This is a genomic window from Nocardiopsis synnemataformans, from assembly GCF_965343085.1.
Classification (GTDB): domain Bacteria; phylum Actinomycetota; class Actinomycetes; order Streptosporangiales; family Streptosporangiaceae; genus Nocardiopsis; species Nocardiopsis alborubida.
Genome location: NZ_CBDRFA010000004.1, coordinates 57,672 through 173,014, shown reverse-complemented (window position 1 = coordinate 173,014; position 115,343 = coordinate 57,672). Strand labels below are relative to the sequence as shown.

At 72.8% G+C, this 115,343-nt stretch carries 88 protein-coding genes, 2 pseudogenes and 1 riboswitch (2 of these 91 cut by a window edge); of the genes and pseudogenes, 47 read left to right on the top strand and 43 right to left on the bottom strand.

The window, feature by feature from the left end:
* The 4 genes from ACSIH6_RS03560 to ACSIH6_RS03545 form a co-directional block, all read right to left on the bottom strand.
* Positions 1 to 1,399, bottom strand: partial view of a DUF2510 domain-containing protein gene (locus tag ACSIH6_RS03560; protein WP_435106525.1) — the 5' portion only. 758 nt of this gene lie to the left of the window's left edge; the window shows 1,399 of its 2,157 coding nt (coding positions 1-1,399); the start codon lies at positions 1,397 to 1,399; its stop codon lies off the left edge, out of view.
* Between the two features lie 99 nt (positions 1,400 to 1,498).
* Positions 1,499 to 2,239, bottom strand: a complete 741-nt coding sequence (locus tag ACSIH6_RS03555; RefSeq protein ID WP_435106523.1) for a hypothetical protein — start codon at positions 2,237 to 2,239, stop codon at positions 1,499 to 1,501.
* 213 nt (positions 2,240 to 2,452) lie between these two features.
* Entirely contained in the window at positions 2,453 to 4,234 is a 1,782-nt protein-coding gene (locus tag ACSIH6_RS03550; protein WP_435106521.1) for a substrate-binding domain-containing protein, read from the bottom strand.
* A 271-nt stretch (positions 4,235 to 4,505) separates the two neighbouring features.
* Positions 4,506 to 6,275, bottom strand: coding sequence for a substrate-binding domain-containing protein (locus tag ACSIH6_RS03545; RefSeq protein WP_435106519.1), 1,770 nt, complete (start codon positions 6,273 to 6,275; stop codon positions 4,506 to 4,508).
* Between the two features lie 348 nt (positions 6,276 to 6,623).
* On the opposite strand from ACSIH6_RS03545, the gene ACSIH6_RS03540 reads away from it, so the two are divergent.
* The 3 genes from ACSIH6_RS03540 (at position 6,624) to ACSIH6_RS03530 (ending at position 9,558) form a co-directional block, all read left to right on the top strand.
* Complete coding sequence (locus tag ACSIH6_RS03540; protein WP_435106516.1) at positions 6,624 to 7,274, top strand: hypothetical protein; 651 nt, start codon at positions 6,624 to 6,626, stop codon at positions 7,272 to 7,274.
* 331 nt (positions 7,275 to 7,605) lie between these two features.
* Positions 7,606 to 8,424 (top strand): TrmH family RNA methyltransferase, encoded by an 819-nt coding sequence (locus tag ACSIH6_RS03535; protein ID WP_435106514.1) that lies wholly within the window; start codon positions 7,606 to 7,608, stop codon positions 8,422 to 8,424.
* A 201-nt stretch (positions 8,425 to 8,625) separates the two neighbouring features.
* A complete protein-coding gene (locus ACSIH6_RS03530) occupies positions 8,626 to 9,558 on the top strand; it encodes a 2-hydroxyacid dehydrogenase (RefSeq protein WP_435106511.1) in 933 nt (310 codons plus the stop codon).
* 49 nt (positions 9,559 to 9,607) lie between these two features.
* On the opposite strand, the gene ACSIH6_RS03525 is transcribed toward ACSIH6_RS03530, so the two are convergent.
* Positions 9,608 to 9,847, bottom strand: a complete 240-nt coding sequence (locus ACSIH6_RS03525; RefSeq protein WP_435106509.1) for a prevent-host-death protein — start codon at positions 9,845 to 9,847, stop codon at positions 9,608 to 9,610.
* Between the two features lie 88 nt (positions 9,848 to 9,935).
* Here ACSIH6_RS03525 and ACSIH6_RS03520 point away from each other — a divergent pair, with 88 nt between their 5' ends.
* Positions 9,936 to 11,612: a bifunctional 3'-5' exonuclease/DNA polymerase gene (locus ACSIH6_RS03520; protein ID WP_435106506.1), complete on the top strand. Its 1,677-nt coding sequence runs from the start codon at positions 9,936 to 9,938 to the stop codon at positions 11,610 to 11,612.
* Positions 11,613 to 11,774: 162 nt separating this feature from the next.
* Positions 11,775 to 12,941, top strand: coding sequence for a C40 family peptidase (locus tag ACSIH6_RS03515; RefSeq protein ID WP_435106503.1), 1,167 nt, complete (start codon positions 11,775 to 11,777; stop codon positions 12,939 to 12,941).
* 392 nt (positions 12,942 to 13,333) lie between these two features.
* On the opposite strand, the gene ACSIH6_RS03510 is transcribed toward ACSIH6_RS03515, so the two are convergent.
* Both ACSIH6_RS03510 and ACSIH6_RS03505 read right to left on the bottom strand, forming a co-directional pair.
* Positions 13,334 to 15,139, bottom strand: coding sequence for a gamma-glutamyltransferase family protein (locus ACSIH6_RS03510; RefSeq protein WP_435106500.1), 1,806 nt, complete (start codon positions 15,137 to 15,139; stop codon positions 13,334 to 13,336).
* A 439-nt stretch (positions 15,140 to 15,578) separates the two neighbouring features.
* Positions 15,579 to 17,162, bottom strand: a complete 1,584-nt coding sequence (locus tag ACSIH6_RS03505; RefSeq protein WP_435106497.1) for a hypothetical protein — start codon at positions 17,160 to 17,162, stop codon at positions 15,579 to 15,581.
* A 255-nt stretch (positions 17,163 to 17,417) separates the two neighbouring features.
* Between ACSIH6_RS03505 and ACSIH6_RS03500 the strand changes: the two genes are divergently transcribed.
* Entirely contained in the window at positions 17,418 to 18,377 is a 960-nt protein-coding gene (locus tag ACSIH6_RS03500; protein ID WP_435106495.1) for a glycerophosphodiester phosphodiesterase, read from the top strand.
* A 189-nt stretch (positions 18,378 to 18,566) separates the two neighbouring features.
* Positions 18,567 to 19,820: an alanine racemase gene (locus ACSIH6_RS03495; RefSeq protein WP_435106493.1), complete on the top strand. Its 1,254-nt coding sequence runs from the start codon at positions 18,567 to 18,569 to the stop codon at positions 19,818 to 19,820.
* A gap of 187 nt (positions 19,821 to 20,007) precedes the next feature.
* Here ACSIH6_RS03495 and ACSIH6_RS03490 read toward each other — a convergent pair whose 3' ends face one another.
* Positions 20,008 to 21,588, bottom strand: a complete 1,581-nt coding sequence (locus ACSIH6_RS03490; RefSeq protein ID WP_435106491.1) for a beta-N-acetylhexosaminidase — start codon at positions 21,586 to 21,588, stop codon at positions 20,008 to 20,010.
* A 275-nt stretch (positions 21,589 to 21,863) separates the two neighbouring features.
* Between ACSIH6_RS03490 and ACSIH6_RS03485 the strand changes: the two genes are divergently transcribed.
* The 3 genes from ACSIH6_RS03485 (at position 21,864) to ACSIH6_RS03475 (ending at position 24,367) form a co-directional block, all read left to right on the top strand.
* Positions 21,864 to 22,739 (top strand): DMT family transporter, encoded by an 876-nt coding sequence (locus ACSIH6_RS03485; RefSeq protein ID WP_435106489.1) that lies wholly within the window; start codon positions 21,864 to 21,866, stop codon positions 22,737 to 22,739.
* Positions 22,740 to 22,751: 12 nt separating this feature from the next.
* Positions 22,752 to 23,951, top strand: a complete 1,200-nt coding sequence (locus ACSIH6_RS03480) for a glycosyltransferase (RefSeq protein ID WP_435106487.1) — start codon at positions 22,752 to 22,754, stop codon at positions 23,949 to 23,951.
* A gap of 107 nt (positions 23,952 to 24,058) precedes the next feature.
* Positions 24,059 to 24,367, top strand: coding sequence for a hypothetical protein (locus tag ACSIH6_RS03475; RefSeq protein WP_435106485.1), 309 nt, complete (start codon positions 24,059 to 24,061; stop codon positions 24,365 to 24,367).
* Positions 24,368 to 24,610: 243 nt separating this feature from the next.
* Here the strand turns inward: ACSIH6_RS03475 and ACSIH6_RS03470 are convergent, their stop codons facing one another.
* Positions 24,611 to 25,549 (bottom strand): LysR family transcriptional regulator, encoded by a 939-nt coding sequence (locus ACSIH6_RS03470; RefSeq protein ID WP_435106483.1) that lies wholly within the window; start codon positions 25,547 to 25,549, stop codon positions 24,611 to 24,613.
* A 166-nt stretch (positions 25,550 to 25,715) separates the two neighbouring features.
* On the opposite strand from ACSIH6_RS03470, the gene ACSIH6_RS03465 reads away from it, so the two are divergent.
* Complete coding sequence (locus tag ACSIH6_RS03465; protein WP_435106481.1) at positions 25,716 to 27,044, top strand: pyridoxal phosphate-dependent aminotransferase; 1,329 nt, start codon at positions 25,716 to 25,718, stop codon at positions 27,042 to 27,044.
* Positions 27,045 to 27,305: 261 nt separating this feature from the next.
* Here the strand turns inward: ACSIH6_RS03465 and ACSIH6_RS03460 are convergent, their stop codons facing one another.
* A complete protein-coding gene (locus tag ACSIH6_RS03460) occupies positions 27,306 to 28,559 on the bottom strand; it encodes a glycosyltransferase family 4 protein (protein WP_435106479.1) in 1,254 nt (417 codons plus the stop codon).
* Positions 28,560 to 28,915: 356 nt separating this feature from the next.
* Between ACSIH6_RS03460 and ACSIH6_RS03455 the strand changes: the two genes are divergently transcribed.
* Together ACSIH6_RS03455 and ACSIH6_RS03450 are read left to right on the top strand one after the other, a co-directional pair.
* Complete coding sequence (locus ACSIH6_RS03455) at positions 28,916 to 29,170, top strand: DUF6457 domain-containing protein (RefSeq protein ID WP_435106477.1); 255 nt, start codon at positions 28,916 to 28,918, stop codon at positions 29,168 to 29,170.
* Positions 29,171 to 29,674: 504 nt separating this feature from the next.
* Positions 29,675 to 31,093 carry an alanine/glycine:cation symporter family protein gene (locus ACSIH6_RS03450; RefSeq protein ID WP_435106475.1) on the top strand — a complete coding sequence of 473 codons (1,419 nt, stop codon included), beginning with the start codon at positions 29,675 to 29,677 and terminating at the stop codon, positions 31,091 to 31,093.
* 206 nt (positions 31,094 to 31,299) lie between these two features.
* Here ACSIH6_RS03450 and thiD read toward each other — a convergent pair whose 3' ends face one another.
* The 5 genes from thiD to ACSIH6_RS03425 all read right to left on the bottom strand — a co-directional run bounded on the left by thiD (position 31,300) and on the right by ACSIH6_RS03425 (position 37,994).
* Positions 31,300 to 32,103, bottom strand: coding sequence for a bifunctional hydroxymethylpyrimidine kinase/phosphomethylpyrimidine kinase (gene thiD / locus ACSIH6_RS03445; protein WP_435106473.1), 804 nt, complete (start codon positions 32,101 to 32,103; stop codon positions 31,300 to 31,302).
* Positions 32,091 to 32,189, bottom strand: a riboswitch (TPP riboswitch). Its footprint overlaps the gene before it by 13 nt.
* 170 nt (positions 32,190 to 32,359) lie before the next feature.
* A complete protein-coding gene (locus ACSIH6_RS03440; RefSeq protein WP_435106471.1) occupies positions 32,360 to 33,055 on the bottom strand; it encodes a DedA family protein in 696 nt (231 codons plus the stop codon).
* A 19-nt stretch (positions 33,056 to 33,074) separates the two neighbouring features.
* Positions 33,075 to 34,004 (bottom strand): DUF368 domain-containing protein, encoded by a 930-nt coding sequence (locus ACSIH6_RS03435; protein WP_435106469.1) that lies wholly within the window; start codon positions 34,002 to 34,004, stop codon positions 33,075 to 33,077.
* Positions 34,005 to 34,497: 493 nt separating this feature from the next.
* Positions 34,498 to 36,171, bottom strand: a complete 1,674-nt coding sequence (locus ACSIH6_RS03430; RefSeq protein WP_435106467.1) for an acyl-CoA synthetase — start codon at positions 36,169 to 36,171, stop codon at positions 34,498 to 34,500.
* A gap of 137 nt (positions 36,172 to 36,308) precedes the next feature.
* The gene (locus ACSIH6_RS03425; protein ID WP_435106465.1) at positions 36,309 to 37,994 is read right to left on the bottom strand and encodes an IS200/IS605 family accessory protein TnpB-related protein; all 1,686 of its coding nucleotides are present in this window, start codon (positions 37,992 to 37,994) and stop codon (positions 36,309 to 36,311) included.
* 420 nt (positions 37,995 to 38,414) lie between these two features.
* Between ACSIH6_RS03425 and rocD the strand changes: the two genes are divergently transcribed.
* On the top strand, positions 38,415 to 39,689 hold the full coding sequence (gene rocD, locus ACSIH6_RS03420; RefSeq protein WP_435106463.1) for an ornithine--oxo-acid transaminase: 1,275 nt from the start codon (positions 38,415 to 38,417) through the stop codon (positions 39,687 to 39,689).
* A gap of 106 nt (positions 39,690 to 39,795) precedes the next feature.
* On the opposite strand, the gene ACSIH6_RS03415 is transcribed toward rocD, so the two are convergent.
* A complete protein-coding gene (locus ACSIH6_RS03415; protein WP_435106461.1) occupies positions 39,796 to 41,298 on the bottom strand; it encodes an SGNH/GDSL hydrolase family protein in 1,503 nt (500 codons plus the stop codon).
* 51 nt (positions 41,299 to 41,349) lie between these two features.
* A complete protein-coding gene (locus ACSIH6_RS03410) occupies positions 41,350 to 42,597 on the bottom strand; it encodes an 8-amino-7-oxononanoate synthase (protein WP_435106459.1) in 1,248 nt (415 codons plus the stop codon).
* Positions 42,598 to 42,987: 390 nt separating this feature from the next.
* Between ACSIH6_RS03410 and ACSIH6_RS03405 the strand changes: the two genes are divergently transcribed.
* Together ACSIH6_RS03405 and bioD are read left to right on the top strand one after the other, a co-directional pair.
* The gene (locus ACSIH6_RS03405) at positions 42,988 to 44,337 is read left to right on the top strand and encodes an adenosylmethionine--8-amino-7-oxononanoate transaminase (RefSeq protein ID WP_435106457.1); all 1,350 of its coding nucleotides are present in this window, start codon (positions 42,988 to 42,990) and stop codon (positions 44,335 to 44,337) included.
* The gene (bioD, locus tag ACSIH6_RS03400) at positions 44,334 to 45,068 is read left to right on the top strand and encodes a dethiobiotin synthase (protein ID WP_435106455.1); all 735 of its coding nucleotides are present in this window, start codon (positions 44,334 to 44,336) and stop codon (positions 45,066 to 45,068) included. The genes ACSIH6_RS03405 and bioD overlap by 4 nt, the downstream gene beginning before the upstream one ends.
* 379 nt (positions 45,069 to 45,447) lie before the next feature.
* Here bioD and ACSIH6_RS03395 read toward each other — a convergent pair whose 3' ends face one another.
* Positions 45,448 to 46,062 carry a superoxide dismutase gene (locus ACSIH6_RS03395; protein WP_017565449.1) on the bottom strand — a complete coding sequence of 205 codons (615 nt, stop codon included), beginning with the start codon at positions 46,060 to 46,062 and terminating at the stop codon, positions 45,448 to 45,450.
* A gap of 776 nt (positions 46,063 to 46,838) precedes the next feature.
* Here ACSIH6_RS03395 and ACSIH6_RS03390 point away from each other — a divergent pair.
* The 3 genes from ACSIH6_RS03390 to ACSIH6_RS03380 all read left to right on the top strand — a co-directional run bounded on the left by ACSIH6_RS03390 (position 46,839) and on the right by ACSIH6_RS03380 (position 51,620).
* On the top strand, positions 46,839 to 47,885 hold the full coding sequence (locus tag ACSIH6_RS03390; RefSeq protein ID WP_435106453.1) for a class I SAM-dependent methyltransferase: 1,047 nt from the start codon (positions 46,839 to 46,841) through the stop codon (positions 47,883 to 47,885).
* Between the two features lie 70 nt (positions 47,886 to 47,955).
* A complete protein-coding gene (locus ACSIH6_RS03385; protein ID WP_435106451.1) occupies positions 47,956 to 49,968 on the top strand; it encodes a glycosyltransferase family 2 protein in 2,013 nt (670 codons plus the stop codon).
* Positions 49,965 to 51,620 carry a glycosyltransferase family 2 protein gene (locus tag ACSIH6_RS03380; protein WP_435106449.1) on the top strand — a complete coding sequence of 552 codons (1,656 nt, stop codon included), beginning with the start codon at positions 49,965 to 49,967 and terminating at the stop codon, positions 51,618 to 51,620. The genes ACSIH6_RS03385 and ACSIH6_RS03380 overlap by 4 nt, the downstream gene beginning before the upstream one ends.
* Before the next feature lie 95 nt (positions 51,621 to 51,715).
* Here the strand turns inward: ACSIH6_RS03380 and ACSIH6_RS03375 are convergent, their stop codons facing one another.
* The 3 genes from ACSIH6_RS03375 to ACSIH6_RS03365 form a co-directional block, all read right to left on the bottom strand.
* Positions 51,716 to 52,171, bottom strand: coding sequence for a MaoC family dehydratase (locus ACSIH6_RS03375; RefSeq protein ID WP_435106447.1), 456 nt, complete (start codon positions 52,169 to 52,171; stop codon positions 51,716 to 51,718).
* A 226-nt stretch (positions 52,172 to 52,397) separates the two neighbouring features.
* Positions 52,398 to 53,555, bottom strand: a complete 1,158-nt coding sequence (locus tag ACSIH6_RS03370; RefSeq protein ID WP_435106445.1) for an enolase C-terminal domain-like protein — start codon at positions 53,553 to 53,555, stop codon at positions 52,398 to 52,400.
* 516 nt (positions 53,556 to 54,071) lie between these two features.
* Positions 54,072 to 54,716, bottom strand: a complete 645-nt coding sequence (locus tag ACSIH6_RS03365) for a TetR/AcrR family transcriptional regulator (RefSeq protein WP_435106443.1) — start codon at positions 54,714 to 54,716, stop codon at positions 54,072 to 54,074.
* Positions 54,717 to 54,860: 144 nt separating this feature from the next.
* On the opposite strand from ACSIH6_RS03365, the gene ACSIH6_RS03360 reads away from it, so the two are divergent.
* Complete coding sequence (locus ACSIH6_RS03360) at positions 54,861 to 55,640, top strand: SDR family oxidoreductase (protein WP_435106441.1); 780 nt, start codon at positions 54,861 to 54,863, stop codon at positions 55,638 to 55,640.
* 83 nt (positions 55,641 to 55,723) lie between these two features.
* Here ACSIH6_RS03360 and ald read toward each other — a convergent pair whose 3' ends face one another.
* Together ald and ACSIH6_RS03350 are read right to left on the bottom strand one after the other, a co-directional pair.
* On the bottom strand, positions 55,724 to 56,845 hold the full coding sequence (gene ald / locus ACSIH6_RS03355) for an alanine dehydrogenase (protein ID WP_435106438.1): 1,122 nt from the start codon (positions 56,843 to 56,845) through the stop codon (positions 55,724 to 55,726).
* A 283-nt stretch (positions 56,846 to 57,128) separates the two neighbouring features.
* A complete protein-coding gene (locus ACSIH6_RS03350; protein ID WP_435106436.1) occupies positions 57,129 to 58,391 on the bottom strand; it encodes a dihydroorotase in 1,263 nt (420 codons plus the stop codon).
* A gap of 462 nt (positions 58,392 to 58,853) precedes the next feature.
* Here ACSIH6_RS03350 and ACSIH6_RS03345 point away from each other — a divergent pair, with 462 nt between their 5' ends.
* Entirely contained in the window at positions 58,854 to 61,049 is a 2,196-nt protein-coding gene (locus tag ACSIH6_RS03345) for a bifunctional copper resistance protein CopD/cytochrome c oxidase assembly protein (RefSeq protein ID WP_435106434.1), read from the top strand.
* 110 nt (positions 61,050 to 61,159) lie between these two features.
* Positions 61,160 to 62,059 (top strand): TIGR03621 family F420-dependent LLM class oxidoreductase, encoded by a 900-nt coding sequence (locus ACSIH6_RS03340; RefSeq protein WP_435106431.1) that lies wholly within the window; start codon positions 61,160 to 61,162, stop codon positions 62,057 to 62,059.
* Between the two features lie 66 nt (positions 62,060 to 62,125).
* Here the strand turns inward: ACSIH6_RS03340 and ACSIH6_RS03335 are convergent, their stop codons facing one another.
* The 5 genes from ACSIH6_RS03335 to ACSIH6_RS03315 form a co-directional block, all read right to left on the bottom strand.
* The gene (locus ACSIH6_RS03335) at positions 62,126 to 62,554 is read right to left on the bottom strand and encodes a hypothetical protein (protein WP_435106429.1); all 429 of its coding nucleotides are present in this window, start codon (positions 62,552 to 62,554) and stop codon (positions 62,126 to 62,128) included.
* Between the two features lie 47 nt (positions 62,555 to 62,601).
* Positions 62,602 to 65,589 (bottom strand): AAA family ATPase, encoded by a 2,988-nt coding sequence (locus ACSIH6_RS03330; RefSeq protein ID WP_435106427.1) that lies wholly within the window; start codon positions 65,587 to 65,589, stop codon positions 62,602 to 62,604.
* Entirely contained in the window at positions 65,589 to 66,746 is a 1,158-nt protein-coding gene (locus ACSIH6_RS03325) for an exonuclease SbcCD subunit D (protein WP_435106425.1), read from the bottom strand. Before ACSIH6_RS03325 ends, ACSIH6_RS03330 begins: the two co-directional genes overlap by 1 nt.
* A 101-nt stretch (positions 66,747 to 66,847) precedes the next feature.
* The gene (locus ACSIH6_RS03320) at positions 66,848 to 67,507 is read right to left on the bottom strand and encodes an O-methyltransferase (protein ID WP_435106423.1); all 660 of its coding nucleotides are present in this window, start codon (positions 67,505 to 67,507) and stop codon (positions 66,848 to 66,850) included.
* Between the two features lie 196 nt (positions 67,508 to 67,703).
* On the bottom strand, positions 67,704 to 68,417 hold the full coding sequence (locus tag ACSIH6_RS03315; RefSeq protein WP_435106421.1) for a metal-dependent hydrolase: 714 nt from the start codon (positions 68,415 to 68,417) through the stop codon (positions 67,704 to 67,706).
* A 413-nt stretch (positions 68,418 to 68,830) separates the two neighbouring features.
* Between ACSIH6_RS03315 and ACSIH6_RS03310 the strand changes: the two genes are divergently transcribed.
* The 10 genes from ACSIH6_RS03310 to dapB all read left to right on the top strand — a co-directional run bounded on the left by ACSIH6_RS03310 (position 68,831) and on the right by dapB (position 80,708).
* Positions 68,831 to 70,777, top strand: coding sequence for an ABC transporter substrate-binding protein (locus tag ACSIH6_RS03310; protein ID WP_435106419.1), 1,947 nt, complete (start codon positions 68,831 to 68,833; stop codon positions 70,775 to 70,777).
* Entirely contained in the window at positions 70,774 to 71,844 is a 1,071-nt protein-coding gene (locus ACSIH6_RS03305; RefSeq protein ID WP_435106416.1) for an ABC transporter permease, read from the top strand. The genes ACSIH6_RS03310 and ACSIH6_RS03305 overlap by 4 nt, the downstream gene beginning before the upstream one ends.
* Positions 71,841 to 72,908 carry an ABC transporter permease gene (locus ACSIH6_RS03300; protein ID WP_435106414.1) on the top strand — a complete coding sequence of 356 codons (1,068 nt, stop codon included), beginning with the start codon at positions 71,841 to 71,843 and terminating at the stop codon, positions 72,906 to 72,908. The genes ACSIH6_RS03305 and ACSIH6_RS03300 overlap by 4 nt, the downstream gene beginning before the upstream one ends.
* Positions 72,905 to 73,927: an ABC transporter ATP-binding protein gene (locus ACSIH6_RS03295; protein WP_435106412.1), complete on the top strand. Its 1,023-nt coding sequence runs from the start codon at positions 72,905 to 72,907 to the stop codon at positions 73,925 to 73,927. The genes ACSIH6_RS03300 and ACSIH6_RS03295 overlap by 4 nt, the downstream gene beginning before the upstream one ends.
* A 34-nt stretch (positions 73,928 to 73,961) precedes the next feature.
* On the top strand, positions 73,962 to 75,041 hold the full coding sequence (locus tag ACSIH6_RS03290; RefSeq protein WP_435106410.1) for an ABC transporter ATP-binding protein: 1,080 nt from the start codon (positions 73,962 to 73,964) through the stop codon (positions 75,039 to 75,041).
* Positions 75,042 to 75,399: 358 nt separating this feature from the next.
* Positions 75,400 to 76,686, top strand: coding sequence for an ergothioneine biosynthesis glutamate--cysteine ligase EgtA (gene egtA / locus ACSIH6_RS03285; RefSeq protein WP_435106408.1), 1,287 nt, complete (start codon positions 75,400 to 75,402; stop codon positions 76,684 to 76,686).
* The gene (egtB, locus tag ACSIH6_RS03280) at positions 76,683 to 78,023 is read left to right on the top strand and encodes an ergothioneine biosynthesis protein EgtB (protein WP_435106406.1); all 1,341 of its coding nucleotides are present in this window, start codon (positions 76,683 to 76,685) and stop codon (positions 78,021 to 78,023) included. Before egtA ends, egtB begins: the two co-directional genes overlap by 4 nt.
* Entirely contained in the window at positions 78,023 to 78,766 is a 744-nt protein-coding gene (gene egtC, locus ACSIH6_RS03275; protein WP_435106404.1) for an ergothioneine biosynthesis protein EgtC, read from the top strand. Before egtB ends, egtC begins: the two co-directional genes overlap by 1 nt.
* Before the next feature lie 65 nt (positions 78,767 to 78,831).
* Complete coding sequence (gene egtD, locus ACSIH6_RS03270) at positions 78,832 to 79,806, top strand: L-histidine N(alpha)-methyltransferase (RefSeq protein WP_435106402.1); 975 nt, start codon at positions 78,832 to 78,834, stop codon at positions 79,804 to 79,806.
* A 158-nt stretch (positions 79,807 to 79,964) separates the two neighbouring features.
* On the top strand, positions 79,965 to 80,708 hold the full coding sequence (gene dapB / locus ACSIH6_RS03265) for a 4-hydroxy-tetrahydrodipicolinate reductase (RefSeq protein WP_435106400.1): 744 nt from the start codon (positions 79,965 to 79,967) through the stop codon (positions 80,706 to 80,708).
* 103 nt (positions 80,709 to 80,811) lie between these two features.
* On the opposite strand, the gene ACSIH6_RS03260 is transcribed toward dapB, so the two are convergent.
* From ACSIH6_RS03260 to ACSIH6_RS03245, 4 genes are all read right to left on the bottom strand, one after another.
* Positions 80,812 to 81,495, bottom strand: a complete 684-nt coding sequence (locus ACSIH6_RS03260) for a class I SAM-dependent DNA methyltransferase (protein ID WP_435106398.1) — start codon at positions 81,493 to 81,495, stop codon at positions 80,812 to 80,814.
* A gap of 111 nt (positions 81,496 to 81,606) precedes the next feature.
* Positions 81,607 to 81,786, bottom strand: a complete 180-nt coding sequence (locus ACSIH6_RS03255) for a hypothetical protein (RefSeq protein ID WP_435106396.1) — start codon at positions 81,784 to 81,786, stop codon at positions 81,607 to 81,609.
* A gap of 207 nt (positions 81,787 to 81,993) precedes the next feature.
* The gene (locus ACSIH6_RS03250) at positions 81,994 to 82,866 is read right to left on the bottom strand and encodes a 1,4-dihydroxy-2-naphthoate polyprenyltransferase (RefSeq protein WP_435106394.1); all 873 of its coding nucleotides are present in this window, start codon (positions 82,864 to 82,866) and stop codon (positions 81,994 to 81,996) included.
* Between the two features lie 157 nt (positions 82,867 to 83,023).
* Entirely contained in the window at positions 83,024 to 83,578 is a 555-nt protein-coding gene (locus tag ACSIH6_RS03245; RefSeq protein WP_435106392.1) for a GNAT family N-acetyltransferase, read from the bottom strand.
* Between the two features lie 96 nt (positions 83,579 to 83,674).
* On the opposite strand from ACSIH6_RS03245, the gene ACSIH6_RS03240 reads away from it, so the two are divergent.
* From ACSIH6_RS03240 to ACSIH6_RS03200, 9 genes are all read left to right on the top strand, one after another.
* The gene (locus ACSIH6_RS03240; RefSeq protein WP_083934765.1) at positions 83,675 to 84,055 is read left to right on the top strand and encodes a phage holin family protein; all 381 of its coding nucleotides are present in this window, start codon (positions 83,675 to 83,677) and stop codon (positions 84,053 to 84,055) included.
* A 351-nt stretch (positions 84,056 to 84,406) separates the two neighbouring features.
* The gene (gene dapA, locus ACSIH6_RS03235) at positions 84,407 to 85,378 is read left to right on the top strand and encodes a 4-hydroxy-tetrahydrodipicolinate synthase (protein ID WP_150250222.1); all 972 of its coding nucleotides are present in this window, start codon (positions 84,407 to 84,409) and stop codon (positions 85,376 to 85,378) included.
* Complete coding sequence (locus ACSIH6_RS03230; protein WP_435106389.1) at positions 85,375 to 87,060, top strand: ribonuclease J; 1,686 nt, start codon at positions 85,375 to 85,377, stop codon at positions 87,058 to 87,060. The genes dapA and ACSIH6_RS03230 overlap by 4 nt, the downstream gene beginning before the upstream one ends.
* 224 nt (positions 87,061 to 87,284) lie before the next feature.
* Positions 87,285 to 89,801, top strand: coding sequence for a DNA translocase FtsK (locus tag ACSIH6_RS03225; protein ID WP_435106387.1), 2,517 nt, complete (start codon positions 87,285 to 87,287; stop codon positions 89,799 to 89,801).
* 233 nt (positions 89,802 to 90,034) lie between these two features.
* A complete protein-coding gene (locus ACSIH6_RS03220) occupies positions 90,035 to 91,159 on the top strand; it encodes a helix-turn-helix domain-containing protein (protein ID WP_435106385.1) in 1,125 nt (374 codons plus the stop codon).
* A gap of 177 nt (positions 91,160 to 91,336) precedes the next feature.
* Entirely contained in the window at positions 91,337 to 92,779 is a 1,443-nt protein-coding gene (gene rimO, locus ACSIH6_RS03215; RefSeq protein ID WP_150250216.1) for a 30S ribosomal protein S12 methylthiotransferase RimO, read from the top strand.
* Positions 92,776 to 93,381, top strand: a complete 606-nt coding sequence (gene pgsA, locus ACSIH6_RS03210; RefSeq protein WP_435106383.1) for a CDP-diacylglycerol--glycerol-3-phosphate 3-phosphatidyltransferase — start codon at positions 92,776 to 92,778, stop codon at positions 93,379 to 93,381. The genes rimO and pgsA overlap by 4 nt, the downstream gene beginning before the upstream one ends.
* The gene (locus ACSIH6_RS03205; RefSeq protein ID WP_435106381.1) at positions 93,378 to 93,926 is read left to right on the top strand and encodes a CinA family protein; all 549 of its coding nucleotides are present in this window, start codon (positions 93,378 to 93,380) and stop codon (positions 93,924 to 93,926) included. Before pgsA ends, ACSIH6_RS03205 begins: the two co-directional genes overlap by 4 nt.
* A gap of 159 nt (positions 93,927 to 94,085) precedes the next feature.
* Positions 94,086 to 94,442 carry a helix-turn-helix domain-containing protein gene (locus tag ACSIH6_RS03200; RefSeq protein WP_013151706.1) on the top strand — a complete coding sequence of 119 codons (357 nt, stop codon included), beginning with the start codon at positions 94,086 to 94,088 and terminating at the stop codon, positions 94,440 to 94,442.
* A 105-nt stretch (positions 94,443 to 94,547) separates the two neighbouring features.
* Here ACSIH6_RS03200 and ACSIH6_RS03195 read toward each other — a convergent pair whose 3' ends face one another.
* The 5 genes from ACSIH6_RS03195 to ACSIH6_RS03175 all read right to left on the bottom strand — a co-directional run bounded on the left by ACSIH6_RS03195 (position 94,548) and on the right by ACSIH6_RS03175 (position 100,198).
* A complete protein-coding gene (locus ACSIH6_RS03195; RefSeq protein WP_150250210.1) occupies positions 94,548 to 95,012 on the bottom strand; it encodes an RrF2 family transcriptional regulator in 465 nt (154 codons plus the stop codon).
* Positions 95,013 to 95,250: 238 nt separating this feature from the next.
* Positions 95,251 to 96,723, bottom strand: a complete 1,473-nt coding sequence (locus tag ACSIH6_RS03190; protein WP_435106378.1) for a glycoside hydrolase family 3 protein — start codon at positions 96,721 to 96,723, stop codon at positions 95,251 to 95,253.
* 150 nt (positions 96,724 to 96,873) lie between these two features.
* Entirely contained in the window at positions 96,874 to 97,842 is a 969-nt protein-coding gene (locus ACSIH6_RS03185) for a carbohydrate ABC transporter permease (protein ID WP_435106376.1), read from the bottom strand.
* Positions 97,839 to 98,831 (bottom strand): carbohydrate ABC transporter permease, encoded by a 993-nt coding sequence (locus ACSIH6_RS03180; RefSeq protein WP_435106374.1) that lies wholly within the window; start codon positions 98,829 to 98,831, stop codon positions 97,839 to 97,841. Before ACSIH6_RS03180 ends, ACSIH6_RS03185 begins: the two co-directional genes overlap by 4 nt.
* An 89-nt stretch (positions 98,832 to 98,920) precedes the next feature.
* Positions 98,921 to 100,198: an extracellular solute-binding protein gene (locus ACSIH6_RS03175; RefSeq protein ID WP_435106372.1), complete on the bottom strand. Its 1,278-nt coding sequence runs from the start codon at positions 100,196 to 100,198 to the stop codon at positions 98,921 to 98,923.
* Between the two features lie 273 nt (positions 100,199 to 100,471).
* Here ACSIH6_RS03175 and ACSIH6_RS03170 point away from each other — a divergent pair, with 273 nt between their 5' ends.
* Complete coding sequence (locus ACSIH6_RS03170; RefSeq protein ID WP_435106370.1) at positions 100,472 to 101,686, top strand: ROK family transcriptional regulator; 1,215 nt, start codon at positions 100,472 to 100,474, stop codon at positions 101,684 to 101,686.
* Positions 101,687 to 101,846: 160 nt separating this feature from the next.
* On the opposite strand, the gene ACSIH6_RS03165 is transcribed toward ACSIH6_RS03170, so the two are convergent.
* The 3 genes from ACSIH6_RS03165 to ACSIH6_RS03155 all read right to left on the bottom strand — a co-directional run bounded on the left by ACSIH6_RS03165 (position 101,847) and on the right by ACSIH6_RS03155 (position 108,013).
* On the bottom strand, positions 101,847 to 102,488 hold the full coding sequence (locus ACSIH6_RS03165; RefSeq protein WP_435106368.1) for a hypothetical protein: 642 nt from the start codon (positions 102,486 to 102,488) through the stop codon (positions 101,847 to 101,849).
* Between the two features lie 236 nt (positions 102,489 to 102,724).
* Complete coding sequence (locus ACSIH6_RS03160) at positions 102,725 to 103,216, bottom strand: GNAT family N-acetyltransferase (RefSeq protein WP_435106543.1); 492 nt, start codon at positions 103,214 to 103,216, stop codon at positions 102,725 to 102,727.
* A gap of 282 nt (positions 103,217 to 103,498) precedes the next feature.
* Positions 103,499 to 108,013 carry an ATP-dependent helicase gene (locus ACSIH6_RS03155; RefSeq protein WP_435106366.1) on the bottom strand — a complete coding sequence of 1,505 codons (4,515 nt, stop codon included), beginning with the start codon at positions 108,011 to 108,013 and terminating at the stop codon, positions 103,499 to 103,501.
* A 75-nt stretch (positions 108,014 to 108,088) separates the two neighbouring features.
* Between ACSIH6_RS03155 and ACSIH6_RS03150 the strand changes: the two genes are divergently transcribed.
* The 5 genes and pseudogenes from ACSIH6_RS03150 to recX all read left to right on the top strand — a co-directional run bounded on the left by ACSIH6_RS03150 (position 108,089) and on the right by recX (position 111,285).
* The gene (locus ACSIH6_RS03150; protein WP_026114892.1) at positions 108,089 to 108,283 is read left to right on the top strand and encodes a DUF3046 domain-containing protein; all 195 of its coding nucleotides are present in this window, start codon (positions 108,089 to 108,091) and stop codon (positions 108,281 to 108,283) included.
* A 175-nt stretch (positions 108,284 to 108,458) separates the two neighbouring features.
* Positions 108,459 to 109,070: pseudogene (gene recA / locus ACSIH6_RS03145) on the top strand (recombinase RecA); the annotation flags it as partial.
* A pseudogene (locus ACSIH6_RS03140) lies at positions 109,062 to 109,934 on the top strand (LAGLIDADG endonuclease); the annotation flags it as partial. The pseudogenes recA and ACSIH6_RS03140, both read left to right, overlap by 9 nt.
* A gap of 171 nt (positions 109,935 to 110,105) precedes the next feature.
* Positions 110,106 to 110,708: a hypothetical protein gene (locus tag ACSIH6_RS03135; RefSeq protein WP_435106541.1), complete on the top strand. Its 603-nt coding sequence runs from the start codon at positions 110,106 to 110,108 to the stop codon at positions 110,706 to 110,708.
* Entirely contained in the window at positions 110,701 to 111,285 is a 585-nt protein-coding gene (recX, locus tag ACSIH6_RS03130) for a recombination regulator RecX (protein WP_435106364.1), read from the top strand. Before ACSIH6_RS03135 ends, recX begins: the two co-directional genes overlap by 8 nt.
* A gap of 37 nt (positions 111,286 to 111,322) precedes the next feature.
* Here recX and ACSIH6_RS03125 read toward each other — a convergent pair whose 3' ends face one another.
* The 3 genes from ACSIH6_RS03125 to ACSIH6_RS03115 all read right to left on the bottom strand — a co-directional run.
* Positions 111,323 to 113,473 (bottom strand): S9 family peptidase, encoded by a 2,151-nt coding sequence (locus tag ACSIH6_RS03125; protein ID WP_435106362.1) that lies wholly within the window; start codon positions 113,471 to 113,473, stop codon positions 111,323 to 111,325.
* Positions 113,474 to 113,663: 190 nt separating this feature from the next.
* Positions 113,664 to 114,803 (bottom strand): amino acid ABC transporter permease, encoded by a 1,140-nt coding sequence (locus tag ACSIH6_RS03120; protein ID WP_435106360.1) that lies wholly within the window; start codon positions 114,801 to 114,803, stop codon positions 113,664 to 113,666.
* Positions 114,800 to 115,343 carry the 3' portion of an amino acid ABC transporter permease gene (locus ACSIH6_RS03115; protein WP_150250183.1) on the bottom strand. The gene runs 131 nt beyond the window's last position, so 544 of the gene's 675 nt are visible here — the last part of the coding sequence; the start codon falls outside the window, past its right edge; the stop codon is at positions 114,800 to 114,802. The genes ACSIH6_RS03120 and ACSIH6_RS03115 overlap by 4 nt, the downstream gene beginning before the upstream one ends.

The following is a 115,343-nucleotide window of genomic DNA, read 5'->3' as shown; positions in this document are numbered from 1 at the left end:
CGGGCTGACCAGACTGGTCGGGCTGGCCGGACGGGGGCCACGGGGCTCCCGGCTGCGCGCCGAGCGCCGAACCGGCGGCGGCAGCGGCAGCGGCGCCCGGGGCCTGCGCACCCGGGGGCTGCTCCTCGGCGCGACGCCGGGCCTCCTCCTCCCGGCGCCTGGCCTCCTCCTGGAGCTCGGCCTCCCTGCGGATCCGCTCCTCCTCGCGCCGCTTGGCGGCCTCCTCCTCGAAGTGGCGGCGCTGCTCCTTGCGCTCCTCGGACAGGTCGGACCAGCCCTCCTTGAGGCTGCCCAGGAACTTGTTGAACTTGCCGCCCTTCCTGTCCCCCTCGTCCGTGCCTCCGGAGAAGGCGGGGTCGCCCGGGTCGAACACGGCGGTTCCGGAGTGCTCGCCGCCCGAGGGGTTGAACACCGCGGTACCGGCGGTCCCGCCTCCGGAGGCCCCGCTTCCGGAGAAGGCCGGGTCGCCCGGGTCGAACACGGCCGTGCCGGAGGTCCCGCCGCCCGGGAGCGCGGGGTCGCCCGGGTCGAACACCGCGGTGCGCGGGGCCTCACCCGGGGATCCCGCCGACCCAGCCGACCCGGGAGCACCAGCAGCATCGGGAACGCCGGGACCACCCGGGTCGAACACCGCGGTGCGCGGCGCCTCCCCACCCAGGTCGTCGTCGGTCAGGTTGGACGTGGGGATCTCGTCGTCGGTGAGGTCGGCGGTGGGCAGTTCGTCCTCGTCGCGCCGGGGGAGGTCGGACGGGCTGACCCGCATGGTCGCCCCGGGACCGTCCTGTCCGTCGTCCGACCCGGGGCCACCGCCGCGGCCCGGGAGGTCGGCCGGGTCGACGCGCATCGTGGCGCCCGTGCCGCCCAGGTCGGCGGTGGGCTCCTCATCATCGCCGCCCTGCGCCCAGGACGGGTTGATGCGCATGGTGCTGGGTTCGTCGTCGACGGGGGCGCCGGAGGGCGGTGAGGCGGGGGAGGAAGGAGAATCGGAAGGGGAGGAACCCTGCGCCCAGGCGGGGTTGATCCGCATCGTGCTGGGCTCGTCGTCGATCGGGGGCTGGGGGGACGGCGGGGTGGTGTCCTGCTGGGGGGATCCCTGCGCCCAGGCGGGGTTGATTCGCATGGTGCTGGGCTCGTCGTCGATCGGTGCCGCCGACTGCGACTGCGACTGGGAGGGGCCCAGCCGCACCGTTCCGGGGTCCTCCTCGCCGGAGGCGGGGGCGCCCTGTCCGGATCCGCCCAGGTGGGTGGTCGCGGCCTCCTCCTCACCCGGATCGCCACCGCCCCGGAGTTCGCTCAGGGAACGGGTATGCCGTGTCCACTCGCTGCCGTTCCACCATCTGAGCGTTTGCGCGTCGCCCTGCGGGTCCGCGTACCAACCCGGCTCGATAGATCCACCCATGGGCGACAGACTAAAGGGTTGCGGAACGGCGATGAACCAGTGGTGTCCGATTACCGGTGGTCAGAACACCTGGACCATTTTTCTCCCGCCGTCGCGTACTCACCTCATCGCGGAGGACCGCGGCTCGGCGGGAGCGATCGGACCGCTCGGCGGCGGGACGAGGCCGGTGGCCAACAACCGCGCGGTGTCCAGCCTTCCGGGGCCCTTGGCGGAGGAGCCGGGGACCTGGTCGTGTCCGAAGTGCCCGCCCCTGGCCCACGCGCGCGCCGTCAGTGCCGCACGCGTGGTCTCGGCGGCGTGCGGCGCCGTCGCGGCGTGTGCCGCCGCCTCCGCGGTCCTCGCCTCCGCGGTCCCTGTCACCGTGGTCCTCGTTTCCGTGCTCCTCGCCCCCACGGTCTCCGCCGCCGGTCCCGGAGAGTCCGCGCGCCAGACCCGCTCCACCCCCCAGGAGTCCAGCCACGTCAGGATCGGGGACAGACCGCGCATCGGGCCCTCGGTGAAGGGGACCTCCCACGAGGACACCACCGCCACCACCAGGCACACCCGTCCCTCGCGGCCGTGGTCGAGGTACAGCTCGTACTGGCGGGTGCTGCCCAGGTGCAGGCGCCCGCGGCAGGTCGCGGCCAGGGTCTGGACCACGTCGCCGGTCAGCGGGTTCCACACCAGGTGCGCCGCGCGCTCCTCGTTCACCAGCCGCTGCGCCTCCTCGCGCGCGGACCAGGACCCGGGGTCCGATCCCGTCACCGTCCACACGGCGCGCGGAGCGCCGATCCCGGGGGGTGTCCGGGTGCTCGTCCCACCGCCGAACCTCTCGGCGCCGGGCATCCACGCCTCCGTCATGGCCTTCCCCCATCCGGTCGTCGTGTTCCGGGCCCCCGGCACCGCGGGAGCACCCCCGACTCCTCTCTGAGTACGCCAACGCCACGGAGAAGTCCAGAGCCCCTCACCCGGAGGACAGGGACTTGTCACCGTCCGTCGCAGTCCCATGGGAAGGGGCCGGAGCCGCGTGGGAAAGGGGAGGCGTCCGGGCCGCGGGCCCGGACACCGGTCGGGCTACTCCGTGGTCTGCTCGGCGCCCTCGGTCTGCTCGGTGTCCTCGGAGATCCGCAGGGAGAACGCCTGGAGGAAGATCTCACCGATCTCGGTGGGGTCCTCGGTCATGTAGGCGGCGCCGCCGGTGGCCGCGGCGATCTCCTGGAGCGGCTCCAGGTTCTGCACGTCCGGTCCGAACGCGATCGTGATGACCGGGATCGGCCGCGACGGGCTCGCCAGGGACTCGATCTGGGTCATCAGCTCGTCCAGCCCCAGACCGCCGGGGTTGTCGTTGTCGCCGTCGGTCAGCATGAGGATGACGTTGGTCCGGTCCGGCTGGTACGTACGGGACATCTCCTGGTAGGCCGCCAGGTAGGTCTCGTACAGCGCCGTGTCCCCCTGAGGCAGGGGCTGGAGCGAGGCCAGCGCGCCCGCCAGGACGTCCCGGTGCGCGGTGCCGTCGTCGGCGGCCGCCTGGAGCTCGCGGATCGGCGCGATCTCCTGGTAGTGCAGGTCGTTGTTGACGTTGGTGGAGAACTCCCACAGGCCCAGCTCCGAACTGGGCGTGAACATCTCCAGGCCCTGCGTGGCGGCGGCGCTGGTCACCTGCATGCGGGTCATCCCGGTTCCGGGCACCTCGGCCAGCATCGAGCCGGAGATGTCCACGATCGCCAGCACACGGGAGTCCATCTTGAGCTGGTTCCAGGTGCGGATCAGCCCGGTGATCGAGTCCGCCGCGGGCGTGGGCAGCTCGGTGGGCGGCTCCGCGGCGAAGCCGACCTCCTCGGTGAGCACGGAGGCGTCGATCTGCCCCTCGGGGCCGCGGAAGCCCTCCGCGAGCAGCCGGGTCCGCGCGTCCTCGCCGCGCACCGCGTCGCGGAACTCCTCGGCGGCGCGGGTGATGCCGCTCTCCTCGCTGCGCACGACGTAGGGGTAGTCGAGGTAGTAGGTGCCGCCCCCCATGTAGCCGGCCTGGGCGGGGACGTCCCCGTGGGCGGCGTTGTAGCGCCACACGGCCTGCTCCGACATCACCATCATGGGCGGGGCCTCGGCGGCGCCGCCGCTGAGGGCGAGGAAGGCGGCCTCCTCGTCCGAGGACGCTCCCCGGTGCAGGGCCTGGAGGGCCGCGGTCATCTGCGCGTTGAACGTGGCGGTGTCGGGGCTGGCCTCCTCCAGCGCGTCGTGCAGGAGGTAGAGGGTGCCCAGCCCCGTGGCGTTGCGGGCGGGGTCGACCACGCGGACGGTGCGCCCGGACTCCTGGCCCGGGGCGGTGGTGGGCACGACCTCCGCCCAGCTGCTCGGGGAGTTCTCGTCGGCGAACTCGGCGAGTTCGGCCAGAACCAGCGGCGAACGGGCCACGGAGGTGCCGGTCTCGGTGATGACGGCGTCGCCCGCCTGGCTCTGGACCAGGCGCGGCCACAGGGAGGAGTCCGGGATCCACACGTCGGACTCGGTGTCGCCCATGGTGGCGCCCGCGCCGGTGATGCCGAAGGCGACGTTGGCGGAGTCGACCTGGCGCACCTGTACCTGTACGCAGCTCCCGTCCACCTGGTGCTCCTCCGCGTTGAAGTCGGAGGCGACGTCGGTCAGGGCAGGGGCGAGCTCGGGGCTGACCGCGACGTCCAGCGCGATGTCGGAGCCGCCGCAGCCGTCGGACCGGCCGAACACGTAGACGCCCACCGCGGCGAGACCGACCACGATCACCAGCGCGGCGGCCAGTGCGGCGAAGGCGCCGCCGCGGCCGCGACGGCGTCTGGATCTGCCGGAGGGTTCTTCTGCGTATCTTCCGCGGTGACGTCCCACAGCTTTCCTCACGGGTGGTGTACGGACGGGGCGTACAGGGGGGTGTTACTGGTGGGAAACGGTACTCAACAGTCCAGACCGGGTGAATGCCGACCGTGCCGCTCTCACGTTGGCGCTGTCGGGGCTCCGCCGGTGTGAACCCGGGCACAGCGCCGATCACCTCGGGGATTCCGTCCGTTTCCCCCGCGTTCTCCTTTCCGGACGAGACGGAACGAAATTCGATTCCGATACCCAATCGAGACCGCACCGGTCGGAAAAAGGGCCTTGGTCGTCAGCTGTCGCAGTTGGGCACGCAGAGACGCCGTGAGATGGAACTGAGGAAGATGTCGCCGATCTCGTCGGGGTCGTCGGTGACGAACAGCGAGCCACTGGTGGCGGCCGCGATCCGCCGCAGCTCCTCCTCCGCGACCTGCTGCTCACGCGACCCGAAGGCGATGATGAACATGCTGACCGGCCGCTCGGGATCGAAGCGGTCCTGGAGCGCCGCCACCAGGTCCGCGTGCGTGATGTCGCTGGACCCCTCGTCCTGCCCGGCGGTGAGCAGGATGACGCTGTTGATCTTGTCCTCGTCGTAGTCGTCCTGCACCCGGTCGTAGGCGGCCAGGATGTTGTCGTAGAGGCGCGAGCCGCCGCCTCGGACGGCGATCCCCTCGGCCACCCCGATGAGCTCCCGGCGGCGGGTGGCGGTGTCGCCCTCTTCCGTCTCGCCCAGGGGATGCATGTCCGCGGCCTCGTCGCGTCCGCTCGCGTTCTCGTCCGACATCAGCCACAGACCCATGTCGGTCTCGTCGGGGAACAGCGACAGGCCCGTGAGCGCCGCCTGCTGGGCGACCTCCATCCGGGTCGGGCCCCCGTCGAGGTCCTCCGCCATGTTCGCGGAGGTGTCGGCGAGCACCAGGGTGCGGCTGGGCATCGACAGCCGGTTCCAGTCGGTGACCGATGCCAGCAGGGCGTCCCCGGTCAGGTCGTCGTGGGTGGGCGGCTCCTCGGCGGTCACACCGAACCCGTCGGCGTTCGCACCGGCCTCACCGGACAGGGTGCCGCCGGGGTCGCGGAAGCCGAGATCCCGGAGTCGGGCGCGGTAGGAGTCCTGGCGCAGCACCTCGTACAGGTCGGCGGCCGCGGACCGCAGAGAGGCCGCGTCGGTGGTGGTGACGTAGGGGTAGTCGAGGCTGACGGTGCCCTCGGTCGGGTAGTGGGCCTCCAACAGCGGCGCGGACTCCGCGCGGTCGGCGTTGTAGGACACCACCGCCTGCTCGGGAACGGCGATCAGCGGGTCTACGCGCCCTCCGGCGCCTTCCCCGCCGCTCCCGCCACCGGTGTGACCGGAGGTGTAGAAGGTGTCGAGGTCGATCTCGCCGAACGCGCTGTCGAGCTGCACGTCGCGCACGAAGTCGGTCATGGCGGTGTCGGCGTCGTCACCGGTGCCCAGGTGCCGGCGGACCGCGTGCATGACGGCCATACCGTCGGCGCCCCGGTTGGGGTCGACCATCACCAGGGGGCGTTCGCGTTCGTCGGGCAGGACCAGGGGCCAACCGGCCTCGTCGGGCTCGGGCATGCCCTCGGTGCCCCGCGGCGAGGCCAGGACCACCGGTGAGCTGGCCAGCGAGGGTGGGTCGGTGTCGATGCGGTGCGTGCCGCTCCCGGAGACACGGGTCAGCTCGACCCAGGCCGAGGACTCGGGCACCCACACGTGCGGGGAGATGGTGGAGTCGCCCGCGCGGCCGCCGGACAGGGCGGTCATGATGCGGTGCGGCGCGATCTCGTCCACCTGCGCGTACACGCACTCGCCGTCGTAGCTGGGGCGCTCGTCGTTGAACTCGCCCGCGGCCTCGCGGAGTACGGGCGCGATGCTCTGGGTCGCCGACACGCGCAGGTAGCGGGTGTCGCCGCAGCCGAGCATGTCGAGTCCGACGGGTACCGCGATCGCGGCCACCGCGATGAGGGCGACGGCGATCGCGGTGGTTCCCAGCGGCGACGCGACCGCACGGCGGGTCTTCGCGGCGGTCGGTGAGTCCTGTCGGTGGCGTCCACTGGGCACGGGCACTCCGGGGGGTCAATGCAGGCACACGGGGCGGGGCGGCGCAGCGCCCCCGCGGTGATATGGCACACCCGCGGAGGGAGGTGCGAACCCCCGCGCATCCGACGGCGTCACACGGGATGGAGGACGAACAACCACACCATGAGGCGCGAACGACACTTTTCCAGGACCTTACTCGTTGGTAATGCACGAGAGGAAGCCCTTCCCGTCCCGACCAGGGTGATCGCTTTGTTACCGTGCCCGTCAAGGGCCACTCGGCGCTCCCCGCTAGGCTTAGGCCCCGCGTCCACACTCAGCCCACGCCCCCCAGTGGACGTTCCATGACACCGACCCCCGAGGGTTTTTGGCATGTCCCCATCGCATCGTGAACACCGGAGCCGAGGCACTCTCGGCACCGCCATGCTCGCCGGAGCGTGCTGCCTCGGCGCGGTCGCCTACGGGGCGATCGTCGGCCCGTCGATGCTGCCGCCGGACCAGCGGGACGTGCAGGCCACCACCGCGATGACCCCGGACCTGGCCCCCGACGCGGACGAGCCCGAGGAAGTCGTGGAGGAGGGGCCGAGCGGCCGTCTCCAGGTCCAGGTGAGCGACCGCGGACGCGCCTGGGTGCAGACGCTGATGTGCACCGGGAACCTGGAGGAGGACCCCGCCGCCTGCGCCGAGCTGGCCCGGGCCGCGGAGGAGTTGCACGCCGACACCGGCGAGCCGGTCACCGTCGAGGAGGAGTCGGTCAACGCCGAGGGCGGCGCCGAGGACGGGGACGGCGAAGGCGCCGAGGGCGACACGGAGCCGACGGAGGCCGTCAACACGGGCAGCGCGCTGCTGTTCACCGAGGTTCGCGAGGGAACCGTGTGCACCGACAAGGTGTACGGGCCCCAGGAGGCCACCATCGTGGGCACCTGGGAGGGCCAGGAGATCGAGACCACGCTCACCCGCAAGGGCTCCTGCGAGGAGGCGCGCTGGCAGCGCCTGCGCGCCCTCACCGAGCAGATCAGCTGACGGACGGCGACGCTGGACCGGGTGCCCCCGTGTCCACGGGACGCTTGTCCACAGGATGCTCGTCCGCGGAACGCTTGTCCACAGGCCGCGATCGGGGCTTTCGGACGCGGTGGCGCGGACGTACGCTCGTTGACGGGGGCGCCACGCGCCGCCGACAGGAGGGGGTGGTCCCCCCGTTCTCCAGTCTGCCGCGCCGCCGACCGCGCCACCAGCCCCCCGCCGTCCCTGTGGACGGCCTCGGGTCCGGGGCCTTCGCTCCGCGGACCGGGTTCTCCCCGGCCGAAGGCCTCCTCGGCTCATGACCTCCGCGGACCGGCGATAATCGTCCCCCATGGACGTCATCAAGGTCAGTGACCCCGCGGACCCGCGCCTGGCCGACTACACCCGCCTGCGCGACGTGAACCTGCGCCGCCACCTGGAGGCCGAGTACGGGTTGTTCATGGCCGAGGGCGACAAGGTCATCCGCCGGGCCGCCGCGGCGGGGTTCGAGCCCCGCAGCTTCCTGCTCACCGAACGCCGCGCCGAGGCGCTCGACGACGTGGTCGCCGCCTCCTCCGCACCGCTGTACGTGGTCGAGGAGGACACCGCCGAGCGGCTCGTCGGCTTCGACCTGCACCGCGGCGCGCTGGCCGCCTTCCACCGCCGCGCCCTGCCCTCGCTCGACGACGTCCTGGCCGGTGCGCGCACCATCGTGGTCCTGGAGGACCTGGTGGACCACACCAACGTGGGCGCCATCTTCCGCAGCGCCGCCGGTCTGGGCGTGGACGCGATCGTGCTCGCGCCCCGCTGCGCCGACCCCCTGTACCGGCGCGCGGTCAAGGTGTCCATGGGCGCCGTCTTCACCCTGCCCCACACCCGCATGGACGACTGGTACGGCGGTCTGGACATCCTGCGCGCGGCCGGGTTCCACCTCATGGCGCTCACGCCGGGGGAGGGCTCCCTGCCCCTGCGCGACGCCATGGCCGCCCTCGCGCCCGGCGACCGGGTCGGCCTCCTGCTCGGCACCGAGGGCGACGGGCTCTCCTCCCGCTGGCTGGAGCGGGCCACCGCCCGGGTGCACATCCCCATGGCCGACCGCGACGTCGACTCCCTCAACGTCACCGCCGCGGCGGCCATCGCCTGCTACGAACTCACCCGCGCCACCGGCTGAACCGGTCCCCGTGGGCACGGTGACCGCGAAGGTTCGCCGGTGCGCGCCAGGGATGATCCTGCTCCTGGAGGCGCGGTCGGCGGTCCCCAGCGCCACCAAGGGCGAGATCACCGAGGAGAACCCGCACACCACACCCGAAACGGTTCCGGCCAGGACGCTAGGGTGGCGCCTGAGACAGACCGAGGGGAAGGACGGCGCGACATGGGCGGCCGAACGCTGGTGCAGTGGGAGCAGAACAGGGACAACGCCCCGGACTCCCTGACCGTGGACCTCTACGCGGGGGGACCGGCGCCCGACGGCGGACTGGACGAGGTCACCTTCTACCAGGTGCCCTACACCCCCTCCACCCAGGGTGTCGACGCGCGGCTCGACATGATCGCGCGGATGCCGTCGCTGGAGGTCGTCCAGCTCCTCTCCGCCGGGTACGAGCAGGTGCTCCCGCTGCTGCCGGACCGGGTGACCCTGTGCAACGGGCGAGGCCTCCACGACGCCAGCACCGCCGAGCACGCCCTCGCGCTCATCCTGGCCGCCCAGCGGGACCTGCCCCGGTGGGCGCTCGCGCAGAGGGAGCACCACTGGGGCTCCGCCCAGCTGCGCTCCCTGGCCGACTCGCGCGTGGTGATCGTCGGCTACGGCAGCATCGGCCAGGCCGTCGAGAGCCGCCTGCTGCCCTTCGAGGCCGAGGTCGTGCGTGTGGCCAGCCGTGCCCGTCCGGACGAGGGCGTGCACGGCGTGGACGAACTGCACGCCCTGTTGCCCGGGGCCGACATCGTCGTCCTGGTCACCCCGCTCACCGAGGCCACCCGCGGCCTGTTCGGCGCCCGCGAGTTCGCCCTGCTGCGCGACGACGCGCTCGTGGTCAACGTGGGCCGCGGCCCGGTCCTGGACACCGGCGCACTGCTGGCGGAGAAGGGCCGGGTGCGGGCCGCCCTCGACGTCACCGACCCCGAGCCCCCGCCCGCGGACCACCCGCTGTGGAGCGCCCCCGGCGTGTTCCTCACCCCGCACATCGCGGGCGGTTCGGCCGCGTTCTACCCGCGGGCCCGCGCCTTCATGGACGCCCAGCTCGCCCGCTGGGCCGCCGGTGAGCGGCTGGCCAACGTGGTTCGCCCCGGGGTACCGCGGGGCCGGTAGGCGTCGGCCCGGTGCTCGATCGGCCGGCGGTCCCTACGGTCCCCGTCGTTCACGCCCGGCTCTTCCGTCGCGCCATCAGGGCGGCGAGTTCGTCGGCGTCCAGCGCGTCGCCCGCCTCCAGAGCGGCCCGGGACTCTCCCAGCTGGAGGAGGAGGCTGGGACTTGTCAGGACGTCGAAGGTCTCCTCCAACGCCTCCAGAGCGCCAGGGGCGACCAGAACCGCGACCGCCTCCCCGTGCTTGGTGTCGGACATGCGGTTGCGGACTTCGGACAAGGGCGTGGCCGTCATGGCTCCATGCTGGCCGAGAACCGGCGCGAAGCCCGTACAGAAGCGCGAATCCGGGGAACTGTCGCAGGAAGGCGACACACTGGGAAGAATGCGGATCGCGGTGGTCGCCGACGGCGAGGGCGGCGGCTGGCTCCAGGAACTGGACGAGGCCCCCGGCCCGATCCGCCGCGTCGGCGACCTCGCCGCCGCCGTGCGCGAGGCCGAGCACGCCCGCTCCCAGCCGCCCCGCTGGGTGTGGTCGGCCGGTGAGGACGTCTACCCCGACCTCGTCCGCGCCGGGGTGCGGGTCTCGCGCTGCCACGACGCCGCGCTCACCGAGGCCCTGCTCCTGGGCTACCACGCCCGCCACGGCGAGGCCTGCTCCCTGGGTGCCGCCTGGGCCCGCCTGCACCAGCTTCCCGTTCCCGACGACCCCGTGCGCCCCCTCGGCGAGGGCGGCACCTCCCACTCCCAGCCCGCGCTCTTCGAGGCCGACCGCTCCACCCTGCCCCCGGGCACCGACCGCCTCGCCGCCCTGGTCGAGGTGCACGCCGACCAGCTGCGGCGCCTCGCGGAACTCCCCGACTCCGCCCCCGGCCGCATGCGCCTGCTCGCCGCCGTGGAGTCGGCCGGGGGACTGGCCGCCGCGGAGATGAGCCACGACGGCCTGCCCTGGCGGCCCGACGTCCACGACGAGATCCTCACCGGACTCCTCGGCCCCCGGCCCCCGTCCGGACAGCGCCCGCCCGTCCTCGCCGACCTCGCCGCCCGCATCGGCGAGGCCGTCGGCCGCGAGGTCAACCCCGACTCCCCCGCGCAGGTGCTGCGGGCCATGGCGTGGATCGGCCATCCCGTCGACTCCACCCGCTCCTGGGTCCTGGAGAGGATCGACCACCCCGTCGTTCCGCTCCTGCTGCGCTACAAGGAGCTCTCCCGCCTGCACTCCGCCAACGGCTGGGCGTGGCTGGACACCTGGGTGCGCAGGCGCCCCGGTCCGGACGGGACCGTCCTCGGGCGCTTCCACCCCGACTACGTGGTCGGCGGCGTGGTGTCGGGTCGCTGGGCCACCCGGGGCGGCGGCGCCCTCCAGATCCCCAGGTCGCTGCGCGGGGCGGTCCACGCCGACCCGGGCTGGGTCCTCGTCCGCGCCGACGCCGGACAGCTCGAACCCCGTGTGCTCGCCGCCGTCTCCGGCGACGACGCCCTGGCCGCCGCGGCCGCGGAGGAGGACCTGTACGCACGCCTGGCCGTGCACGTGGGCGGCGACCGCGACCGCGCCAAGATCGGCATGCTCTCGGCCATGTACGGCCAGACCTCCGGCGACGCCGCGCCCCTGCTGGCCACCATGCGCCGCCTCTACCCGCGCGCCCTGGAGTACGTGGACTCCGCCGCGCGCACCGGCGAGGGCGGCGGCATCGTCCGCTCCTGGCTGGGGCGCACCTCGCCCGCCCCCGAGGCCTGGTCCGCCGCCGTCTCCGGGCCCGGCGGCGAGCGCCGCCGCCGGGCCCAGGGCCGGTTCACCCGCAACTTCGTCGTCCAGGCCACCGCCGCCGAGTGGGCCCTGGTCCTGCTCGCCTCGCTGCGCCAGCGCCTGCCGGACATGCCCGAGGGTGCGGGGATCGTCTTCTTCGTCCACGACGAGGTCGTGCTGCACGTGCCCGCCGACCTGGCCGGGGAGGCGGTGCGCGCGGTGGCCGAGGCCGAGGCCACGACCCGCGCCACCCTCTTCGGGGACACCCCGGTGCGCTTCCCGCTGGCCCCCGTGGTGACGAGGAACATCGGGTGAGCACAGGGTGGCGGTCCGGTATCGGACGGCGTGGGCTTCTTGCAAACTCGTCCCGGTACGCCCATTCTTGGATCCGGAAAGTGTAAAACCAGCAACAGGCCGTACGCCGCAGGGGTCCCCCACACCCCGGTCGGCTCACTCACAGAAAGGTGAGATCCCCCCGTGCGGAGCCGCTTGAGAACGTGTGCGGGAACCACGGCCGCCTTCGCCGTCGCCTTCACCGCCTTCGGGACCACCCCGGCCTGGGCGGAGCCGGTGGTCGAGGACCGTCCCCCCATCAGCGAACAGCTCTCCTCCGGAACCTCCGGCGGCACCGACCCCCGGCAGGAGACGTCCGAGCAGTCCCCCGAGGTCTCCGACTCCCAACTGCGGCGCGACGCCTACGTCGCCCCCTTCCGCGAGGCCCGCAGCACCGAGTACTTCGCGGTCGCCCCCCGCGCCCTGCCGCGCGAGGCCGTCGACGCGGTCCGCGGGATCGAGGGCGTCGAGAGCGTCCTGACCGTGGACGCCGCCCGTGTCGAGATCGAGGGCGAACCCACCTCGGTGCTCGGCGTCAGCCCCTCCAGCTTCCGCAACCACGCCCCCGAGCCCTCGGCCGAGTCCGACGAGATCTGGCAGGGCGTCGCGGAGGGCCACATCGCCCTGTCCAACGACGTCGGCACCGAGCGCGAGCTGGAGGTCGGCCGCGAGGTCACCGTCGCGGGCGGGCACGGAGAGGTCCCCGTGGAGGTGTGGACACACGCCACCTCCGGCATCTCCGGGATCGACGCGCTGGTCTCCCGCGAGCGCGCCGCCGAGCTGGGCATGCCCAGGGGCAACGCCCTGGTGGTCTCGGCGCCCGAAGCCGACCTGGCCGAGCTGCACGAGGCCCTGGCCGAGGCCCTCGGCGAGGACGTCTCCCTCCAACTCGTCGCCGACTCGCCCGAGCCGCTGGTCGAGGGCGAGGCCGTGGCCCCCTCGGTCATCGAGCAGGTCATCGACAACGCCGAGAGCCAGTTGGGTGTCCCCTACGTCTGGGGCGGTGAGACCCCGGAGGGCGGTTTCGACTGCTCGGGCCTGCTCCAGTGGGCCTTCGCCGAGGCGGGCGTGTCCATCCCGAGGGTTACCCACGACCAGTGGAACGCCGGACAGCGCGTGGAGTTCGACGACCTCCAGCGGGGCGACCTGCTGTTCTGGCGCACGGACCCCACCGCGCCCGACTACATCTCGCACGTGGCCATCTACCTGGGCGAGGGCATGATGCTGGAGGCGCCGCGCACCGGACTGGACGTGCGCGTCACCCAGGTACGCACCGCCAACTACGCCGGAGCCGTGCGCGTCAACACCTGACGCCGCACGGCCCGGCCGCGCACACGAGACGGGCCGTGGTACCACCGCGCCGGTGGTACCACGGCCCGCTCGTTTCTCCTTGTCCGAAAAACCCAGCCGGGAGGGGAGGGCAGGCCTCGGTCAGGAGGGGGAACAGGGCCGTCACTGAGGGAGGGGGAGACAGCGCACGAGCCCTGATGTGGTGGTATTGAGTTCTGACGGAACGCGGTCGGGAGCTTTCCCGGAGTGCCGTCGCACAGGGTCTACATAAGCAGTGACCGGGCGATTTGGCAAGAGGCCAGATCAATGCAGGTAAGCGCTGTCAATCCCCCTCCGCCGCGCATCCCGCTCAACGCCGTACCGCGTTCCGTGCCGTTTCGTCTTCCTCCGGTTCCGCGCAGTTCAGAGCCGGTTCAACGGCCGACCGCGTATCCCTGCGAAGCCCGCGCGTCGGCGGCGGCGCGCAGCTCGCCGGTCTCCGGATCGCGGGCCACCGCCGCCAGGCGCCCCAGCGACCACTCCTGGGCGACCTGCACCCGGTGGCCGCGCCGACGCAGCTCCTCGATGACCTCCGCGCCCACGCCCGGTTCCACGACCACTCCGCCCGGAACCGTCTCGCGGGGGTGGAAGGAGCTGGGGAAGGCGGTGGTGTGGAACATCGGGGTGTCCAGGACCTCCTGGAGGTTCTCCATCCCGTTGAGGATCCGCAGCAGGGCGGTGAACGTCCACTGGTCCTGCTGGTCGCCGCCCGGGGTGCCGATCGCCAGCACGGCCTGGCCGTCCTCCCTGGTGACCAGGGTGGGGGACAGGGTGGTGCGGGGGCGCTTGCGGGGCGCCAGGGCGTTGGGGGAGGCCGGGTCGAGCCAGAACATCTGCGCCCGGGTGCCCAGCGGGAAGCCGAGGGCGGGGATGACCGGCGAACTGCTGAGCCAGCCGCCGCTGGGCGTGGCCGAGACCATGTTGCCCCACGCGTCCACGACGTCCACGTGGCAGGTGTCCCCGCGCAGGTCGGCGGGGTTGGCGACGGCGTCCTGGCGTACCGTGGGCTCGCCCGTGGTGCGGTCGCCGGGAGTGTGGCCCGGCACGTACAGCGGCGGTTCGAAGGGCGTGCGGCCGCCGACGGCGCCGGGGCGCTGCTCCATGCTGGCGCGCGTCCCGTCGACCAGCGCCGCGCGGCGGGCGGCGTAGTCGGCGCCCAGCAGTTCCTTGAGGGGGACGTCCCCGAAGTCGGGGTCGCCGTACCAGGCCTCGCGGTCGGCGAAGGCGAGCTTGGCCGCCTCGGTCACCCCGTGCACGAAGTCGGCGCTGACCCCGTCGAGCACGTCGCGGCCGGTGCCCAGGGCCTCGGCCAGGCGCAGCTGCTGGAGCATGACGGGCCCCTGTCCCCACGGGCCGGTCTTGTGCACGGTGTGGGCGCCGTAGGCCGTGCTGGCGGGCTCCTCGTAGGAGGCGCTCCAGTCGGCCATGTCCTGCGCGGTGAGCAGGGCCCGCTGGGGCTCGCCCGTGCCGCTGGGGACGGGGGAGGACAGGAAGTCCCCGACCGCCTGCGCGACGAAGCCCTGCGACCAGGACCGCCGGGCCGCCTCGATCTGCGCCTCGCGGTCGCCTCCGGCGCCCTCGGCCTCGGCGACGATCCGCCGGTAGGCGGCGGCCAGGGCGGGGTTGCGCAGCCGGGAGCCGGGGCGGGGCGCGGCGCCGTGCGGGAGGTAGACGGCGGCCGAACCGGCCCAGTGCCGGGAGAAGACGGGGGTGAGGGCCTCGACGGCGGCGGCGATGCGGTCCAGGACGGGGTAGCCGCGCTCGGCCAGCCCGATGGCGTGGTCGAGCACGTCGCGGACGGTCATGGTTCCGTGGTCGCGCAGCAGCAGCATCCAGGCGTCGAAGGAGCCGGGAACGGTGGCGGCGAGCACGCCGCTGCCGGGGACGCGGTCCATGCCCGCGAAGGCGTCGATGGTCGCCGCGACGGGGGAGACGCCCTGGCCGCACAGGACACGGGGGGAGCCCCCGGCGGCCTGGAAGACGACGGGCACCTCGCCGCCGGGGCCGTTGAGGTGGGGCTCGACCACCTGGAGGGTGAACCCCGCGCCGACGGCGGCGTCGAAGGCGTTGCCGCCGCGTTCGAGCAGGGACATGCCCGTGGCGCTGGCCAGCCAGTGGGTGGAGGCGACCATGCCGAAGTCGCCGCGGAGCTGGGGGCGGGTGGTGAAACCGGGGGGCATCTGAGCGGGTCCTCCTCGGGGAGCGGTGGTGGCGGGGTCGCCACCGCGGTCCGGTCCGGGCCTGCCCCCGGTGGGGACGCGGAGGCCGAGAGGGTGACCGTGGTCACCCGGACGCGGGCCTGAGGTGACGGTACATCATGGGTTGTCCACATGAAGGGGTCGATGTCTGGTTTGTGTGGGAGGGCAGTGTGCGGGGACGGGAGTGGGAGGTGGTGTGCGGGGCGGAGCGGTGTCCGGTGCTTGGAGGAGGGCGGGGCGCACGGCACCGGCGGGACGGGCGCCTGGCCGGGGGAGGTCCGTACGGCGTTGTCCACAGGAAGAACCCGGGGCTGGTGCGTGCGCCCGGCCCCGGGTTGACTGGATGTAGGGGGCCCTCAGGGCCCGCCCGCATCGTGCTGCCCTCCGACCGCCACCGTCCCGTGACCGGAGGACGCGGTGCTCAGGAGGACCCGGCCGGGAAGCTCCACGGCAGGGAGTCCGCCAGTTCGGCCCACTCCTGGGCGCCGATCGGGTCCATGACCGCGGTGGAGTCCACCTCCACGGGCAGGGTGGAGTTCACCTCCTCCAGCGTGCGCGCCACGTTCTCCCCGTGCGTGGCGTCGTGCTTCTCGGCCTCCTCCACGAGCACGGCGATCATCTCGCCGAGGTCGAAGATGAGCTCCTCCAGTTCGGTGCGCGACATCTCGACGTCCTCGGCGCAGTGCTCGACGGCGCCGGTCTTGACGCCCTCGTCGCCGTAGTACCAGACGGTGGCCAGCAGGCGGTCGAGATCCCCGTCGCCGAGCCGCTCCGTGGCCAGGGCCCGCTCCACGAACTCCGTGCTGGCCGGGGTCATCTCGCCCAGGCGGGTCTCGCCGGTATCGAGGCTCACGAACCGGCTGACGACGCACTCCTTGGCCATCCGGACGCGGGTCGCCTCGGGCTGCTCGGAACCCGCGGTCCCTCCGGCCTCCGCCGGTGCCTCCTGCGCGCCCCCCTCGACGGCGGGCTGCTCCTGCGCGGCCTCTCCACCCTGTTCGGACGGGGTCTCAGGGGTCTGTGAGGCCTCGGAGGCCTCGGAGGTTTCGGTGGCCTCGGGGGTCTCCGGAGATTCGGGCCGCCCGATGGGGGAGGTGTCCACCGGAGTCCCGTCGGCGGTCCCGTCCGCGGAGGACGCGCTCCCGCCCGCCCCGGTGGGCTCCTGCGCCTCCTTCCCCTTCTCACCGGTCGGTTCGGACACCGAACCCGCGGGCTCCTGCGTACTCCCGCCCGCCCCGGCGGGCTCCTCCTGCGCCGTCTCGGTACCGGTCTCGCCGCCGGAGCCTCCACCCGAGGTGCCATCCGACGCACCGCCGGACCCCTCGGCGCCGCCCGCCTCCCCGCCGGACCCCTCCTGCGCGGGTTCCTCCGCGTTCGGGTCGTCCTGCGCGGGCTCCTCGGTCGTCGGCTCCTCCGTCCCGGTCCCCTCGGAACCGGACCCCTCCGCGGGCGCCTCCTCCCTCCTGGTCAGCGACTCCGCCATCCTGACCAGTTCACCGCTGTTCCACTTGTCCGGCTGGAGGTACAGGGCCACGGCCACGCCCGGCTCGTCGAGCCAGAACAGGTCGCCGGTCTCCGGGGACAGGTAGGCCTCACTGCGCAGCGCCTCGCCCGACTCCAAGCGCTCCAGGGTCCTCTCGGGAAGGTGGCCGTACCGGCGCTCGCGCAGGTCGTCGAGCTGCTGCATGCTGTCCGAGCGCAGGATCGAGACCCTGCCGAGCAGTTGGTCCGGTCCGCGCATCCAGGACAGCTGCGACTGCCTGTTGCCCAGCCGGTCGGTCGTGGTCGAGGCGTGTATCCCGTGCCGCTCCAGTCCGGCGGGCAGATAACCGATCTCGTAGCCGTCCAGGCCGTACGAGGAGACGCCCTGGCTGATCTCCGGCCACGTCAGCGTCCGCATGTCCTTCTCGTCGGCCGCCACCGCCCCGGGGAGACCGACCAGCCCCGACGACGCGATCGCGGCGGCGCCGAGCAGCGCGACCCACCTCTTGTGGTGCTTGCGCATGAGTGTTCCTTCCCATCGACTACTCATAGTGATGTTCGCAGCCTCTGAGTAATCACCCATGGGCCCAGGGGTCAAAAAACGTACATGAAGTGACCAAATGGATGCATTAAGTGAGAATGTCGTCGAACTGCCGGACACATCACCAGATGATGGGCGGCGGATCACCGGCTGCTCCGCAGACGGTAACCGCAGGGTCACCATCCGCACCCAGCCTGAGGAAGCAGCCGGAAAGTTCACGCGCACTTGGGAGGTCCGGTGCAGCGCATCGGCATCGTCGTCGCAGCCGTGTCGTTCTTCGTCGTCACCGGCGCGAGCGCATCGTCCGCGGCACAGGACACCGACCCCCGGTGGTCGGACGTCACCAGATCCGCAGTTATCGAGTACACGACATCCGAACGCCCGCTGATCGCCGTCTCCCACCGCGGAGCCTCCGGTCACGCGCCCGAGAACACCCTGGCGGCCCTCGACGCCGCCGACCGGCTCGGAGCCGAGACCGTGGAGGTCGACGTCCAGCGCACGAAGGACGACGTCCTCGTCCTCATGCACGACACCACCCTCGAACGCACCACCGACGTCGAGGAGGTCTTCCCCGACCGCGGTTCCTACGACGTCAGCGACTTCACCATGGAGGAGGTCCGCAGGCTCGACGCCGGTGAGTGGTTCGACCCCTCCTTCGACGAAGAGGCCGTCCCCACCTTCGCGGAGGGGCTCGACCGCATGGAGGAGCTGGACCTCAACCTCTTCCTGGAGCTCAAGGAGCCCGAGCTCTACCCCGGCATCGAGCAGGAGATTGCCGACGAGCTGACCGAGCGCGGAACCTGGCTGGAGCCCAACCTGGCCGGTGAGCCCCGCCGCCTCGTCGTGCAGAGCTTCGACTGGGAGGCGGTGCGGCGCTCCAAGGACCTGCTCCCCTCCGTGCCGCACGCCCTGCTCGGGCGGGTCCCCGAGAGCCGCATCGCCGAGTTCGACTGGGCGCAGATGATCAACCCCAACCACACCACCATCGACGCCGCCTACGTGGAGCGGGTCCACGAGGCGGGGATGGAGATCATGCCCTACACCATCAACGAGCGCTCCCGGATGGACACCGTCCTGGGCTGGAAGGTCGACGGGTTCATCACCGACTACCCCGACGTCGGCCAGGAGGCCATCGCCGCCCAGACCAAGCGGTCCCAGCCGGTGGTCAGGATCCCCACGCTGCCCCTGCCCCGCTGACCCGCGTCGGCCCGGGAACCGCGCCCGCCTCAGGAGGGGCGCCGTCCCCGGGCCGCGCCCGGAGCGCTCCCTGGCCCCGGGCGGTGCCAGGTGGGATGATCGGTCCGACCCACACGAGAACCCCGTTCCGGGGAGACCGCGGCGCGGCCTCTCCGGAACGGGGCGTTCGGACCAGGAGGCGGACACCACGTGAGCGATCGGCTGACCATCCCCCAGGAACACGTCGACTGGCGCACCAAGGGCCTGTGGTGGACGGACGCCCCGATTCCCCTGGAGGAGTTCGCGGCCCGCCGCGACCACCTGTTCACCGGCCCGTTCACCTGGCCGCTGATGGTGCTGCGCGCCTCCGCGCTGGAGCGCAACGTCGCCGCGCTCGCCGACTTCGCCGAGCGCCACCGGCTGCTGTTCGCCCCGCACGGCAAGACCTCCATGGCGCCGGTCCTCATCCAGCGCCAGCTGGACGCGGGCGCCTGGGGGGTCTCCGCCGCCAGTGCCAACCAGGTCCTGGACTTTCGGCGGTTCGGCGTGCGCCGGATCCTGCTCGCCAACGAGCTGCTCGACGGCCGGGTGCTGCGCTGGGCGGCCGGTGAGCTGGACGAGGACCCCGACTTCGAGTTCCTCTTCTACGCCGACTCCGCCGAGGGGGTGGCGGTCGCCGCGGAGGCCGCCGCCGACCGGCCCGGGGAACGCTCCGCCGGACGGCACCTGCGGGTGCTGGTCGAACGGGGGGTCCCCGGTGGGCGCACCGGCTGCCGCACCCGGGAGGAACTGCTCGCGGTGGCCGCGGCCGTCGCCGACGCGCCGGGCCTGGAACTGGCCGGGGTGGCGGGTTACGAGGGGTCGCTCGGCGACGCCGACGGAGTGCGCGGCTTCCTGCGCGACCTGGTCGGCGACGCCGCGGCGCTGGCCGCCCGGCACGGCCTGGACCGGCCGGTGCTGTCGGTGGGCGGCAGCGCGTGGTTCGACCTGGTCGCCGAGGAGCTCGGCGGCCGCGAGGACGTCCTGCCGATCCTGCGCAGCGGCGCCTACGTGGTCCACGACGACGGCCTGTACCGGCGCACCACGCCCTACCGCCGCCTGCCGCAGGGCCCCGACGCGCTGGCCGGGGCCCTGGAACTGTGGGCCCAGGTGACCTCCACCCCGGAGGAGGGGCTGGCGATCGTCGGCATGGGGCGCCGCGACGCCAACCACGACCAGGGGTTCCCCGTGCCGCGCCGCCTGCGCCGCGCGGACGGGGCCACCGTGGGGGCCGGGGGCATGGAGGTGACCGACCTCAACGACCACCACGCCTACCTGAGGGTTCCGCCGGGGCTGGAGGTCAGCCCCGGGGACCTGGTCTCCTTCGGGATCTCGCACCCGTGCACGGCCTTCGACCGCTGGCGGGTCCTGCCGGTGGTGGACGAGGAGGACACCGTCGTGGAGATGGCGGCCACCTACTTCTGAGGTGTCCGGGGCAGTGCCTGGAATCCGAGGCCCGGTCGCCACCCACGTCCGAGGTCCCAGGGGCACCCTCAGTCCTCGAGGTCCCGGGGACTCTCCCGGCTTCCGGGCCGTAGGGCCCCGGGCCTCCTCGGCGGTGCTTCCAGCCACCCGAGCCCCGGGAGCGTTTCCGGCTCCCGGGACACCGGGGTCACCCCCAGCCCACCACTCCCGGGCGGGTGTGCCACGGGCGCGGCCCGTCCAGCGGCCGGTACTCCACCCCGACCGCGTCGAGCCGCTCCAGGTGGTGCCTCAGCCGGGGCTCGAACTCGGCGTAGTCGCGCTCACCGGACGACCACACCTGCTCGGCGAAGGCCGACAGCCTGGGGAAGACCATGTAGTCCAGCCTGCGCGGCGTGTCGATGTGCTCGGTCCACACGTTCACCTGCGCGCCCAGCACGTGCGCGGACTCCTGCTCGGTCAGCCCCGGGGGGACCGGCTCGGCCAGGTAGACGTCCTCGGTCCGCAGCAGCGTGCCCACCGGGACGGGCTCGTCCCCGGACTCCGACTGCCGGTAGTCCAGGTAGGAGGTGCGGGTGGGGCTCATGACCACGTCGTGACCGGCTCGCGCGGCCGCGACACCGCCCTCCTCGCCGCGCCACGACATCACGGTCGCCCCCGGCGCTAGCCCTCCCTCCAGGATCTCGTCCCAGCCGACCAGACGGCGGCCGCGCGAGGTCAGGTGCTCGTCCAGCTGACGGATGAACCAGCTCTGCAACTCGTCCTCGTCGGCCAGCCCCTCCTCCTTGATCCGCCGCTGCGCGGACGCGCTCGCCCGCCACTGGGTCTTGGGGCACTCGTCGCCGCCCACGTGCACGTAGGTGCTCGGGAACAGCTCGATCAGCTCGTCCAGGACGCCCCGGTAGAACTCCAGGACGTTGTCGGTGACCGCGAGCACCTCCTCGAAGATGCCCCACTGGTCGCCGACCGGGATCTGTCCGCACTCGCCCAGCTCGGGGTAGGCGTGGATGGCGGCCTGAGAGTGCCCGGGCACGTCGATCTCGGGGACGACGGCCACGTGCCGGGCGTCGGCGTAGGCGACGATCTCGCGGATGTCGTCCTGGGTGAAGAAGCCGCCGTGCGGGCGCTCGTCGAACACGGGCGGCTTCGCGGCGCCCACCTGGCTCCGGGTCCGCCAGGAGCCCACCTCGGTCAGCTTCGGGTAGCGGCGGATCTCCACGCGCCACCCCTGGTCGTCGCTCAGGTGCAGGTGCAGGACGTTGAGCTTGTGCATGGCCAGCAGGTCGATGAACCGCAGCACCTCGCGCTTGGGCACGAAGTGGCGGGCCACGTCCAGCATCACGCCCCGCCAGCGAAAACGCGGCGCGTCGGTGACGCTCACGGCGGGCAGGGTCCACTCGGCGCCGCCCAGCGGGGCGTCCCGGTAGGCGTCGGTGGGCAGCAGCTGCCGCAGGGTCTGCGCGCCGTAGAACACCCCGGCGGGGTCGTTGCCCACGATGATGGCGCCCTCGGCGTCCACGATCAGCCGGTAGCCCTCACGGCCCAGGCCCGCCTCGGGGTCCACGCTCAGTCGGACCTGCGCGCTGGCCTCGTCACCGGTGGCCAGGGGCAGGCCGGTGGCCGCTCCGAGTTCACGCTGGAGCCACGTGAGCGTGCCCCGAGCGTCGGGGTCGGCGGACACCCTGGTCGAGGCGGTCAGCGTGAGACCCCCGGTGTCTCCTGGAGCCGAGGAGTTGGGACGGGGGACGAGGAAGGGGGAAGTGTCAGGCACGGTGAACCGCTCCTATCCGGTCTAGACCAATACCGGACATAGTGCCACGTGGCTCCTCGCGGGCACACCCCCGCGGACAAACGGTTACCCCGTACCCGGAGACAACGGGGTACCGAAACCGTGGCCGGGTAGGTGCGGGCGTGGTGGGGTTACCACCACGACAGACGGGGGGTTGGCGTTATCGCCGTGGCGCGGGGCCCGTCCGTACCGTTGCCGAGACGGCGGAACAGAGGGGGTTCGGCGATGCCCAGGAGACGGGGGACACCCGTGGGGCGGTGGCGCTGATGCTGGTGCCGATCCTCATCGCCGTGGCCGGGGCGTTCACCCTGGCACTGGGTTCCGCCCTCCAGGAGCGCGACGCCGTCCGCGCCCCGGGCGGCCGGGTGGCGAAGGCGGGGTTCCTGCTGCACCTGCTGCGCCAGCCCCGCTGGATGATCGGAAGCGTGGCCGCCGTCCTCGGCGCGGGGCTGCACCTGGTGGCCCTCAGCGGCGCGCCGCTGACCATCATCCAGCCGATCGGCGTGACCGGCCTGCTGTTCGCCATCGTGCTGTCGGCCCTGTTCAACCGCCGCCGGGTCGGCCTCTCCCAGATCATCGCCGGAACCGCCGTCATGGTCGGCCTGACCGGCGTGATCTCCCTGTTCCCGCACACCGCCAACAGCCCCGCCATGAGCACCGGCGCGGCGCTGGCGCTCACCGGGGTCACCCTCGGCGCGGGAGCTGCCGTCCACTTCACGGCGCACCGGATGAACAACGGGGTCCGGGCCCTCCTGCTCGCCCTGGCGGGCGGGGCGGCCATGGGCACCACGTCCGGGCTGGCACGCGTCCTGGCCGCCAACGCCGTCGGGGACTGGACCAGCCTGATCAGCTGGCTGACCCCGCTCGCCGTGGCCACGGCGGTCTTCGGCGCCCTTCTGATGCAGAACGCCTACCGTACCGGGCACTTCACGGCCGCCTACGCGACCCTCCTGATCACCGACCCCGTGGTCGGCGTGGCCGTCGGCGCCCTCCTCCTGGGCGAGGGCGCGCCGCAGACCCCGCCCGCCCAGTTCGGCGCGCTGGTCTTCGCCTGCCTCGCCGTCGCCGGGACCATCGCCCTCGCCCAGGCGCGCCACCGCAACCCCGAGGTCGTCGCCGACACCGAACGCTAAGGAGCAACCACCATGGCCGAACGCCCGCTGCGTGTCCTGATCGCCAGCGACACCTATCCCCCCGACGTCAACGGGGCCGGATACTTCACCCACCGCCTGGCCGAGGGGCTGGCCGGGCGGGGGCACCGGGTCCACGTGGTGTGCCCCTCCGAGCGGGGCGACCCCTACGTCACGGTCAACGGCGCGGTGACCGAGCACCGCCTGCGTTCGGCTCCGATCCCCTTCATGCGCGCCGCCGTCCCGCTGGGTATGGGCGGGCACATCGCCAGGATCATCCAGCGCCTGGACCCCGACGTCGTGCACGCGCAGAGCCACTTCCCGCTCAGCCGCTCGGCGGTGCGCAGGGGCCGCGCCGCCGGCGTTCGGGTGGTGCTCACCAACCACTTCATGCCGGACAACCTGTACGCGCACGCCCGGATCCCCGCGCCGATGCAGGAACTCGCGGGCCTCCTGGCCTGGAAGGACATGATCCGGGTGGCGGGGGAGGCCGACCACGTGACCACGCCGACCCCGCGGGCCGCCCTGCTCCTGCGGGAGAAGGGGTTCACGCGCGGGGCCGAGGCCATCTCGTGCGGGATCGACCTGGACCGGTTCCGTCCCCACGAGGACCCCGCCGCGGCGCGGCGCCGGTTCGGGCTGCCCGACCGGGACACGATCGTGTTCGTGGGCAGGCTGGACGCGGAGAAGAGGATCGACGACACGATCCGGGCTCTCGCGCGGATCGTGCCCGAGCGGGACGCCCAGCTGGCCCTGGCGGGGACCGGCCAGCGCGAGGAGGAGCTGCGCGCGCTGGCCGCGGAGCTGGGGGTGGCGGACCGGGTGTTCTTCCTGGGCTTCGTCCCGGACGAGGACCTGCCCCTGGTCTACGCGGCGGGGGACGCCTTCGCGATCGCCGGTGTGGCCGAGTTGCAGAGCATCGCCACCCTGGAGGCGATGTCCACCGGCCTGCCGGTGGTGGCCGCGGACGCGATGGCGCTGCCGCACCTGGTGGAGGAGGGACGCAACGGGTTCCTCTTCCCGCCGGGGGATCCCGTGCGCCTGGCGGACCGGCTGCTCCTCGTGCTCGGCCCCCAGAGGCGCGCCCTGGGCGCGGCCAGCCGCGAACTCGCGCGGCGGCACGACCACCACCGGTCCCTGGAGCGGTTCGAGGAGGTCTACACCCGCCTGCTGGGCCCGGCCCCCGTACCGGTCGAGAGGCTGGTCGCGGCCTGAGGTGTCCGAAAGGGCCGTTTGATTGATATTTCGATTCTTCTGCCACTTTCCGTATTCTTTGCGTAGCGACCGGTGATGTTGCCCCTGTGCGGGATACACAAGATGTTGTGTGGTTCGAAGGGATCAGTGCACAGTCCGGCCGAGGAAACCCCACCGAGGGCCTCACCGATCGGCTCGTCAGCGCCGAGCGGGAGGCGGGGTTCCACGAGCGCGACATGTCGGTGTTCGAACGCGAGCGCATCGACCTGGAGCACCGGGTGAACCGGATGGAGGCCGAGCTGGAGGCACTGCGCAAAAGAAGACTGGAAGCCTACGCCCGATGGTGGAACGCCCGGGACGACCGTGACCGGGCACGCCACGTCTGCCGCAGACTGCGCCGCCGGATCGACCGGACACGCGGCAGGGAGAGAGATTGAACGGCGACGAACGTGGTCCGACCCCGGGGGTTTGGGCCACGTGTCGTTTCGCGGCGGTCCTTCGGGTGAGGGCCCGCCTGCGGAGGCCGGGCCGGAGGGAGAGTCCAGCGGGGTCGGCGTAGAGCGTTCCGTGGCGCTCCGCCGAAGGGGTCGGACCCCCGGCGAAGGCCGAGCACGCGCCCGTGCGGCGCGGACTGACGGAAGTCCCGGCGAGGTCGGCGCGGAGCGGACCGGCGCCGGTGGTCAGGCCACCGTCATCCCGGCGATCTCCCTGTTCACCTGCTGCGCGGCATCCCTCAACGCCGCCAACGTCACCTGCACCGCCGGCCGCCTCGCCGCCACCGACCGCACCACCGCGTACACGTGCCGCTCGGGCGCGGACGCGGGCAGCCTCCGGTAGACCAGCCCCGCCGGGGCCCCCACCATCGCCAGGGCCGGAACCGCGGCGATCCCGATCCCGCGCGACACCAGGCTCAGCACCGTTCCCAGCCCCTCGAACTCCCAGGCGGCGGAAGGCAGCCCGCCCACCTCGGACAGGAGCCGGTCCGTTCCGTAGCGCGAACGCTCGCTCTCGGGCGTCACGATCCACGACTCGTTCAGCAACCCCTCCAGCACCACCGGCGTCGAGGGGGCGGCCAGTGCGTGCTCTCGGGGCACCGCCAGCACCATCGGGTCGCGCATCAGGTGGATGTGCCGCAGCCCGCTCTCCGGTCCGCGCCCGGGGTGCTGTCCGGACCAGTCGTCGACCAGGGCGATGTCCACCTCCCGCGAGCGCACCTGCTGGGTCCCCGTCGCCAACAGGGTCTGGCGCAGCAGTAGCTGCATCCCCTCGTGTCGGCGCAGCGGCGGTACCAGCAGGGGCGCGAACGCCACGGCGGCGGTCGGGAACGCCGTGACGGTGACCACGCCCAGTGCCAGGTCCGACTGTTCGGCGAGCACCGACTCGGTCGCCTCCACCAGCGCCAGGATGTCCTCGGCCTGGGCCACCAGGAGCCGCCCGGCGTCGGTGAGTTCGGCGCCCCGCGCGGAGCGGTCCAGCAGCGCGACGCCCGTCTCGCTCTCCAGTGTGGCCAGTTGCTGGGACACGGCCGAGGGCGTGTAACCGAGAGCGCCAGCGGTGGCGGAGATGGTTCCCCGGATGCTGAACTCGCGGAGGACGTGCAGACGACGCAGATCGAGCATAAGAAAACCTTACTCTCAGCATCGAAAAGACGCGCTTGTACTGATGCCTGAACCTGGGCAGTGTGTGGGGTGACGGGCCGGCCTCCCAGGTGGAGCGGCAGTCCACGCAGCCCACGGGCTGCTCGCGCAGCACCCGCATTCACGACAAACCGGAGATGAGTCCTCGATGACCGTCACTGTGTCCGCGACCCTCGCCGTCAACGAAGCGCTCGCCGAGAAGCGTCGCCAGGGAGTCCGTGTGCTCCCCCTGGGCTTCGGCGAGGCCGGACTTCCGGTCCACCCGGTCATGCGCGACCGGCTCACCGCGGGGAACGGCGCCAACGCCTACGGGCCCGTCGCCGGGTCCGCGGCCCTGCGGGAGGCCGCCGCCGGGTACTGGGAGCGCCGCGGGCTGCCCACCGACCCCGGACTGGTCATCGCCGGGCCCGGCAGCAAGCCGCTCCTGTACAGCCTCCTGCTGGAGATCGGCGGCGACACCGCGATCGCCGCGCCCAGCTGGGTCAGCTACGCCGCGCAGAGCCGCCTGGTGGGGCAGCGGCCCGTCATGGTCCCCACGGCCCCCGGCGAGGGGGGCGTACCCCAGCCGGACCTGCTGCACGCCGCCGTCACCGCGGCCCGCGAGGAGGGACGCACGGTCAACGCCGTCATCGTCACCGTCCCCGACAACCCGACCGGCACCGTGGCCGACGCCGACACCGTCCGGCGCCTGTGCGAGGTGGCCCGCGAACTCGACCTGGTCGTCATCTCCGACGAGATCTACCGTGACCTCGTCCACCCCGCGGCCCCCGGCGAGGCGCCCGCCGAGGCGCACAGCCCCGCCGAGTACGCGCCCGAGCGCACCGTCATCTCCACCGGGCTGAGCAAGAACCTGGCCCTGGGCGGCTGGCGCATCGGCGTCGTGCGCCTGCCCGACTCCGAGATCGGCCACCGCCTGCGCGGCGGGCTGCTCGGGGTGGCCAGCGAGATCTGGTCGAGTCCGGTCGCTCCCGTCCAGGAGGCCGCCGCGCACGCCTTCACCGAACCCGCCGAACTCCTCGACCACGTCGACCGCAGCCGCCGCCTGCACGGCATCGTCGCCGGTGCGGTCACCGAGGCGTTCGTCCGCGCGGGCGCGACCGTGGCCGTCCCCCGGGCGGCCTTCTACCTCTACCCCGACTTCGAGCCGGTCCGGGAGCGGCTGGCCGCCCTCCACGGTGTGGCCACCGGTCCGGACCTGACCGGGCTGCTGCTGGACCGCTTCGGAATGGGGGTGCTGCCCGCCGCGGAGTTCGGGGAGGGGGCGGGAGCCCTGCGCATGCGGGTCGCCACCAGCCTGCTCTACGGCGACACCGAGGAACGCCGCTACGCCGCCCTCGCCGCCACGGACCCGCTGGCGCTGCCCTGGATCCGTGCCCACCTCGACCGCCTCGACGAGGTCCTGGGCGCGCTGCTCACCGCGAGCGCCGACGCCGGGGGCGTCCTGCCCCGGTCCACCGAACCACAGGCGGTCAGCTGACCGGTCCCGGCGTCCGCCCCGTGTAAGGGGGCGGGGCGGACGCATTGCCCTCCGGCCTCCCCCGGCCGCTCCTTCCGGGGGAGGCCGGATCCCTGTCCGGTCCCGTGTGGTGGGACGTCCGGGCCCCTCGGCGGCAGGCTCCCCACCACCGGCGGCTTGCCCCCACTCCGGCGACACGTTCCCGTCCCGACTGCGAGGCCGCGCCCGATCCTCGTCCGGTACGGCCACCGCACGGCCATCGCACGGGCGCCGCTCAGGCGCTCACCTCAGGCCGGACGGAGCGCCTCCCACCCCCGCCTCGCGCGCGGCCAGTTCCGCGCTGGAGGAGATCACCGCCCGGTAGTGGTCGAGCAGCTGCTCACCGACCGCCTCCCACGTACGGTGCTCCACCGAGGGCCGGGCGCCCCGCGCCATCCGCTCCCGCACCTGGCGGTTGTGGGCCAGCCGACCCACCGCCACCCGCAGCTCGCGCACCGAGTCCGGGGCGTACAGCAGCCCGTTGCGTTCGGGCACCACCAGGTCCAGCGGCCCGCCCGAGGCGGGGGCCACCACCGGCACCCCGGAGGCCAGTGCCTCCTGGACGGCCTGGCAGAACGTCTCGTCCGCCCCGGTGTGCACGAACACGTCCATGGACGCGTACAGACGCGACAGGTCGCCGCCGGTGCGCTGCCCGGTGAACACCGCGTCGGGCAGGCGCCTGCGCAGACGCGCCCGCTCGGGGCCGTCCCCCACCACGACCAGCCTGATCCCGCGCAGGCGGGACACGTGTTCCAGCATCTCCACCCGCTTGTCCCTGGCCAGCCGCCCCACGTAGCCCACGATCGTCTCCCCGCCCGGTGCGAGCCTGCGCCGCAGCTCCTCGTCGCGGTGCACGGGGGAGAAGCGCTGGGCGTCGACCCCGCGGCGCCACAGGTCCAGCCGGGGGAACCCCCGCGCGGACAGCGCCTCCATGGTGGCCGAGGACGGCGCCAGCGTCCGGTCCACCGCGGCGTGCGTGCGCCGCAGCAGCGACCACAGGGTGTCCCCGCCGGGCAGGCGGTAGCGCCCGGCGAAGCCGGGAAGGTCGGTCTGGAACACCGCCACGGTCGGCAGTGCCCACCGGCGGGCGGTCTCCACGGCCGCCGCCCCGAGCAGGGCGGGGGAGGCCAGGTGCAGCACGTCGGGGGAGAAGGCGCGGATCGCCGCGGTCATCACGCGCCGGGCGGGCAGCCCCACGGAGAAGTCGCGGTAGAACGGCAGGGGCACGGAGGGCAGCCGGACCACAGGGAAGCCCGCGTAGGAGGAGGGGCCGGTCCCGGGGGCCAGCACCAGGGCCTCGTGGCCGCGCGCGGCCAGCAGGTCGGCGACCCGGCACACGGAGTTGGTCACCCCGTTGACCTGGGGGAGGAAGGATTCCGTCACGATCGCCACGCGCAGCGGACCGCGGGCGTCGGACGGGGGCACGCGGTCGGGCGAGGGCGTGCGTGCCGCCGGAGCGCCGTGCCCGGCAGCGGGAACGCGAGCGGTCGTGGACACGTGGTCGTTCGCGGGCCGGGGAACGGCCGGAGGCACCGGGGGCGCGACACGTGTGGCCGAGGGCGGGTGAGCGGCCGGGGACGTGCGAGTGGCCGGAGACGTACGGTCGGTCGGGGACATGCGGGTGGCTCCCAACGCCGGGGGAACGGCTGCCTACGCCGGGGGAACGGCTGCCTCCGACGCTAGGCTCGTGGGATGAACCTCGGTTTGGGGGCGGGGGAACCGCGCCCGAAGACCAGGCGTGGGCAGTTCGAGCGGTCGGTGACCGTGCCCGTGTGCCCGTGTGTCCGCCGGGTGACCCCCCGGTGGATATGATTGCTGTATGTAGCCAATGTATTGCTCTAAGGAGTCGTGTGGTGACCCTCGTGGAATGGGCCGAAGCAGTCCGAGGCGAACTGGGCCTGACCGGTACCGAACCGCTCCGCAAGGAGGACGTCGACCGGGTGCTCGACCTCGCCCGGGACGCCGCCCACTCCGTGGCCCGGCCCGCCGCGCCTCTCACCACCTACCTCCTGGGTGTGGCGGTGGGGCAGGGCGCGGACCCCGACGAGGCCGCGGCGGCCCTCAGCAGACTCGCCCTGGCCCAGGCCGACGAGGAGGACCGCACCTAGGGCCCCGTCGCCGTCCGTACCGGCTGGGGCCTTCTCGTCCGTGCCGGTCGCGCCCGCTCGGGACACGGCGACCCGGAGCCCGCCGCGGTCGTACCAGGCCCATAGCGGTCGTACCGGCCCGCCGTCCGTAGGCCGCACCGGACCGCGTTCCGTACCGGGCTGTGTTCCGTGCCGGGCTGTGTTCCGCGTGGGCCGCACCGGCTTCACCGGCGCCAGCTGGTGTGCCGTCGTCCGGGCGAAGCCCCCTTCCCGGCACTCGTCGGGCGCGCGGGCCTTGACGGGGAACACCGCCCGTACCCGGGCGGTACGCGGAAGAGGAACCGGAAGTTCCCGAAGAAACCGGCATGTGGAACACGTGTGATGTGTTTGTTACGCGTCGATGCAATTCTTTGCCGGTATCGCGGGCCTCCACCAGTGCCGAAGCGATCGCGAGGGCGTCGGATCCCCCGTACTCCGGTACCGGCGGCCCCTCGTCCCCACCACTCACCGATAGGGAGATCCCCTGTGGACCAGCTCCTCGAAATGGCTGGCATCGTCAGCAGCATCATCTGGGGGCCCTTCGTCCTCATTCCGCTGCTGTTCGGTGTCGGCCTGTTCCTCACGATCCGTCTCCGCCTGCTCCAGCTCCTCCGGCTGCCGCACGCGCTGTGGCTCGCCGTCGTCCGGCGCAAGGAGGACGACTCCGTCGAGGGCGACATCTCCCACTACCAGGCGCTGAGCACGGCCCTGGCCGCCACCGTCGGCGTCGGCAACATCGCCGGTGCCGCGCTCGCCATCGGCATCGGCGGCCCCGGCGCGCTGTTCTGGATGTGGGTCGTCGGCCTCCTCGGCATGGCCACCAAGTACAGCGAGGCCCTCCTGGGCGTGAAGTTCCGCCGCACCGACGCCAAGGGCGAGCAGAGCGGCGGCCCGATGTACTACCTCAAGTACGGGATCCGCGGCGGCCTGGGCACCACCCTGGGCGTGGCCTTCGCGGTCTTCGGCGCCATCGCCGCCTTCGGCATCGGCAACGGCACCCAGGCCAACGCCGTCGCGCAGCAGATCACCAGCGTCACGCCGCTGGACACGTGGGTGGTGGGCCTGGCGCTCATGATCCTCGCGGGCGCCGTCATCCTCGGCGGCATCAAGAGCATCGGCCGCGTCGCCTCCGCCCTCGTGCCGATCATGATCATTTGCTACGTGAGCGTCTGCCTGGTCATCCTGGCCGTCAACTGGGCCGCGATCCTCCCCGCGCTCCAGCTCGTGGTGACCGACGCCTTCACCGGCACCGCGGCCACGGGCGGCTTCGCCGGTGCGGGCATCATGCTCGCCATCCGGCAGGGCTTCGCCCGCGGCATCTTCTCCAACGAGTCGGGCCTGGGCACCGGGGCCATCGCCGCCGCCGCGGCCAAGACCAACCAGCCGGTCCGTCAGGCCATGGTCTCGATGACCCAGACCTTCATCGACACCATCATCGTGGTCACCATGACCTGCCTGGTCATCATCACCACCGGTGTCTGGATCGACGGCGACGACGACGGCTCGCTGATGACCAGCAACGCGGTCTCCGAGGGCCTGGGGTCGATCAGTCCCGCGCTCGCCCCGGCCGGTGCCGTCATCGTGGCCGTCGCGGTGGCCGTGTTCGCCTTCACCACCCTGCTCGGGTGGGCCTACTACGGCGAGCGCTGCATGGTGTTCCTGGGCGGCCGCCGCCTGGTCCTGCCCTACCGCCTGGTGTTCATCGCCGTCATCTACGTGGGCGCGGTCGCCAGCCTGGACTCGGTCTGGCTGTTCAGCGACATCGCCAACGGCCTGATGGCCCTGCCCAACCTCATCGGGCTCCTGCTGCTGTCCCCGGTCATCGTGGCGGAGACGCGCAAGTTCTTCGCCCACCCCGACTGGAGGGACCCGGACAAGGTCATGCAGGACGTGACCAAGCAGTAGCTCCGCCTCCGCAGGAGGACGGGACGAGGAGGGGGGACCGGCACGGAGCCGGTCCCCCTTCGGCGTCGGGTCCCGCCTCCGGCCCTTCCGGCGGTGGGCCCCACGGTCCCGGCGGGCTCGGGGTTCTCCACCGCGTGCGCCCGACGTGCGCCGACGACTCCGACTGATCACGACACCGCAGGTCAACGGGTTCGGGGGTGGCACTTCTACCACCAGGCGTGGAAGTGGTGCACCGGGCCCTGTCCGCCGCCCGCGTCGATCTCGTCGGCGCGCCGGATGGCCTCGGTCAGGTAGTCCTTGGCGTCGCCCACCGCGGCGGCCACGTCCGGCCGCTGCGGCAGCAGGGCCGCGATCGAGGAGGACAGCGTGCAACCGGTGCCGTGCGTGTTGCGGGTGGCCACCCTCGGGGCGCGGAACTCGACCGGGTCGGCGTCCCGGGCGACCAGGACGTCGACGCTCTCCCCGCCGGTCAGGTGGCCGCCCTTGAGCAGGACCCGGCGCGGGCCGAGCTCCAGCAGCCGCCAGGCCTGGGCGCGCATCGACGCCAGGTCGGTCGCCTCGGGCTCCTCCAGCAGGTCGGCGGCCTCGGGCAGGTTCGGGGTGACCAGGTCCGCGCGGGGCAGGAGCTTGGTGCGCAGCGCGTCGACGGCCGAGGCCTCCAGCAGCCGGTCCCCGCTCTTGGCGACCATCACCGGGTCCACCACCACGTTCGACAGCGCGTGGCGGTCGATCGCCTCGGCCACGGCCTCGGTGACCTCCGAGGTGCCCAGCATGCCCACCTTGACCGCGTGCACGGCGGCGTCGGCGAAGAGGGTGTCCATCTGGTGGGCGACGAACCGCGCCGGGACCGGGTGGACCCCGGTGACGCCGCGCGTGGACTGGGCGGTGAGCGCGGTGACCACGGTCATCCCGAAGGTCCCGTGCGCGGAGAAGGCCTTGAGGTCGGCCTGGACGCCCGCGCCCCCGCTGGGGTCGCTGCCGGCGATGGACACGATGTTGTACGCGCTCATGGCGTTCCTTCGCTAGTGCTAACTAGGGCAGGTTCGACGGGTGTGCTCTCAGCCGGGAACGTGTCCCAGCACCCCGCGCCTCCGGGGCCGCGTCGGCGGCCCCGGCCGGTATGTGCTTGTCGGTGCGTTCCGGGCAGGATACCCACAGAACACCGAAGGGGCCCGCCCGGGGATGCGGGCGGACCCCTGGAGGGGTTCACGGGGGACGGTGTCCCGGGGGAGGAGCCTCAGGCGGGGGCCCTCCGACGGGGGTGCCTCAGGCGGAGGTGTCCTCGGTCCGGCGGGCCTTGGTCCGCTTGTAGACGCGGGCCAGGATGAACCACAGCACCAGCAGGCCGATGATCACGACCACGACGTTGCTGATCACGCCGCTCCACTGGGCCAGGACGGGCTCGATGGCCGGGCCGAAGACGTAGCCGAGGCCGATCCAGATCGTGTTCCACACAGCGGAGCCGATGACCGTGTACAGCGAGAACTTGAACAGGGGCATCCGCTCGATCCCGGCGGGCACCGAGATGAAGCTGCGGACCAGGGGCACGCATCGGCCCAGCAGGACGGCGAGGCCGCCGAAGCGGGTGAAGAAGCGCTCGGCCTTGTAGAAGTCCTCGATCTCCAGCAGCGGGGTCTTCTCGACCAGCCAGGCCGTGCGGTCGCGGCCCAGGAGCGCGCCGATCGCGTAGAAGCCCCACGCGCCGACCAGGCAGCCGATCGTCGCCCACAGGATGGCGAGCCACACGTTCATGTGTCCGGCGTAGGCGAGGAACCCGGCGCCGGGCAGGACCGCCTCACTGGGCATCGGGGGAAAGAAGGTCTCGATGAACAGCGCCACGCCGACACCGGGTTCGCCCAGGGTCGTCATCAGGCTCAGGACCCACCCGATGAATCCCTCGTACTCGTGGACGACGTCGACTTCCGTCGTCGAGGCCGCGGTCATCAGCAGATTCGTTGTCATGCGGTTGTCGTTCCCGTTCTCAGACGTGGGTGGGAACCCGGCCGTGCTCGGGCTCCTCCATCCGGCGGCGCTTACGGCTTTCCCAGACGATGGCCGCCGCCACGATCGCGAAGCCGACCACCATGAGGGCCACCGTCACAGGGACGTCGGTGGGGGGCAGGACGGTGCGGTCCTCGTCCTGCCACGGCCACAGGGCGCGCAGCGAACCGGCCATGAGGCCGGTGAGGACCACCAGGGTCATGTGGTGGAAGTTCTCCAACAGGTACTGGAGCAGCTTCACGAACAGTGACAGGCCCGTGAGCATGCCGAGGGCGAACACCGAGAGGTAGGCGACGTCCATGTCCCCGACCGCGCTGATCGTGGGCTCGTACAGGCCCAGCGTGAGCAGGATGAAGGATCCGGACAGTCCGGGAAGGACCAGAGCGCAGACGGCCACCGCCGCGGCGAGGAAGACGACCACCGGGTGGGTGGGCAGGTTGGCGCCGGGCAGGCCGGTGAGGAAGAACGCGCCCGCGGCGAAGACCAGGGCGACGAGGTAGTGCCAGGCCCGCCACTTCTGGCCCGCACCGGTGTAGGGGATCCACAGGCAGGCCAGGACCAGGCCGAAGAACAGCGCGTACGCGTACTGGGTGTGGGCCTCGACCAGCGGTGCGAGGACCACGGCCGCCATACCGAGGAAGGCCACCATGCCGACGAGCGCGGGGATCAGCACGCTCCAGTCCACCTGGCGGAACTGCTCCTGGGCGCGTTCCCTTCCGCGCCCGCGCGGGACGTCGGTGACGTAGCGCCTGACGCCGCTGACCATGTGGCCGACGCCGCCGATGAGTTTGTCGTAGAGGCCGACGATGAGGGCGACCGTGCCGCCGCTGATACCGGGAAGGGCCTCCGAGGCGCCCACGGCGCCGCCGCGCACCGCGTTGAAGATGTAGCTGCCTACTGAGTTGGGCATCTGGGTTCTTGGGCGCGCTCCGGGCGGAACCCGGGCAAGCGCGCCGTCCTCCGTCCTAGTGGTGTCACCGCATGCGCACCGTGTGCACGGGTGGGAGGTGGGTCAAAGGTGGTCCACGCGTTCCACGGCCCCGAACGGTGCGCGGTGGAACCGGCCGGCCCCGGCCGGGAGGGTGCGACCCGGTCGGAGCGGGAGAGAGAAAACCGTGGGGCCTGGAACCAGGCGACGTCAGTCTAGCGGTGGAGGAGTGGGCGAAGGGCGGTCGGAAACATGCGCAACCCCTGTTTCGGCTGGGTAAGTCCGTATTGGCCCTGTGCCCGAAATGAAGGGCCCCGTACCGCTCCGGTGCGGAGTTCCGCAGTGGGGGACCGCGGAACCCGGAAGTCCGGCAGCCAGGCCTGCCCCGGACATGGTTTCGGACCCGTTCCGGAGCCGGGTCGCAGGGTCTGCCCCGGCCCCGCTCTGGAAGCTGGGCCGGGGCCCGGGTCGGCGCTCAGGGGACGGTCGGGACGGCCGGAGCGGACGCCCCGGTCCCGGTGACCGACGCCGCCCACCGGTAGTCCTGCTTGCCGACCGCCGTACGACGCACCCGGTCCACGAAGTGCACGGTCCGCGGCACCTTGAACCCCGCCAGCCGCACACGGCAGTACGCGCGCAGCTCGGCCTCCTCCAGGCGAGCACCCGCGGCCAGCGAGACCAGCGCGGTCACCCGCTGTCCGAGGTACTCGTCGGGCGAGGGCACCACGATGGCGTCCTCCACCGAGGGGTGCGCCTTGAGCGCGGCCTCCACCTCCTCGGGGTAGACCTTCTCCCCGGCGGTGTTGATCACCGCGCTCCCGCGTCCCAGCAGCGCGATCGAGCCGTCCGCGTCCCACGTCCCGAAGTCGCCCGACAGCGCCCAGCGGCGCCCCCCGGCGTCGGTGGGGAAGGTGCGCGCGGTCGCCAGGGGGTCGTTGTAGTAGCCCAGCGGGATCCGTCCGGTGCGCGCGATCCGCCCCACCTCGCGCGACCCCGGGGGCAGCGGGCGCAGGGACGCGTCCAGCACCGCGATGCTGCCGCCCATGGTGAAGCTGCGGCTGCCGGAGGTCCCGACCCGGGCCGGGACCTCCGGCGGACCGGCCGGTTCGGCGCCGGTCGCCGAGCCGCACACGCCCGTCTCCGATCCCCCGTAGGCGTCGGAGAGGGACACGTCCTCGCGCCAGGCGTGCCACAGCGCGCGCACCGCCGGGGTGAGCGGGGTGCCGCCGGAGCGGATCGAGGCCAGGTTCGGGCACAGCCCCGGTTCGGTGAGCAGGTGGCGGGCCAGCGGGCGGGCCATGGCGTCGCCCACCAGTTGGAGCACGTGCACGCCCTCCCGGTGCGCCGTCTCCAGCACCCGGTCCGGACGGAAGCTGCGGTCGGTGGACAGCACCACGCGCTTGCCGCACAGCAGCATGCTCAGCGCGTTCCACTGCCCGGCCGCGTGCATGAGCGGTCCGAGGACCAGCATGCGCTGCTCGAAGCAGCGCGTGGCGCGCTCGGCCACCTCCTCCGGGGTCCGGGCACTGGGCGTGCCCGGAGCGCGGCGCTCCAGGGCCGCGCGGAAGATGTCCGCCTGCCGCCACAGCACGCCCTTGGGATAGCCCGTCGTGCCCCCGGTGTAGAGCAGGTAGTGGTCCTCGCCGCTGGTCGGAGGCAGGACAGCGTCGTCGGGCGCCGAGGCCAGCGCCTCCTCGTAGTCGTGGCCCTCCGTCTCGCGCGCGGAGCCGTCCGCGACGAGCAGGACGTGGCGCAGCCGGGGCAGGTCGGAGCGGACCGTGGCCACCGCTCCGGCCAGCGAGTCCTCCGCGATCAGCGCGACCGCGTGCGAGTCGGCCAGGACGTGGCGCAGTTCGCCCGCGACGTAGCGGTAGTTGACGTTGACCGGGACCGCTTCCGCGCGCAGGATCCCCAGGAAGGACTCCACCCATTCGGCGCGGTTGAACGCCAGGACGGCGACGTGCTCGCCGGGGCGCACGCCCGCGCCGACCAGGTGGCGGGCCAGCCGCTGTGAGCGCTCGCGCAGGGCGCGGTAGGTGAGCCGCCGGGGACCGGCGACCAGGGCGGTCCGGTCGGGCACGGCGTCGGCGACCGCCGCGAACAGGCGGGAGAGGGAGAAGGGGGCGTCCGGGGACGCGAAGGTGGGCACGCCTGACCTCCCGGGCACGGTCGACGGGGCCGTCCACGGCACGGGGCTCGCGGCGGCTGGGTGGCTGTTGGTGCGACCGTACCCCTCGGGGGAGGGCCCGACCGCCGTCGGGGCTGTGGAGCGCGTCACCAGGGGCGTTATCGCAGTTCACCATGGATGTGACGGTCCCGCTCAGAGGGTGTGCGCGGCGTTTCGCGGGCGGGTTTTCGGGCATCGCCCCCGCGCTGTGATCTCTCCCACCGTTCCTCAACAGTGTCCAGGAGTGGGTCTTGGACCCACACCTGCGCCACTGGCGCGTCCCCAACGGTGTTGGACGCGCTGGTTCTCCGCGTTCTCGCTGTCCCCGTCCGGCGACGTGCATCGTGTGCGCGCTCCGTGACGGGTGGGCGGTTTCTCTCGCGCCCGGGACTACCCGGCGCGGCCTGGATGGTCCGATGCCCCGCACCATCACTCCGGTGGTGTGGGGGCGGTGCCGTCCGTCGCCGGACCGGGTGGCCCTGGGCGCGCCTGCCGACCGCGATGCTGGCCGCATCGTGCCGGGAGACCTTCCTACGTGTGGTGGTGAGGGGTTTTTGCCAGTGCTGGGCACCCCACCGGGAGGTATACGCCGGGTCCACGGCCATGACCGAGACCCCCAGGGTGTGGGCCATCGACACCAGCCGGGACCGCAACCGAGCGGTGGGAAAACCACTGATCAACTGCCGGAACTTCTTGCGGCGGCCGTGCTTCTCCCGGGACTTGTCCGCGGCGAAGTCCAGGTCCTCCACCGCGATGGCCCGCACGCCGCATCCGGTGGCCCAGCGCAGCAGCCGGGACAGGGCGTGGCGCACCTGCGCGTCCCGGTGCTGGGAGTTCCCGGACAGGTCGAAGGCGAACCGGCGCGGGTTCCCGACCGGGTTGCCGTGCACGTCGAGCCGCCAGGCGGCCAGGTGGTCGGCGTTGGCGTCCACCCCGACCACCCCGCGGGCCAGCGCCGCCTCCCACGGCACCTGCGGGACAGGAGCGGGTGTCCAGGATGTGCTCACGTACCACCGGTTCCGACCCGCCTCCAGGTGGATGCGGTAGGCCACCGCCCCGTCGGCCTCGACCCGGTCGGCCCACTCGGTGCCCCGGTGGGCGAAGGCCACCCGGCAGGAGAGCACGTACCGACCACGGGCAGCGTTGGCCAGGTGCGCCAGCGGAGCGGGCAGCCGGATACCGACCTGCCCGTCGGGGGCGATACGGATCGTCTCGTTGCCGTGGCGTTTGCCGGACTCACCCTCGGCGGACAGGAAGAAGCGCTCGGCCTCCCACCGGGCCCGCCACTGGGCCTGGGTGAGCCCGGCCTGGTCCAGGTGGTGGCGGGTGTTCAGCAACCGCTTGCCGCCGCGCACCACATGCACCCGTCCGGCCTCCCCGTCGGCCACCGCCATCGCATGGCGATGCTCCAGGGTGGCCAGGCGTCGGGACTTGGCGTGCCACTCCCGTCGGGAGGCGTACCCGCCCGGAGCACCCTGGGCGCCCTTTTCTCCGAGTGGCTGGGAGAGCCGGTGGTGCAGGGTGTCGATCCCGGCTTGGAGGCGGTGCAGGTGGGCGAGTTGGCTGCGGCGGGCCAGCGCCCACTGCTCGTTGGAGGCCTTGGTGATCGCCCCCGCCCACCGCGAGGACGAGACAGGGGTCACCCCCCGTTTGCGGGCCGCCCAGGAGTCCTTGCCGTGGCTGGTGCTGTCCAGACACCGGGCGGCCAGATCTGTGGAGGCGAGCGATCCCAAATGGGCGCCCACGGCCCGCAGCACCGCCTCGTCCTCAGGAGTGAGGCCCTTGAGCCGGTCACGCACGCTCACCCCGGTCGGCGCGGGACCAGGAACGAGTCGGCGATGGTCCGCAACCGCCGCGTGCCGGTACCTGCCATCCCTTCCCACCTCCCGATCCTGCCGGTTTCGTCACTGTGTTCGAGATGACCGTAGCCAGAACCAGAGGCGCCTGTCCGGAGAATCAGCGAACTCCTCGGACGAGTTTTCTTCGTCGCACCATGCACAGGGGTGAGGGCACACACCACACACCGCCTTCCGACAGCTGCACGTGATCACTTCTGTGCCCTCGTGCGCGTTGGAATGGCTTCCCGATCCAACAGCTAACAACCCCTTGTGTGCTCACCGGAACATCTGCTCAACTCTTGGAGACCTCCCGCCGAAGGGGCGCGAACCTGCCCGACGGTGGGTATCAACTGTCTGACATCGGTCGATGGTGATCGGAGCGGCTAGATGGGCAACACCCAGAACCTGGGACAGCGGGACTCCGCCGGGAACCCCGGTGGAGAGGCACTCTCCGGCGCGGACCACATCGCGCTCGCACGTGCGCGGTCGGCGCACAACTACTCACCCCTTCCCGTCGTGATCGCCGAGGGCCGTGGCGCCTGGGTGACCGACGTCGAGGGCAGGAGGTACCTGGACTGCCTGGCCGGGTACTCGGCCATGAACTTCGGCCACCACAACCCCGACCTGCTCGCGGCGGCGCACCGGCAGATCGACCGGGTGACCCTCACGAGCCGGGCCTTCTACAACGACCAGTTCGGCCCGTGGGTCAGCGCCCTCGCCGACATGGTCGGCAAGGAGAAGGTCCTGCCGATGAACACCGGCGCCGAGGCGGTGGAGACCGGCATCAAGGTGGCCCGCAAGTGGGCCTACGAGGTCAAGGGTGTGCCCGAGAACGAGGCGACCATCGTCGTGGCGGGCGCCAACTTCCACGGCCGCACCACCACCATCGTCTCCTTCTCGTCGGACCCGGAGGCCAGGACGGGTTTCGGGCCCTACACACCGGGTTTCCGGTCGGTGCCCTACGGTGACGCCGAGGCCATCGAGGCCGCCATCGACTCCACGACCGCGGCGGTCCTCATCGAGCCCGTGCAGGGCGAGGCTGGTGTGATCGTGCCGCCGCCGGACTTCCTGCCCCGGGTCAGGGAGATCTGTGACCGCGAGCGGGTGCTGTTCATCGCCGACGAGGTGCAGTCGGGCCTGGGCCGCACCGGGACCGTCCGGGCCTGCGAGCACAGCGGAGTGGTCCCCGACGCCTACCTGTTCGGCAAGGCGCTGGGCGGCGGCATCCTGCCGGTGTCGGCGATGGTCGCCGACGAGGACGTGCTCGGCGTCATCCAGCCGGGTCAGCACGGCAGCACGTTCGGCGGCAACCCGCTGGCCGGTGCGGTCGGGAGCACGGTCGTGCGGATGCTGACCGAGGGCCCCTACCTGGAGAACGCGCGGCGCCTGGGGGAGGTGCTCAAACGCCGCCTCAAGGAGTTCGTGGGCGACGGGGTGGTGTCCGCGCGCAGCATCGGGCTGTGGGCGGGCATCGACGTCGACCCGTCACTGGCCTCGGGCCGGGAGCTGTGCGAGCGCCTCGCCGACCACGGCGTCCTGGTCAAGGACACCCACGGCTCCACGGTGCGGATGTCGCCGCCGCTCGTGATCAGCGAGGAGGACCTCAACTGGGGTCTGGACCGCTTCGCCGAGGTGATCCGGGAGCTCCAGGCGGGCCGGTAGGGACAGCGCGGGGCCGTGCGCGACCGCCGGTCGCGCACGGCGCCCCGGGGAGGGCGCGGCGCGTGCGGCCGTGCGGCCCCGCAGCGCGGACCCGGGTTCTGTCAGGTCAGGGGGCGTCGGCCTCGTTGTCGGGCGCCTCGGTGGCGAACTCCGGATCGAGCGGTCCGCCCAGTTCCGACCGCAGCTGCTCGGGGTCGACCTTGTCCAGGGTCTCCCGGGCCACGTAGATCTCCCGCTCGGGGCCCTCCACGATCTGTAGGCGCACCCGCTCGGCGATGGACAGCTGCCCCTGCGCGGTGGGGTGGAAGCTCGCCCGGTCCACGCGCAGGCCCTCGCCCAGCTGCCCGAGCACGATCCCGTTCAGCCAGGCCGCGTCGGCGCTCACCTCGTGCCCGCTCAGGGCGGAGAAGGTGTTCACGTACTCCACACTGCCGGTCTCGCGCCCGCCGTAGACGTCGCCGTCCGCCCGGTAGGCCGTGTCGCGGATGAGCTCGTTGAACCGCTGGGCCAGACCGTTCAGCCACAGCTGGTCGCTCCTGGTCAGCGTGTAGTACATCCCCGGGGGGTCCTCCGGGAACAGCCGCGGGTAGCCCAGCACCAGGATGCGGGCGTCGGGCGCACGGTCGCGGACCTCCCCGAGGATCTCGGTCAGGGTCTCCTCGAAGGTCCTCATCCGCCTGTCGACCTCCTCCTCCTGCTCGACGCAGACGCTGCTCTCCAGGAGCGGCATCCGCACCATGCAGGTGCGCAGGACGGGGATGAAGCCCAGATCGTTGCCGCCGATGCCCAGGGTCACCAGGGACGTGTTCTCGGTGACCCGCTCGATCTGCGACTCGGAGGTGCCGATCTGCTCGATCATCTCCGAGCCCTTGTGGCTGCTGCACGCGTAGAAGGCCAGCGAACCGGCGAAGTCGAACTCCTCGGCGACCACCCGGGGGTAGGCGTTCTCCGAACGCCAGCAGCCGCCCGCCTCGGCGGTGTCGGGGGCGTAGTCGCCCGCGCCGTCACCGGAGGAGTAGGAGTCGCCCAGGGCCACGTAGTTGCCCCACAACGCGGCATCCTCTGGCTCCATCCGGACCCGCCAGTCGGTCTGCTCCTCCTCGGTGATCGGGGGGAGCTCCTCGGCCGGGCACACGCCGTCGGTGGCCTCGCACCACAGGGCCACCAGGCCCTCACGGGTGGCGGGCAGCGCCAGGACGGCCACCATGACCAGGATCAGCGTGACCGAGACGGCGGCGGCGACCCGGGACCGCCGACGCCGTCGGCGCGGGCGCCCGTCACCGTCTCCGCCGGGGCCGTCACCGCCGCTGCCGTCGTCCGTTCCGTGATCGGAACCGCCGGTGCCGCCCGACCCCGCGCTGGCTCCGCCGCCGTCGGAGCCGCCGGTGCCGTCCGCGTCCTCGTCGGAGGAGTCCTCGCGGGCGGGTTGTGTGAAACCGCGCGCCCCGTCCCCGTCGGAGGGGCTCCCGGGGGTCGCGGCTGCCGGGTCCTGCCCGGCGTGCGGGTCCTCCTCCGGCTTCCGGGGGGCGGCGTCCGGTACGCGGCCGACGGCGGAGGGGTCCTCGGGGACCGGCTCCGGCGCCTCGGGGCCCTCACCACGCGCTGACACGGCCGTTATCGCCTCCCCAGGTCCCGGCGGGCTGTCGTCACCTCCGCAAGACTATCCGGGACGGTTCGCCGCGATGACGTCCACGACCCGGTCGACGTCGGACCCGCTCAGCGTCGCCCGGGCGGTCAGTCGCAGCCGGGACCGGCCGTCCGGGACCGAGGGCGGGCGGAAGCAGCCCACGCGCACACCCGAGGCCAGGCAGGCGTCGCGCCAGGCCAGAGCGGCTTCGGGAGAGGGTGCCAGCACCGACACCACAGCGGCGTCCGGGGCGCTCGCGGGCAGTCCGCGCCCGCGCAGCCCCTCAGCCAGCCGTCGCGCGCGGTCGCGCACCGCGTCGGCCAACCCGGGTTCGGCGCGCAGCACGCGCAGCGCGGCCAGTGCCGCGCCCGCCGAGGCCGGTGCCAGCCCGGTGTCGAAGACGAACGTGCGCGCGGTCTCCGTCAGGTGGCGGACCACCCGGCGCGAACCCAGCACCGCGCCGCCCTGGGAGCCCAGCGACTTGGACAGGGTCACCGACACCGCGACGTCGTCCGCGCCGCGCAGTCCGGCGGCGGTCGCCGTCCCGCTCCCGCCGGGCCCCACCACGCCCAGGCCGTGCGCGTCGTCCAGCAGCAGGGCGGCTCCGTGCCCGCGGGCCGCGCGCGCCAGGGCGGCCGCGTCGGTGAGGTCGCCGTCCACCGAGAACACGGTGTCGCTCAGCAGCAAAGCCCGCCCCTCCGCGGTCGCGAGCGCCTCGGCGGCCCGGTCGGCGTCGGCGTGGTCGTAGAGCGCCACGCGCGCCCCCGAGGCCCGGGCCAGGCGGGTCGCGTCGATGAGGGAGGCGTGGTTGTGGCGGTCGCACACCAGCAGGGGAGGGGCGCCGCCGTCGGGAGCGGCCAGCGCGGTGACCATCGCCAGGTTCGCCGCGTACCCGGACGAGAACACCAGCGCGGACTCCGTGCCGTGGAAGTCGGCGAGTTCGCGTTCCAGCTCCCGGTGCAGGTCGGTGTCCCCGGTGACCAGCCGCGATCCGCCCGCGCCCGCGCCCCACACGCGGGCGGCGTCCCCGGCCGCGGCCACCACGTCCGGGTGGCGCAGCAGTCCGAGGTAGTCGTTGCCCGCCAGGTCCAGCAGGCCGTCGACCGCGGGCCGGGGCGTGGCGTACCGCGTCAGCCCGGCCTCCGCGCGCCTACGGGCGGCGCCGTCCAACCACGCGAAGGGGTGTCCCGGGGGCAGCGCACGCGCGGAGCGCGCACGAGCCGTGGCGCGCAGGGGCCACGGGCGGCGGGTGGGCGGTGCGGTGGCGGCGGTGCTCGGCATACGCGGGACGGCCTCCTGGGTCGTGGGCGCGGTCGTGGTCGGGCGCACTCCGGTCGGGTCGCGGCGGACGGGGGAGGCGGCGGGCGGCGCGCAGGGGTCGGCCGCGAACGCCTGACGCGCCGACGAGGCGGGCGCGACGCGGGGCGCCCGGCCCGGACGGCTGCCGCCGCCGCGCGTTCGGGCCGGAAAGAGGGTGCGTCCCCGGCAGGGACCGACCCAGCGGCGGCCAATCCCGCTGGGGCGGTCCGGTCCTTCGTGCCAGGGAGGCGTCTACGACTCTGCCGTCCGGCGCACCCGCGCGTCATTCGCCGAAGCCCACAAAGATCCGTCCGGATTCCTGGTGGGACCGCACGGGGGCGCGCACGAGCGCGGGGTGAACAATGGAGCCCCATGACCCCCACGCCTCCCACAGCAGCCGGACACCGGACGCCCGCGGACCGGTCCGCCCGGATCCGCGCCGCGGACGCCGCCCACCTGTGGCACCCCTACACCACCGTCCCCGCCGCGGAGCGGCCGTACGTGGTCACCGGGGCCGAGGGGGCGACACTGACCCTGTGGTCGGAGGAGGGCGAGCACCGCGTGGTGGACGCGATGTCGTCCTGGTGGTCGGCGGTCCACGGCTACCGCCACCCGGTGCTCGACGACGCGGTGCGGCGTCAGGCCGACGCGTTCAGCCACGTCATGTTCGGCGGGCTCACCCACGGGCCCGCCGCGGACCTGGCCGAGGCCCTGGTGGCGATCACCCCGGAACCGCTGGAGCACGTCTTCCTCGCCGACTCCGGCTCGGTGGCGGTGGAGGTCGCCATGAAGATGTGCATGCAGTACCACCGCTCCACCGGCCGCCCCGGGCGGCGCCGCTTCCTCACCTGGCGGGGCGGCTACCACGGCGACACCTTCCACGCGATGAGCGTGTGCGACCCGGACGGTGGCATGCACTCCCTGTGGGGCGACGTGCTGCCCGCCCAGGTGCACGCGCCCGCGCCGCCCTCAGGGTTCGGCGCCGAACCCGACCCCGGCTACGTGGCCGCCTTCGAGCGCCTGGCGGCCGAGCACGCCGACGAGCTGGCCGCCGTCATCGTCGAACCCGTGGTGCAGGGCGCGGGCGGCATGCGCTTCCACCACCCGGGCTACCTGCGGGAGCTGCGGCGGATCGCTGACGAGTACGGGTTGCTGCTGGTCTTCGACGAGATCGCCACCGGCTTCGGCCGCACCGGTGAGCTCTTCGCCACCGACCACGCCGGGGTCGCCCCCGACGTCATGTGCCTGGGCAAGGCGCTGACCGGCGGCTACCTGACCCTCGCCGCGACGCTGTGCACCGCACGGGTGGCCCGGGGCATCGCCGAGGGCGAGGTGCCGGTACTCGCCCACGGGCCCACGTTCATGGGCAATCCGCTGGCCTGCGCGACCGCGCTGGCCTCGGTGGACCTGCTGACCGGCGGCGACTGGAGGGGCGACGTGGCGCGGATCGGGACCGGCCTGCGCGAGGGCCTGGCCCCGCTCGAAGGGCTGCCGGGCGTGCGCGGGGTGCGGGTGCTCGGCGCGATCGGGGTGGTGGAGCTGGACGCGCCGGTGCGCATGGCCGAGGCCACGCGGGCGGCGGTGGAGGCGGGGGTGTGGCTGCGGCCCTTCCGCGAGCACGTGTACGCGATGCCGCCCTACGTGTGCACCTCGGAGGAGGTGGCCGCCGTCGCCGACGGGATGGCCGCCGCGGTGCGGGCCTGCCTGGAGGAGCGCCGATGAGCGTCCTGGTGGTGACGGGGACCTGCACCGGGGTCGGCAAGACGGTGGTCACCGCGGCGGTGGCCGCGCTGGCGGTCGCGGCGGGGCGGCGGGTGGCCGTGCTCAAACCCGCCCAGACCGGGGTGGGGCCCGGCGAACCCGGTGACGCCGACACCGTGGCCGGGCTCGTCCCGGGTGTGACGACGGCGGAACTGGTCCGCTACCCCGAGCCGCTGGCCCCCGCCACGGCCGCCGCCCGCTGCGGGGCCGAACCCGTGCGGGCCGAGGCGGTGGCCGAGTCCGTGTGGCGTCTGGCGGGCGCGCACGACCTGGTGCTGGTCGAGGGCGCCGGCGGCCTGCTGGTGCGGCTCAACGCCGAGGGGCAGACCCTGGCCGACATCGCCGTGCTGCTGTCCGCGCCGGTCCTGGTGGTGGCCCGACCCGACCTGGGCACCCTGAACGCCACCGCGCTGACCGCCGAGGCGCTGCGCACCCGCGGTCTGTCCCCGGCCGGGGTGGTGGTGGGGTCCTGGCCGGACCGCCCGGACCTGGCCATGCGCTGCAACCTCACCGACCTGCCCGCCATGGGGGCGGGTCCCCTGGCGGGCGTCGTGCCGCGGGGCAGTGCGGCGTTGGACCCGCGCGCGTTCGCGGACGTGGCCCGCCGCTCCCTGGCGCCCCGCCTCGGCGGGGTCTGGCGGGTCGGCGCGCCCGCGCCCTGTGGGACGCCCTGCACGAGTGGTGGACCATGATCGGTGAGAACCGGCGGGTGGACCTCAGGGACGCCGACGCGGCTATCACACAGGCTCGGAAAAGACATCGACTTCCTGGCTGTCCTGCCTGCTCAAGCCGCCCAGGCGGTGTTGAAGACGTATTTTCCGGGCGTGGCGCAACTGCGGGGACGGGCGCGCCGACGAGCAGAACCGGATCACTGGGGCTCGGTTGGTCAAGGACGCGTTGGGCTGGCACATCGCTTTCCGTGTTCAGACCCTGGGGGCCAGTTCAAGGCGGGGACCCCGGCCACGCGGATCCCGCGCACGCGGGAACCCCGTACACGCGCGAGGGCGGCATCACCGGTGGGTGGTGCCGCCCTGCGCCGTGTCCGGCGACGAGCCGGACGGGGGACCGGGGCTAGCCGATCTTGACCCCGCGGGCGTTGCTGAAGCGCTCCTGGACGTCGGCCCAGTTGACCACGTTCCAGAACGCCTTGGCGTACTCGGCCTTCACGTTCTTGTACTGGAGGTAGAAGGCGTGCTCCCACATGTCCAGCATCAGCAGCGGAACGGAGCTGAGGGCGGTGTTGCCCTGCTGGTCGTAGAGCTGCTCGATGACCAGGCGCTGACCCAGCGCGTCCCAGGCCAGGATCGCCCAGCCCGAGCCCTGGATGGTGGTGGCCACGGCGGTGAAGTGCGAGCGGAAGGCGTCGAAGGAACCGAACTGGTCGTCGATGGCCGCGCCCAGCTCGCCCTCGGGCTTGTCACCGCCCTCGGGGGACAGGTTCTTCCAGAAGATGGAGTGGTTGACGTGGCCGCCCAGGTTGAAGGCCAGGTTCTTCTCCAGCATCGGGATGGTGCCGAAGTCGCCGGTCTCCCGGGCCTCCGCCATCTTCTCCAGAGCCGTGTTGGCACCGGCGACGTAGGTCGCGTGGTGCTTGTCGTGGTGCAGCTCCATGATCTGACCGGAGATCCACGGCTCCAGGGCCGCGTAGTCGTAGGGCAGTTCGGGAAGCGAGTACGGCGCAGACATCTCTGACGCACCTTTCCAATGACGCGGTTCGTCGTGTTCACCAGCGATGGGATCGCCTAGGCAGCAAGCTATCAGTCGGGCGGCGGCTCACCCGATGTCAGGCTCTTTACACTCCGACACGGGAATAAACCGGGGCCGCGGGCCCCGCTCCGGAGCGGGGCGCCCCGTGCTCGCGGCCGCCGCGACCCGTCGGGGGAGCGGTCCCCGGCGGACGGTCCTCGCGACCGGTCCCACCACCGCCTCCTCCCGCACTGCCCGGCACGGTCGCTCCCAATCCTCGCTTTCGCGGTGAAATCCCCGCGAGTGCGGACGCGGGGGCGGGGATCCCACGGAAAGCGTCAACCGGTGTCCGTTGCCACCGCACCGAATTCGCAGGTGGGGGAGGAAGAATTCGCCGTCGTGCCCGAGGCCGCCACGCGGCCGCCCGCGCCCACTCCCGCACCGGTCGTTGAGGGGGCCCTGCGGGAGGCCAGCGGGTGGTGGGAGCGGGCTCCCCGACGCCCCGGGAAAACCCCGGATGCGCGGAAATGAGAAGCGCGTGATGCCCGGGTGAACGGAAGGCGAATTGCGTGTAATCCAGGTTTCGATTCCCCTTCGGGGGCGTCCGTTATTTCCTCGAAGGGCTAAGGTCGAAAGCGTCTGAGCGGATTGCCGCCGTTCCCGAAGCACCGGGCGAAGCGGCAGTTCAGCGCCGGGAAACCAGTCCTTCCCCTCTCGTCCCCCCGCGGCCCGCGCCCGGCGGAACCGTGTCGAAACTCCCGTGGAGGTATCCGCCCATGCGGTCGCTTCGCAGCCGTCTCCGTCCACTCCTGGTCACCGGCGCGGTGGTCGGCGCCGCCGTGCTCTGCGTACCAACCGCCCTGGGGGTCGCGGGCCTGATCGGCTGGACGGACGTGCTCGCCCTCACCTTCCTCGGCCTGCTCGCCGGTGCCGTGGGCGTGCTCGGGCTGGGCACGCTGCTCCTGTACCGCAGGGTGGGCGCCCTCTCCAGGAGCGTGGCCACCTCGATGGACACCCACAGCCGCCGCGTCACCGAGGCGCTGGGCCGCGAACGCCTGGAGACCACCCGTGCCCTGGACGGCGTCCGTGAGCGCGTCGCCCACCTCCAGGACCACGCGCTGCCCAAGGTGAGCCGCGACCTCAAGAGCGCGGTCTCCGTGCAGGGCCGCGACGACTACGAGCAGCAGGTCGCCTGGACCGAGCTGCGCGAGCACCTCGGCACCGCCGCGTTCATGCCGCCCCTGCGCGGCTGGGCCGCCTCCCCCGACGTGCTCCGGATCCTGGTCCGCCAGATCGACCGGCTGCGCCCCGGACTGGTCGTGGAGTGCGGCAGCGGCGCCTCCAGCGTCTGGATCGGCTACGCCCTGCGCCGCGCGGGCACCGGCAGGCTCGTCGCCGTCGAGCACGACGCCCGCTACGCCGAGCTCAGCCGCGAACTGGTGGCAGCGCACGGGCTCGACGACATCGTCGAGGTCCGGCACGCCCCGCTGGTCGAGACCGCGAACACGACGGTCACCGTCAAGGGCAAGGAACTGTCCACCGCGGACCGCTGGTACGACACCTCGGTCTTCGCCGACCTGGAGGGCATCGGTCTTCTGTTCGTCGACGGCCCGCCCAAGGCCACCGGCCTCCAGGCCCGCTACCCGGCCCTGCCCGTCCTGCTGCCGCGCTGCACCGAGGACGCCGTCATCGTCCTGGACGACGCCGCGCGCGTGGACGAGCGCGCCATCGGCGACCGCTGGCTCACCGAGTACCCCGAACTCCAGCGGACGGAGGAGGCCGCGGAGAAGGGTGCCCACGTCTTCAGCCGCAAGGGGATCTGACCCCACCACACCTTTCCGCACGCACCACCCGACGGGCCCGAGTCCGACCCGACACACCCGAGGTCACCCGATGATCACCACCGCCTTGCGGCACGCACTGCGCGCCCGTGGCAGCGAGGCCGCCCTGCTGTGCCACGCGGGAGCCGACACCCGCTCCGTCCTGGCCGGGCTGCCGTTACGCCCCGCCGACCTCCTCCTGGACCTGGACGCCCATCCCCTGGGGCAGGCCGTGGAGGTCCCCGGCGCCGAGATCCGCAACGGTGAGCCGGAGGTCGGGCTCGTCGCGGTCCTGGCCGCCACGCCCACCGACCTGAACCGCGCCCTCACCGTCTCCACGCACCTGCCCCGGGCCGTGCACGTCCTTGTCGCGCTGGCCGCCACCCCCGGCCACCAGGAGCCCCCGCTCCCGGCCTCCCCGGGCATGGGCCAGTGGCGCGACCTTCAGGAGGTGCGGGTGCGCCGCGTGGACAAGAGCGGCTGGCTGTGCGAGCTGTTCTTCCCCAACGGGGTGGACACCGCTCAGGCCGTGGACGCCGTCGTGCACGGCGCCCGCGGCCGCCGCAGGGCCCCCGCGATCGCCCCGATGGCGGTCCTCAACGGGCCCGAGGCCGCCCTGTGGCGGCCCGGCGACACCGGCGCCCAAGGCGTGGTCGCGGAGGGGCCCGTCCCGCTGCGCCGGGTGACCCCGTTCGGCGACATGGCGCTGCGCGTGTCCGGGAGCGCCGAGCGGCCCGAGTGGACCGACCCTGTCGTCCCCGTCCTGGACCGCTCCACCACCGGCGCCGACTCCTGGGCCCGGATCGCCGGACCGGACGGACCCGCCCGGGTACGCGAGGCGGTACCCGACGCCGTGCACGTGGTCGCCCCCCTGGACGAGCTCACCGTCAACCCCATCGGCTTCGACAAGTCCGAGAAGGGGCCCCTGGGCGATCTGACCGTCCACGGCGACCGCGCGGTGGTCCGCGCGGGCAACAAGGACCTGGTCACCGTCGCCGCCGACGGCACCGTCACCGACGTCGACCTGGCACGCCTGCGCCACCTGCGCGGCGTCCGGGTGGACTGGTCCGGACACACCGGGCCCAGCGCCGCGGTGCGCGCCGTCGCCTCCCTTGCCGCGGGGGGAGTGCCTCTGCTCAGCGGTCCGGTGCCCTCCTGGGCGGCCGGACTCGGTTCCTCCCTCACCGGTCTGCTCACCGCGGCCGCCGAGGCGGACCTCTCCGACCGGCTCAGCCGCGAGGAGCACAGCATCCGCCTGCGCCGTGCCGCCCTGCGCGACCACGGCCAGCGCTCCCGCTGGCGGGCCCTGGGGGCCGAGGCCGGGATCCCCCTGCCCCGCGAGCCCCGGGTGTCGGTCATCCTGTGTACGCGTCGCCCCGAGATGGTCGGGTTCGCGCTCGCCCAGATCGCCCGGCAGCGCGGGGTGGACCTGGAGGTGGTGCTCACCCTGCACGGCTTCGCGGCCTCCCTGCCCGAGGTGGCGTCGGCCGTCGCCGAGTTCACCGCCAGGGGGCTGCACCTGGTCGTCCACGAGGCCGACGCGGGCCAGATCTTCGGCTCGGTGCTCAACGACTCCGTCAACCGGGCCTCGGGCGACCTGATCGCCAAGTGGGACGACGACGACTGGTACGGCCCCGACCACCTGTCCGACATGGTGCTGGCCCGCACCTACTCCGGCGCGGAGCTCGTCGGCACCGGCCAGGACTTCGTCTACCTCCAGGAGGTGGGCCTGACCGTGTGGCGCAGCCGCGAGTCGGAGACCACCACCCGCTTCATCGCCGGGGGCACCATCCTCACCGACCGCGTGGTGATGGAGGAGAGCGGCGGCTTCCGGCCGCTGCCCCGCGCCATCGACACCCAGCTGCTTCTCGCCGTCAACCGGGGCGGCGGCCGCATCTACCGAGCCCAGGGCCTGGGCTACGTGTTGCGCCGCACCGGTGGCGGCCACACCTGGTCCGAGGACATGGGCTACTTCCTGCACAACTACACCAGACAGTGGCTCGGCTGGCGCCCCAGCGCCCTCCTGGAGGGCGAACCCTCGCCCCTGGGCCAGCCCGCCACCGAGTACACGGGGGAGATCCGTTGACCACGCTTGACACGACTCCGGAACCGGTCTCCGGCGACCACGCGCCCGCACCCGTCCTGCCCCGGGCGCGGATCGACTACAGCGACCAGCCCCGTGCGCGGCGCAACGACCACGCGGTGCTCCAGCCGCCCGCGGTCGGCGCGTGGACCCCGACCCTGTCGGTGTCGGTGGTCATCCCGGCTCACGGGCACCCGGACAAGCTCGCGCTCGTCCTCGCATCGCTGTCCGCGCAGAGCTACCCCGCGCACCTGATGGAGGTGATCGTGGTCGACGACGGCTCTCCCGAGCCGCTCACCCTGCCGCCGGTGCGCCCGGAGAACACCCGGCTGATCACCTCGGCCCCCGGCGGCTGGGGCTCGGCGCACGCCGTCAACAGCGGAGTGGCCGTCTCCTCCGGCCAGGTGGTCCTGCGCCTGGACGCGGACATGCTGGTCTACCGCGACCACGTCGAGTCGCAGATGCGCTGGCACCACCTGGTCGACTACGGGGTCGCGCTGGGCCACAAGCTGTTCGTGGACTTCGACCCCGCCGCGATGACCCCCGAGTACGTGGCCGCCGAGGTGCGCGAGGGGCGCGCCGCCGAGCTGTTCGACCGCGAGACCGCCGACCCGCACTGGGTGGAACGCCAGATCAACCAGAACGACCGGCTGCGCAACGCCGGGCGCCTGGCCTACAAGGTGTTCATCGGTGCCACCGGCTCCCTGCACCGCACCCTGTTCGACGCCGCGGGCGGCCTGGACGGGGAGCTGGTCCTGGGCGGCGACACCGAGTTCGCCTACCGGGTCTCCCAGCAGGGCGCCCTGTTCGTGCCCGACCTGGACACCAGCAGCTGGCACCTGGGGCGCTCCCAGATGCAGACCCGCCGCGACGCGGGAACCCGCTACCGTTCCCCGTTCGTGTCCAACCGGGTGCCCGACTTCCACCTGCGCCGCAAGCGCCCCGAACGGGTGTGGGAGGTACCGATGGTCGACGTGGTGATGGACGTGGGCGGCGCCACCCTGGAGGACGTGGACACCACCGCATCCGCGTTGCTGTCCGGTACCACCCCCGACATCCGGTTGTGGCTGGTCGGTCCCTGGGACGAGCTGGACGAGGGGCGGCGCTCCCCGCTGGACGAGGAGCGGCTCGACCTGCGGCTGGTGCGGGAGACCTTCCGCGGGGACGCCCGTGTGCGCCTGGTCGGGGCCGCGCCCGCGCACGACGCGCGTGTGCCCTTCCAGCTGCGGGTGCCCGCCGGGGCGGCGCTGCGCGCCAGCGCGGTCACCGACCTGGTCGACGCGGCCAACAAGAGCAAGGCGGGACTGCTGTGCTCGCCCGTGCCCGGTGCCACACGGGGCGACGGCGTTCTGCGCATGGAGCGGGTCTCCGCCTACGCCAGGGCCCGCCACCTGTGGCCCGAGGCGACCCCCGAGGAGCTGGACCGTGGGGTGGAGGAGGTCTGCGGCACCCACTGGATGCCGGGAACGGACCTCGTCATCGCGGACGCGGGCGAGGAGGCCGGGACCGAGGACGTCGAGGCGCTCAAGCGCAAGCTCGAACGCGCGCTCGTCGACGCGGACAGGATGCGGGCACGCGCCAAGCGGGCCGAGCGCAAGCTGCGCTGGTTCACCCCCGGGCTCACCCGCAGGGCGCTGCGCAAGCTGGCGCGCTGAACACGCGGCCCCGGTCGGCGGGAAGATCGCCCGGCCGGGGCCGCGCTCGTGCTCCGGGGCCGCTCCGGGGAGGCGCGCGCCCCGGGAACGGGGCCTCAGGGCACCCAGAGGCCGAGCGACTCGGCCACCAGGGCGGGCCGCTCCTGGCCCTCGATCTCCACGGTGTGGGTCGTGGTGACCAGGTAGCCCTTGGGGGTCTCCCGGACCGAGCTGAGCTCGACGCCGTCGCGGATGCGCGAGCCGGACACGACCGGCTGGAGGAAGCGCACCTTGTTGAGCCCGTAGTTGATGGACATGCTCGGCTTCCTCGTCAGCGAGATCACCGACTGGGAGAAGTGGGCCAGCATCGACAGGGTGAGGAACCCGTGCGCGATGGTGCCCCCGAAGGGGCCCGCGGCCGCCCTCTCCGGGTCGGTGTGGATCCACTGGTGATCCTGCGTCGCGTCGGCGAACAGGGAGATCCGGTCCTGGTCGATGGTCACCCAGTCGGTGTGGCCCAGGTGCTCGCCCTGGGATGCGAGCACCTCTTGGATGTCGGCGAATACGCGCACCGCGCCTCCACGGTCGTCGGGTCCGGAAACGGGGGCCGGACGGTGCCGCAACTCTACCTAACACTGTTCGGTTAGGGGAGGAGGGAACCCGGCCGGGCGCGGCGGGGTTCGGCTGCGGTGGCTGCGGTGGCTGCGGTGGCTGCGGTGGCTGCGGTGGCTGCGGTGGCTGCGGTGGCTGCGGTGGCTGCGGTGGCTGCGGTGGCTGCGGTGGCTGGAGCCGCGCGGGTCAGCGCCGTCGTCGGGCGCCGTTGACGCGACCGCGCTCCACGCGGGCCTCGCGCGGGCCGTCGGCGTCCACGACCAGGGCCCGGTCGGTGCGCTCGGCCACCGCTGCGCGGTCCACCGTGTGCCCCAGACCGCTCTCGGTCAGCGGGACCGGCACCACCCCGTCGTGCGCGCGTACGGGCGGGATCACCAGGTCGCGGCCGCGGTTCCCGGCTCCGGGCATCTCCACCGGAAGCGAGGCCCCCGACAGCGAGGCCAGCGCGACCGTCGCGGCGCGGCCGACCCCCGTCACCGCCGACGAACCGCACCACACCCGCCAGCCCGCGTCCGCGGCGCGGTCCACCGCGCGGCGGGCTGCCGTGAGGCCGCCCAGACGGGCCGGGTCCACGTTCACCGCGCCGCCCGCCTCGGCCCGGATCGCCTCGGTGAGGTCGTCCACCGACTCCAGCGACCGGCCCAGCGCCACCGGCGTGCGCAGCTCGGCGGCCAGCCGGGCGTGCGCCGCGAGATCGCCCGGGGCGAAGGGGTCCTCGACCGCCAGCAGGCCGAACCCGTCCAGGACGCGCAGCGCGTCCAGGTCGGCGGGGGACTCGGTGTAGCGGCAGCCCGCGTCCGCCTGGAGGACCAGGAACGGGAAACTCGACTGCACCGCGCGCACCACGTCGGCGTCCCAGCCCGGGGCGATCTCCAGCCGGATCCGCCGGAAACCCGAACCCACCTGGCGGTTCACCTCCGTGACCACCGACTCCACGGCCACCTGGCGGGGCAGCGTCACCCCCGCGGTGAGCGCGGTGCGCTCGCCGCCCAGGGCGTGAGAGAGCGGGGTGTCGCGCTGGCGGCTCCACAGGTCCCAGCAGGCGGTGTCCAGGGCACCGGCCACGGCCGGGTCCCAGGGCAGGTCGGCCCAGGCCTCGCCCGCCTCGGTCGGACGCCGCCAGGAGTGGCTGAGCAGGGCGGGGGCGAAGGCGCGGGTCAGGGCGTCCCACTGGGCTCCGCTGGCCTCGGACAGCTCGCCCCAGCCGCTCACGCCGTCACCGTCGGCCACCCGGACCAGGACGGGGCCGTCGGTGCCGGAGCCGCGGCCGCCGGCCGGGGGCCGCAGCCGGATCAGCTCGAGTTCGACGATCCGGGTCGCGGTCGCCGAGCCGGTGTGTGCCACGCTGTCCCACCTCGGTGCTCGTCCTCCCGCGTCCGGCCGCAGAGCCGGACGCGCGGGCTTTCCCCTCGACCGTACCCCCGGCCGACCTGCGCGACCACCCCGAACGGTGCGGTCCGCGCCACCCGTTCGGCCGGGCGGCGCGGACCGAGGACGGGCTCCGTCCCCGCCCGGGCGACGTGCTGTCCGTGCTCATGTACTGCCGGGGCCGACGTTTTCTGGCTCTTCACAGATGAGGGTGTGGCTGCGGGCCTGGCTCGCGGGTCTTGGGCCGCCCCTCTTGCTGTCGTTGGGAGTTTCCACCCCGAGAGCCCAGCCCTTGTGCGTTTGGGCCCGCTGCTGAGACCTCTTGTCGGGCCGTGCTGATGCCTGGCTGATCGAGGTGGGTCAACACATCGACACTCCCTCCTTCGGTGTCCGCCCCGGCTCCTTCGGTGTCCGCCCCGGGACGCCCCGCGAACGCCCTTGGTGCCGACGGCCTCGATTGCTTGGGCATCAGCTCTTTGGTGGTGGCGGGACTCAGTCGTTGGTGGACGCCCCTGGTCCAGTCGCGGCGTACCGGGCGGCGATGGTGCGGACGGCCTCGTCGACTACCTGAGCGACGCGTTCGGCGCTCACCTCCCAGCCCGGCACCAGGAGTGTCGGCCAGAAGACGTAGTTGGAGATCATGCCCAGGAACTGGGTGGTTGCGAGGTCCACGTCCTCGACCCGCACCGTTCCCGCCTCGTGCTCAGCCAAGAGGTAGCTGCGTACGGACTCGAAGTAGGGCATCTTCCCGTGCGAGAACTGCGCGTGGGCCAGCTCAGGGAACCGCGGCAGCTCGGCGATGACGATCCTGAACAGGTCGGTCATCTGGGCACGGCCCAACAGCTCGGCGTAACGGCGACCGATGATGCTGAGCCCGTCGACGAGGTTGCCCGCTGGCGGAGGATCCTCCTCGTCGGCGGTCGACCAGGACTCGGTCACGATGGCGTCGAACAGGGCGGCTTTGCTCGGAAACTGCTTGAACAAGGTGGCCCGCGAAACGCCCGCGCACTCCGCGATCCGCGCCAGTGACGTTCGGTCATAGCCCAACTCGAGAAACAGCGCGGTCGCGGCCGTCACGATCAGCGCGCGCTTCTCCTGGGCGACGCGCTGGTGATACGTCGTCACGATCCTGTTCATGGGCCAAGCATACGAGGTGAGTGGCTTGACTCGCCACTGCCGCCGCCCTAGTGTCGAGGGGATGGTGAGTCGCCCGGCTCACCACCGGCCGCCGTTCACCACTGATGACCCCGGCCATGCACCCACGTACCGAAGGAACATCTGATGCCCCGCTTCGACAACCAGACCGTGCTCGTGACCGGTGGGACCGGCGGCCAGGGCTCGAGCCACGTGCGCGCCTTCCACGCGGAGGGAGCGAACGTGGTGATCGGCGGCATCGACGCGGAACGCGGGACCGCTCTCGCCGACGAGCTCGGGACCCGCGCTCGCTTCGCCCGCCTTGACGTTACCGACGAGAGCTCGTGGTCCGCCGCTGTGCTGACCGCCGAGAGCGCCTTCGGCGCCCTGAACGTGCTCGTCAACAACGCGGGCGTGCAGAACCCGCCTGCAACGATCGAGAACACGGAGCAGGCCACGTGGTCGCGCATCCTCGACACCAACCTCACCGGGACCTTCCTCGGCATCAAGGTCGCAGCCCCCGCTCTGCGCCGCGCAGCAGGGGGAGCCATCGTCAACATCGCCTCGACCATGGGCCTGGGCGGCACGGCCCACTACGCGCCGTACGTCGCCGGCAAGTGGGCCGTGCGAGGCCTCACCCAAACGGCGGCACTCGAGCTCGGCCGTGACCACATCCGGGTGAACACCATCCTCCCCGGCGTGATCTCGACCCCCTTCATCCACGAACCAGCAGCTGGCGCAGTCGCGGCGATCGCGGACTTCTACTCACCCGAGCCGTTCGCCATCCCCCGGCTCGGGGAGCCGACCGACGTCAGTCGTCTTCTCCTGTTCCTCACCTCATCAGAGGCGTCGTTCATCACGGGGTCGGAGTACGTCATCGACGGTGGACTCCTCCTCGGCCCCGCCCTTCAGGCCGAGACCGCATGAGCACTCCAGGCACGACCGGGTCGAACGACTCCGCACGGGACGCGGCTGGGGATTGGCGTGTCGTGCGACGGCTCCGCCGCCGACTATTCGTGATTCAACACCTCGTCCAGCGGACGGTGCTTGACCCCGTGAGCCTCGGCGACCGGGGCGGAGACCACGTCGCCGTCGAAGGTGTTCAGGCCCCCGGCCAGCGCCTCGTCCTCGTTCATGGCGCGCCGCCAGCCCTTCTCCGCCAGCGCCACCGTGTACCGCAGGGTGTCCTTGGTCAGGGCGTGCGTGGAGGTGTTGGGCACCGCGCCCGGCATGTTCGCCACGCAGTAGAACACCGTGTCGTGCACGTGGAAGGTGGGGTCGGCGTGCGTGGTGGGGCGCGAGTCCTCGAAGCATCCGCCCTGGTCGATCGCGATGTCCACCAGCACCGCGCCCGGACGCATCCGCGACACCAGCTCGTTGGACACCAGCTTGGGCGCCTTGGCCCCCGGCACCAGCACCGCGCCGATCACCATGTCCGACTCCAGCACCGACAGCTCCAGTTCGAAGGCGTTGGACACCACCGTCTTGACCCGGCCCTGGTAGAGGGAGTCCATGTGCCGCAGCTTGTTCACGTTCAGGTCCAGCACGGTCACCTCGGCGCCCATGCCCACCGCGATCTGCGTCGCGTTCAGGCCGGAGACGCCCGCGCCGATCACGGTCACGCGCGCCGGGCGCACGCCCGGCACCCCGCCCATCAGCACGCCGCGCCCGCCGTTGGGCCGCTGGAGGGTCACCGCCCCCATCTGCGGGGCCAGGCGGCCCGCGACCTCCGACATCGGGGCCAGCAGCGGCAGGGAACCGTCCGGCAGCTGCACGGTCTCGTAGGCGATGCCGGTCACCCGCCGCTCCAGCAGGGCGTCGGTGCACTCGCGCGAGGCGGCCAGGTGCAGGTAGGTGAAGAGGGTCTGCCCCTCCCGCATGCGGTGGTACTCGGCCGGGACCGGCTCCTTGACCTTCAGGACCAGCTCACCCGCGGCCCACACCTCGTCGGGGGAGTCCAGGATGCGCGCGCCCGCCGCCTCGTACTCGGTGTTGGAGATGGAGGAACCGAGGCCCGCGTCGCGCTCGACGACCACCTCGTGGCCGCGGCGGACCAGTTCGTGGACCCCGGCGGGGGTGATGGCCACCCGGTACTCGTGGTTCTTGATCTCGCGGGGCACGCCGATGCGCACGGTTCCTCCTACGGATATCGCCGTTGATACCCCCACTGTGAACTGCGGGGGTGCCCTGGCGCCATCGCCAACATGCATCGCTGTCGACGATCTTGTTGACAGGGTGTAAGACCGATGTGTGGCCTGGGACACGGGTACCTGCCCGTGGTGCGCGGGCTCAATCCCCCGAGAGTCCACCGCCCCGAAAGCCGCCGCTCCGGGCAGGGTCAGTTCGGGCGCTGCCGGTTCGGGCGCTGTTCCACCGGGCGCCGCCCCGCCGGGCACTGCCGCTCCGGGCGCCGCTTCACCGGGCGCTGTCCCACGGGTTGCCGTCAGTCCGGGCGCCGCCCCAACGGACGCCGTCCGCCGGGCGGCCCGAGATCCACACCCGCTCCACCCGGCCGGTCAGCTCCCGGCCCGCGTAGGGGCTCGGGTCCGCCGGGGGGACCGCCACTCGCGCGCCGGGGTCGAAGGCGACCAGGTCGGCGTCGAACCCCGACGCGATCCGCCCCTTGCCCACCAGCCCCAGCAGTTCCGCCGGGGCCCGCGCTGTCCACCGCGCGAGGTCGGCCAGCCCCCGGCCGCGCCGGTGCGCCGCCGTCCACAGCGCCGACAGGCTCCACTCCAGCGTGTACAGGCCGTGTGCGGGCAGGTGCCCCGACCCCACGGTGGTGATCGCCGAGTCCCGCGCCAGCAGCGCGCTCCACAGCGCCTTGCGGTTGGCGTCCGAGCGCAGCGGCGGCCGACAGGCGTGCGCGGGTGACTCCGGCGCCAGCGACTCCGAGGGCAGGCACAGGTAGTGCGGGCAGGTGTGCGCCGTCAGCGCCACCCCCACAGCCCCCGCCGCCGCCAGCAGCGCCGCGCACTCGGCCGCCGTGAACGACCCCACGTGCGTGCGCGTCCCCACCGCGCGGGCCGCCGCGATCACCCGCTCCAGCCCGCGCCGCTCCGCCCGGGGCGGCCGGTGCTCCGCGGTCAGCGGCGGGGTCCCCAGCTCGGCCGCGTCCTCGGCGTGCACCAGCAGCACGCTGTCCAGCGCCGCGAGTTCGGCCATCGCCTTGCGCAGCTGGGCGTCGTTCAGCGCCGCGACGTCCGGGGCGCCCCCGTCCGACAGCGAGCAGTGGAAGGCCACCGCCCCCGCGGACTGGAGGTCGGCCAGGTCCAGCGGGCCGGTGCCCGGGGACACCCCGCCCAGGAACAGCACCGGAACGGGGGACAGGGACGCCGCGCGCTGGTGCGCCCCGAGGGCGTCCGGGCAGGTGAGGGCGGGCCGCGCCGGGGCGGGGGAGGCCACCACGCAGGTCACCCCGCCGCGCAGGGCGGCCGTCCCCGTCCGGCGGTAGGACTCGGCCAGGCCCTGACCGGGCACGTGCACGCCGGTGCCGACGTCCACCGCGCCGGGCAGCAGCGCCACGTCGCCGAGGTCGGTCGTCTCGTGGGCGGGCATGTGCGCGCCGTGGGCGCCCACGGCCTCGATCCGACCGTCGCGCACCCCGACGGAGGCGGGCCGGACCCCCTCGGGGGCGACCACGCGCGTGGACCTGACCACACTGTCGTACACGGCCATCCGCCGTCCCCTTCGCTGCGCTCGCTGGAGGATGTGCTGAGAGGCACCACGGGGAACCGTGGCACGGGAGGGGAGGCCGGACGCCGAAGGCGGGGAAACCGTCGTCTCGACCGGATCCGAGCGTATCGCGAAGAGCCCCGCCGCACGGGGGGAATCCGACATCCCGGCCCCTGCGCCGCCGCCCCGTCGGAGGGCGAGGGGGTTAGGGACAGCGCGGATCACTTCCGGCGACCCCCTGACCGCCCCGGCGGCTCTCCCACGCGCTTCGCGGGCGTCCCGGATCCGCCAGCGGGGGTGTACGGGGACGCCCAAGTCCGACACTGTGTAGTAGACGGACTAACCTTGGTCGAGGTGTTCCTCCGTGCGCGGCCCCTGCCGGAAAGATCCGGACAGCGGCGAGGCGGTCACACGGCCAAGGGCGCTGACCAGCCAGTTGTAACGAGACCGACGACGGAGTGGCGCGTGGCTCCTCCCGCACAGAACCAGAAGTCCCCCCTCAAGGAACACCATGACGACGCCCCGGGCACGGGGCGGGCGCCGCTCTTCGCCGCCGCGGCCGCCGCCCTGTGCCTGGCCGGCCTGAGCCTGACCCTGGTCCTCGGCGGAGCCGCCTTCCCCGAGGTCATCCCCGGGCTGCCCGACGCCGGAGAGGCGGTCCGCTGGGGCCTTCCGCTGGCCAAGGTCACCATGGACGCCTCCGCGGTCGTGGCGATCGGCCTGCTGCTGCTCGCCGCCGTCCTGCTGCCCTCCCACAAGGGCAGGCTCTCCCCGCAGGCGACCTCCTACGTGCGCGCGGCCAGCTGGGCGGGTCTGGTCTGGGCCCTCGCCGCCGTGTTCACCCTGTACTTCCAGGCCGCGGAGTTCCTGGCCCGCAAGGTCGGCCAGATCAGCGTCGACGAGGTCACGGCCTACGCCGGGTCGGTCTCGGGTGGCATCGCGCTGATGTTCGTCGTCCTGCTCACGACCGGCATCGCCCTGTTCGGCCGCACGGCCACCACCGCCACCGGCGGCCTGTGGCTGCTCGTCCTCGCCCTGGCCGCCACCACGCCACCCGCGCTGACCGGCCACTCGGCCTCCTCCGGCTCGCACGAGCTGGCCGTGACCGGGCTGGCCCTGCACGTGATCTCCATCAGCGTGTGGGTGGGCGGCGTGGCCGCGCTGACCTACCACGCGCTGCGGCGCGACGCCCAGGACCCGTCGGTGGCCGCCAACCGCTTCAGCCGCCTGGCCCTGTGGGCCTACGTCGGCGTGGCCGTCAGCGGCGCGGCCAGCGCGCTGGCCCGCCTGTACTCGATCGAGGACCTGATCGCCACCGAGTACGGCCTGATCATCCTGGTCAAGATCATCCTGTTCGGGGTCCTGGGCGCGTTCGGCTACATGCACCGCGAGTTCGTCTTCAAACGCCTGGAGGACGCCCCGCGGGGGCCGGCGGGGGAGGCGTTCCGGCGTCCGCTGTTCCTGCGCGCGGCGCTGGCCGAGGTGCTCGTCATGGCCACCGTCATCGGCGTGTCCGTCGGCCTGGGGCGCACCGCGCCGCCCCCGCCGCTGGAGGGCACCGTGGACCCGGCCGCCGCCATCCTCGGCTTCCCCGTTCCGCCGCCCATGAGCGCCCAGACCCTGCTCACCCTGTGGCGCCCCGACCTGTTCTTCATCATGATCGTGCTCGTCGCGGGCGGTCTGTACGCGGGAGCCGTGGTCCGGCTGGTGCGCCGGGGCGACTCCTGGCCCGTGGGGCGGACGGTGGCCTTCGCGGCGGGGCTGGTGACGATCGTGGTCACGCAGCTCACCGGGTTCGCGACCTACTCCATGGTGCTGTTCTCTACGCACATGATCCAGCACATGGTGCTGTCGATGCTCACCCCCATCCTGCTGGTGCTGGGCGCGCCGATCACCCTGGCCCTGCGGGCGCTCAGGCCCGCCGCGCGGCGCGGGGACCGGGGGCCGCGCGAGTGGCTCAACCTGTTCCTCAACAGCCGCTTCTCCAAGACGGTCACGCACCCGGCGATCGCGGCCCCGCTGTTCGTGTTCAGCCCCTACGTGCTGTACTTCACGCCGCTGTTCGGCACGCTGATGAACGACCACCTGGGCCACCTGCTCATGGGCGTGCACTTCCTGCTGGTGGGCTTCCTCTTCTACTGGATCATCGTGGGCGTGGATCCGGCGCCGAGGAAGGTGCCCTTCCTGCTGCGCATCCTGCTGCTGCTGGTGGTGATGGGGTTCCACGCCTTCTTCGGCATCACGATCATGATGCAGTCCGAACCGCTGGCGATGGACTACTACGGCCAGTTCGACATCCCGTGGCTGGAGGACCAGGCCGCGGACCAGTACGCGGGCGGCGGCGTCGCCTGGGCGCTGGGCGAGATCCCCACCGCGCTGGTCATGATCGCGCTGGTGCGGCAGTGGTCGCGCGACGACGAGAAGCAGGAGCGCCGCCGGGAGCGCCACAGCCGCCGGGGCGGCTCCGACGACGCCGACATGGACGCCTACAACGCCTACCTGGCCGAACTCGAACGCCGCTCGCGGGGCGGGGGCCCGGCCGCGGCCACCGCGTCCCCGGAGGCGCCGCCGCGCACCGGTGAGGAGCCGAGGACGCGCAGCGCGCCGGTGGCGGAGGCCGGGGACGACGACCCCGATCCCGCCGCCAGCAAGGGCGGCTGACCCGACACGCGGGGGCGCACCGGCCGGTGCGCCCCCGCCGTCGTCCCGGGCCCGTTCCGGTGGGCGAAGGGCCCTGGCGCCGGGGCGCACGGTGGTGTTGGCTCGGTCTCATGAGGAGATTTCGCTTCGGAACCAACATGCTCGCGGACGAGCCCGGGGACTGGGCCGACGTCTGCCGCGCCGTCGAGGCACAGGGCTTCGACGTCCTGCTCGCCCCCGACCACCTGGGCATGGCCTCGCCCTTCGTCCGGCTGGCCGCCGCGGCCGCGGTCACCAGCCGCCTGCGGCTGGGCACCTACGTGCTCAACAACGAGTTCTGGAACCCGGCGCTCCTGGCGCGCGAGGCCGCCACCCTCGACCAGGTCTCGGGCGGGCGCTTCGAACTGGGACTGGGCTCGGGCCACATGAAGTCGGAGTTCGACGACGCGGGAATCCCCTGGCGGCCCCACGCCGAGCGGACCGCGAACCTGGCCGCGGCCCTGGACGAGCTCGACCGGAGGCTGGCCGAGGGCGGCCAGGAACCCCAGCCCGTCCAGCGCCCCCGGCCGCCGCTGCTGATCGGCGGGCACGGGCCCGCGACCCTGGCCATGGCCGCCGAGCGGGCCGACATCGTGGGCTTCAGCGGGCTCACGCAGCGGCGGCGCCGCAGACTGGGGGAGTTCTCCGTGGCGGACTCGGCCGAGACCCTGCGGCGGGTGGAACTGGTCCGGGAGCGGGCCGCCGGACGCGGGTACGAGTCGAGCGTGCTCGTCCAGATGGTGGCGGTCACCGACGACGTGGAGGCGGCCACCGCCCGGATCCTGGAGCAGGTGGGCCCCGGGGTGGTCCCCGAGGGGGAGCCGCTGCGGGAGAACCCCTACGTGCTGATCGGCACCCCGCAGGAGATCGCGGACACGATCCTGGAGCGCCGCGAGAGGTACGGGTTCAGCTACGTGGTCACCCAGGCGCCCTACCGCGACGCCCTGGCCGAGGCGATCCCCCTGGTCCGGGCGCAGGAGGGACCGGCCTGAGGGGCGGACCCGCGAAGCGGGGCGCCCCGTACCGGAGGGCACGGGGCGCGGACGGAAGGTACGGGGTCAGACGACCAGGGCGGCCACGGAGGCCCCCACCAGCCCCAGGACCAGGCAGATCAGCAGGGCCGCGGCCAGCAGCGGGAGGGAGGGCCGGAGCGAGGACAGCGCGCCCTGGCCGCCCCCCGACGACTGGCGGCGGGCCACCACCGGCAGCATCACCACGTTGACCGCGCACAGGACGGCCGCGACGCAGGCGGCCGCGGCGAACGCCGCCCAGAAACCGGCCCCGGCGGACAGCGTGTTGGCCGCGGCCAGCGTCGGCAGCGCGATCAGCACCACCACGGAGGCGATCCCGAACGCCGCCCGCGACCGGGGCGAAGCCCCGCGCGAGCTCCCGGAGATGACGAGGAGCAGACCGAGCAGGGCCGCCATCAGGATGGCGCCCACGACTCCGAACACGGCGATGTTGACCAGCGAATTCACGCTCGCCATTGTCGCACCGAAGCGGAAGTGCCCGGATCCGGGGTGGACGTGCGCGGTCAGCCGGTGTGCTCCACCCGCGAGCCCGCCGCCGTCTTGACCACCCTCAGGCGGGTGGACACCCTCTGCCGCAGGTCGGCGACGTGGCTCACCACGCCCACCGCCCGGCCGCCGTCCCGCAGCCGGTCCAGGACGTCCAGCACCTCCTCCAGGGTGTCCTCGTCCAGCGTGCCGAACCCCTCGTCCACGAACAGCGTGTCGATGTCGGCGCCGCCCGCCTCGGCGCTGGCCACGTCGCCCAGCCCCAGGGCCAGCGCCAGCGAGCTGAAGAACGTCTCCCCGCCCGAGAGTGTGGCCGGGTCGCGCTCCACTCCCGTCCAGGCGTCGACCACCCGCATGCCCAGGCCCCCGGCCGAACGCGCGCGCCCGTCCCCTGCGGCCTTGTCCACCGTGTAGCGCAGCTCGTACCGACCGTCCGACATCGTCACCAGCCGGTCGTTGGCGGCGGCCACCACCTGTTCCAGGCGGGCCGCCAGCACGTACGCCGACAGGCGCACGTTGTCGGCGTTGTCGGAGGAGGTCCCGGCGGTCAGGCCGCGCAGCCCCTCGGCCACCGCGTAGCGGCGCAGCGCCGGTTCGCAGTCCCGCAACCGCAGGCCGAGCTCTTCGCGCAGGGAGGCGAGCCGACGCGCCCGCTCCTCCAACATGCTCCGCCAGGCCACCGCGCGGTCGGCGGCCTCCGACGCGGTCCGCGCGGCGGCGGCCAGCTCCTCCGCGTCCGGGACGGGCAGTTCTGCGGCCGCGGCCAGCTCCGGGTCGGCCAGCGACGCCTCGACGGCGGCCAGGGCGCCGTCGAAGGAGCGGGCGCGCTCGCGCAGCGCCCGGCGCCGCTCCTCGTCCAGAGCGGCTTCCCACACCCCGGCCTCGTCGGCGAACCGGGCGTCGGCCCGCTGCCGCTCGGCCTCGGCGACGGCGGTGCGCAGTTCTTCGGCCGCACGATCGCGGTTGACGGCCGCCTCGGCCGCGGCGCGCAGCAGATCGGCTTCGCCGCCCAGCCTGGCGATCCGCTCGTCCAGCCCGGCGTCGTCCCCGCGCGCCCGGTCCAGCAGCGCGGTCAGTCTCTCGTGCTCGCGGGCGGCGTTGTCCAGGTCGGCCCCGACCTGGGCCTCCTGCCGGGTCAGCTCGCCCTCGCGGGTACGGGCGAGCTCCAGGTCGCCGGTGACGCGCTCCAGCTCCTCCTCCACCCGCCGGGCCTCACCGGCGGCGGCCCGGGCCTCCGCCAGCGCCGCGCCGTGCGCCTCCACCTCCTCGCGGACGGTGTCGGCGGTGCCGTCCTCGGCGCGCTCCCGCGCGGCGGTGCGCCGCTCCCGCAGGGCCACCACGGCGCTCTCGGCCTCCGTGCGGCGGGAGGCGGCGGTGTCGGCGGACGCCTGGGCCCGGCGCTCCTCCTCGGCCGAGACCAGGCCCTCCCCGGAGGGCCGGGCGGGGGAGGGGTGCTCCAGCGACCCGCACACCGCGCACGGCTCTCCGTCGGCCAGCCCGGACGCCAGTTCGGCGGCCATGTGGGTGATCCGGCGCTCGCGCAGGTCGAGGGCGCGGTCGCGGGCGGCCTGGGCCTCGTCCACGGCCCCGCGGTAGTGCTCCTGCGCCTCCGTGAGCTCCCGGCCCAGCCGCTCGTACTCCGCGGCGGCGTCGAGGCGCCTGCGGGCGGCGGCCAGGGCGGTCTCGGCGGCCCCCTCCTGCCCGGCCTGCTCGTGGAGGCGTCGCAGCTCGGCGGTCAGCGCCTCGACCCGGGGCGGCAGGGAGGCGGCCAGCGCGCGCTGGCGCTCCAGCTGTGCGGTGATCTCGTCCAGGCGCCCGGTGAACGCGGTGACGGAGCGGCCCAGTGACCGGCTGCGCTCGGCGTCCGCGCGCAGTGCGTCCAGGCGGGCCAGCTCGTCCCGGCGCTCCCGCTCGGCGGCGCCCAGCTCCTCACGCGGCACAGCCGCGTCGGACCGCGCGGAGAAGCCGGGCAGTCCGCCCACCAGGGCCAGGTGGTCGGCGACGGCCAGCTCGGCCTTGTCCAGCTCGGTGCGGCGGTTGTCGCGGGCGCGCAGGAAGGGCAGCACCGACTCGGCGCGCTCGGCGTCGTCGAGCTGGGCGTCGATCGCGGCCCGCCACGCGGTGTGCTCGGCCAGCTGGGCGCGGCGCCTACGGGCGTCGGCCAGCCGTTCCTGGCGGACGCGCAGCTCACGACCCTCGGACAGGGCCCGCTGGGCGTCCTCGCGGGCCCCGGTGAACTCCCCGGCCACCTGCCCGGCGTCGTGCGCGGTCGCGGCGGTGACCGCGGCCAGCTCCGCGGCCCAGGCCGACAGCTCCTCGGGCGGTTCGGGGGCCCGGGAGCGGCCGACCTCGGCGATCCGGTCCGCGACCGCGCGCACCTGCCCGTTGGCCGTCCGGACCTCGTGTTCGAGCCGTCTGGCGTGCGCGCCCAGCCACGTCTCCACGTCCCGGAACAGCCGGGTGTTGAAGATGCGCTCCAGGGACTCGCGGCGCTCCTCGGACTTGGCGCGCAGGAACCGCGCGAAGTCACCCTGGGGGAGCATGACGGTCTGGCAGAACTGCGCGAGGGTCAGGCCCAGGAGGTCGTTGACGAACTGACCCGCCTCGTCGGGGCGGGTGGTGACGCCCTCCCACCTGCCGCCGGTGAACTCCTTGACGACGACCTTGGTGTTCTGCGACACCGTGCCGGTGCCCCGCTTCTTGGGGCGGTCCCAGCGCGGCTTGCGCTCGATCCAGATACGGCGTCCCTGGATCGTGAACTCCAGGACCACCCTGGGTTCGGCGTCCAGCGGCGCGTGGTCGCTCTTGGGGGAGCGGTCCTTGCCGCGGGCGCCCGGCACGCTGCCGTACAGGGCGAAGCACACCGCGTCCAGCACGGTGGTCTTGCCCGCGCCGGTGGGGCCGTGGATGAGGAAGAGCCCGCCCGCGCTGAGGCGGTCGAAGTCCACCTTCTCGGTGCCCGCGAAGGGGCCGAACGCCTGGACGGTGAGGGTGTGCAGCCGCATCAGCGCGTCCCCTCCTGGAGCCGGACCTGCTCGACGGCGGTGTTCACGAGGGCCTCCTCCTCGGGGGTGGCGGGGGTGCCGCGGGCCCACTCCACGAAGTCGCCGACCACCTGGCGCTCGCTGCGGTCGGCGACGGAGGCGGCGACCGGACGGGTGTCGGGGGCGCCGCCCTCGGGGGCGAAGTCCAGGACCAGGACGTGGGGGAAGCGTTCGCGCAGCCGGTCCATGGGGTGGGCGGGTCGGCGCGGGTCGGTCAGGGTGATCTGGAGCCAGTGGCCGGTGCGGGACTCCCACTCGGGGCGGGTGAGCAGGTCCTCGATCCGGCCGCGGATCCGGGCCAGCGGGCGGGGGACGGGCGCCGCGGCGAACTCGGCGCCCGCGAGGCCGTCGGCGTCCAGGTCCACCAGCCAGTAGCCCTTGACGTGGTGCTCCTCGGAGAAGGAGTAGGCCAGCGGGCTGCCCGAGTAGCGCACGGACGGGGTGATGGTCTGCCGCCCGTGCAGGTGACCCAGGGCCACGTAGTCCACCCCGTCGTAGACCGGGACCGGCACGTGCGAGGCGCCGCCCACGGAGATGTCGCGTTCGCTGTCGGAGGGCTCACCGCCGGTCACGAACGCGTGCGAGAGGACCACCGACCGGGTGCCGGGCCGCTCGGCGAGGTCGGCGCGGACCAGGTCCATGGCGTGCCCGAGGGCCGCCGCGTGCCCCCGCTCGGGCAGGTCCCAGTGGTGGCGCGCGATCTCCGGTTCCAGGTAGGGGATGCCGTAGAAGGCCACGGGTCCGTGCTCGTCCTCGATGACCACGGGGGTGCCGACGCCGTCCAGGGAGCTGCGCAGGTGGACGCCGGAGGCGTCGATGAGGCCGGAGGCGAAGGACATCCGCGCCATGGAGTCGTGGTTGCCGCTGATGAGGACGGCCCGGGCCCCGGTCTCGCGGATCCGCCCCAGGGCACGGTCGAAGAGCCGTACCGCGTCCACCGACGGCAGGGCGCGGTCGTAGAGGTCACCGGCCACGACCACCACGTCGACCCGGTGTTCGCGGATCGCCTCCACGAGGTGGTCGAGGAAGGTGGCCTGGGCGTCGACGAGGTTCTCGCGGTGGAAGGAGCGGCCCAGGTGCCAGTCGGAGGTGTGCAGCAGGCGCATGGCACTGGACACTACCGAAGCCTGGTGCTCCGCGTGCGGACAAGAGCCGCCCTGTGGACAACCTCCGGGGCGGCGTTCGCCGTGGCGCTTCAGTGCTTCAGCGCGTCGGGGCGTCAGCGCTTGTGGGCGAGGGTGAGGCCGTCGCCGATGGGCAGCAGCACCTGCGTGACGCGGTCGTCGGAGACCAGCCGGTCGTTGAAGTCGCGGATCCCCCGCACGGCCGCCGACGTGTTCTCGTGGTCCACGACCCGCCCGTGGGAGAGGGTGTTGTCGGCCAGGATCAGGCCGCCCGACCGGACGCGGGGGACCAACTCCTCCCAGTAGCCGACGTAGCCCTCCTTGTCGGCGTCCACGAAGGCCAGGTCGAACCGCGGCTCCTCGGGGAGTGCCCGCAGCGACTCCAGGGCCGGGCCCAGCCTCAGGGTGATCCGGTCCGCGACCCCGGCGCGCTCCCAGTACCGCCGCGCCACGGAGGTCCACTCCTCGCTGACGTCCAGGGCCAGGAGCCGACCGCTCTCGGGGAGGCCGCGCGCGAAGCAGATCGACGAGTAGCCGGTGAAGGTCCCGACCTCCACCACCTCCCGCGCCCCGCAGATCCGGGTGAGCATCGTGGTGAAGGCGCCCTGCTCGGGGCCGATCTGCATGCCCCGGTGGTCGGGGAACAACCGCGCGGTCTCCTCGGCCAGGTCCGCCAGGACCTCGTCCACGGGCTCGCTGTGCTCGACGACATAGGCGTGCAGTTCGGGGCTGAGGCCCTCTGTGGATCGTGTCACGCCCGACAGCCTAGGCCAGCCGGGGCCCCGGTGGACAGGTGCCGGGCCGTTCCGGGGAGGCAGTCCGAGCGCGGCCTCAGCGGGAGCGGGCTTCGTCGGAGGTTCTACGTGGATTCCGCTGCATCCAGTACGGGTGCGTGGTTGGGGTCTGCTGGAGGTTCTACGCCAACCCCAACCCCGGCCCCTCCAGCGCCCTCTAGTACTCGGGCATCAGCGCGGGCCAGTCGAACAGGTAGATCGTCCCCACGATGACGCCGATGGTCAGCAGCGGGGTCACGAACTTCTGCTCGACCGGGCCGTCGGTGACGAAACCCTTCCCCTGGCCGAAGCGCTTCTTGAAGAAGGGCCAGAAGATCGGTACGCCCATCTTGGTGATCATGTCACCGAAGAAGTGCAGGACCACGCCGAAGGCCACCGCCAGGCCCAGCCAGCTGTAGTTCACCCCGGCGGTGAACAGCGCCAGCGTGATGCCCGCCGTGGCCATCGCGTTGATGACCCCTGACGCGACCTTGTTCTTGTCCAGACCGAAGCCCAGGCCCTGGAGGGCGATACCGATCAACAGGAACACGAAGACCTGGACGGCCAACTGCGACCACAGCGCCAACAGCTGCACCAGCACGCCCATGAGTACCGCGAAGAAGAACGAGTGCGTTCCCATCCGGTGCCCGCCGAACAGGAAGCCCAGCATGCCGCTCAGCACCTCGGTGACCTTGCCGTAGGTCTTGGTCACCGTGGCGCTCTTGTGGTCCAGGTCGGGCAGCAGGGCCGCACCGGCGCAGACCAGGGCACCGGCGATGATCTCACCGGGACCCAGGTGGAAGCTGAGTCCAAGGAATTCCCTGCCCTGGACCAGCGGAACGACCGCCATCCAGCCAACCACGCCGCTCAGTGCGTGCGAGTGCCCCATCATGGCGGGAACCGTAGCGGAGTACGGCATTCACTGCCAACGCGGGGTGTCCGCCGACGGCACGCCGGTTACCCAGCGCACACAGCCTGTTCCCCCGCCGTCCTCCAGGGGGTGTCCTCCCGTCACCCAACGCGTGTCCGCGATCCCTCTCCGTGTGCCCACGGGTCCTCTGTGTGCCTTTTCGCGTCCCTTCCGTGCCCGTTCCGCACTCCGACCGCCCTTTTCCCGCGTGTCCCGGACATTTCCGGTGACGGTTTCCGGATGTCTTTCCGGCGACATTCTTCGGACCGAATCCAAACCGATGTCACGGCGCTCCACGAAGGTCATTGACGCTCGTCGTCGTCCGTTGGTAAACAACCACCAACCCCCAGGTGGCGTGCCACCGACCCACGATCCTCTGACAGGAGGGGCCGCACATGAACGCCCACCGCCCTCCCCCCGGTTCCCTCTTCCGACGCACCGCCCTCCCCCTCGGTGCTCTCGCCCGCACGCTCCTCGGCGGTACCGCCCCCCGTCGCGGCACCTCCTCCCGTCACACCCTCCTTCGCCGCACCGCCGCCACGACCGTCGCCCTGCTCCTCCTCGCGGGCACCACCGCCGTCCCCCTCCCGGCGCAGCCCGCCTCCGCGGACACCTCCGACGGCGAGACCCTCAGCATCGCCACCGCCCAGCAGGTGGACTCCTTCAACCCCTTCACCGCGCAGCTCGCGATCACCACCAACGTCCTGCGGCACGTCTACGACTCCCTCGTCACGGTCGACCCCCAGACCAACCAGCCCGCCCCCTCCCTCGCCGAGTCCTGGGAGTCCAGCGACGACGGCCTCACCTGGACCTTCCACCTGCGCGAGGGCGTCCAGTTCTCCGACGGCGAGCCCCTGACCGCCGACGACGTGGTCTGGACCTTCACCACCATGATGGAGAACGAGTCCGCGGCCGTCGCCAACGGCAACTACGTCTCCGGCTTCGAGTCGGTCACCGCCGAGGACGACCACACCGTGGTCGTCGAACTCGGCCAGCCCCAGGCCACCATGACCTCCCTCAACGTCCCGATCGTCCCCAGGCACGTCTGGGAGCCGATCCTGGAGCGGGAGGGCGACGCCTTCGCCGACTACGGCAACGAGGACTTCCCGACCGTCGGCAGCGGACCCTTCGTCCTCACCGGCCACGACCGGGGCCGCTCCATCACGCTGGAGGCCAACCCCGACCACTGGCGCGGCGCCCCCGGCTTCGAGCGGATCGTCCTGCGCTACTACTCCGAGAAGGACGCGGCGGTGGAGGCGCTGCGCAGCGGCGAGGTCTCCTTCGTCTACGAACTCACCCAGGCGCAGGCAGCCGCCCTGGAGTCGGCGGAGGATGTCGAGGTCAACATCGCCGACGGCAAGCGCTTCCAGGCCTTCACCATCAACCCCGGCGCGGTCACCCAGGACGGGGAGGAGTTCGGCGACGGGCACCCCGCCCTCGCCGACCGCACCCTGCGTCAGGCCATCGTCATGGCCATCGACAACCAGGAGATCGTCGACAAGGCGCACGGCGGCGAGGCCGTGGCCGCGGGCGGCTACGTCCCGCCCCGCTACGAGGACTTCCACTGGGCGCCCGAGGGCGAGGAGGCCATCCTGGACTTCGACCCCGAAGCGGCCAACGCGATGCTCGACGAGGCCGGGTACGAGCGGGGCGAGGACGGCGTGCGCGTCTCACCCGACGGCGACCGCCTCGAACTGCGCATGCACGTCCACCAGGACCGCCCCGACAACGTCAACACCGGGCTTGTCCTCGTCGAGCGCCTGGCCGACATCGGCATCGAGGTGGAGAACCTCACCGTCGACCCCGGCGTGCTCAGCGACGCCCTCTTCGCGGGCGAGTACGACCTCATCTTCACCGGCTGGACGGTCAACCCCGACCCCGACTACGTGCTGAGCATCCACACCTGCGGCGCGCTGCCCACCGAGCCGGGCACCATGCAGGGCGACGCCTACTTCTGCGACGAGGAGTACGACGAGCTCTACGAGGCCCAGCTCGCCGAGTACGACCGCCAGGCCCGCGCGGAGATCATCCACCAGCTCCAGGAGGTCCTCTACCGCGAGGCCGTCGTGAACGTGCTGGCCTACCCCAACATCATGGAGGCCTACCGCACCGACCACATCGCCTCCATCCAGTACGAGCCCGCCGAGGGCGGCAACATCTGGGGCCAGGACGGCTACTGGGCCTGGTGGTCGGCCGAACCCGCCGCCGAGCGGGCCGCAGGCGCCGCCTCCGGGCCCTCCGCCGGGGTCTGGATCGGCGTCGGGGCCGCCGTGCTCCTCCTCGCCGCGGTCGGGGGCTTCCTGCTGCTGCGCCGACGTTCCACCATGGAGGACCGCGAGTGACCACTACTCCCACCGCCGCGGGAGGCCCGCCCGGAGAGGAGGCGTCCGTCGCCCCCTTTCCGGTGGAACCCGCCGGACCGGGCCGCGCCCGGCGCGCCGCGCGCTACGTGGCCGGACGGCTGACGACCGCGGCGGTCTCCCTGGCCGCCGTGGTCGTCGCCGGGTTCTTCCTCTTCCGGATCCTGCCCGGCGACCCCGTCCGCGCCATGACCGAGGGCCGCGAGGTCAGCGCCGAGCAGCGCGAGGAGCTGCGCCGCCAGTTCGGGCTCGACGAGCCGCTGTGGCAGCAGTTCCTCGACTACGCGGTCGGCCTGCTCCGCTTCGACCTCGGCACGTCCTTCCAGTACCGCGAGCCCGTCACCGAGCTCATCCTGGACCGGCTCGGCCCGACCATCCTGCTCGCCGGGACCGGCACGGTCGTCGCCGCGCTGCTGGGCCTGTTCCTGGGCGCCCGGGCGGGCTGGAGGCCGGGCAGCCGATCGGACCGGGCCAACACCGCCGTCGCCCTGTTCTTCTGGTCGGTGCCCACGTTCTGGCTCGGCCTGCTGCTCATCGTCTTCCTGGCCTCCGGGCGCGGGTTCGTGCCCGGCATGTTCCCGACCGGCGGCATGGTCGACCCCCGCACCGGCGGAGGCCTGGAGACCGTGCTGAACACCGCCTGGCACATGGTGCTGCCCGTCACCACCATGGTCGCGGTCATCTACGCCCAGTACCTGATGATCATGCGCTCCTCGCTCATGGACGAGAAGGGCGCCGACTACCTCACCACCGCGCGCGCCAAGGGCCTGCGCGACGCCCTGGTGCGTCGCAGGCACGCCGTGCCCAACGCCCTGCTGCCCACGGTGACGCTCCTCTTCCTCAACCTCGGACAGGTCGTGTCCGGGGTGATCCTCGTGGAGACCGTGTTCTCCTGGCCCGGCCTCGGACAGCTCTTCTACTCCGGCCTGCGCGTACCCGACCTCGGCCTCGTCCAGGGCCTGTTCGTGGTGTTCGCGGCCTCGGTGATCCTCATGAACCTGCTCGCCGACCTGGTGTACCCGCTGCTCGACCCCCGGGTGCGCCCGTGAACGCCCCCGCCGGGACGCCCGGCAGCCCGAGCGACGGGGAGAACGGCCCCTCTGTCCGGCCTGGGAGCCCCGACGGTGGTCCCGAGGGCCCCGGCGGCCGACCCGCCGGGGGAGGCACCGCCACGGCGACCGCGCCGCCGCCGACCACACCGCCCCCACCCCGCGCCCTCGCCCGCAGACGCCGTCAGGAGGCCCTGCGCCGCTTCGCCCGCGAGTACACCCGCAACCGCGCCGGGCTGGTCGGCCTGACCGCGCTGCTGGCCATCGGCGCCCTGGCCCTGACCGCGCCGCTCTTCGTCGACCAGGCCGACCTCACCGTCACCGGCGCGCCGGGCACCGCCTACCAGCCGCCCAGCGCCCAGTTCCCGCTCGGCACCGACAACTTCGGCCGCTCCATCCTGGACCTGGTCGTCTGGGGCTCACGGGTCTCGCTCACGGTGGGCTTCCTGGCCACGGCCGTCTCCGTGGTCCTGGGCACCCTGGTCGGGGTCACCGCCGGGCACTTCGGCGCCTCCGGCGGCCCCGCGGGGCGGTTCGTGTCCTCGGCGCTCATGCGCGTCACCGACTGGTTCCTGGTCCTGCCCACGCTCGTCCTGGCCGTGGCCCTGGCCGCCGTGCTGCCGCGCGGCACCGGAACCATCATCATCGCCATCGGCCTGACCGTCTGGCCCGCCACGGCGCGCCTGGTGCGCGCCCAGACCCTCGCGGTGGAGGCGCGCCCCTACGTGGAGCGGGCCCGCGCCCTGGGAGGCGGCCACGGCCACGTCATGCTCTGGCACGTCCTGCCCAACGTCATGCCGGTCGTGCTCGCCCAGACCACCCTGCTCGTGGCCACCTCGATCATCGCCGAGTCCACGCTGGCCTTCCTGGGTGTGGGAGACCCCACCACGATCTCCTGGGGAGGCATCCTGGACGCGGCCCGCAACGCGGGCGCGATCAGCTCCGGGATCTGGTGGTACATGGTCCCGCCCGGCCTGGCGATCGCCGTGGTCGCGCTGTCCTTCACGCTGTGCGGCCGGGCCCTCGAATCCGTCATCAACCCGCGACTCCGGGAGCAGCGTTGACCTCCCTCCTCGACGTCCGCGACCTGCACGTCACCTACAGCACGGGCGGCGGCGACGTCCCCGCCGTACGCGGCGTGGACCTGTCCCTGGACCCCGGCGACACCCTTGGCCTGGCGGGGGAGTCCGGCAGCGGGAAGTCCACCGTGGCCCTGGCCCTGCTGCGCCTGCTGCCCGAGACCGCGCGCATCTCCGGCGAGGTGCTGCTGGAGGGCGAGAACGTCCTGGACATGCGCTGGGGCCGCCTGCGCGCGGTCCGCTGGGCGGGCGCCTCCATCGTCTTCCAGGGCGCCATGCACTCGCTCAACCCGGTCCGGCGGATCGGACAGCAGATCGCCGAGCCGATGGGCGTGCACGGCACCGTCCCCGCGGCGGAGGCGCCCGCCCGGGTCGCCGCCCTCCTCGAACAGGTCGGCCTCCCCGCCTCCCGCGCCCGCGACTACCCCCACCAGCTGTCCGGCGGGCAGCGGCAGCGGGCCATGATCGCGATGGCGCTGGCCTGCGAGCCGCGCCTGGTCATCGCCGACGAGGCCACCACCGCCCTGGACGTGATGATCCAGGCCCAGATCCTGACCCTGCTGCGGCGGCTCGTCGCCGAGCACGGCATCGGCATGCTGATGATCAGCCACGACCTGTCGGTCCTGGCCTCGACCTGCGACCGGGTCGCGGTCATGTACGCGGGCCGGGTCGTGGAGCAGGGACCGGCGCGGGAGGTCGTGCACGAGCCCGCGCACCCCTACGCCAGCGCGCTCAGCGCCGCCTTCCCCCGTATCGGCGACCCGGCCTCGCGCCTGGCGCCCCGGGGCCTGCCCGGCGACCCGCCCGATCCCGCGGACCCGCCCTCGGGCTGCGTGTTCCGACCGCGCTGCGCGGTGGTCGAGACCGTCTGCGCCACGGTCGACCCGCCCCTGTGGCCGGTGGACCCCGACACCGGGGGCGCGTCCACCAGGCAGGCGGCGTGCGTGCACGTGGGCCCCGCACGGCCGCTGACCGCCACCGGGGACGACGGGGGCCGTCCGTGACCGCGACCGCCGCACCCACCGAGGAGACGCGCCCGTGAGCACCACCGAGACCGACTCCCACGAGACACCGCCCACCCGCGGGGAAGAAGTCGTCCCCGTCCTGAGCGCCCGGGGGGTGGAGGTCGCCTTCGCTGCCGGGTTCGCCCCCGGCGGCGGCCGGGGCACCGCCCGCGCCGTGGACGGCGTCAACCTCGACGTCTCCGCGGGGGAGATCGTGGCGCTGGTGGGGGAGTCCGGCTGCGGCAAGACCACCCTGGCCCGTGTCCTGCTGGGCCTGGAGCGGCCCACGGGCGGCGACGTGGCCTTCGAGGGCACCCCGCTGCGCTACGGCTCCCGCGACATGCGCCGCTACCGCCGGCGGGTGCAGCTGGTGCAGCAGGACCCCACCGGTTCGCTCAACCCGCGCCGCACCGTCTACGAGTCCGTGGCCGAGGGGCTGCGCATCCACGAGGGCACCGTGTCCGACGAGTCCGAGCGGGTCGGCGCGGCGCTGTCCAAGGCGGGCCTGCGCCCGCCGGACCGGTTCTTCCCCCGCTACCCGCACGAGCTGTCGGGCGGCCAGCGCCAGCGCGTGGTGATCGCCGGTGCGCTCATCCTGGACCCCGAGGTGCTGGTGGCCGACGAGCCGGTGGCCTCCCTGGACGCGTCGGTGCGTGGCGAGATCCTGCGGCTGCTCCTGGACCTGCGCGCCGACCTGGGACTGTCGGCCCTGGTGGCCACGCACGACCTGGGCCTGGCCTGGAACATCGCCGACCGGGTCGCGGTGATGTACCTGGGGCGCGTGGTGGAGCTGGGCACCGTGGAGGAGGTCCTGGCCGCTCCCGCCCACCCCTACACCCGCGCGCTGCTGTCGGTGCTGCCGGAGGCGGACGGGGAACCGGTGGTGCTCTCCGGGGAGCCGCCGGACCCCAAGCGGGTGCCCCGGGGCTGCCGTTTCCACCCGCGCTGTCCGGTGCTGGCCTCCGGCGAGGCCGAGCGCGCCGGGGTGGCCGACCGCTGCCGCACCGTGGACCCGGCGATCCTGGAGGGCGGCGCCGAGCGGAGGGTGGCCTGCCACTGGGCGGCGGCCGACGCCACCGGCCGCGTGCGCGAGGAGGAACCGGCCTCCGGCTGAACCGGCGACCGACGGCACCCGTGCCGAACGCGAGGTACCCCTGGAAGAGATGGGATAGGTGTTGCAGGAGGTGTTCGGCATCCGCCTTGACCAGGGCGAACGGGCCGTCATCGAGAGACGCCTCCGGGAGTTCACCGGCATGTGACCGTCATCACACATCGGTGGGTGGGAGCGTACCCACCCACCGCGACGTCCCGTACCACCTGGCATCCCGCCGCCCAGGCTCCTCGTCCGTATCGGGAGTGTCGCGGCATCAGCGGAGATTCATGGACATCGCGCACGTTCGGCATGAGGACCGGATGGGCAAGATCCTCGGGGCGCCGCCCGGCGGGGGCGGCCGCTCGCGAGGGGACATCCCATGGCACACCACATGACCACGGAAGACGTCCATGAGTACATCAACGGCGTCTGTTTCAAGACCGGCCCTCCCGGCAAGGTCGGAGCCGAGACCGAATGGCTGGTCGCCGACTCCGCGGACCCGACCGCACCCGTTCCTGTCGACCGCCTCACGGCCCTGGTGGAGTCCTGCGGCCCACCGCCCTCGGGGAGCGGCGTCACCTTCGAACCCGGCGGACAGCTCGAACTCAGCTCGCCCGCCCTTCCGGGACCGGCCCGGGCGCACGCGGCGCTCTCCGCCGACCTGGAGCACATCGGCAAGGCCCTCGCCGAGGCCGGGCTCCACCTGGTCGAGTCGGCCCTCGACCCCGTCCGCCCGCCCCGGCGCCAGCTCCGGGAAGCCCGGTACACGGCGATGGAGCGCTTCTTCGCCCATCACCGCCAGCCCAGCGGCTACACCATGATGTGCAGCACCGCCTCGCTCCAGGTGTGCCTGGACACGGGGGAGGACGCCGACGACGTCCGCGACCGCTGGGAACTCGTCCACCGGCTCGGCCCGGTGCTCGTCGCCGCCTTCGCCAACTCCGCCGTCTGGCGGGGCCGACCCACCGGGTGGAAGTCCACCCGCTGGGCGATCTGGGCGGCCACCGACGCCTCCCGCACCCGGTCAGTCCTGGACTCCGGCAGCCCCGCCGACCCCGCCACGGCGTGGGCCGAGTACGCGCTGGCCGCCAGGGTCCTGGCGGTCCCCGAGAGCGAGGGCCCCTGGTCCCCCGACCCGGGCGTCACCTTCGCCCAGTGGCTCAGCGGACAGGGCCCGCGCCCGGCCACCCGGGCCGACCTGGAGTTCCACCTCAGCACCCTCTTTCCGCCCGTGCGCCCGCGCGGCTGGTGGGAGCTGCGGATGATCGACGCGCTGCCCGTGCGCTGGTGGCCGGTCCCGGTGGCGCTCGCCGCCGCCCTGGTCGACGACCCCCGCGCCCGTGCCGCGGCCGAGGAGGCCACCGAGGAGCTGTGCGGGGGCCGCTTCCCCGAACGCCACCTGTGGCTGCGCTCCGCGCGCCTGGGCATGGCCGACCCCGGCGTTGCCCAGTGCGCCCGTGCCTGCTTCGACGCCGCGGTCGAGGCCCTGCCCCGCATGGGCGCCGCCTCCCTGGCCGCGCTGGTCGACGACTACGCCGACCACCACACGCGACGCGGGCTCAGCCCCGCCGACACGCGGCCGGCCGTGCCTGGACCGCGCCCGGCGCGGGCGGAACGCGTACGGTCCGCGGCCCCGGACCCCGGACACGCGGAAGGAGTACGGTGAACCACGGACAGGAGCTCGCCAAGGAGCGCATCGCCGCCGAACTCGACCGGGCCAGGGACCGCAGCAACGGGCTGACCCTCGACGCCCTCGACGAGGGGGAGCTGCTCGCCCAGCACTCGCCCCTGATGTCTCCGCTGGTCTGGGACCTGGCGCACGTGGGCAACTACGAGGAGCAGTGGCTGCTGCGCGCCGCCGGTGGGCGTGAGGCGCTGCGCCCGGACATCGACACCCTCTACGACGCCTTCGAGAACCCGCGCGCCGAACGGGTCAGCCTGCCGCTGCTGCGGCCCGAGGAGGCCCGCGACTACAACGCGCGCGTGCGCCGGGAGGTGCTCGACGCGCTGGAGGCCGCCGACCTCACCCGGCCGGGGACCGGTCCGGACGGCGAACGCTCCCTGCTGGACGCCGGATTCGTCTTCCACATGGTCATCCAGCACGAGCACCAGCACGGCGAGACCATGCTCGCCACCCACCAGCTCCGCAGGGGCGAGCCCGTCCTGCTGGAGGAGGCCGGGCTGGTCACCGCGCTGCGTCCGCCGGTCCGGAGCGAGGTGTTCGTGCCCGAGGGCCCCTTCACCATGGGCACCGACGACGACCCCTGGGCCTACGACAACGAGCGCCCCGCGCGCACCGTCGACCTGGGCCCCTACTGGATCGACACCGGACTCGTCACCAACGCCGCCTACCAGGAGTTCATGGACGACGGCGGCTACCAGACCCGCCGCTGGTGGACCCGCGACGGCTGGGAGTGGAAGGAGAGGCGGGGAGCCCTCTCCCCGGCCTTCTGGACCCGGGAGGGGACCGGGTGGTCCCGCCGCCGGTTCGGCCGCCAGGAGATGGTGCCCCCCGACGAACCCGTGCAGCACGTGTGCTTCCACGAGGCCCAGGCCTACGCCGCCTGGGCGGGCAAACGCCTGCCGAGCGAGCCCGAGTGGGAGAAGGCCGCGCGGTTCGACCCGGTCAGCGGCCGGTCCCGGCGCTACCCGTGGGGCGACGCCGATCCCGGACCCGGCCACGCCAACCTGGGCCAGCGCAGGCTCGGCCCCTCCCCGACCGGACTGCACCCCGACGGCGCCTCGCCGCTGGGCGTCCAGCAGCTGATCGGCGACGTGTGGGAGTGGACCTCCACCACCTTCACCGGCTACCCGGGGTTCCGCTCCTTCCCGTACGAGGACTACTCGGAGGTGTTCTTCGACGACGGGTACAAGGTGCTGCGGGGCGGTTCCTGGGCCACCCATCCCACCGCGGTCCGCGCCACGTTCCGCAACTGGGACCACCCGATCCGACGGCAGATCTTCAGCGGGTTCCGCTGCGCGCGCGACGCGGAACCCGCCTGATGTGCCGGCACCTCGCCTACCTGGGGCCGCCGCGCACGGTGCACGACCTGCTGTACGCGGCGCCCCACTCGCTGCACGTCCAGTCCTGGGCGCCGCGCATGCAGCGGTACGGCACCGTCAACGCCGACGGGTTCGGCGTCGGCTGGTACCCCCCGGGGGACGGCCGCGCCGAACCGCTGCGCTACCGCCGCGCCATGCCCGTCTGGGGTGACGCCTCCTTCGCCGACGCCGCCCGCGCCATCACCTCCGGGTGCGTGGTGGCCGCCGTGCGCGACGCCACCGTCGGGTTCGGCTCGGAGGAGTCGGGCGCCCAGCCCTTCCGCGCCGACCGGCTGCTGTTCAGCCACAACGGCGCGGTGGAGGACGACGAGGCGCTCAACGCCGCGTTCGCCTCGCCCCCGCCGCGCGGCGCGCTGGACGCCCGCGCCGCCCTCGACTCCGCGCCGCTGTTCGCGCACACCGTGCGGTTGTGGCGGAACTCCCAGAACCTGTCCGAAACCCTGGCCACCGTGGTCCGTGAGGCCCGCAAGCACTCCGGGGGCCGCTACAACCTGCTGGCCAGTGACGGCGCAACCCTCGCCGCCACCGCGGCCGGGGACACCCTGTTCACCCTGCGCGAGCCGGACGGCGGGGTCTTCCTTGCCTCCGAACCCTTCGACGACGCCCCCGGATGGCGCGAGGTCCCTCAGGACTCGGTGGTCACGGCCACGGGGGAGCGCACCGAGGTCCGACCGATCGACTGACCGGCTCCGCCCATCTTTCCGACACCACCTGTCCCGGGTACATCTTCGTGGACACAGGAGGCACCATGTTCCGGATTGACCGAAACCTGACCGCCGACGACCTCGACAAGGCACTGCGCACCGACGTCGCCGAGGGGCTGACCGCGCGGCCCAAGCGGCTCCCGCCCAAGTGGTTCTACGACGAACGCGGCAGCTCCCTGTTCGAGGAGATCACCGCCCTGCCCGAGTACTACCCCACCCGCGCCGAACGCGCGATCCTGGAGCTGCGGGCCGACGAGATCGCCGCCGCGGCCGGTGCCGAGGCACTCATCGAGCTCGGCTCCGGATCGGGGGTCAAGACCCGCCTGCTCCTGGACGCGATGCGCCGCCAGGGCCGTCTGACCCGCTTCGTGCCCGTCGACGTCAGCGGCGACTTCCTCGACTTCTCCGCCCGCCGCGTGGCCGACGACCATCCCGGCCTGGACGTGCACGCCGTCGTCGGCGACTTCGAGGAGCACCTCGGACTGCTGCCGGTCAGCGGGGAGGGCGGACGCCAGCTGCTGGCAGTCCTGGGCTCCACCATCGGCAACCAGGAGCCGGGGCCGCGCGCCGCCTTCCTGCGCGACATCCGCGCCGTCCTGCGCCCTGGGGACTCGCTGCTGCTGGGCGCCGATCTGGTCAAGGACCCCGCCCGCCTGGTCGCCGCCTACGACGACGCCCAGGGGGTCACCGCGGCCTTCAACCGCAACGTCCTCGCCGTCATCAACCACCGGCTCGGCGCCGACTTCGACCCGGGCGCCTTCGACCACGTGGCGCGCTGGAACGCCGAGCGGGAGTGGGTCGAGATGCGGCTGCGTTCCCGGACCGGCCAGCGCGTGCGGGTCGCCGCCCTGGACCTGGATGTCGAGTTCGCGTCCGAGGAGGAGATGCGCACCGAGGTCTCCGCCAAGTTCCGCAGGGAGGGGCTGACCGCGGAGCTGGAGGCGGCGGGGTTCGCCCTCACCCACTGGTGGACCGACCCGGCGGGGGACTTCGCGCTCACCCTGGCCGACGTCCGCTGACACCGGAGGGCCCGGCCCGGGCGTCGGCCACCGGTGGCGGGCTCATCGGCTGACCGGCGGCGCGGTCAGGCACATCCGCCCACGTCGCGGGCCGGGCCCGTCCGCCCAGCGGGCCGGGCCGAGACGACCCGCGTCCCGGGCTCCGGTACGCTCGTGCCGTGTTCAAGGTAGGAGTTTTCGGCGCCGACGGGCGCATGGGGTCAGAGGTCGTCCGAGCGGTGCAGGGCGCCGACGACATGGAACTCGTCGCGGGGGTGGACGCCGCCAGCGACAGGGACGCGGTACGGGGGGCCGACTGCGTCGTCGACTTCACCCACCCCGACGCGGTGATGGACAACCTGGAGTGGCTCATCGGCCACGGGATCCACGCCGTCGTCGGCACCAGCGGGTTCGACGAGGCCAGACTGGAGCGCGTGCGCCGGATGCAGGAGGCGAAGCCGGGGGCCAAGGTGCTCATCGCCCCCAACTTCGGCATCGCCGCCGTCCTGATGATGCACTTCGCGCGCAGGGCCGCGCCGTACTTCGACTCGACCGAGATCATCGAGCTGCACCACCCGAACAAGGCCGACGCCCCCAGCGGCACCGCCTACCGGACCGCCGAGCTGGTCGCCGAGGCCCGCCGCGAGGCCGGGACCGCGCCGATGCCCGACGCCACCACCTCCGAGATCCCCGGCGCCCGGGGAGCCGACGTGGAGGGCGTGCGGGTGCACGCGCTGCGCATCGCCGGGCTCATCGCCCACCAGGAGGTCGTGTTCGGCACCGACGGGGAGACCCTCAAGATCCGGCACGACTCGATGAACCGCACCTCGTTCATGCCGGGCGTGCTGCTGGGCGTGCGCGGGGTGGGCGGCCTCTCCGACCCCCTCACCGTGGGCTTGGACACCCTCCTCGACCTGGACTAGTGGGCCGACCGGAACCGTTGCCGGTGTGATGCACGGGGCCCTTGGGGTGCTTGCCGGTCACCGCGCGGGGCCGCGCAGGGGAAGGCGCGGCCCCCGTCCCGTCTCACGCGCCGCGGCGGCAGGTGAGGAACACCTGGACCTCGGGTCGGGCGCCCTCGGGCTCGTAGGAGACGACCCGCTCGTCCTCCACGACCAGCCCGGCCCCCTCCACCACCCGGCGCAGCTCCTCGTTCGGGTAGCCCGACACCCGGATGTCCGCGCCCAGGAACGGGACCGGGGCGTCGTCCAGGTCGGCCTCCACCATGGACAGGCACAGCAGGCCGCCCGGGACCAGGGAGGCGCGGACGCGGCTCAGCGCCTCGGGGATGCGGGCCCTGGGCAGGCACAGCAGGGAGAAGAACGCCACGATGGCGTCGTAGGAGGACTCCGCGGGGTCCAGGTCGAGGATGTCGGCCCGGACGAACGTCGCCTCCGGCACGTTGCGGCGGGCGATCTCGACCATTCGCCCGGAGATCTCGTAGCCGGTGACCCGCGCCCCCGCCGCCACGAGCTGCCGGGCGGTGGGCACGCCCGTACCCGAGCCCAGGTCGAGCACGTGCGCGCCGGGCGGCAGCAGGTCCAGCAGCCGGCGCACCCGGTCCTCCTGGCCCTCCTTGCGGGGGAAGGCCTCGTCGTAGCGTTCTCCGATCGCGTCGAACGCCGCGGCCTGGAGGGCCGAGCGCCGTGCCCACTCCTCCGGGTCCGGAAGATGGTCGAGGGGGTCGGGGGCGGTGTTCTCGCTTGGCACGGTGTCGTCTCTCCCTGCCGGGTCGTACGCGCGTGTCTGGGGTGCGCGCATCCTAACCCCTCTCCGCCGGACCGGGGCCCAACGCGGCCTCCCGGCGTTCGGCGCGTCGTCTCAGCGTGCGTTCGCCACCGGCGGGTCCAGGTCCTCCACCCCCGCCTCCAGCTCCGCGAACGCCGGGCTGTCGGCGTCCCCGCCGTTGTGGACCCGCAGCACCAGCCCGACCGCAGCCCCGCCGCTGACCAGCTCGCGCACGCTCACGACCAGCTCGGTGCCCCCGCGCCGCGCGGTCACCTCGTCGCGCGGCTCCCGGAGGAGCCTCAGCCGGGTCGCCTCCGGAGCAGGCGGTCGCGATCAGCGTCAGCGCCGCGGCGATGAGCGCCACGGCGGTCGTGCGGGGGCGCCATGCCCCGGAAGGCTGGAACCCGTGGGTCTCCTGGCGGTCACGGGCGCGTCTGGGCCCGCTCACGAAGGGTCCGCCGGCCGCGTGCGGCCACCGCCTCACCCCAGGAGCAGGCCGACCGAGAACAGCACGCCGAACGCCATCTGGAGCCTTCCCGTCTCGCCCAGACCCAGCACCAGGTCACGGCCGGTCTGGCCGCCCAGCACGCGCCGCAGCGGCGGCACCGCCAGCGGCACCGACACCAGCACCAGCGGCGTCCACCAGAACACCGGGGTCAGCACCAGCGCCGCCGCGTAGGAGAGCGCGATCGCGCCCCCGTACAGGCGGCGGGTGCCGGTGTCGCCCAGCCGCACGGCCAGCGTGACCTTGCCGGTCTCGCGGTCGGTCGGGATGTCGCGCAGGTTGTTGATCACCAGCACCGAGCAGGACAGCAGGCCCACCGGGACCGACGCCACCCAGGCCTGCCACGGCGCGGAGCCCAGCTGCACGAACACCGTGCCCACCACGGCCACGAGGCCGAAGAACACGAACACCGAGACCTCGCCCAGGCCCCGGTACCCGTACGGGCTGCGGCCCCCCGTGTAGTACCAGGCCGCCGCGATCGCCAGGGCGCCCACCAGCAGCAGCCACCACGAGGACGTGGCCGCCAGCACCAGGCCCACCACCCCCGCGAACGCGAAGCTGCCCAGGGCCGCCGCCAGCACCTGCCCCGGGGCGGCCAGACCGGTCGCGGTCAGCCGGGTCGGCCCGGTCCGCGCCTCGGTGTCGGTGCCCTTGACGCCGTCGCTGTAGTCGTTGGCGAAGTTCACGCCGACCTGGAGCGCCATGGACACCACCAGGGCCAGCAGCGCCTTCCACCAGACGAACCCGTCCAGGGCGAAGGCCAGGGCCGTGCCGACCGCCACCGGAACGACCGAATTCGGAAGCGTACGGGGGCGCAGCCCCGAGACCCATTCACTGACCGTGGCCACGCTCCGGCCCCTCCCCGCTCACCACCGGCGCGCCCGTGCGCGCCGCGACAACCACCCCACGGTAGACCCTGCCAGCGGCGCTCCCGCCCGCGCCCCGGCGCGGGGAGGCGGGCGCGGCCCGGCCCGGTCCCGCCCGCGCCCCGGTCCCTCCTCGCCCCTACTGGGAGATCGCCGCGTGCAGGCGCACCATCGGCAGCAGCCGCCCCATGTCGATCTCACGGCGGGCGCCGTCCGCGCGCCACCCCGAGGCCTCGAAGAACGCCCGCAGCGCGTTGTCGGCCTCGGGCACCCACACGTGCAGGGTGCCGAAGCCGTCCTCGACCAGGTGGTCCACGCACGCGTTCGCCAGGCGGCTGCCGTGCCCCTGACGCGCCCGAGCGGGGTCCACGTGCAGGGCGAACACCTCCGCGTCCGTGGCGGGCCACAGGTCCGGGTCCCCCGCGGGGCCGAACGCGGCGAAGCCCACGACCGTGCGCGTCCCCTCCAGTTCGTCGGTGGCCACCACCAGCCGGTGCCGCGAGGTCGGCGGTGACTCCAGGGCCGCCGTCCACTGCTCGCGGAACCGCTCCCGGGCCTCCTCACCGCCCAGCGCCCCCGACACCTCGTCGGGCAGCAGCGCCCCGTACACCGCCCGCCACGACGCCACCTGGATGTCGACCACCGCTTCCACGTCGGCGGTACGGGCGGGACGGACGAACCGAGCACTGGACACGGAGGACTCTCCTTCGGGGGTGGGCGACACGCCTGGTGACAAGATCACCTACGCCGGAGTTTCCGGACCTTGCCACAGCATGGGAACATCTACGTTGTGAGCCTCATTATCAGAGTTATCGTGAACGCGCTCGCCCTTTGGGCGGCTGTCCTCCTGATCGACGGCATCGAAGTCACCGCGCAGGACACGGTCGGCCAGATCCTGGTCTACCTCGCCGTCGGCGCCATCTTCGGTGTGGTCAACGCGGTGATCAAACCGATCGTCAAAACGGTCGGATGCCTGTTCTACGCTCTGACCCTGGGGCTGATCGGCCTCCTGGTGAACGCGCTGCTGCTCATGCTCACCAACTGGATCGCGGGCCTGTTCGACCTGCCCTTCCAGATCGACGGGTTCTGGCCCGCCTTCTGGGGCGCGATCGTCGTCACCATCGTCAGCTGGCTGCTCAGCATGTTCCTGCCCGACGGTAACGACGACTAGCCTCTTCCTGCGGACCCCGTCCGCCCTGAACCGCGGGCGGTCCCCGGGCCCGGCCGGATGGCGCGGGCCCGGGACGGGTAGGTTCGTCTTGCCGGGGACCACCAACCTCGACCCACGAGGACGGTGGACCGGACGGGGCCCGGCCCCGCGCCTCCGCAACGGGGGCACCACAGATCTTTCCCGCGACCGTCGCGCATCCGCCGGTCGCGGTGGCGCACACGCAGCGCCGACCACCCGTGCCCGAGGCATCCGCACGGGAGACCACAACTGTTTCGGAGTACACCGAGAGGAGGAGGGGCAACCACGGACCCCACCGCCCGAGGGCGGCGGTCCGCACGCCTTTCACACACGATGATGGACACCAAGAACCGCCCGTTCGGCAAGATGCTGACCGCGATGGTCACTCCGATGCTGGAGGACGGGGAACTCGACTACGAGGGCGCGGCCCGACTGGCCACCTACCTCGTCGACGAGCAGCACAACGACGGCCTCGTCATCAGCGGCACCACCGGCGAGTCGCCCACCACCAGCGACGACGAGAAGGACCGGCTGCTCCGGTCCGTCCTGGAGGCGGTCGGCGACCGCGCCACGATCGTGGCCGGGGTCGGCACCAACGACACCCGCCACAGCATCCGGCTGGCCAAGGCGGCCGAGAAGGCGGGGGCGCACGGTCTGCTGACCGTCACCCCGTACTACAACAAGCCGCCGCAGGAAGGCCTCATCCGGCACTTCACGTCGATCGCCGACTCCACCGAGCTGCCGGTGATGCTCTACGACATCCCGCACCGCACCGGGACGCCGATCGCCTCCGAGACCCTGGTCCGCCTGGCCGAGCACCCGCGCATCGTCGCCAACAAGGACGCCAAGGACAACGTCGGCGCCAGCTCCTGGGTCATGGAGCGCACCGACCTGGCCTTCTACTGCGGCACCGACATCCTCAACCTGCCGCTGCTGTCCGTCGGCGCGGCCGGGTTCGTCAGCGTCGTCGGCCACATCGTGGGCGCCGACCTGCGCGACATGATCGACGCCTTCGAGAAGGGCGAGGTCGGCCAGGCCCTGGCCATCCACCGCCGCCTCACGCCGGTCTACACGGGCATGTTCCGCACCCAGGGCGTCATCACGACCAAGGCCGTCCTCAACCTGTTCGGCCTGCCCTCCGGGCCGGTCCGCACCCCGCTCGCCGACGCCTCCGCCGAACTCCAGGCACTCCTGCGCGAGGACCTGGCCGCCGCGGGTGTCAAGGGCCCGATCGGGCTCGCCCCGCACCAGGCCGTCCCCGCCAGCGCCGTCGCCGTCGAGCGCCTCACGGAGGGATCCGTATGAGCCACCCGCACCCCGAACTGAGCTCGCCGCCGCCCCTGGGCAAGGGCGCGCTGCGCATCGTCCCGCTGGGCGGCCTCGGTGAGATCGGCCGCAACATGACGGTCTTCGAGTACGACGGGCGCCTGCTCATCGTGGACTGCGGCGTGCTCTTCCCCGAGGAGGAGCAGCCCGGCGTCGACCTGATCCTGCCGGACTTCGAGTACATCCGGGACCGGCTCGACGACATCGAGGCGGTCGTGCTCACCCACGGGCACGAGGACCACATCGGCGGCGTGCCGTTCCTGCTGCGTGAGCGGGCCGACATCCCGATCGTCGGCTCCAAGCTCACCCTGGCGCTCATCACCGCCAAGCTCGGCGAGCACCGCATCAAGCCGGAGACCGTCCTGGTGGAGGAGGGGGAGCGGCACGAGTTCGGCCCCTTCGACCTGGAGTTCTTCGCGGTCAACCACTCCATCCCGGACGCTCTGGCCGTCGGTATCCGCACCCCGGCCGGGTCGGTGCTGCACACCGGCGACTTCAAGATGGACCAGCTGCCGCTGGACGGGCGCCTGACCGACCTGGGCGGGTTCGCCCGGTTCGGCGACGAGGGCGTGGACCTGCTGCTGTCGGACTCCACCAACGCCGAGCAGCCCGGCTTCGTGATCAGCGAGCGCAACCTCAACGAGGCCATCGACAAGGTCTTCCGGCAGTCCGAGAAGCGCGTCGTGGTGGCCTGCTTCGCCTCCCACGTGCACCGCGTCCAGCAGGTCATCGACGCCGCCGTCAGGCACGGGCGCAAGATCGCCTTCGTGGGGCGCTCCATGGTCCGCAACATGAACATCGCGCGCGACCTGGGCTATCTGAGCATCCCCGGCGACACCGTCATCGACGTCAAGCAGCTCGACCAGATGCCGCCGGACGAGGTGCTCCTGGTGTGCACGGGCTCGCAGGGCGAGCCGATGGCCGCGCTCAGCCGGATGGCCAACCGGGACCACCAGATCCGCATCGAGGAGGGTGACACCATCCTGCTCGCCTCGTCGCTGATCCCGGGCAACGAGAACTCGGTCAACCGGGTGATCAACGGCCTGACCCGCTGGGGGGCCAAGGTCGTGCACAAGGGCAACGCCCTGGTGCACGTCTCCGGCCACGCGCCCGCCGGCGAGCTGCTGTACGTGCTCAACATGGTGCGTCCGCGCAACTTCATGCCCGTGCACGGCGAGTGGCGGCACCTGCGCGCCCACGCCGACCTGGCCAAGCTCTCCGGGGTACCGCAGGACCGGATCTCCATCGCCGAGGACGGCGTCGTCGTCGACCTGTACAAGAACCGGGCCAGGATCGTCGGCGCGGTCCAGGCCGGGTACGTCTACGTGGACGGCTCCTCGGTCGGCGACGTCTCGGAGGCCTCGCTGAAGGACCGCCGCGTCCTCGGCGAGGAGGGGTTCATCTCCGTCGTCGTGGCGGTGGACTCCGGCTCCGGCAAGATCCTGGGCGATCCCGAGATCCACACGCGGGGCGCGGGCATCGCCGCCGACGCCTACGACGACGTCGTCGACAGGCTCCAGGACGCGCTGGACAAGGCGGCCCGGGACGGGGTCAACGACCCCCACCAGCTGCGCCAGCTCATCCGCCGCAGCGCCGGCCGCTGGGTCAACGAGACCTACCGGCGGCGGCCCATGATCATCCCCGTCCTGGTCGAGGTCTGACCGGATACCCGACGACGACGAACGGCCCGACGCCGCCCCACGGCGCGTCCGGGCCGTTCGCGTCTCCGGGGCCGGGGCGGCGGTGGGACGGGGCGCACAGCGGCGTTCGGGCGACACGCCGCGCGGGATACGGGCGCCGGGGGTGGACGCCGCAGTAGGCTGCCCGCCGTGGCGGGCCGTCCTGCCCGACCGTCAGCACGACCCCGTCCCCTGGAGGTGACCCCATGGCCACGCGCGCCTCCTCCGGCGGTTCCGGACGCAAGAAGCCCGCCGCGCGCAAGCCCGCGGCGAAGAAGCGCATGCCCGACGGACCCATCGCCTTCGCCGTCACCATGTTCGGCCAGTTCCTACTGGTGCTGTGGAAGCTCGTCGCGCACACCGTCGGCGGCTCCGCCCGCGCGGTCGGCCGCGGCGCGCGCGGCCTCGACCCCGACCTGCGCCGCGACGGCGCCGGGCTGATCCTGCTGGCCGCGGGCGTCCTCATCGCCGCCGCCGTGTGGTGGAACAGCGACGGGCTGCTCCTGGAGTACACCCGCGCGGTCGTGGTCGGCGCCTTCGGCACGTTCTCGCCGATCCTGCCGCTGCTGTTCCTGCCGATCGCGGTCAGGCTCATGCGCACCCCGGGCGACAGCAAGGAGGGCGACGCCGGGCGGCTGCTCATCGGCTTCAGCTCGATCATGCTGGGCCTGCTCGGCCTCATCCACATCGCCCACGGCATCCCGCAGCCCTCCGAGGGGCTGGGCGCCCTCCAGGAGGCCGGCGGGCTCATCGGCTTCGTCGCCTCGGGGCCGCTCAGCGCCGTCGTCACCCCGTGGCTGACCGGTGTCCTGCTGGCCCTGGTGCTGGTCTTCGGAATCCTCGTGGTCACCGCCACCCCCATCCGGCGCATCCCCGAGCGCCTCCAGACCCTGTTCGGCGCGCTCATGGAGCGCGACACCGGCCCCGACTCGGGCATCGGCCTGCTGGGCGCGGAGAAGAAGAAGCCCGCCAAGCCGCGAAAGAGCAGGCCCAAGAAGGGGGCGGGCACGGTCGCGGGTGACCACGAGCGCCCCTACGACAGCCCGGTGCTGCCCGACGAGCCCGTCGCCCCCGCCCTCACCGACGAGGAGGAGGCCGCGCGGACCGGTGCCGGGGCCCCGGCACCGGTGACGGCCGTGGCCGAGGAGGAGACCGCGCCCAAGGGCAGGAAGGCCGCCCGCGCCAAGCGGGAGGTCCCCGACCCCACTCCGGCCCCCGCCACCACCGAGCAGCTCACCATCCCCTCCCGCGTGGTGGAGGGCGACTACGAGCTTCCCGCGCCGACCATGCTCAAGCCCGGCAGCCCGGTCAAGCCGCGCACCAAGGCCAATGACGAGGTCGTCGACGCCCTGTCGGGGGTGCTCACCCAGTTCAACATCGACGCCGACGTCACCGGCTTCACCCGCGGGCCGACGGTGACCCGCTACGAGATCGAACTGGGCCCCGCGGTCAAGGTCGAGAAGGTCACCGCCCTGGCCAAGAACATCTCCCTGGTGGTCAAGAGCGCGGACGTGCGCATCCAGTCGCCCATCCCCGGCAAGTCCGCCATCGGCGTGGAGATCCCCAACACCGACAAGGACCTGGTGAGCCTGGGCGACGTGCTGCGCTCGCCCGCCGCGACCTCCGACGACCACCCCATGCTCGTGGGCCTGGGCAAGGACGTCGAGGGCTCCAACGTGGTCGCGAACCTGGCCAAGATGCCGCACGTCCTGGTCGCCGGCGCGACCGGCGCGGGCAAGTCCACCTGCATCAACGGGCTCATCACCTCGCTGATGATGCGTGCCACCCCCGACGAGGTGCGGATGATCCTGGTCGACCCCAAGCGGGTCGAGCTGACCATGTACGAGGGTATCCCGCACCTGATCACCCCCATCATCACCAACCCCAAGCGGGCCGCGGAGGCCCTCCAGTGGGTGGTGGGGGAGATGGACCGGCGCTACGACGACCTGGCCGCCTCCGGCTACCGGCACGTGGACGACTTCAACGCCGCCGTGCGCACCGGGGAGCTGACCGCCCCGCCCGGCAGCGAGCGCCAGTACGAGCCCTACCCCTACCTGCTGGTCATCGTGGACGAGCTGGCAGACCTGATGATGGTCGCCCCCCGCGACGTGGAGGACGCCGTCGTGCGCATCACCCAGCTGGCCCGCGCCGCCGGTATCCACCTGGTGCTGGCCACCCAGCGGCCCAGCGTCGACGTCGTCACCGGCCTGATCAAGGCCAACGTGCCCTCCCGCCTGGCCTTCGCCACCTCCAGCCTCTCCGACAGCCGCGTCATCCTCGACCAGCCCGGCGCCGAGAAGCTGGTCGGCAAGGGCGACGCGCTCTTCCTCCCCATGGGCGCGGGCAAGTCCATCCGCCTCCAGAACGCCTGGGTGTCGGAGAAGGAGATCCGGGCGATCGTCGACCACTGCAAGAAGCAGTCCGAGCCCAGCTACCGCGAGGACGTGGCGGTCCCCGACACCAAGAAGAAGGAGATCGACGAGGACATCGGCGACGACCTCGACCTGCTCCTCCAGGCCGTCGAGCTGGTGGTCACCACCCAGTTCGGGTCCACGTCCATGCTCCAGCGCAAGCTGCGCGTGGGCTTCGCCAAGGCGGGCCGCCTGATGGACCTCATGGAGAGCCGCGACGTGGTCGGTCCCAGCGAGGGCTCCAAGGCCCGCGACGTGCTCGTCCAGCCCGACGAGCTGCCCGCCGTGCTGGCCGACATCCGGGGTTCCTGATCCGCGCCGCCGCGTCCGCGCGGCGGCGTCCGGGTGCCGACCCGCACCCGGGAAGTCGGGCTTCCGGCCCCGTGTTACGGCCTTTCCCGAAACTCCACTGGCATCCCTTAAAAACGGGCATGCCCGATTTGGTGGGATCTTGGAGGCTTCATGGGGCGTGGTGACCTGCGCGAAAGCGCCCCGGGCGGCAGAGTGGTCTCTTGCAGCTACACACAGTCGCGGGGGGAGTGCGCATGGCGACGATCGGTCAGACCCTGTCCGCCGCCCGGGTCGCGGCGGGGTACACGGTCGCGGACCTCAGCATCCGTACACGTATCCGGGAACCCGTCCTCACGGCCATCGAGCAGGAGGACTTCCTCTCCTGCGGCGGGGACTTCTACGCACGCGGCCACATCCGCCGCGTCTGCCGCACGCTCGGCCTGGACCCGGCGCCGCTCATGGCCGAGTACGACCGCGAGCACGCGTCCCGCGCCATACCCGCCTTCGTCCCGCCGCAGCGCCACCCGGCGTCCGTGCCCGAGGCGGCGCGGGCGGCCGCCGCCGCGCGCGCCGAGCTCCGTCCCGGGGAGGACGGGGAGGCGGTGATGGCCCACCGTTTCGGCGAGGACGACTCCGGTGTCGGCGCCCAGCGCTGGGGCCACTTCGAACGCAGGCAGTTCCTGACGCGCCAGCCCGACGACGAGTACCAGGAACACCAGGAGTCCCGCAGGCCGCGGCGGGCAGGGTGGATCCCCGGCCCCCGCCAGACCGCCGAGGGGCACGGCCCCCGTGTTCGGGCCCCCGAGGGCGGGGCCGACGACCGCAGACGCCGGGGCGGCGGACACCAGGGCGGCAGGCACCAGGGCGGCAGGCACGGCGGGGGAACCCCCGTCGCCCGCCCCGTGGTCGTCGCCGCCCGCCACCGGCCCGTCGACGCGGTCCGTCGCCACTGGCCCTGGGCCGTGGTCGGGGCCATCTTCCTCCTGGCGCTCTTCGTCGGGATCCGCACCTGGCAGGACTGGGACGCGGGCAACCCGCTGCGCTCGGCCTTCGACTCCTCCACCACCGAGAGAACCGTCGACTCCGCCGTGGGGGCGGAGGAGGCCGCGGCGGCGCAGGAGCCCGTCGAGTTCACCGTCGAACTCAACGCCTCCGGACGCAGCTGGGTCGAGGTCACCGGCGCCGAGGGCGAGGACCTCTACGTCGGCTACCTGCTGGAGGGCGACGTCAAGGACTACGTGACCGAGGACATGCTCAACCTGTGGGTCGGCGACGCCGGAGCGGTCAGCGTGACCGTCGACGGCGAGAACTCCGGCCCCCTCGGGCTTCCCGGCGAGGTCAAGGAGATCGTGATCGGCCCGGACGGCGTGCGGCGGTGACCGGGCCGCGCCCCGGCCCGGATCGATCCGGGCCGGGGTACGGGCGGGTGAGCCGACCAAGGTAATGTGGGGGGCTGCGGGCGGCGCCAGGCGACGCCGTGTACCGAGCACGGCCGAGCGGTCCGGTCCGGGACGGCCCCCCGCGCCACCCGAAGCTCTCCCACACGCTTGGAAGCCATGTCATCGCGCCGTACTGTCTCACTCGTCACCCTGGGGTGTGCGCGTAACGAGGTCGACTCCGAAGAGCTGGCCGGGCGCCTGTCCGCGGGCGGCTGGGACCTCGTCGAGGGCGACACCGAGGCCGACGTCACCATCGTCAACACCTGCGGGTTCATCGACGCGGCCAAACAGGACTCCATCGAGACCCTCCTGGAAGCGGCGGAGAACGGCGGCAGAGTCGTCGCCGCCGGGTGCATGGCCGAACGCTACGGCTCCGAGCTGGCCCAGGCCCTGCCCGAGGCGCAGGTCATCGGCTTCGACGACTACGCAGCCATCACCGACCGGCTCGACGACGTCGTGGCCGGGAGGACCCTGGTCCCGCACGACCCCCGCGATCGGCGCACGCTGCTGCCCATCAGCCCGGCCGAGCGCGACGCCTCCCAGGCCCACGTCCCCGGCCACGCCAGCTTCGCCGACGCCGCCGGGGCCGAGGGCACCGAGCTGCCCTACCGCGCCTCCGTCCCGCGCCGCCGCCTGGTCGGCGGACCGGTGGCCAACCTCAAGATCGCCTCCGGCTGCGACCGGCGCTGCACCTTCTGCGCCATCCCGACCTTCCGGGGCGCCTACCTCTCCCGCCGCCCCGACGACATCGTGCGCGAGGCCGAGTGGCTGGCCTCCGAGGGCGTGCGCGAGGTGTTCCTGGTCAGCGAGAACTCCACGTCCTACGGCAAGGACCTGGGCGACGTGCGCGCCCTGGAGAAGCTCCTGCCCCGCCTGGCCGCCGTCGAGGGCCTGGAGCGGGTCCGGGTCAGCTACCTCCAGCCCGCCGAGGTCCGCCCCGGCCTGGTGGACGTGCTCACCGGAACCCCCGGCGTGGTGCCCTACTTCGACCTGTCCTTCCAGCACGCCAGCGGCACCCTGCTGCGCCGCATGCGCCGCTTCGGCGACCGCGAGCGCTTCCTGGAACTGCTGGACACGGTCCGCGAGCGCGCTCCCGAGGCGGGCTCGCGCTCCAACTTCATCGTGGGCTTCCCCGGCGAGACCGAGGCCGAGTTCGAGGACCTGGTCTCCTTCCTCTCCGAGGCTCGGCTGGACGCCATCGGCGTGTTCGGCTACTCCGACGAGGAGGGCACCGAGGCCTTCGACCACGGGGGCAAGCTGCCCGACGAGGTCGTCGCCGAGCGCGTGGACCGGCTCAACCGCCTCTCCGAGGAGCTGATGACCCAGCGCGCCGAGGAGCGGATCGGTTCGGAGGTCACCGTCCTGGTGGAGACGGTGCTGGAGGACGGGGCCTACGAGGGCCGCGCCGAGCACCAGGCCCCCGAGGTGGACGGCAGCACGATCCTCTACGGCGAGGGCCTCGCCGTCGGCGACCTGGTGCGCGCCACCGTCATCCAGTCGGCCGGCGCCGACCTCATCGCGGAGCAGGACGAGACCCACGGGGAAGCCGCGGACAGATGAGCACCCCCGACCCCGCGGCCACCCCCGCCCCCCGTGTCCCGTTGTGGAACATCGCGAACATCCTCACGATGAGCCGCCTGGTCATGGTTCCGCTCTTCGTGTGGTTCATGTTCCTGGACGGCTCCTGGTGGCGGTTCGCCGCCTTCTCCGTCTTCGTGCTGGCCGCCATCACCGACCGCGTCGACGGCGAGATCGCCCGCCGCCGCAACCTGGTCACCGACTTCGGCAAGATCGTCGACCCCATCGCCGACAAGGCGCTCACCGGCTCCGCGCTGGTGGTGCTCTCCCTCCAGGGCGACCTGTGGTGGTGGGTGACCATCGCCATCCTGGTCCGCGAGTGGGGCATCACGGCGCTGCGCTTCGCGGTCCTGCGCTACGTGGTCATGCCCGCCAGCCAGGGCGGCAAGCTCAAGACGGTCCTCCAGATCGTCGCGATCAGCGTCTACCTCTTCCCGCTCCAGGTACTGCCCTTCAGTGAGGTCTTCGTCTGGTTCGCGCACATCGTGATGGCCGCCGCGCTGGTGGTCACCCTGTGGACCGGCCTGACCTACGTGTTCGACGCCGTCCGCGCGGTGCGCGCCCGCAAGGGCCGCACCGAGTGACGGGGGAGCAGGACCCCCCGGGCCCCGATCCGGACCCGCGTGCCGGAGCGCTCGCCGCGGCCGGGGCCGCCCACCGGGCCCTGCTCGCCGCCGGCGCCACCTGCGCCACGGCCGAGTCGCTGACCGGCGGCCTCGTCGGCGCCCACCTCACCGCGATCCCCGGGGCCTCGGGCACCTACCGGGGCGGCGTCGTGGCCTACGCCACCGACGCCAAGGACAGCGTCCTGGGCGTGCCCGGGGACCTCCTGGCCGAGCACGGCGCCGTCCACCCCGAGGTGGCCGAGCACATGGCGCTCGGCGTCCGCCGTCTGCTGGGCTCCGACTACGGCGTCGCGGTGACCGGCGTGGCCGGACCCGATCCCCAGGACGGCCAGCCCGTCGGCACGGTCTTCGTGGCCGTCGCCACGCCTGACGGTGCCACCCGGGGCCGCCGTTTCCGTTTCACCGGGGACCGTGCGGGTATCCGATACCGCACGGTCGAGGGGGCGCTGCTGCTCCTGGACTCGGCTGTGCGTGGGAGCACGGAGGAAAACACCCGGAGTTAGACTTTCCGGGCTGTTCTTCCTTTCCCCACCCTTGGGAACAAAACCACCCCTGGGCGGGGTTCCCCCTCCAGCGAACAGGACGGCAAGAGGTGCCCGAATCGGGCGTGGGGCAGGTACGGTGGTGTATATGAAGGTCGCTACCGGTGGGAGGGAGCGCGAATGATGGTCCTGCTTCGTCACCTACTTGGTGACGTGCTCAGGCGGCTCCGGCAGCGCCAGGGCCGCACCCTCCGTGAGGTGTCGGCCGATGCACGTGTATCCCTCGGTTACCTGTCGGAGGTCGAGCGGGGACAGAAGGAAGCCTCTTCCGAACTGCTCTCCTCGATCTGCGGGGCGCTCGGCGTCCCGCTCTCACAGGTACTGAGAGAGGTCTCCGACCAGCTCGCCCTCGCCGAGCTCCAGGAGGCCGCACTGCTGGGTGACGCGGTCACGACCGACCCCGTCTCCGCCCAGGACCTCGGCATCGACCCGGTACCGGATCGCGTTCCCCAAGTCGCCGACATGGTGGGGGTCTGACCCCTCCTCGGAACTGTCCGTCCATCGTCACCGTGACCACGACGAAGGAGCCGACCATCCGGTCGGCTCCTTCGGTGTTCGCGGGACCTTCGCGCGGGGCGGCGGTCAGCGGTGGGTGTGGTTCACCCAGGCCTCGGGGTCCTCGGCCAACGACCGCACCTTCTCGGGCAGCTCGTTGGTCACCAGGTGCTGGAGGTTGACGCCCTCCAGGATCGCGCGCTCGCTGGCGCGCAGGGCGATCCACACCTGTTGGAGGCTGCGGGCCGCGCCGTCGTAGTCGACGTGTTCGGGGCGTTCCCCGCGCACGTTGGCGAGCGGTCCGTCGACCGCGCGGATGATGTCGGCCAGGGAGATCTCCCCCGCCGGACGGGCCAGCCAGTAGCCGCCGACGGGACCGCGCTGGCTGCGTACCAGACCGGCCCGGCGTAGCTGGGTGAGGATGTTCTCGAGGAATTTTCCGGGGATGGCCTGCGCGCGTGCGAGCTGTTCGGCCGTCACCGGCCCCTCGTCGGCGACGGCGAGCTCCGCCGCCGCGCGTAGCGCGTAGTCGACCCGGGCTGAAAGGCGCATGCTGTGATTATGCCGTGTGTAAGTGGGCGAATGGGGCACCGGGCGCCGACGGGAACGCCGACGACCGGGATGCTGCAGGCTAAGGGTACTTCTCCTACCGGGTTGCGGGGACATCGGTGACGTTCCCGCTCTCGGGGGTGTCCCGTCCCAGTATGTCCGCCGCGGTGACGCCCGTCACCGGAACGCGCCGACCCGGCCGGTCGCGGACCGGCCGGGTCGGGGAGCGCATCCAGGAGGCTCAGTTCACGCCGGGGGAGGGGGCGCCCACCGGAGCACCCAGCAGCTCGGCCGCGCTCAGTCCGTTCACGTGCGCGGCGCCGTAGGTGCTCACGTGCGCGCCGCAGTCGGGCCGCCAGATGGGCAGGCCCATCTCCACCACCACGGCGTTGGGATGCGCGCTGAGCAGGCGGTTGACGAGCGCCTGGGCGGAGGGGTAGCGGTGCGCGTCCCGCACCACCACGACCAGGTCGCGGTTCCGTGCGCTGGCGGCCAGCCGGTCGGCGTGCGCGACGTCGGGGGAGACCCGCTCGGTGCCCGGGAACCAGGGGGACAGGCCCCAGGGGACCTCTCCCACCGCCATGCCGGAGGGGGCGTCCACCTCCACCACGTAGGGGTCCGCCAGCGGCGGCAGGTCGCCGTCCACGCGCACCGCGCGGCGGGCGCCGACCAGGCCCACCCCGTCGGCCGCGGGCACGTCCGAGCGCCGGGCCTGGGCCGTGCGGATCCAGGTGCGCAGCTCGGCGTTGCGCCCGGCGGCCTCCTCCAGGCGCTCCCCGGACAGGCGTCCCTCCCGGACCGCGTCCACCAGCGCGGCGCGGATCAGCTCGACCTGGTCGGCGTAGACGAACCGGCCCAGGCACAGCAGGTCCACCCCGGCGGCCACCGCGCGCACGCAGGCCTCGGGGATGCCGATCCGCCCGCTGACGCCCTGCATGTCCATGGCGTCGCTGACCACGGTGCCGGTGAAGCCCAGCTCGCCGCGGAGCAGGTCGTTGAGGATGCGCGGGGTGAGCGTGGCGGGGCCGTCGCCGCCCAGGCCGGGCATCTCGATGTGCGCGGTCAGGATCGACCGGACGCCCGCCTCCACGGCCGCGCGGAACGGCAGCAGCTCGCGGCGGCGCAGCAGTTCGGCGTCGGCCTCCACGCGCGGCAGCACGTGGTGGGAGTCCTGGGAGGTGGCGCCGTGGCCGGGGAAGTGCTTGGCGCACGCGGCCACGCCCGCCTCCTGGAGGCCGAGCACGGCGGCGGCCGCGTGGCGGGCCACCAGTTCGGGGTCGGAGCCGAAGGAGCGGGTGCCGATCACCGGGTTGTCGTCGGCGACGTTGACGTCCACCGAGGGCGCCAGGTCCAGGTTGAAGCCCAGCTCGGCCAGGCGCCCGCCCAGGGAGCGCAGGGTGGCGCGGGTCAGGTCTGGGTCGTCCACCGCGCCCAGGGCAGCGTTGCCGGGGTAGTCGCTTCCCTGTGCCTGGCCGATGCGGGTGACGTCGCCGCCCTCCTCGTCCAGGGAGATCAGCGGGGTGTCGGTGACCCCGGCCAGGGTCGCGTTGAGCGCGGCCACCTGCTCGGGGCCGTCCAGGTTGTTGTGGAACAGACAGACACCGGAGATCCCGTCCGCCAGACCCTCCAGGACCCAGCGCGGGGCTTGGTAGGACTCGAAGGGCACCAGCAGCGTGGCGTTGGCCAGACGCGCCAGGGTCGGGTCGTACGGCATGACGAACTCCGTTCGGTGAGCGAAGGGGTGCCCGTGGTCGGGCAGACGAAGGGCGGAGAAGCGGGGGGAGGGGGCGAAGGGGCGGAGGGCGCGCCCGGGGCGGGACCCGCGGTGTCCGTCGCGGGACCCGCCCCGGTGGGAGGGGCGCGGTCAGCCCTTGACCGCGCCCATGGTCAGGCCGGAGACCATGCGCCGCTGGACGAACAGGAAGAAGATCATCACGGGGATGGTCAGCAGGGTGGAGGCGGCCATGATCGGTCCCCACTCGGTGCCGAACCGGCCGAAGTAGTAGGACAGGGTCAGCGGCAGCGTGTAGTTGTCGGTGCTGCGGCCCAGGAACGTCAGCGCGACGATGAACTCGTTCCACGCGGTGATGAAGGCGAAGATGCTCGCCGCGACCAGGCCCGGCGCGACCAGGGGCATCAGGATGCGCCAGAAGACGGTCCAGGCGTTGGCACCGTCGATGGCCGCGGCCTCCTCCAGCTCCTTGGGCACCGCGGCCACGAAGCCCCGCAGCATCATGATGGTGATCGGCAGGGACACGGCCGTGTACACGATGAGCAGGCCGGACAGGTTGCCGAGCAGCTCCACGCCGCTGATGTCGGACAGCTGGCGGAAGTTGATGAAGATGGAGATGATCATCGCCTCCATCGGCACCATCTGGATCACCAGCAGCAGGATGATGAAGGCGGTGCGCAGCCGGAAGCGGAACCGGGCCACGGCCACGGCGGCCAGCAGCGACAGGAACGCGCCCATGGCCACGGAGGCCACGGTGAGGAACAGGCTGTTGCCCAGGAACTGCCAGAAGTTCACCCCGGGGATCAGCTGGCCGTTGAGCACCCGGTCGAAGTGCTCCAGGGTCGGCGCCACCGGGAAGACCGTCTGGTCGCGGGTGAAGATCTCACCCACCGGCTTGAAGGCCGTGATGATCATCCAGTACACGGGGAACACCGAGAACAGGAACACCGCGAGGCCGGCCAGGTACAGCGGAAGACGGCGCAGGCGGCGCAGCGGACCGCGGCGGTGGACGCGCGGCGGGCGGCTCGGGCCGCCGGTCCCGGCGCCCCCGGTGGCGCGCTCGCGGACGGCGCTGGCGGAGGTCTGGTCGATCGCGGTCATCGGGTCTCCCCCTGGCGGATCATGATGCGCAGGTAGTACGCGGTGACGGCGAGGATCATCACGGTCATGACCACCGCGATCGCCGAGCCCATGCCGTAGTTCGCCGGGCTGGCGCTGAAGCCCTGCTGGTAGATGTAGTACGAGAGCAGGTAGACGTCCTTGTTCTGGAAGCTGTTCGCCAGGATGTACAGCTGGGTGAACACGCGCAGGTCCCAGATGATCTGGAGGACCAGCAGCAGGGCGAACAGCGGGCGCAGCATCGGGAACGTGACGTTCCAGAAGGCCTTCCAGCCGCCCGCGCCGTCCATCCTCGCGGCCTCGTACAGCTCGTACGGGATGCTCTTGAGCCCGGCGAGCACGGAGACGGCCACGAAGGGGAAGGACTGCCAGACGATCACGGTGATGAGGATCGTGAACAGCGGGAGAGGCTCGAGGAACCAGTTGTACTCCAGCCATCCGCTGCCCACCAGCCAGTCCGGCATCCGGTCCAGGATGACGTTGACCAGGCCCCGCTCCGGCAGGAACAGCCAGCGGAAGACCAGGGAGGCGCTCAGCGCGGGGGTGGCCCAGGCGAGCATCATGCCCAGGGCCACGAACGCCGAGAACCACTTGGGGAGCTTGTTCAGCAGCAGCCCCACGAGGGTGCCCAACACCATCGTGATGCCGACCATCAGCACGCAGACCACGACCGTGTTGCGCAGGATCCCCCAGAACTCGGGGTCGGTCAGCAGCGCCTGGTAGTGCGCGAAGCCGTTCCAGGTCGGCCCGGGCTGGTTCGGCAGGAGGTTGCGGGTGGTGAAGCTGGTGAGCGAGTACCACACCATCTGCACGATCGGCCACAGCAGCACGACCGCCAGGAGGATCAGGGCCGGGGCGATGAGCAGGTACGGGGTGGGAAGCGTGCGGCGGCGCGGAGCGGGCTCGGAGGCGGGAGCCTTCACGGCCTCCTCGCGCTCGCGCGCGGGCGCTGGTTCGACGGTTTGTGCCATGGTCTTCTCAATCGAGGCGTGGGCCGACCGCGGCGGGCGGGGCCTGGGGCCCCGCCCGCGCACAGCTCTACTCAGTGAGGCGGGACGGGCTACTCGACCGGCTCGTTGAGGATCGAGGTGAGCTCCTCGTTGGCCGCCCCCAGGACCTCCTCGGGGTCACCGCCCTGCACGATCTCCAGGACGGCGCTCGGCAGGATCTTGTTGTCCTGGTCGGCCGCGGTCCAGCGCGGGGTGGTCGGGAAGAACTCGGTGTGCTGCATCTGCTCGGCGGCCGCGGCGGTGGCGGGGTCCTGCTGGTACTCCTCGCTCTCCAGCAGGTGCGGGTAGGCCGGGAAGAAGCCCGCGACGTCGGCGTAGCCCTGGCTGCCCTCCTCGTTGCCGAGGGCGGTCAGCAGCTCGAAGGCCAGGTCCGGGTACTCGGTGGTGGTGAACACCGTCAGGGCGGAACCGCCCGCGAAGGCCGGGGCGATGCCCTCGGCGCCGGGGATGGGCGCGGCGACGATGTTCTCGATGACGGCCGGGTCCGCGGCCTGCTCCTCCATGGAGCCGATCGCCCAGCCGCCGTCGATGTACATGCCCAGCTCGCTGTTGGCCATGTCGGCCAGCGCGATGAGCTCGTTCTGGCCGACGTAGTCCTGCGGCGAGATGCCGTCGGTGGTCAGGCTGGCGTAGAACTCGATGGCCTCGACGGTGGCGGGGTCGGTGAGGTTGCCCTCCCACTCCTCGCCGTTCTGCTCCGCGATCGAGCCGCCGTTGCTCCAGATGAAGCTGGCGATGCCGTTGGTGAAGTCGGTCGGGGCGGCGAAGCCGGGGACGTCGTACTCCTCCTGGATCGCCTCGGCCACCTCGACGAGCTCGTCCCAGGTCGTCGGCGGCTCGTGGCCGACCTCCTCCAGCCAGTCCGCGCGGTAGTACAGGGTGCGCACGCCCGAGAACCACGGGACGCCGTACTGGACGCCCTCGTAGGTGCCGTACTCCAGGGCGTTCTCGTCGATGCCCGCGGCGGCGTCCCAGCCGCTGACCTGCTCGGTGATGTCCATCAGGGCGCCCTGCGCGGCCCAGCCCGCGACCTGGTCGTTGCCGACCTCCAGCACGTCGGGGGCGTCGCCGCCGGCGAGGGCGTTGGTGATGGCCTCCTGCGCGTCGGGCCAGGGGATGAACTCGACCTCGACGGAGACGTCCGGGTTGCCCTCCTGGAAGCGAGCCTCGGCGTCCTCGAAGTACTCGACGAGGGGCTCCTGGGAGGTGCCCATGACCCAGACGGTCAGGCTGTCGGCCTCGCCGCCCCCGTCACCGGAGTCGGAGCCGCCGCAGGCGGAGGCGAGCAGGACCACGGCCGTGGCCGCGGCGATCTTCGGGAACCTCATCTGTATCTCTTCTCCCTTCGCACGACGCGCCGGGGTGCGACGCCTGTGCTCGAACCAACCTGGGATGATCGTGAGATCACCCGGCGGCTCGACGTCTTGTGGGGGTTGTGCTGGGATAGCACGTTGGCCGCCCCGCCGGAGCGGGTACCGGGAGGGCCCAGCGGGTATCGGAAGGGCCCGAAGCGGGCCTTACGAGGACGTGACCTCCTGTGAGGTTGTGAGCTAAATTAACAGGAAACTTTCCTAATAAAAACAGGGTGAGGTGTCACGGTTATGTCTCAACGTCCGGGGACTCCCCGGCTGCTACGCCAGCTCAACGACCGCGCGGCACTGGAACTGCTCCTGTCCGCCGGGCCTTTGACCAGGACGCAGCTGGGAACGCGTACCGGCCTTTCCAAGGTGACCGCCTCCCAGTTGCTCGCGCGACTGGAGGAGCGGGACCTGGTGCGCGTCGTGGGCAGCCAGGCGGGCGGGCGGGGGCCCAACGCCGCGCTGTACGCGGTGGTGCCCGAGAGCGCCTACGTCGCGGCCCTGGATGTCAGCGCGCGCCAGGTGACCGCGACGATCGCCGACATCACGGGCCGGATCGTCAGCGACGTCGCGGTCGACCCCAGCGCCTCCGACGACCCCGTCGCCCTCGTCCACACCGCGGTGATGCGTCTGGCCGACACCGCCGGGGTCGCGCTGGACAGGGTCCGCGCCTGCGTCATCGGCACCCCCGGCGTCGTCGACCCCCGCACCGGCGACATCCGCTTCTCCTTCGACCTGATGTCCTGGCACGAGGGCATCCTGGAGGCCCTGCGCGCCGACCTCAAGCGCTCGGTCATGATCGAGAACGACGTCAACCTGGCCGCCCTGGCCGAGCACTCCGAGGGTGCCGCCGCCGGGGTGGCCGAGTTCGTCCTCATCTGGCTCAGCGCCAACGGCGGCGTGGGCATGTCCACCATGATCGACGGCCGCATCCACCGGGGCCGCTCGGGCGGCGCGGGCGAGATCGGCTACCTGCCCGTGCCCGGGGCGCCCATGCCCACCGACGTGGGGCTGTCCGGCGGCTACGAGTCCCTGCGCGACGGAGCCAGCCGCGAGCTGCCCCACGGGTTCCAGGCACTGGTCAAGGCGGGGCAGGTGGTCGAGCTCGCCGCCGGGTACGGCATCGAGGGCACCGACGTCACCGAGGTGGTCGGGGCGGCCTCCGCCGCGGGGACTCCGGAGGCGGACGCCTTCCTGGACGACTTCGCCGAGCGCCTGGCCCGCGGGGTGGCCGCCGTCACGGTGATCCTGGACCCCGGCCTGGTGGTGCTCGGCGGGGACGTGGCCCTGGCGGGCGGTGTGAAGCTGGCCGAGCGGGTCCAGGCGGCCACCGCGCGCATCGCCCCGAACGCGACCGAGGTCGCGCTGGGAAGGGTGGAGGGCAGCCCGGTGGTGCGGGGCGCGCTGCTGCACGCCCTGGAACGGGCCCGGGAGGACGTCTTCTCCTCGACGGTGTGAGTCCGCCGGGCTCCGGCCCCATGGGAGCCCTCCCACGGGGGTGGGCGTGTGCTTCCGTCAGCGACCCTTTCCCGGCCGCGCCCCGGCATCCCTCACCCGGCCCGCGCCCCGGCATCCCTCACCCGGCCGGGGCGCGGCCGACCCGCCGCCGGAGAGACCGTCAGAGCTCCAGCTCGAAGGAGCCGAAGACCTCCTTCACGATCGGCGCGTACTCCTCCCGCTCCGACTCGGGAACGTCGAACTGGAGGTGGTACCCCTTACCCTCCTCCGCGACGACGGTGTACCTCCACAGCATCCACCGGTCGGGCCGGTCCCAGTCGCTGTCGCGGTAGGTCGCCTCGAGGTGGGAGGTGTCCCATCCCGAAGGCGCGGACGGGTCCTCCTCCAGGCTGAGCCGCTGCCAGTCCGAGATGTTCGGTTCCCCCACGAACGCGGTCTCCGCACCCTGCTGGTACGCGCTGGCCGTACGCGGCTCGACGCCCTCCAACGAGAAGACGGTGAAGCTGATCCGGTGGTCGGCGTTGGGAGAGTAGAACTCGTAGTTGGACAGGACGCCGGAATCCTTGGCCCTCGCGTCCCTGGCGATGTACACGGTGCGCCACTTCTGGGGATGGCGCATGACGACGCCGTCATCGTCGAAGGTGGAGTACTCGACCGGCGGTGTGGAGGGTGTGGCGGGCGCCGAGTCCGCGGTCTGCTCCGGTTTCGTGGCCTCACCGAGCACCGGGACCGCGGCGGCCTCGGAAGAGGGCGGGGACAGGCGCTGGAACGCCACCAGTACGGCGGCCGCGACCACCAGCACACACACCAGACTGAGCCCGACCAGCAACGGACCTCGTGTTCGTGAACCGGACGAGGAGAGCGAGGGGTCAGGTCGCGGTGGCTTCGCCCGGGGCGGAGCACCGTTCGGTTCCGTCGGTTTCCTGTGGTGCGTGTGGTGCGGGGCGTGTCCGGGTTCGTGCACGAAGGCCTCCGGCGTGGGGGATGGGAGCGCACCTGATTCTAGGTAGGCGGAGATCCGGAGCGGGCAGGGAGGGCTCAGGTCGGCCGGGCCAGACTCCGGGCCATCACCACGCGCGGGAGCACCCGGATCCCCGCCCGCTCCTCGGCTCGCCAGACCTCCTCCAGCCCCGGGCCCCACTCCGCACGGGGGAGCACGGCGAACCCGCGGTCGGCGTACCGGGGCCCGTTCCACGACAGGTCGCGGAAGGTGGTGAGGGTGAGGCGGGTGTGACCGGAGGCCGCCGCCTCGGCGCACACCGCCTCCAGCAGGGCGCCGCCGATCCCGCGCCTGCCGTGACCGGGGTGCACGGCCAGCTGTTCCAGGTGCGGGCGCCCGTCCACGGTCACGGTCGCGGCCAGGCCGACCACGGGGGCGCCTGTCGTCGGGTCGTCGGCCACCAGGACCCGCTCCGCGTGCGCGAGCATCTCCCGGGGGTCGTCGGGGGGCAGGACCACCCCGGCCCCGGCGAACACGGAGTCCGCCGCCAGCGACACCTCCACCACGCGCGGTTCGTCCTCCGGCCGCATCGGTCGGATTCCCTGTGGTCCCACCAGTCCCCCTCGTGCTCTCCCGGCGCGGACGCCATCCTGGCCGGTCGCAGTCGCCGGGGCCAGTCGTTTTCGCGTCCGCGGTGACCGGCAAAAGGTGCGCGGGCCCGCCCGCCCGTGCGCGCTCACGCGGGCGGGCCGTCCGACACCGCCGGGCACAGGGGACACCCCCTGGAGCGCACCACCAGCCCACGCTCTACAAGCGGATGGTTGCGCTTCGCGGAGGACCCAACCCCCTGCGGCGCACCACCGCGGGAGGCCCTACGGGCGCAGGCGCAGTCCCTTCGGGGTCACGTGGAACCCCGCCGCCACCAGTGCGGCGTCCACCGGCGTCGCGAACACCTCCTCCCCGTCGGCGCGCTCTACCGTCAGCGCCCCCGCGCGCCCGTCCCGCACCGCCCCGGCCAGGGCGCGGGCCGCCCGCTCCAGCAGGGCGGGCGGCGAACCGAAGGTCAGCACCGAGCGGCCGCCCCGGCCCACGTACAGGGTCAGCCGCCCCTCGTCGATCACCACCAGGGCGCCCGCCGACCGGCCGGGCCTGGCCTGGGCGTCCCCGGGCCAGGCCAGGTCCGTGCCGAACGGGTTCGCCGGGTCGGTCGCCGCCAGCACCACCGGTTCCGCCGCGCCGCCGGAGACCGCGCGCAGCCGGTCCACCGCGCCCGGCAGCGCGAACTGGGCGCCGCCCAGCCCGTCCACGAAGTAGCCGCGGCGCACCCGGCCCGACTCCTCCATCGTCCGCAGCACCCGGTACTCGTCCGGCGTGATCCGCCCGCCCTGGTACCCGCGCACCAGCACGCCCCGGCGCTCCAGCCGCGCCTCCAGCCGGGCCAGGACTCGCCTGGTGGGATCGTCCTCCCGTTCGGGCAGGGCCCACCACCGCCCCGCGGCCGTGGGCGGTCCCGACCGGGTGGGCAGCACCGGACGCGCCCGCCGACCCGCACGTGAGGGCGCGCGGCGCGGAGCGGTTCCCGAGCCCAGCACCGCGCGCAGCGGGGCCAGGGTGTCGTTGGTGACGCAGCCCGACCACACCAGCTCCCACAGCGCCGCGACCAGCTCCGCGTCCGTCACTGCCGAGGCGCCCGCCACACGGTCGGCGACGTCGCGGAAGAACAGCGCCCCGCCCCCGTGCAGCGCCTCCAGCACCGCGTGGGCAGTGGAGCCCTCCTCCGGTGGCACCGGTTCGGGCAGCAGCAGGGCCGCCTCGTCGGCCGGGGCCAGGCACACCCACCCGTCCTGTCCGGGCAGCGCGCCAGCCCCGGCCCACACGACCTCGCCCGCCTGTGTCAGCTCGTCCAGCCGGTTGGACGCGTAGTCCTCCACCCGGGAGGGCAGCACCAGCGACTCCAGCGCCGACGCCGCCACCGTCGCGCCGCGCAGCGACTCCACGGCCTCGAACACCGCGTCCGGTCCGCGCCACCGCTCATCCGGGACGGCGCGCTGCCACAGCGGCGCGAACGCGGCCAGGGAGGTCTGCGCGACCGGCTCCACCTCGCTCCGCAGCCGCGCGACCGACCCGCGCCGCAGCCGCCGCAGCACGTCGGCGTCGCACCACTCGGTGCCCGTCCCGCCGGGCCGGAACCCGCCCTGGTGGACCCGCCCCTGCCGGGACAGCTCCCGCAGCACGGCCTCCACCACGTCCGTGCCGAGCCCCAGGCGTGCTGCTGTCTCTTCGGAGGAGAACGGCCCGTGCGTGCGCGCGTAGCGCGAGACCAGGTCGTGGGTGGGCGCCTCCACCGCTTCCAGGAGTGACCCGGGCACCGTGGCGGGCGGTCGCGCGCCCAGCGCGTCGCGCAGCCGCGCCGCGTCCTCCACCGCGCACCAGCGTTCGGCGCCCGCCACGGTCATCCGCACCGCCCGCCCCGCGGACTCCAGCTCCTCCAGCCACTCCCGCCGGGCTCCCCGCGCCCCGGCCTCCTCCGTGGTCAGCGGGCCCACCTCGCGCAGCAGGTCGGCCGTGCCCTCGGCGTCCCGGGCGCCCGAGCCGGGAGCGGTCCGCTGCAACAGCGCGCCGACCTCCTCCACCACGCGCGGGTCGAGCAGCTCCCGCAGGTCCGCCTCGCCCAACAGGTCGGCCAGGAGCGAGGTGTCCAGGGTCAGCGCCTGCGCGCGCAGCTCGGCCGCGGGGGCGTCCCCCTCGTACAGGAACGCCGCCGTGTACTCCATCATCAGCGAGCGCGCGAACGGCGACGCGGCCTCGGTGCGCACCTCCACCACCCGTGTCCGGCGGGACCGGACGCCCTCCAGAGCCTCCACCAGGGCGGGCACGTCGAACACGTCCCGCAGGCACTCGCGCACCGCCTCCAGCACGATCGGGAACGACCCGTACCGGCCCGCCACCGACAGCAGGTTGGAGGCCCGCAGCCGCTGCTGCCACAGCGGCATCCGCCGGTCCGGCCGCTGGCGGGGCAGCAGCAGGGCCCGCGCCGCGCACTCGCGGAACCGCGCGGCGAACAGCGCCGACCCGGGCAGCTCCCCGGTGACCGTCTCCTCCACCTCCTCGGGGTCCAGCGCCACCAGGCCGGCCAGCTCACCCGGCCGGTCCCAGCCCCCGGCGTCTGGCAGCCGCAGCACGATCCCGTCGTCGCCGTGGACGACCTGCGCGTCCGCGCCGAACCGGTCCCGCAGCCGCCGGGCCAGGGCCAGCGCCCACGGCGCGTGCACCCGCGCGCCCAGCGGGGAGTGCACGACCGCGCGCCAGTCGCCGACCTGGTCGCGGAAGCGCTCGACGACCACGGTCCGGTCGTCGGGCACGTGTCCGGTGGCCTCCCGCTGTTCGGAGACGTACTCCACCAGGTTGCGCGCGGCCCACGGATCCAACCCCACCCCTTCGGCCAGGGCCAGTGCCTCCCCTGGTTCCGCCCCGGCCAGCTCCCGGGTCAGCGCGCCCACCGCCCGGCCCAGCTCCGCGGGCCTTCCCTGCGCGTCGGCCTTCCAGAACGGCATCCGCCCCGGCCGCCCCGGCGCGGGGGAGACCAGCACCCGATCGGCGGTGATCGCCTCGATCCGCCACGAGGTGGACCCCAGCACGAACACGTCGCCCACCCGCGACTCGTAGACCATCTCCTCGTCCAGTTCGCCGACCCGGGTGGGCGCCCGCCCCGGCGCGGCGACCCCGTCCCGTCCGGCCAGGTGCACCCCGTACACGCCCCGGTCGGGGATGGTGCCGCCGCTGACCACCGCCAGCCGCTGTGCGCCCGGGCGCGCCCGCAGCACGTCCGCCTCCCGGTCCCACACCAGGCGGGGACGCAGTTCGGCGAACTCGTCCGAGGGGTAACGGCCCGACAGCATGTCCAGGACCGACTCCAGCACCGTGTCGGCCAGGTCGGCGAAGGGCGCGGCCCGCCGGACCAGGGCGGCCAGCTCAGGCACCGGCCAGTCGTCCATGGCGGCCATCGCCACGACCTGCTGGGACAGCACGTCCAGGGGGCTGCGCGGCATCTCCAGGCGTTCGATGCCGCCCGCGCGCATCTGCCCGACCACCACGGCCGTCGCCAGCAGGTCGCCCCGGAACCGGGGGAGGAACACTCCGCGCGAGGTCTCGCCGACCTGGTGCCCCGCCCGGCCGACCCGTTGCAGGCCGCTGGCCACCGACGGCGGCGAGGCCACCTGCACCACCAGGTCGACCGCGCCCATGTCCACGCCCAGCTCCAGGCTGGAGGTGGCCACCACGCAGCGCAGCCGCCCCTCCTTCAGTTCGTCCTCGATCAGGGCCCGCTCGGTCTTGGACATCGAGCCGTGGTGGGCGCGGGCGACCACGGGGGGACCGCCGCGGCTGTGCCCGGACTGGGCGATGACCTGGGCGGGAACCTCCTCCGGCGGCAGGTGCCCGCCGTGCCGCTCGGTGTGCAGGTCGTTGATGCGGGCGCACAGCTTCTCCGCGGTGCGGCGTCCGTTGGTGAACACGATGGTGGAGCGGTGGGACTCCACCAGGTCCAGGACGCGCCGCTCCACGTGCGGCCACAGGGATCCGCCGCCACTGGCGCCCCCGTCACCCTCCGCGCCGGCGGAGGGGCGGTGCGGTGCCGGTTCGCCGGGCTCCTCCATGTCGGGGACGGGCACCACCACGCGCAGGTCCATGCCGGGGGTGCCCGGCGGGGCGACGACGTCGGCGCCGCCGAGGAACCGCGCCACCAGTTCGGGCGGGCGCACGGTCGCCGACAGCCCGATCCGCTGCGCAGGGCGGTCCAGCAGGGCGTCCAGCCGCTCCAGGCTCAGCGCCAGGTGCGCGCCGCGCTTGCTCCCCGCGAGCGCGTGCACCTCGTCGACGATGACCGTGTCCACCCCCGCCAGCCCCTCCCGGGCGCGCGAGGTGAGCACCAGGAACAGCGACTCGGGCGTGGTGATGAGCACGTCCGGCGGTCGGGTGGCGAGCCTGCGCCGTTCGGCGGCGGGTGTGTCGCCTGTGCGCACCCCCACGGTGACCGGTGACAGCGCGTGCCCTCCGGCCTCGGCGGCGGCCGCGATCCCGGCCAGGGGGACGCGCAGGTTGCGCTCCACGTCCACCGCGAGGGCCTTGAGCGGGGACACGTACAGCACCCGGCAGCGGCGGGCGCGGTCCTCGGGGACGGGGGCCGAGGACAGCCGGTCCAGCGACCACAGGAAGGCCGACAGGGTCTTGCCCGAGCCGGTCGGGGCCACCACCAGTGTGTTCCTCCCGTGCTGGACCGATTCCCAGGCCCCGGTCTGGGCGGGGGTGGGACCGGCGGGGAAGGCCTGGTCGAACCAGGCCCGGGTGGCCGGTCCGAAGCGTTCGAGAGGGTGTGGCGCACGGCTCATGCCGCCAGTGTGCCCGCGGGCGGGGACAAAGGGGAGCGGACGCGGCGGACGCCGTGATCACCGATACTGGGCCCGATGAGACTCACGGTTTTCTGGAACAACATGCACGAGCAGTTCGGCGAGGCCTACTCACAGAGCGTGGCCCGCGACCACGTCCTGGAGGGGCTCGGATCCCGCACGGTGGAGCAGGCGCTCGCCGACGGGGCGGCGCCCAAGGCGGTGTGGCGCGCCGTGTGCGAGGCCTTTGACCTGCCCGCCTCCAGGCGCTGATCCGGGGGCAGGCGTCCCGCGAGATCACCTTCGTTTCGTACGCCACATCGAACACAGGTTCGGGTAGTGTGGGTTGTCCACAGGCGGACGTGGGACGTCGCGATTGTCGTACCGACCGCGTAGCGTCGTGCTCACCATGAAGAAAAAGGCATCCACCCAACAACAGGGGTATCCCGTGGCATCTGGAGACCGAGACAAGGCTCTCGAAACAGCGCTCGCCCAGATCGAGCGGCAGTTCGGCAAGGGCTCCATCATGCGTCTGGGCGACGACGACCGCCCGCCGGTGGAGTCGATCCCCACCGGGGCGATCGCCCTCGACGTGGCGCTCGGCATCGGCGGCCTGCCCCGTGGCCGCGTCGTGGAGATCTACGGCCCCGAGTCCAGCGGTAAGACCACCGTCGCCCTGCACGCGGTGGCCAGCGCCCAGCGGCTGGGCGGCATCGCGGCCTTCGTCGACGCCGAGCACGCGCTCGACCCCGAGTACGCCAAGAAGATCGGCGTCAACACCGACGACCTGCTGCTCTCGCAGCCGGACACCGGTGAGCAGGCGCTGGAGATCGTCGACATGCTGATCCGCTCCGGCGCGGTCGCCATCATCGTCATCGACTCCGTGGCGGCCCTGGTGCCCCGTGCCGAGATCGAGGGCGAGATGGGCGACAGCCACGTGGGACTCCAGGCCCGCCTGATGTCCCAGGCGCTGCGCAAGATCGCCGGTGCGCTGCACCAGACCAACACCACCGCGATCTTCATCAACCAGCTGCGCGAGAAGGTCGGCGTCATGTTCGGCTGTGCATCCTGGGATACGTGGGTGACTTTGGGTGATGGATCTCGAGAGCGTATCGGAAAGATCGTCAGCCAAAAGATGAACGTTGAGGTCCTCTCCTATGACCCCGATCTCGGGAAGATTGTCCCTCGGCGCGTGACCAATTGGTTCAATAACGGCCCTGCGGATGAGTTCTTGCACTTCAGGGTTGAGCGCCCGGGGGGAGGAACTGGGCGCGGATGCAGTGCTATGGATCTTACTTCCAACCACCTGGTGCGAACTCCTGGTGGATGGCGTGAAGCGGGTGACCTTATGGTTGGGGATCGAGTGATGATTGCTCAACCCTATCTGCTCAGTGAAACCCAAAAGCAGTTGATCCTAGGCGCGCTGCTTGGCGATGGAAGCCTCTCTGAACCCGTTGGAGGAAGCAAGGAGAGTGCTCGCTTTCGGATGGGGCATGGTTGGAAGCAGTCCGATTACCTGGACTGGAAGGTTTCGATGCTGGAAAACATCGAACACTCTCTTTCCAGTAACTCTAAGGGTTCTGTGTTCGCAGACTTCACTCCGTTGGCAGAGCTTGGTGAGCTTCGGCAGGTGCTCTATCCTGGTGAAGGTAAGAAGCACGTTAGTTGGGATTACCTGAAGGCGCTAACTCCTCTGGCGCTCGCTGTATGGTACATGGACGATGGCTGCTTCACTTTGCGTTCCAAGGGGACTCAGAAGCGCACCAGTGGTGGTAGCGGGCGTATCGAGATCTGTGTCGAGGCGCTCAGTACTGGATCTCGGGAGCGGGTTCTTGCTTATCTTCGAGACCACTGGGGTTTCGATGTTAAGCTCTGGAAAAAGGGTGCCCGTGGAATCAGTATGATTTCTTTCACTACTGCTTCGTCAGACGAATTTCAGAAGCTGATCGCTCCGTATGTCCATCCGTCGATGGAGTACAAGATGTTGCCCAAGTATAAGGGCAATTTCATGGTTTCCCCGGAGTTCGTGGAGCCCACAGTGCACCCAAGCCCTGCTGTGATCAAAGATATTTCCGTAAAAAAGGATCACCAGAGGATGGGGCGCTTCGACATCGAAGTCGAAGGTAGCCATAACTACTTTGCAGACGGTGTCATGGTGCATAACAGCCCTGAGACGACGACCGGCGGCAAGGCGCTCAAGTTCTACGCCTCGGTGCGCCTGGACGTGCGCCGCATCGAGACGCTCAAGGACGGCACCGACGCGGTCGGCAACCGCACCCGCGTCAAGGTCGTCAAGAACAAGGTCGCGCCGCCCTTCAAGCAGGCCGAGTTCGACATCCTCTACGGGGTGGGCGTCTCGCGCGAGGGCAGCCTCATCGACCTGGGCGTGGAGCACGGCATCGTCCGCAAGTCGGGCGCCTGGTACACCTACGAGGGCACCCAGCTGGGCCAGGGCAAGGAGAACGCGCGCAACTTCCTGCGCGAGAACGCCGACATGGCCAACGAGGTCGAGAAGAAGATCAAGGAGAAGCTGGGCGTGCCCGTCAAGGGCGACGACAGCGCCTCCAGCCCGGCCACCGACACCGCCGAACCCGCCAAGGCGGCCACGGAGGAGGCCCCGGACCCGGCCGCCGCGGCCAAGGCTCCGGCCAAGCGCGCCGTGGCCAGGACCCCCAAGGCGCCCGCGGCTGATGCGTGAGGGGAGCCGGCCCCCGGGCCGGCACCACCCCGAGGACGACGGCCCCTTCCCGGGCGGGGCGGCCCCGCCCGGGAAGGACCCCGAGGCCGAGGCCCGCGCCCTGGTCCTGCGGATGCTCACCCACTCCCCGCGCACCCGCGCCCAGCTGGAGCGGGCGCTGCACCGCCGGGAGTACGAGGAGGAGGTCGTCACCTCGGTCCTGGACACGTTCGGCGAGGCCGGAGTGATCGACGACGCCGCCTTCTCCCAGGCCTGGGTGTCCTCCCGCCACCACGGCAGACGGCTCTCCCGCCGTGCCCTGGCCCAGGAGCTGCGCACCCGCGGCGTGGAGGAGGACACCGTCCGGGAGGCCGTCGGCGAACTCAGCGACCAGGACGAGGAGGAGGCCGCCCGCGACCTCGCCCGCCGCCGCCTGGCCGCTACCCGGGGTAAGGACAAGGAGACGCGGGTCCGCCGCGCCCTGGGCTTCCTCGCCCGCAAGGGCTACTCCTCGGGCCTGTCCTACCGGGTGGTCCGCGAGGAGCTCGAACGCGAGGGCGTGGAGGCCGAACTCCACGCCCCCGACTCCGACTTCTGAGCCGTCACCGCCCCGCTCCCACAGATCCCCGAGAGGGTCAGTCGCCGACGGAGGTCGGGCCAGCGGTGGCCTCCGCGGGCCGAGGGGGCAGCCCGTCCTGTCCGGCGTCCCGTGTGAGCGCGTCGGCGGTGTCCCCGGTGCTCGCGGTGTCCCCGGACTCCCCAGGATCCTCCGCGCCGGGCTCCCCGGAGTCCTCCGCGGCCGGTTCCGCGCCGTCCTCGACGGCCCCCGTCTCCGGCGGAGCGGTCACCAGTTCCAGCGGCGCCACGTCGGCCTCGAACCCGAACACCCGCGCGTAGAAGGCCAGCTCCGACTCCAGGGAGCGGATCCGCGCCTCCTGCCCGGTGAACCCGTGCCCCTCGCCCTCGAACTCCACCAGCGCGTGCGGTGCCCCGCGCCGCCCCAGCGCCGTCGCCATCGCCGTGGCCTGGTCCGGGGTCACGACCCTGTCCTCCAAGCCCTGCACCAGCAGCACCGGCACGTCGATCTCCCCGGCGCGGTTGACCGGAGAGCGCTCCCGGTACCGCTCCACGAACCCCGGCAGCGTCCCCACCAGGGAGTCCAGGAACCGCGACTCGAAGTCGTGCGTGGTCTCGCTGAACCCCAGCAGGTCGGTGACCCCGAAGAGGGACACCCCGCACGCGAACGTGTCCCCGGTCAGCGCCATCAGCGCCGTGTACCCGCCCGCGCTCGGACCGCGGATCGCCAACCGCCGGGGGTCGGCCACCCCCTGTTCCACCAGGGCCCGGGCCGCGGCCACGCAGTCCTCCACGTCCACCACGCCCCACTCCTTGTGCAGGCGTTTGCGGTACGGGCGCCCGTACCCCGTGGAGCCGCCGTAGTTGACGTCCACCACGCCGATCCCCCGGCTGGTGAAGTAGGCCTTGGCCAGGTCGAACTCCCGCGTGCTGACCGACACCGGGCCGCCGTGCGCCCACACCACGTACGGCGCGGGGCCGTCCGCGGGCACGTCCGGGTGGGTCGGCGGGTACACGTTCGCGTGCACCGGCGCCCCGTACCGGCCCGGCAGCGTCTCCTGCCGGGGGACGGGCAGGTAGGCGGCGTCCGGCAGCTCCTCGGCGGCACGGCGCAGCACCTCCACGACCCCGGAGACCGGATCCAGCCGCACCAGGCACGGCGGCTCGGTCGGCGAGGAGGCCACCGCCACCACGGTGCGCCCGTCCGTGTCCAGCATCGACCACGTGGTCAGGCCGGTCACCACCGGCGTCAGGTCGAGGGTGTCGGGGTCGTACACGCTCGGGGTCATGTCGGCGTGCCCGTGCAGCGCCACGACCCGGCCCGAGTCCAGCACGCAGAACGAACGGTTGCCCAGGCGGCCCGGGGAGGCGTGGAACTCCTCCTCTGCCGGGTACAGCGCCAACGCCTGCCCGGTCATCCCCGCCTGGTACAGGTTCCACCAGCCCGGCCAGTCCGAGGCCACGTACAGCGTCGCGTCGTCGGCCCAGGTCGGGGAGACCACCGACTCGTCCACACCGCCCTTGAGGGTGTACTCGCCGGCCAGCCCGGTCTCACCCAGGGTGCCCACCCGCAGTTCGCTGCCGTCCCAGGGCATCCTGGGGTGGTTCCACCGCACGTAGGCCAGATGGGCACCGTCCGGTGACGGGGTGGGGGAGGCGTAGAAGTCCGCGCCCGAGACCAGTTCGCGCACCGCGGAGGGGTCCTGCGCGCCCCGGCCCGACAGCGGCACCGACACGATCGAGCGGCGGACCGACCCCTCCTCGTGCCTCTCGCGCACGCACAGCACGGCGCGCCCGTCCGCGCTCAGCGCCGGGTCGGCGTAGCGCGAGGCGCCGTCGTCGGGGGTGAGCGGCACCGGCTCAGAGGAGCCGCGTTCCAGCAGGTAGAGACGCTGGTCGGAGGACTGGGAGAACACCACGCCCATGCGGGTGATGGCCTTGTCGTCGCGGCGCGGGACCGGCAGGTAGGCGCGCCCGCCGTACTCGTGCACCCGGGTCCCCGCGCTCCAGTGCGCGGGCAGCAGCTCGGTCACCGTTCCGTCGGCGTCGCGCCGCATGAGGGTGGTCCGACCCTCCTCGGGGCGGCCCTCCTCCCACCAGACCTCCGCGCCCGCGACGGACGGGAACGCCATCCGCCGCACTCCTCGGGCGACGTCACCGGCGCTGATGGGCGATGGCCAGGAGCCGTGGGGGCTCGACAGTTCAGACATGTCCGCTCAGGATGGGTCTTGGGTTCGATGCGATGACATGTCGACCTTAGTCGTCGTTCGCCCGCTTGTGCAGTCCCGAAGGACCCTCCGCGCGGCGCCCCCGCGGCCGCGCTCCGAGGGCCGGGACGACGACGGCCCCGTACACGCCGCGGGGCGCGCACGGGGCCGTACCGACCGTGGGGAGGAGGGGTCAGCCCTTCCGGTCCCGCTTGCCGTCCGTGTCGTCGCCGTCGTCGGACTCCGCCGGGCGGGACTCGTCCAGGGTGTCGGGAAGCGGCTCCTGCACGGTGGGCTCCACCGCCACGGTCCCCGCGGGGCCGTTGACCTTCAGGCTGTCGCCGCCGGTGCCACCACCGGTGCCCGAGGGCCTGACCGGGACGTCCGCGCCGCCCACGGGCTTGGCCGAGGGCCTGCCGCGGCGGGCGTTGCGCCGCTCCAGCCAGATCGCGACCCGGCTCAGCGAGAGGTTGATGGCGATGTAGATGGCCGCGCAGATGATCGCGGCGGGGATCACGTTGCCCTCGCGCGTGGCCAGCAGGGTGAAGCTGCGCAGCATCTCGGGGAAGGCGATGATGTAGCCGAGCGCGGAGTCCTTGAGCAGGACCACGAGCTGCGCCACGATCGCGGGCATCATCGCGGTGATCGCCTGCGGGATGAGGATCGTCCGCATGTTCTGGCCCCTGGTCATCCCGATGGCCTGCGCGGCCTCGGACTGGCCCTTGGGCACCGCGAGGATGCCCGCACGGAAGACCTCCGCCAGCACGGAGCCGTTGTACAGGGTCAGGCCCGTGACGACGGCGGCCAGCGCGGAGACCTGGAAGGTGCCCGCGGGGATGTCGAACAGCTGGTAGGCCACGATGGGCAGCGCCATCGTGAAGAAGATCAGCATCAGCAGCGGGATGCCGCGGAAGAACTCCACGACGGCCCCGGCCGGGACGCGGATCCACCACTGGTCGGACAGGCGGCCGATGCCGAACACCAGCCCGAAGACGATGGCCAGGATCGAGGCGGTCAGCGCCGCGGTCAGCGTGTTCTGTAGGCCCGGGAGGACGTAGTCGGTCCAGGTGGCGGGCCGCAGGAACGGCTCCCACTTGTCCGCCGTCCACTCGCCCGCGGGGTTGACCGCCCAGGTGGCCGGGTCGCCCAGCAGCCCCCAGGTGAGCGGGTTGAACAGGGAGAACCCGGTGTCGCGCAGGGTGCCGTTGAACCCCAGGTACAGGATCCCCAGGCCGATCACGGCCAGGAACACGGTGATGACCGTGTAGACGACGTTGCGCCTGCGGGCCTTGGGGCCGGGCGCGTCGAAGAGGACGGAGGTCTGCGCGCTCATCGGACCACCGCCACGCGCTTGGAGAGCCAGCCGAAGAAGTAGCCCGTCGGCAGGGTCAGGATCAGGAAGCCGATCGCGAAGCCGACGAAGGTCGGCAGGACCGGCGCGATGCCCTGGTCGAACATGAGCTTCATCTCCCTGGACGCCTCCTGAACGCCCAGCCCCGCGACGGAGGCGACGGTCGTGTTCTTGATCAGCGCGATGAGCACGCTGCCCAGCGGGCCGACGACGGTGCGCAGCGCCTGCGGGATGACGATCATCCGCAGGTTCTGGGTGAAGGTCAGACCCAGCGAGCGGGCCGCCTCCACCTGACCAAGGGGGATCGTGTTGATCCCCGCGCGCAGTGACTCCGAGACGAAGCAGGCGGTGTAGCCGGACAGGCCGATGACGGCCCACCAGAACACGTCCCACGCGACGGTGTCGGACAGGAACAGGCCCAGGGCGCTGTTCAGACCCAGACCGCAGAAGAGCAGGACCAGGGTCAGGGGCGTGCTGCGGATGCCCTCGACGTAGGCGGTGGCCAGGCCGCGCAGGAGCGGG

Coding starts and splice junctions, on each gene's coding strand:
- ACSIH6_RS03385 (WP_435106451.1), top strand. CDS start 47,956: ATGATCACCACCGCCTTGCGGCACGCACTGCGCGCCCGTGGCAGCGAG.
- ACSIH6_RS03225 (WP_435106387.1), top strand. CDS start 87,285: ATGGCCACGCGCGCCTCCTCCGGCGGTTCCGGACGCAAGAAGCCCGCC.
- ACSIH6_RS03190 (WP_435106378.1), bottom strand. CDS start 96,723: ATGCCGTACGACCCGACCCTGGCGCGTCTGGCCAACGCCACGCTGCTG.
- ACSIH6_RS03340 (WP_435106431.1), top strand. CDS start 61,160: ATGAGGAGATTTCGCTTCGGAACCAACATGCTCGCGGACGAGCCCGGG.
- ACSIH6_RS03180 (WP_435106374.1), bottom strand. CDS start 98,831: ATGGCACAAACCGTCGAACCAGCGCCCGCGCGCGAGCGCGAGGAGGCC.
- ACSIH6_RS03465 (WP_435106481.1), top strand. CDS start 25,716: ATGACCGTCACTGTGTCCGCGACCCTCGCCGTCAACGAAGCGCTCGCC.
- ACSIH6_RS03185 (WP_435106376.1), bottom strand. CDS start 97,842: ATGACCGCGATCGACCAGACCTCCGCCAGCGCCGTCCGCGAGCGCGCC.
- ACSIH6_RS03350 (WP_435106436.1), bottom strand. CDS start 58,391: ATGGCCGTGTACGACAGTGTGGTCAGGTCCACGCGCGTGGTCGCCCCC.
- ACSIH6_RS03435 (WP_435106469.1), bottom strand. CDS start 34,004: ATGCCCAACTCAGTAGGCAGCTACATCTTCAACGCGGTGCGCGGCGGC.
- ACSIH6_RS03480 (WP_435106487.1), top strand. CDS start 22,752: ATGGCCGAACGCCCGCTGCGTGTCCTGATCGCCAGCGACACCTATCCC.
- ACSIH6_RS03510 (WP_435106500.1), bottom strand. CDS start 15,139: ATGCCCCCCGGTTTCACCACCCGCCCCCAGCTCCGCGGCGACTTCGGC.
- ACSIH6_RS03505 (WP_435106497.1), bottom strand. CDS start 17,162: ATGCGCAAGCACCACAAGAGGTGGGTCGCGCTGCTCGGCGCCGCCGCG.
- ACSIH6_RS03310 (WP_435106419.1), top strand. CDS start 68,831: ATGAACGCCCACCGCCCTCCCCCCGGTTCCCTCTTCCGACGCACCGCC.
- ACSIH6_RS03200 (WP_013151706.1), top strand. CDS start 94,086: ATGATGGTCCTGCTTCGTCACCTACTTGGTGACGTGCTCAGGCGGCTC.
- ACSIH6_RS03195 (WP_150250210.1), bottom strand. CDS start 95,012: ATGCGCCTTTCAGCCCGGGTCGACTACGCGCTACGCGCGGCGGCGGAG.
- ACSIH6_RS03230 (WP_435106389.1), top strand. CDS start 85,375: ATGAGCCACCCGCACCCCGAACTGAGCTCGCCGCCGCCCCTGGGCAAG.
- ACSIH6_RS03410 (WP_435106459.1), bottom strand. CDS start 42,597: ATGCCGAGCACCGCCGCCACCGCACCGCCCACCCGCCGCCCGTGGCCC.
- ACSIH6_RS03125 (WP_435106362.1), bottom strand. CDS start 113,473: ATGTCTGAACTGTCGAGCCCCCACGGCTCCTGGCCATCGCCCATCAGC.
- pgsA (WP_435106383.1), top strand. CDS start 92,776: ATGAGCACCCCCGACCCCGCGGCCACCCCCGCCCCCCGTGTCCCGTTG.
- egtC (WP_435106404.1), top strand. CDS start 78,023: ATGTGCCGGCACCTCGCCTACCTGGGGCCGCCGCGCACGGTGCACGAC.
- egtA (WP_435106408.1), top strand. CDS start 75,400: ATGGCACACCACATGACCACGGAAGACGTCCATGAGTACATCAACGGC.
- thiD (WP_435106473.1), bottom strand. CDS start 32,103: ATGAGCGCGTACAACATCGTGTCCATCGCCGGCAGCGACCCCAGCGGG.
- ACSIH6_RS03540 (WP_435106516.1), top strand. CDS start 6,624: ATGTCCCCATCGCATCGTGAACACCGGAGCCGAGGCACTCTCGGCACC.
- ACSIH6_RS03530 (WP_435106511.1), top strand. CDS start 8,626: ATGGGCGGCCGAACGCTGGTGCAGTGGGAGCAGAACAGGGACAACGCC.
- rocD (WP_435106463.1), top strand. CDS start 38,415: ATGGGCAACACCCAGAACCTGGGACAGCGGGACTCCGCCGGGAACCCC.
- ACSIH6_RS03525 (WP_435106509.1), bottom strand. CDS start 9,847: ATGACGGCCACGCCCTTGTCCGAAGTCCGCAACCGCATGTCCGACACC.
- ACSIH6_RS03330 (WP_435106427.1), bottom strand. CDS start 65,589: ATGCGGCTGCACACCCTCACCGTCCAGGCGTTCGGCCCCTTCGCGGGC.
- ACSIH6_RS03220 (WP_435106385.1), top strand. CDS start 90,035: ATGGCGACGATCGGTCAGACCCTGTCCGCCGCCCGGGTCGCGGCGGGG.
- ACSIH6_RS03315 (WP_435106421.1), bottom strand. CDS start 68,417: ATGATGGGGCACTCGCACGCACTGAGCGGCGTGGTTGGCTGGATGGCG.
- recX (WP_435106364.1), top strand. CDS start 110,701: ATGCGTGAGGGGAGCCGGCCCCCGGGCCGGCACCACCCCGAGGACGAC.
- dapA (WP_150250222.1), top strand. CDS start 84,407: ATGATGGACACCAAGAACCGCCCGTTCGGCAAGATGCTGACCGCGATG.
- ACSIH6_RS03135 (WP_435106541.1), top strand. CDS start 110,106: ATGGGGCGCTTCGACATCGAAGTCGAAGGTAGCCATAACTACTTTGCA.
- egtD (WP_435106402.1), top strand. CDS start 78,832: ATGTTCCGGATTGACCGAAACCTGACCGCCGACGACCTCGACAAGGCA.
- ACSIH6_RS03520 (WP_435106506.1), top strand. CDS start 9,936: ATGCGGATCGCGGTGGTCGCCGACGGCGAGGGCGGCGGCTGGCTCCAG.
- ACSIH6_RS03440 (WP_435106471.1), bottom strand. CDS start 33,055: ATGACAACGAATCTGCTGATGACCGCGGCCTCGACGACGGAAGTCGAC.
- ACSIH6_RS03470 (WP_435106483.1), bottom strand. CDS start 25,549: ATGCTCGATCTGCGTCGTCTGCACGTCCTCCGCGAGTTCAGCATCCGG.
- ACSIH6_RS03395 (WP_017565449.1), bottom strand. CDS start 46,062: ATGTCTGCGCCGTACTCGCTTCCCGAACTGCCCTACGACTACGCGGCC.
- ACSIH6_RS03360 (WP_435106441.1), top strand. CDS start 54,861: ATGCCCCGCTTCGACAACCAGACCGTGCTCGTGACCGGTGGGACCGGC.
- ACSIH6_RS03120 (WP_435106360.1), bottom strand. CDS start 114,803: ATGAGCGCGCAGACCTCCGTCCTCTTCGACGCGCCCGGCCCCAAGGCC.
- ACSIH6_RS03150 (WP_026114892.1), top strand. CDS start 108,089: ATGAGACTCACGGTTTTCTGGAACAACATGCACGAGCAGTTCGGCGAG.
- ACSIH6_RS03535 (WP_435106514.1), top strand. CDS start 7,606: ATGGACGTCATCAAGGTCAGTGACCCCGCGGACCCGCGCCTGGCCGAC.
- ACSIH6_RS03555 (WP_435106523.1), bottom strand. CDS start 2,239: ATGACGGAGGCGTGGATGCCCGGCGCCGAGAGGTTCGGCGGTGGGACG.
- ACSIH6_RS03335 (WP_435106429.1), bottom strand. CDS start 62,554: ATGGCGAGCGTGAATTCGCTGGTCAACATCGCCGTGTTCGGAGTCGTG.
- ACSIH6_RS03405 (WP_435106457.1), top strand. CDS start 42,988: ATGACCCCCACGCCTCCCACAGCAGCCGGACACCGGACGCCCGCGGAC.
- ACSIH6_RS03155 (WP_435106366.1), bottom strand. CDS start 108,013: ATGAGCCGTGCGCCACACCCTCTCGAACGCTTCGGACCGGCCACCCGG.
- ACSIH6_RS03390 (WP_435106453.1), top strand. CDS start 46,839: ATGCGGTCGCTTCGCAGCCGTCTCCGTCCACTCCTGGTCACCGGCGCG.
- bioD (WP_435106455.1), top strand. CDS start 44,334: ATGAGCGTCCTGGTGGTGACGGGGACCTGCACCGGGGTCGGCAAGACG.
- ACSIH6_RS03365 (WP_435106443.1), bottom strand. CDS start 54,716: ATGAACAGGATCGTGACGACGTATCACCAGCGCGTCGCCCAGGAGAAG.
- rimO (WP_150250216.1), top strand. CDS start 91,337: ATGTCATCGCGCCGTACTGTCTCACTCGTCACCCTGGGGTGTGCGCGT.
- ACSIH6_RS03160 (WP_435106543.1), bottom strand. CDS start 103,216: ATGCGGCCGGAGGACGAACCGCGCGTGGTGGAGGTGTCGCTGGCGGCG.
- ACSIH6_RS03170 (WP_435106370.1), top strand. CDS start 100,472: ATGTCTCAACGTCCGGGGACTCCCCGGCTGCTACGCCAGCTCAACGAC.
- ACSIH6_RS03175 (WP_435106372.1), bottom strand. CDS start 100,198: ATGAGGTTCCCGAAGATCGCCGCGGCCACGGCCGTGGTCCTGCTCGCC.